Here is an 81,522-nt window from a genome sequence, read left to right on the forward strand (position 1 = left end):
TCTTCAGGTCCACCAGCCCCGCATAGCCGATATGGACGCCGGGTATGATCGCAACGCCCAGCATGGCGCCGAAAATCTGCGCCGTCTTGCGTCCCGCCGACCCGTAGGCGTCGTGGGTGAAGAAGAAGAGCGCATAGTCGGCGCCGGTCATCTGGGCGATACGCTGCGTGCCGGCACCCAGCGTCCAGTCGAACGTCTCGCGCTTGGTCGGCAGGCGCTGGCCCACGAACAATTTATGGATCTGGATCGACTGCGCGACCGCGCGGAACAAGGCCCGGTATTCGGCCAGATAGGCGCCATCATCGCCATCGGGATCGGCGGCAAAGACGATCTTCGCACCCGAAACCGTATCGTTGCGGCGCATGGCTTCCTCGATCAGGCTGCGCGCGCTGCCCGTCCAGTCGGCATTGGGTTCATCCACTCCGCCCGCCGTCAGCGTGCCGACCTGCACCTCCGGCCGGAAAACCACGATGGTCGGCTGATGATCGGTCGGGAAAGCAAAGTCCGGCCTGATCGCGGACCGTTCCTGCGCGCTGGCAGTGGCACACAGGCAGAACAACAGGACGGCCACAGCCGCCCGAATGGCACCCTTCATCCTTAAAACCCCCCAAGAGACTCAGGCGACACCCCCCGGCGTCGCCCGTTCTCAAGGGGTTATCTTACAGAATAAATGTCAGGCAAGCGCCTTCTTCACCAGTTCGTTGACGACCTGTGGGTTGGCCTTGCCCTGCATCGCCTTCATCGTCTGACCGACGAAGAAGCCGAACAAGGCTTCCTTGCCCGCCTTATACTGCTCGACCTTGTCGCCATTCTTGGCGAGCACATCGGCCACCGCTGCCTCGATCGCGCCGGTGTCGCTGGTCTGTTTCAGACCCTTTTCCTCGACGATCTTGCCAGGCTTGTCGCCCGTTTCCAACATGATCTCGAACACCTGCTTGGCGATCGTGCCGCTGATCGTGCCATCGGCAACCAGCGCCAGCAATTCGGCGCCTTCCTCTGGGCTTACCGGGCTATCTTCCAACGACTTGCCAATGCGGTTGAGCGCGCCATAGAGTTCCGACAGCAACCAGTTGGCCGATGCCTTGGCGACTTCGCCCTCGCTCTTCTTCTGGATGCGCGCGCCTTCGGCCAGCAGCGCCTCGAACCAGCGCGCCGTGTCGGCGTCGGCGGTCAGGGTCGCGGCGTTATAGGCGGACAGGCCCAGATCGCCTTCATAGCGCGCGCGCTTGGCGTCGGGCAGTTCGGGCAACGACTGGCGGCATGCCTCCAGGAAGGCATCGTCCAGCTCCAGCGGCAACAGGTCGGGATCGGGGAAGTAGCGATAGTCGTGCGCATCTTCCTTCGATCGCATCGACCGCGTCTCGTTGCGATCCGGATCGTAGAGGCGCGTTTCCTGCACGATCTTGCCGCCGGCTTCCAGCACATCGACCTGACGGTTCGCCTCATGCTCGACCACGGCCATCACGAAGCGAACCGAGTTGACGTTCTTCGTCTCGGTGCGGGTACCGAACTCTTCGCCCGGACGACGCACGGAGACGTTGACGTCGGCGCGCATCGAACCCTGGTCCATATTGCCGTCGCACGAGCCGACATAGCGCAGAATGGTCCGCAGCTTCGACAGATAAGCCCCTGCTTCGGCAGGAGAACGCATGTCCGGCTTCGACACGATTTCCATCAGCGCCACGCCCGACCGGTTGAGGTCGACATAGGAGCTGGTCGGATGCTGGTCGTGCATCAGCTTGCCGGCGTCCTGCTCGACATGGATGCGCTCGACGCCGATCCGCTTGGTGCTGGCTTCGGGGTTCTTCTCGTCCAGCACGATGTCGATCGCGCCTTCACCCACGATCGGGTGATAGAGCTGGCTGATCTGATAGCCCTGCGGCAGATCGGCATAGAAATAATTCTTGCGGTCGAAGCGCGACCATTTGTTGATCTGCGCGTCGATCGCCATACCGGTGCGCACCGCCTGGCGGATGCACTCCTGATTGGGCACGGGCAACATGCCGGGCATGGCCGCGTCGATCAGCGACACCTGCGTGTTTGGTTCCGCGCCGAACGCCGTCGCGGCGCCCGAAAACAGCTTCGCGTTCGACGTCACCTGCGCATGGACTTCCAGGCCGATCACGACCTCCCACTCGCCGGTTGCGCCCTGGATGCGATAGGTTGCGTCGGTCATGTTATCGCTCCAAATACCTCAATGTGTCCTCAATCTCAGCTCGCAAGAAAGCTTCGTCCGGGCCTGTGACGGCGAAGTGATTGAACATCCGCCTTATGTATTCTTTTCGCTCAGGAAACTTTCGCAACTCATAGATAATTGCGCCTGTTTCGAAGCCATATTTGTTGGGATCTCCAAGTCGCTCTGTCAAAGTACGAAATTTTTGAAATTGATCGTACTCCTGCTTGCGTCTCTCATTATTCACATGCTGTGCAGCGGACCATGCCAATACCGCAAACGGTATAACAAGACCGAGCCAGGCGATAACCTGATCCCATGTGTAATGCATCTTACCACCACTTGTCCGGCCGCGCCGTGAAGCCAGCCCGTTCTTCGATCGCGAGGCTCGCGTTCAGCACGGTCTGCTCATCCAGCGCCTTGCCGATGATCTGCAAGCCGATCGGAAGACCCGCCGAATCCAGCCCGCCCGGCACCGCCATCGCCGGCAGCCCCGCCAGCGAAGCCGGCACGGTGAAGACGTCGTTCAGATACATGGCCAGCGGATCGGCCTGCTTCTCACCCAGCGCGAACGACGCGCTCGGCGCGGTCGGCGTCAGCAGCAGGTCGCACTTCTCAAACGCCAGTTCGAAATCGCGCGCGATCAGAGCCCGAACCTTCTGCGCCTGCGTGTAATAGGCGTCATAGAAGCCCGCCGACAGCACATAGGTGCCGATCATGATGCGGCGCTTGACCTCCGGCCCGAAACCGGCGGCGCGGGTTGCGGCATACATGTCCTGCAAGCCCGCCCCATCGGGCAGGTCGCGCTGGCCATACCGCACGCCGTCATAGCGGGCGAGGTTCGACGAAGCCTCGGCAGGCGCAATGATATAATAGGTCGGCAGCGCGTACTTGGTATGCGGCAGCGACACGTCCACCACTTCGGCGCCCGCATCCTTCAGCCATTCGATGCCGCGATCCCACATGGCGGAGATTTCGGCGTTCAGGCCATCGGGGCGATATTCCTTGGGAATACCAACCTTCTTGCCTTTGAGATCGCTCGACAAATTGGCTTCCCACTGCGGCACCGACAGATCGAGGCTGGTCGAATCCTTGGGATCGAAGCCCGACATCACCTCCAGCAGGATCGCATTGTCGCGTACCGTCCGCGCCATCGGCCCGGCCTGGTCCAGCGACGAGGCGAAGGCCACGATCCCCCAGCGCGAGCAGCGGCCATAGGTCGGCTTGATGCCGCTGATGCCGGTGAAGGCAGCCGGCTGGCGGATCGAACCGCCGGTGTCGGTGCCGGTCGCCGCCGGGCAGAGCCGCGCGGAAATCGCCGACGAAGAACCGCCCGAGGAACCACCCGGCGCCAACGCGGCATTACCACCGTCATTGCGCCGCCAGGGCGAGATCACATTGCCATAATAGCTGGTCTCGTTCGAAGACCCCATGGCGAACTGGTCGAGATTCAGCTTGCCGAGCATCCCCGCACCGGCCGCCCACAGCTTGCCCGACACGGTCGATTCATAGGTCGGCACGAAGCCTTCCAGCATGTGGCTGGCGGCGGTCGTCTGCACGCCCTGCGTGCAGAAGAGATCCTTCATGCCGATCGGCACGCCGGCCAGCGCGCCCAGCGTTTCACCGGCGGCCTTGGCCTTGTCTGCCGCATCGGCCGCTTCCAGCGCCTTTTCCGGCGTTTCCACGATGAAGGCGTTCAGCGCCTTGGCAGCAGCGACGTTGGCGTTGAACGCGCTCGCCACTTCGCGCGCCGAAAAATCGCCCGCGCGGAAGCCGTCGCGGATTTCCGCAACGGTAAGATCAGTCAAAGCGCTTTTGTCTGTAGAATTTGGCATTATTCGATCACCTTGGGCACCGCGAAGAAGCCATGTTCGGCCTGCGGCGCATTGGCCAGCACCTTGTCACGCACATTGCCGTCGGAAACGACATCGTCGCGCAGGCGTTGATGGTTGGGGATGACGGCCGTCATCGGCTGCACGCCGGACACGTCCACCTCGCCCAGTTGCTCCACCCAGCCAAGGATGTTGTTGAGTTCGGGCACCATGGCTTCCGCTTCCGCATCCGTCACCGAAATGCGCGAAAGGCTGGCGATCTTTTTCACGGTCTGAAGGTCTATCGACATGGGCCAAGCCGCTAGCACCCGCACCTGCCCGCTTCAAGCAGGTTTAGAGTTGGCGAGGGAATGTGAACGGCCCGCTCCCCTGCCCGGCTACCCAACGACAGTGTAATATTGGTGGCCGGGTGGGGGAGCGGGCCGGTGCGGCATTCAAAATGCGCGCTGTCGCGTATTTTCAAACAGACTCTCCGCCCCTTGCGCCCATCCCATCCATGCGCCAGACAGACGGGACAATTTCGGAGAGTGTGGGTGGCGCGCAAATTTCTCTATGTCATCGCGACCTTGGTGGTGCTGGTGATCGCCGCGCTGCTGGTCTACCGGGTCTGGGGCATGCAGTTGATCCGGATGGTGATGGTGCCGCGCGAATCCTTCAGCCAGCTTCAGCCGCTCCCCGCCGACGCCTATGTCGACGCGACCATGTGGATCGCGCGTCCCGATATAGAGAAGGATAATCCGGCGCTCTGGACGCCCGCCGGCGTGACGACCCCAAAAACCGCGCCAAAGGCCGCCATCTTCTTCATCCACCCGACCAGCTACATCACCACCTTCGGCGACTCCCACTGGAACGCCCGGCTGGACGACAAGGATGCCGACGCCACCGCCCGCCGCTTCGTGATGAGCCAGGCCAGCGCCTTCAACGCCGCAGGGACCGTCTGGGCGCCGCGCTATCGCCAGGCCAATTACGGCGCCTTCCTGACCGACAAGCCCGCCGGCGACCAGGCGCTCGCCGCCGCCTATCACGACGTCGCGCAAGCGTTCGCCGCCTTCGTGAAGGCCAATCCCACCGGCCCGCTTATTCTGGCCGGCCACAGCCAGGGATCGCGCCACCTGCTGCAACTGCTGCGCGAACAGGTGGCGGGCAAGCCCGTCGCCGACCGCATCGCCGCTGTCTATGCCGTGGGCTGGCCAGTGTCGGTGGAGGCGGACCTCCCCGCGCTGGGTCTCCCCGCCTGCGCGCGGCAGGATCAGGCCCACTGTATCGTCAGCTGGCAAAGCTACGCCGAACCGGCCGATCCCTCCGCCGTGGTCGAAAGCTTCGAGCGCAAGACCGGCTATACCGGCAAACCCCGCAAGGGCACGCACATGCTCTGCACCAACCCGATCACCGGCGCCTTCAACGGCAAGGCGCCCGCCAGCGCCAATAAAGGCACGCTCGATGCGCGGGAGGAAGGCAAGCCGCCCAAGCTCGTCACCGGCGTCGTCCCCGCCCGCTGCGACACCAGCGGCGTATTGATGATCGGCGAGCCGGTCGACATGGGGCCATTCACACTCCCCGGCAACAATTACCATGTCTATGACTACAGCCTGTTCTGGGGCAATGTGCGCGAGGATGCGCAGAAAAGATTGGCGGCCTTCCTAAAGAAGTGACTCCGGCCTCAAGAAGTGACAGGGGCAACCCATGACACTGGTTACAATGGATCGCGTGGCCTTTCGCGAGGCGCTCCCGCAGGGCGGGCGACTGATCGGCATGGATGTCGGCACCAAGACGATCGGGCTTGCGCTCTGCGACGCCGCCTGGACGATCGCCAGCCCCGCCTACACCGTCACGCGGGGCAAATTTTCCAAGGACAAGATCGGCCTCGCCGCCTTCATCGAACAGCAGCAGGTGAAGGGCATCGTCATCGGCCTGCCGCTGAACCTGGACGGCACCAATTCGCCGCGCAGCCAGGCCAGCCGCGCCTTTGCCCATAATGTCTCGGACCTTGGCTGTCCGGTCCTGCTCTGGGACGAACGCTGGTCGACCCAGGCCGTGACCCGTACCCTGCTCGAAGCCGACGCCAGCCGCGCCCGCCGCGACGAACTGGTCGACAAGCTCGCCGCCAGCTACATATTGCAGGGCGCGATCGACGGGCTGGTGGCCGGACTGGAGTGATTATCTGACCATGCATCCCCGGAAACGTCTCTACGCCGTCGCGATCGCCGCCTGCGGACTTTTTCCCGTCTCGGCCCATGCCGGCTTCTACAGCGGCGACGAGTTGTACGCGGTCTGCACGGCCGAAAAGGGCGGCAAGGATTATTTCGAGAAGAGCTATGAATGCCTTGGCTATATCAGCGGCGCCGTCGATGCCTTCAACACGACGCGGGAGGTCAACAAGCTTAAAAGCTGTATCCCCGGCGATGTGACGATCAGCGAGCTTCGGTCCGTCACGGTCGATTATCTGGGCAAGAACCCGATCGACCGCCAGAAATCGGCCTCCTCGCAGGTCTTCGCCGCAACCCGCAAGGCCTGGCCCTGCCCCGCCGCCAAGAAGGTGATAAAAAAGAAGGTCGTGAAAAAGAAACCCTAGCGCGGTCGTCATGGTCCGGAACGACGGCCATCGGTCGATCATCCGCCCATGCTGTCCTACAGCGCCGGCGCCTGCTATATTTCGCTCGGCTCTTTCCATCGTCTGGCATCCCACTTTCCGATAGGATCGGGCTGGCGCAACAAAATGTCGAAATCTGCGGGAAATATGCGAAGTTAAGCGGCGCAAATCCTATTTTCGCGCCGACGCACCTTCACCCCTCGAAGGCCGCGATGATCGGGCAAGGCCCGTCTTCCGAGGCGTGGCATTGCCGGGCGAGGCGCTCCAGCGCACCCCTCGCCGCTTGTAGCTCGGCAATCTTCACGTCCAGCGCCGCGATCCGCTCCGCCGCCAGTTCGCGCGCCCGCGCCCTGTCCTGCCCGGCATCGAGGTGCAGCAGTTCGCCGATCTGCTCCAGGGTGAAGCCCGCTCCCTGCGCCGACCGGATGAAGGCCAGCCGCCGCGCATCCGCTGCGCCGTAGCGGCGAATGCCCTCTCCCCGCTCCGGCGTGGCGAGCAGGCCGCGCCGCTGATAGTAGCGCACCGTCTCCACCCCGACCCCGCCGGCTTTGGCCAGCGCGGAAATCGTCATGCTCATCCCTTGACTCCGGACCATGGTACGGACCCTATATGAGCTGCATCCAGAAGTGATTTCAAGTCGGACGGATCATCCGACGCCTGGGAAATCACGGAAAATGAACGACATTGCCAAGGATGCGACGATGACCAGCACCGCCCCGAAAAGCGCCAACCTCCACCGCATGGTGATGCCCGGCCACACCTGCCCCTATGGCGTAAAGGCGCGCTGGCTGCTCAAGCGCCACGGCTATCGGATCGAGGACCACTGGCTGACGACCCGCGCGGAAACCGATGCCTTCAAGGCGCAGCATGATGTGAAGACCACGCCGCAAATCTTCATCGACGGCCAGCGGATCGGCGGCCATGACGATCTGCGCCGCTATCTCGGCCTCAAGGTAAAGGATGCCAGGGCGACCAGCTATGTGCCGGTGCTGGCCGTATTTGCTGTTGCGGCGCTTCTGGCGCTGGCGGTCAACTGGCTGACCTTTCTGCCGCTCCTGTCCTTCATGACGCTGGAACGGTTCGTCGCGATCGCGATGATGCTGCTCGCGGTGCTGAAATTGCAGGATGTGGATCGGTTCGCGACCATGTTCCTCAACTATGACCTGCTCGCCCGCCGCCTGCCGCCCTACGGCCTAGCCTATCCCTTCCTCGAACTGGGCGCCGGCATGCTGATGCTGACGCGGGCGCTGGACTGGCTCTCCATCCCGGTCGCGCTCTTCATCGGCGGCATCGGAACCGTATCGGTGTTCAAGGCGGTCTATCTGGAAAAGCGCGAACTCAAATGCGCCTGCGTCGGCGGCAACAGCAATGTGCCCTTGGGCTTCGTCTCACTGACCGAGAATGTGATGATGGTGGCGATGGCCCTGTGGATGCTGGCAGGCATCCACTGAACCAAAAGCGCGGATGGTCGCGGGGGTCCGCTGACGCACGGGGGTATGAACTACTCCCCGTCCCGCCCATAAACGTCCGGCAGGAACTGCACGCCCTGTGCGGTCGGCACGGCGGTCAGGTAGGTGAGGTAGACCGGCACCGGCTGCGACAGAGGGACATGCTGTTCGGGCTTGTCCCCGTCCGCGCTGAGCGTCTTGCCGAAGAACCAGCGGCCAAGGCGCTGCGCATCTTCCAGCCGGACGCAGCCATTGCTAAAATGCCGGTCCTCCTTGGCGAACAGGTTCCGCTGCGGCGTGTCGTGCAGATAGATGCCAAGGTCATTGGGGAACATGAACTTGACCTTCCCCATCGCATTGTCGCTGCCCGGCAACTGGCGCACCCGCACCTCCTGCCGGCCGGCCGCCACCGCATCCCAGTCGATCGCGCTTTGCGCCAGCGGCGCGGGATTAGCGCTCCAGTCGGCCAGCGCTTCGTAGCGCATCGCCTTGAGCGACCCGCCGCCAAGGATCTTGGGCGCAACCTTGCGCTCGACCAGATCGGGCGGAATGTTCCAATAGGGATTGAGCGTCGCATAGCGGATCATGCCCGCCATCAGCGGCGTCTGCGTCTCCTTCGTGCCAGCAACGACCTTCATCGTGCCGTCGAGCGCACCTTTGCTATAGTACCAGAGCCGGGCCGAGGCAGCGTCCACCACCACATGGCGCGTCCAGGGGCCGGGAAGCAACCGCGCCCGTTCCAGATTGAGCGTCAGCAGCCGGGCATAGCGCTGTGGCCCCTCATTGAGGGCGGAGATGGTCATGGCGCCCGCGACACCATCGGGCTTCAGCCCATGGTCGGCCTGAAACGCCTTCACTTTCGCAACCAGCGCCTTGTCATAGGGTCCGCCGTCGATCAGTCCCAGCCTCTGGCGGAGCGCAGCAATTCCGGTACCCTTGCCGCCGGGACGCATCTTCACGCCTTCGGGCACGACGACGTCCGGTAGATCACCCCATTTTTGGAGGTAGCTGTCCCTGGCATTGCGCAACTTCGTGTAGAGCGGACTCATCCAGCCGGCGCTCTGGACATAGTCGGTCAGCGACGGTGCCAGCGCGGCGGCGCGCAAAATGTCCGATGGATCAGCGTCGCGCGGTTCGATTTCCTTGTCGAGATAGCGGATCTTCACGCCCCTCGTGGGCCGGCGCATGTCGGCGACAAGGCTGGCGAAGCTGCGCGACAGGGCAAGGTCGGCGCGCGCCAACGCCTTGGGCGTCGGAGCAGCATTCGTTTCCCCGATCAAGCGTCGAAGGTCATCCGGATCATAGTTGCGCGGCTTGAGCCCATCAGCCTCGCTCTTGTCGATGAGGGCGAGCAACGCATCGGCCTGCGGCCCGACCCGCCCCTTTTCCACCCAGAGCGGCCAATAGCCGCGAGGCGCGTAGAAATCCTTGTATTTCCCGCCCACCTGCGCACGGATTTCCGCGCCGATGCTCGACCTTTCGGCCTGTCCGGCATCAGGCTGCGCCAGCACCGTTTGCGGCAATGTTGCGGCGATCAGCAGGCTGGTGAATAGCGTGAGGGCGCGGCGGACGTGCCGCGCCCGAAAGAGGGGATGGATCAGCCGCGTTCTCCCCGGCGGGGCGGCAGCGGGGGCGGCGGCGGCGGACAGGGCGGCCCCTGGATCGCATGATAAATGCCGTCGGCGGTATAATAGCCGTCGATGATGCCATCGCCGTCGCGATCGGCCGCGACGGTGCCGGCCACAGCGCCTGGGCCGACGGGCGGCGCACTCGTCACCGGAGCCTCATTCTTCGAGCAGGCGCTCAAGGCCATCAGCCCGGCCGCAGCCAAAGCCACATATCTGAATTGCATATACTCTCCCTGGACGCAAAACGGCAGAACCGCCCGGCGCCGCCAGACCTCTCACCGCATCAAAGCGCGGCGGTAGGCCAACGTTTAACTTTGCGAAACGAATCCATTACTCGATCGAAATGACGGCCAATGGTGCATGAACAGCGCCCGACCGTTGTCAGTTCACCCAGTCGGCCGATGCGATCCCCTGCGCGTAAAGCAGCACCGACAGGTCCCCATGAACGATCTCGGCAGCGGCCGCCGCGCGGGTCTTGGGCTTGGCGTGATAGGCGACGCCCAGCCCTGCCCCCTCGATCATGGGGATGTCGTTGGCGCCGTCGCCGACCGCCAGCGTCAGCGCGCGGTCGATGCCGCCTGCAATCGCCGCTTCCAGTTCCGCCCGCTTGCGCGCGGCGTCGACGATCGGGGTGGTCACGGTGCCCAGCATTGTGCCGTCGGAGATTTCCAATACATTGGCGACATTCGCGTCGAAGCCAATTTCCTCCGCCACCGGCCCTGTGAAGCGGGTGAAGCCGCCCGATACCAGCAGCGTCGTAGCGCCGCGCGCCTTCATGGTGCGGACCAGCGCCTTCGCGCCACCCATGATGACCACGCGCTCTTCGCGGCACTGGTCGATGGCGCTGTCGGCCAGCCCCTTGAGCAGCGCAACGCGCTCATGCAGCGCGCCCGCGAAGTCGAGTTCGCCGCGCATCGCGCGTTCGGTGATCTCCGCGATCTGCGGCTTGATCCCGGCATAGTCGGCCAGTTCGTCAATGCACTCGACAGTGATCATGGTCGAATCCATGTCGGCGATCAGCAGCTTCTTTTCGCGCCCTTCGAGCGGCTGGACGATCACGTCCAGCTTGTCGCCCACATCGGTCAGCGCCGCGCGGGCGGCGACCGGGTCGACGTCAAAGAAGATATCGGCAGCCTTGTCCACGTCGAGCCAGGCGGCTTCGCCCGGCTGGCAGCCGGCGTTGCGGAGCCGTTCGACGGCGTCGTCAATATCCCCCTGCCCCATCGAGCCACTTGCCACTAAGGTCGCGACGAACATGAACACTCCTGAAACCGATCCGGGCGAATCCCGCCCCCGCGTCGCGCTTATTGCCGGGCCAACCGCCAGCGGCAAGAGCGCGCTCGCCATTGCGCTCGCCAAAGCAGCCGACGGCATCGTCATCAACGCCGACGCCAGCCAGGTCTACGCCGACCTTGCCATATTGTCGGCTCGCCCCTCCGCCGAGGAAATGGGCGACGTGCCCCATCGTCTGTTCGGCCATATCGACGGCGCGGAAGCCTGCACCGCGCCACGCTGGGCGGCCGAGGCCAAGGCGGAGATCGACGCTGCCCATAAAGCCGGCAAGCTGCCCGTGCTGGTCGGCGGAACCGGCCTCTATATCCGCACCCTGCTCGACGGGATCGCGCCGGTGCCGGAGATCGATCCCGCCATTCGCGCCTCAGTGCGCGCCATGCCGGTGGCTGACGCGCATGAAGCATTGGGCCGCGAAGACCCTGAAGCCGCCGCCCGGCTCGCCCCGGCCGACACGACCCGCGTGGCTCGCGCGCTGGAGGTAGTGCGCTCCACCGGCAAACCGTTGAAGCAGTGGCAGCAGCACAAGGCCGGCGGGATTGGCGACCGCATCGCCCTGTCGCCGATGATCCTGCTGCCGCCGCGCGACTGGCTGATCGACCGGTGCGACCGGCGTTTCGCGATGATGATGGAGGGCGGCGCGATCGAGGAGGTCGAGATGCTGCTGACCCGCGACCTCAACCCCGACCTGCCGGTTATGCGGGCGATCGGCGTGCCCGAGATCGCGGCCTTCATCAAAGGCGACAGCGATCTGGACAATGTCATCGCGAAAGGCAGCCTTGCCACCCGCCAATATGCCAAGCGCCAATATACCTGGTTCTCCAATCAACCGCCCGACAGCTGGCCGCGCGAACGGAGAGAGATTGATGACAAAATAGCCAGTGAATTAGCAACTAAATTACAACAATAGTGCTTGACCTGTCATTTTCTGTCCACTAGAGGCAGGCGCCTTGCCATCAAAGGCGCGGGGGCGCAAAGCACCCGACTTGCATCAACGGAGGAGTATCATCGTGGCCGAAAAGAGCGGCGCGGACATATTGGTCGAATGCCTGGTCGATCTGGGCGTCGAAGTCGTGTTCGGCTATCCGGGCGGCGCAGTGCTGCCTATCTATGACGCGCTCTACAATCATCCCACGATCAAGCATGTGCTAGTCCGTCATGAGCAGGGCGCGACCCACATGGCGGAGGGCTATGCCCGGTCCACCGGAAAGCCCGGCGTCGTGCTCGTCACGTCCGGCCCCGGCGCGACCAATGCCGTCACCGGCATTACCGACGCGCTGATGGATTCGATCCCGATGGTCGTCATCACCGGCCAGGTTCCCACGCAGCTGATCGGCACCGACGCCTTCCAGGAAGCGGACACGATCGGCATCACCCGCCACTGCACCAAGCATAATTATCTGGTGAAGACGCCGGGCAAGCTGGCCGAAGTCATTCATGAAGCGTTCCATATCGCCACCACCGGCCGCCCCGGCCCGGTCGTCATCGACATTCCCAAGAATGTCCAGATCGCGACGGCGCCCTATGCGAAGCCGGAACTGAAGGTCCATGCCAGCTATCATCCGCAGACCAAGGCGGATGCAGCAGGAATCGACGCGGCGGTCGAGATGCTGGCCGCAGCCGAGCGCCCGATCCTCTACACCGGCGGCGGCGTCATCAACAGCGGCCCGCAGGCGACCGCACTGCTGCGCGAACTGGCAGCACTGACCGGTGCGCCCGTCACATCCACGCTGATGGGCCTGGGCGCCTTCCCCGCCTCGTCCGACCAGTGGATGGGCATGCTGGGCATGCACGGCACCTATGAAGCCAACTGGGCGATGAACCAGGCGGACCTGATCCTGTGCGTCGGCGCCCGCTTCGACGACCGCGTTACCGGCCGGCTGGACGCCTTCGCGCCCAACAGCCGCAAGATCCACATCGATATCGATCGCAGCTCGATCAACAAGATCGTCGAAGTCGATGTCGCGGTGGTCGCCGACGTCGCCAGCGCGCTGGACGACATCATCTCGCTATGGAAACAGCGGGGCCACCAAAAGGCCGACCTGACCGAATGGTGGGCGCGGATCGCCGGCTGGCGCGCGCGCAAAAGCCTGGACTATGCCGAAAACGGTACGGAGATCATGCCGCAGCGCGCGATCGCCGATCTGTACAAGGCGTGCCAGGCGACCGGCAAGGATGTCATCATCACCACCGAAGTCGGCCAGCATCAGATGTGGGCGGCGCAGCATTTCGGGTTCGACGCGCCCAACAAGTGGCTGACCTCCGGGGGTCTGGGCACCATGGGCTATGGCTTCCCGGCGGCGATCGGCGCGCAGATGGGCAATCCCGGCAGCCTCGCCATCTGCATCGCCGGCGACGCATCGGTCCAGATGAACATTCAGGAACTGGGCACCGCGACCCAGTATCGTCTGCCGGTGAAGCTGTTCATCCTCAACAACGAATATATGGGCATGGTCCGCCAGTGGCAGGAACTGACCTATGAAAGCCGCTATTCCAACAGCTATTCGGACAGCCTTCCCGACTTCGTGAAGCTGGGCGAAGCCTATGGCTGGACCGGCATCCGTATCGAAGGGCCGCAGGAACTGGAGGCCGGCATCCGCCAGATGCTGGAAACGCCCGGTCCGGTGATCGTCGATTGCCGCGTAGCGAAGCTGTCCAACTGCTTCCCGATGATCCCGTCGGGCGCGGCCCATACCGAAATGCTGCTCGACCCCAGCCAGGTCGAAGGCGTCATGTCGGACGAGGCGAAGGCTCTGGTATGAGGGCGCTGATGTGACACAGCATCTCAAGCTCCGCATCCATGTCAACGAACCCTGGGATTTCGAACGGATTGCAGGGGTGGCGGAGCTGGGCGGTTGGACCATCGACCATGCCGACCCGGACAATGAAGAATGGGAAGTGCATCTGGACGAAGGGTTCGACTTTCACGAGCGGCATATCGGCACTTTGCTGGTCGGTCCGCGCTATGTGGGCGAGCATCTGTCACGGATGATGGATGCGGTGGCGGGCTTTCCGGTCCGCATTGCCTATCGGCAGGACGGCAACTGGCAGTTCGCCTTCGCCGCGATGATTTCGCAGCGCCACGATAAACCGGAAGATGACCGGGACGGGCGCGAAGACCAGGATAACGGGGCTATTTGATGCATATCCAGGAAGAGTTGAGCCAGCGGCACGTCCTGTCGCTGACCGTTTCCAACGAGGCCGGCATTTTGGCGCGCATCGCGGGCCTGTTCACCGCGCGCGGCTATAATATCGACAGCCTGACCGTGGCGGACATCACCGACGACCATGCGATCAGCCGCATCACCATCGTCACCGGCGGCCCGCCCAAGGTGATCGACCAGATCATCGCCCAGCTCGACCGGCTGGTGCCGGTGCACAAGGTGACGGACCTGACCGAAAACGGCCCCTTCGTCGAGCGCGAGCTGGCGCTGGTGAAGGTCGCGGGCACGGGCGAGGACCGGATCGAGGCGCTGCGCCTGGCCGACGTGTTCCGCGCCAAGGTGGTCGACACCACGATCGGGAGCTTCATCTTCGAGATCACCGGCACGACGGAGAAAATCGACAATTTCGTCGGCTTGATGCGCCAGATCGGCCTGGTCGAGGTCGGCCGCACCGGCGTCGTCGGCCTGATCCGCGGCAAGGAGCCGAACTGAGCATTTAACCCCTCTCCCGCCGGGAGAGGGAGGTCGAAAAGAGTCACTTGCCTCTTTTCGATACCGCAAAGCGGCGGGAGGGTGAGGGCAACAAGCCTCCCGCACAATTCTACCCCTCACCGCAAATCTAAGGCTCCGAAAGGCGCCAATCGGACTGAAAGAAGGAACGTCAAATGAAGGTGTATTACGACCGCGACGCGGACATCGGCCTGATCAAGGGCAAGAAGGTCGCCATTCTGGGCTATGGTTCGCAGGGCCACGCCCATGCGCAGAACCTGCGTGACTCGGGCGTCGCCGAAGTCGCGATCGCTCTCCGCGCCGGTTCGCCGAGCGCCAAGAAGGCCGAAGGCGCGGGCTTCAAGGTTCTGCCCAACGCCGAAGCCGCCGCATGGGCCGACGTGTTCATGATCCTGGCGCCCGACGAGCATCAGGCCGCCATCTACGCCGCCGACGTGCACGAAAATCTGCGCCCCGGCGCGGCGCTGGCCTTCGCCCACGGCCTCAACGTCCATTTCGGCCTGATCGAGCCGCGCAAGGATGTCGACGTCATCATGATCGCGCCCAAGGGCCCCGGCCACACCGTGCGCAGCGAATATCAGCGCGGCGGCGGCGTGCCCTGCCTGATCGCGATTCATCAGGATGCGACCGGCAACGCGCATGACATCGCTCTGTCTTACGCTTCGGGCGTCGGCGGCGGTCGTTCGGGCATCATCGAAACCAATTTCCGCGAGGAATGCGAAACCGACCTGTTCGGCGAGCAGGCGGTGCTGTGCGGCGGCGCCACCGCCCTGGTCCAGGCCGGTTTCGAAACCCTGGTCGAAGCCGGTTACGCGCCGGAAATGGCCTATTTCGAATGCCTCCACGAACTGAAGCTGATCGTCGATCTGATGTATGAGGGCGGCATCGCAAACATGCGCTATTCGATCTCGAACACCGCCGAATATGGCGACATCAAGACCGGCCCGCGTATCATCACCGAAGAAACGAAGAAGGAAATGAAGCGCGTCCTGGCCGACATCCAGTCGGGCCGCTTCGTGAAGGACTTCGTCCTCGACAATCGTGCCGGCCAGCCGGAACTGAAGGCGAGCCGCATCGCATCGCAGCGCCATCCGATCGAGGAAACCGGCGCCAAGCTGCGCGCGATGATGCCCTGGATCGGCGCCAACGCGCTGGTGGACAAGGAAAAGAACTGACGGCCACGTATCGGCCGTAACCCCGGCGCAGGCCGGGGTCCAGGGCGGCTGATGCTGAACGTTGAGCTAGGCCAGAACCGGAACGAACCGTTTCCGGTTACGGCTCTGGAACAATCGGGGGGCGCGGCATATTCTTGCCGCGCCCCTTGAGCGTTTTTCGGAGTCTTTTTTTCATGCGCAAATTCCTGATCCCCGCCGCCGCCCTGATCGCAATTGCCGGCGGCACCGTCGTCATCGCCCAGGGCACAGCGCCCGGCACCAAGGACGTCGCCAAGGTGACTGGCGGCACCTATCAGGTCGAACCGACCCACACCCAGATCGTCTTCGCCTACGACCATATGGGCTTCACCAACAATATGGGCGTCATCGCCATGCCGACCGGCACGCTGACGCTGGACAAGGCGAACCTGTCCGCGTCGAAGGTATCGATCGACGTGCCTGTCGCCAACCTGACCACCGGCATCCCCGCGCTCAACGAGCATCTTGCCAAGGCCGAATTCTTCGATGTAGCCAAATTCCCGAAGGCGACCTTCGTGTCAACCGGCGTAAAGCCCGACGGGGCGACTGGCGCAACCATCACCGGCAACCTGACCATCAAGGGCATCACCAAGCCGGTGACGCTGGACGCCGAATTCTATGGTGCGGGCGCCAATCCGATGAACAAGAAGGAAAATATCGGCTTCGTGGCGACCGGCACGATCAAGCGCAGCGATTTCGGCATGGGCATGGCCGTGCCGATCGTCGGCGATGCCATCGAACTGAAGATCATCGCCGCCTTCCAGAAATAAGCGGCGGCGCGACATTTTCCGATAAAATGCGGGGCCGGCTTGCATGCCGGCCCCGTTTTGCGTTAAAAGCCCCTCCATCATGCAGAGCCGCGCGCTTCTTACCCTGCTACGACTTACACGCCCTTAGGCGTGGCTTTTGTGCTGCCTTCCGGCTAAGGGCAGCGTCGATCCGCCTAAGGGCATTCATCACAGTCAAGTCGTACCTCGGGAGCGCCCCCTTCGGAATCACAGGCGTGTCCCGACCGTGAAGAAGTAGTTTGATCCCATGATGCTGACCGATCCCTCGCTGAAATATCGCCCCTTTCCTCAGGTGGACCTGCCCGACCGCCGATGGCCGTCGAACGTCATCACCAAGGCGCCGCGCTGGCTGTCGACCGACATGCGCGACGGCAACCAGTCGCTGATCGACCCGATGAACGCGGAAAAGAAGCGTCGCTTCTTCGACCTGCTGGTCAAGGTCGGCATCAAGGAAATCGAGGTCGGCTTCCCGGCAGCGGGTGCGACAGAGTTCGACTTCATTTCCGGGCTGGTGCGCGACGGCGCGATCCCCGACGATGTGATGCCGCAGGTGCTGACCCAGGCGCGCGAAGATCTGATCGGCACCACTTTCGAAAGCCTGCGCGGTGCGAAACAGGCGATCGTCCATGTCTACAACGCGATCTCGCCAGCCTGGCGGAACATCGTGTTCCAGATGGAACGGCCGCAAATCCGCGACATCGCGATCCACGCCGCCAAGCTGCTGCGTGACAATGCCGCCAGGCAGCCCGACACCGACTGGCATTTCGAATATAGCCCCGAAACCTTCTCGACCGCTGAGCTGGATTTCAGCCTGGAATGCTGCGAGGCGGTGATGGACATCCTGCAGCCGACGCCGGAACGGCCGCTGATCCTGAACCTGCCCGCCACCGTCGAGTGTGCGACGCCCAACATCTATGCCGACCAGATCGAATGGATCTGCCGCAACATTTCGCGCCGCGACAGCGTCGTGATCTCGCTGCACACCCATAACGACCGGGGCACCGGCGTGGCTGCGGCGGAACTGGGCATCATGGCCGGCGCCGACCGTGTCGAAGGCTGCCTGTTCGGCAATGGCGAGCGCACCGGCAATTGCGACCTGGTGACGGTGGCGCTGAACATGTACACGCAGGGCATCGACCCCGAACTGGACTTCAGCGACATCGACGAAGTCATCCAGACGGTCGAATATTGCAACCAGCTGCCGGTCCACCCGCGCCACCCCTATGCCGGCGAACTGGTGTTCACCGCCTTCTCCGGCAGCCATCAGGACGCGATCAAGAAGGGCTTTGCCGCGCAGGAAGCGCGCAACGACCTGATCTGGAACGTGCCCTATCTGCCGATCGATCCCAAGGATCTGGGCCGCGACTATGAAGCGGTGATCCGAGTCAATTCACAGTCGGGCAAGGGCGGCGTCGCCTGGGTGCTGCAACAGGACAAGGGCTTCAAGCTGCCCAAGAAGATGCAGGCGGACTTTTCGAAGGTGGTGCAGGCGCTGGCCGACCAGTCGAGCCGCGAACTCAACGCCGCCGATATCTCGGCTGCGTTCGAGAGCCATTATTGCCTGACGGGCGAGCAGGCCTACAGCCTGATCGACTATCATGAGGGCGGCGCGGCGGGCGATCGCATCTTCACCGGCAAGATCGCGCACAAGGGCGGCGAGCGTTCTATTTCCGGTCGCGGCAACGGGCTGATCTCGTCAGTGCTGGCCGCGCTGCGCGACGAACTGGGCGTGACACTGGAAGTCGCTGACTATAACGAACATGCGATCGGCGCAGGCACCGACGTGAACGCCGCCGCCTATGTCGAATGCCGCACGCCCGATGGCCGCACCGTCTTCGGCATCGGCACCGACAGCGACGTCGCGACCGCGTCGGTCAAGGCCGTGCTGTCGGCCGCGAACGGGATTGCGGTGCGGGGATAAAGGCAAACCGTTCGTCCTGAGTAGCCATTGAGCGAAGTCGAAATGGCGTATCGAAGGATGCTTCGATACGGGGCTTCGACAAGCTCAGCCCCTACTCAGCACGAACGGAAATTTTGGTTGCCTTACTTCGCCAAAGCCCGGACCACCCGGTCCCACTGCTCCAGCGACTCCCGGATGCCGGCCACCGGCACGCGCTCGTTCAGGCCATGAGCGAAGCCGTCCTCGGCCTTCATGAACAGGCTGGACACGCCATAGCTGGGCACGCCCAAAGCCCGGAAATAGAGGCTGTCGGTGGCTCCTGCCGACATGCCCGGCATCACCGTCACACCCGGCGCGCGCGCTGTCACGGCGTCGCGCACCGCTTTCATCACGTCGGCCCGCAGCGGTGAAGCGTCGCTGGCCAGCGGATCACCCAGCGTCTTCACCGTGACGCTCGGATCATCCACCACCTTCACCAGTTGCGCTTTCACCTTCGCGATCGTCACGCCGGGGAAAATGCGGCAATTAACGCTCACCTTTGCGCTTTGCGGCAGGGCGTTGAGCGCATGGCCCGCCTGCGCCATGGTCGCGACGCAGGTGGTGCGCACCTGGCCGATGAATTCCGGCCGGGTGGACAGAAGATCGGCCGATGCCTGGTCGCCCGTCTCGGCATAGCGACGCATCGCATCGCCAATCTCCCCGCCCATGCGGCCGGCGGACAGGGCGAGAGACGCTTTGGTCAGTTCGTTACGCATCGGCGGGAACTGATAGGCAGCGATCCGGTCAATCGCCTTCGCCATGCGATAAATGGGATTGCCCGGCGTCGGCGCGCTCGAATGGCCGCCGGCATCGGTAAAGGCGAACTCGAAATCGGCATAGCTCTTCTCGCCCGCCTGCAACTGGTAGAGAACGGGCTTGCCCTCATCATTCAGCAGCCCGCCGCCGCCATCGCCGTTCAGCAACAGCGCGATATCCCAATATTGCGCTGCGAGCGCCTTGGTCGTCACCATGTCGGTTTCCTCGTCGCCCGACAGCAGCAATATGGTGGTGCGACGCGGCTTCCAGCCTTCCTTCTTCAACTGGGCCATGGTCGCGACCATCATCGCGACGTCATATTTATTATCCTCCGACCCGCGCCCCAGAATATAGCCATTCTGCTCGACCGGCACGAAGGGATCGCGGGTCCAGTCGGCGCGGTCCGCGGCAACCACATCCATATGGCCGATCAGCGCCATGGGCTTGAGCTTCGGGTCGCTGCCCCTGATCGTCGCGGCGAAGGTCGCCGTCTCTCCCATCGGCGTGATGACGATATCCGCGTCGGCAAAGCCCGCCGCCTTCAGCACCGAGGCATAATAGGCCGCAAGCCTGGGCACCTGCCCTTCCCCCTGCACCGTTTTGAAGGCAACGGAGCGCATGAGAATATCCTTCGCAGCGTCGGCATCGGCCGCCGCCTGCGCGCCGTGCGGCGCAGTCAGCAGCGCCAGCCCGAGAAATGCGCGTCTCATCACCATATATTTGCACTCCCCGATATACTTGGCCGATGGATTGATGCGTCATATCTGGCATAGCGGATCGGCCCGGCCAATGCGTTTGACCGGTCATATGCGGAAAGAGGGCCACCTCATCCGCGTTGAATCCCTTGAAAGAATTGCTTGCGCGCAATCGGACATCACGCATCCGATATAGGCGGCCGGTCGCCCAGAGGAAAAACATATGGCCCTCAACTATCGCAGTTTCGGTTTTCAGGTTCTTGTCGGCATGGTGGCGGGCCTGCTGCTCGGCCTTGCCGCACGCCAGATCGGCGCCGGGCCGAATGGCGACCTCAACTGGCTGGCGACAACGCTGAAGACGGTCGGCTCCATCTTCGTGTCGCTGCTGAAGGCGATCGTGCCGCCGCTGGTCTTCGCCGCCATCGTCGCGTCGATCGCAAATCTGCGCGCGCTCGACAATGCGGCGCGGCTGGCGGGACAGACCCTGCTCTGGTTCGCCATCACCGCGCTGATTGCAGTGGCGATCGGCATCACTATCGGTGTTATCGTCCAGCCAGGTGTCGGCATCAGCAGCGCGGTGCTTGCCGCCAAGCAACCGGATTCGGTCGGCGGCTGGCTCGATTTCCTCAAGGGTCTGGTGCCGGGCAACAGCCTTGCGCTGTCGGGCAGCACCAAGATCACGGACGGGTCGGCCAGCACGACCCTGTCCTTCAACATCCTGCAATTGCTGGTCATCTCGATCGCGGTCGGGCTTGCGACGCTCAAGGTCGGCGACAAGGCGGAGCCCTTTCTCGCTTTCGTTCGCTCGCTGCTGGCCGTGGTGCGCGCGATCCTTGGCTGGGTCATCCGCCTGACGCCGATCGGATCGGCAGCCCTCATCGGCACCGCCATCGCCACCTATGGCTGGAGTGCGCTGGCGCAGCTTGGCACCTTTACCGCCGCCATCTATCTCGGCCTCGCACTGGTGTTGCTGGTCGTCTATCCGACGCTGCTGATCCTCAATGGCCTCAAGCCCGGCCCCTTCTTCGCCAAGGCCTGGCCAGCGATCCAGCTCGGCTTCGTGTCGCGCTCGTCGGTCGGCACCCTGCCCGTCACCGAAGCCGTGACCGAGCGGCTGGGCGTCGACAAAAGCTATGCCGCCTTCGCGATCCCGCTGGCGTCCACCACCAAGATGGACGGTTGCGCCTCCATCTATCCGGCGCTGGCCGCGATCTTCGTCGCGGGCTTCTACGGCATCCCGTTGCACTTCATCGACTATGTGCTGATCGTCTTCGTATCCGTGATCGGCTCGGCTGCCACGGCGGGCCTGACCGGCGCGATCGTGATGCTGACGCTGACGCTGTCGACGCTCGGCCTGCCGCTGGAGGGCGCGGGCCTGTTGCTGGCCATCGACCCGATCCTCGACATGGGTCGCACGGCGGTGAATGTCGCGGGGCAGGTGCTGGTCGGCACCATCGTCGCCAAGCGCGAGGGCATATTGGATGAGACCGCCTATTATGGCGCTGCGGACGCCCCGGTTCCGGCCATCGCCTGAACGACAAGGAGCCTGAACGAAAAAGGGGGCCGACTTGCGCGCCCCCTACTAGAGATTAGTGAAGAACTGAGCTTCAGTTCATCGCCAGGATCATGCTCCGCACCTGCGGATAGACCTGTTTTTCCCATTTGCTGCCGGAAAAGACGCCATAATGGCCAACGCCCGGCTGGAGATGGTGCCGCTTCAGATGCGGGCGCAGACCGGTGCAAAGTGCATGTGCGGCGGAGGTCTGACCCACGGCGCAGACATCGTCCCGCTCGCCCTCGACCGTCAGCAGCGCGGTCTTGTGAATAGCCCCCGGATTGACCTTGCGGCCCCGCACGGTGAGTTCACCCTTTGCCAGCAGCGCGCGCTGGAACACCATGTCGACGGTTTCGAGATAGAATTCCTTGGTCATGTCGAGGACCGCGAAATATTCCTCGTAGAAAGTCTTGATCTTGTCCGCCTCGACAGTCTTGCCGTCGGCAAGCAGTTGATACAGCTCACGATGCTGGGCGCCATGCCGGTCCATGTTCATCGACATAAAGGCGGAAAGCTGAAGGAAACCCGGATAGACTTCACGCCCGCGCCCCGCATAGCGGAAGGGCACGACGGAAATCAGATTATCTTCGAACCACTCGATCGGCTTTTCATTGGCGAGATCGTTGACCGCGGTCGGTGCGGCGTTGGGGTCGATCGGTCCCCCCATCAGGGTCATGGAACGCGGGGTCGCCTTGTCCTTGTCCTCCGACATCAGCGCGACGGCAGCCATGGCAGGCACGCAGGGCTGGCAGACCGATACCAGATGCGCGCCTTCGCCCAGTTCCTGGAGGAAGCGGATCAGATAATCGACATAATCGTCGAAGCCGAAGCGCCCGGCCTCCAGCGGCACGTCGCGCGCATTCTTCCAGTCGGTGATATAGACGTCATGGTCGCGCAGCAGCGTAACGACAGTGCTGCGCAACAGGGTCGAAAAATGGCCCGACATCGGCGCCACGACCAGCACGCGCGGCTGCTCTGCCTCTACATCGTCCTTCACGAAATGCAGCAGGTCGCCGAACGGCAGTTCGAGGGCGATCTCCTCCCGCACCGACACTTCCGCATTGCCGCTGGTGACGGTGCGGATGTCGTAGGCGGGGCGCTTGTGCGTCAGCTTCGCGCCCTGGAACACGTCCATCAGTGCGAACATGCGGCGCGGCATCGCCCAGTCCGCCATCGGTCCCATCCTGTCCCGCATGCCGAGCGCCCACTGCGCGCCCAGGCGCGCCGGTGCCAGCATGTCATTCCAGGCCTGATAGCCGCTGTAGAGCATCCGCATAATCGCAAACTTGCCTTATATTGAACCTGCAAACCGAATCGGTCTTTTGCTGAAACGCTATACAGGCTTTTTCTGTTGCACTGCATCATCATTAATGTGACTTTGGCCTAAAGCAGGAGGGTGCCATGGCCGTCGCGGAACTTACGCTTTCCAGTAAGAATTACTCCTCATGGTCCCTGCGCGGCTGGCTTTTGTGCCGCCTGGCCGGCTTGCAGGTCGTCGAGAAGATGATCGCGCTGGACGATCCGGAGAACCGGGCGGAACTGCTCCTGCTTTCGCCATCGGTGCTGGTGCCGCGGCTGACGCATGAGGGCGCGAGCGTGTGGGACACGCTGGCGATCGCTGAATATCTTCATGAGCTTTATCCGCAGGCGGGCATGTATCCGATCGACCGGATCAGCCGCGCCCATTGTCGGTCGGTATCGGGCGAAATCCATTCGGGCTTCACCAACTTGCGCTCGGCGCTGCCGATGAACCTCAAGGTCCGCCATGCCCGCTTCCCGATCTTTCCCGGCGCCCGGCCCGACATAGAGCGGGTGGAGACGATCTGGGAAGAATGCATGAACACATATCATGGCTCCTGGCTGTTCGGTGACAAGCCCACAATTGCCGACGCGATGTTCGCGCCGGTGGCACAGCGTTTCCTGACCTATGCCGTGCCCCTTTCCCGTAAGGCTGCCGCCTATTGCCAGACCATCAACAGTTGGCCGCTGATGCGCGAATGGATCGATGCGGCACGGGCCGAACCGGACGAATTGATCGAACTCGAAACCGAGTTCTAAGGGCACTTCCCCCGATTGGATCAGGGGGTTAAGGCACGGGCATGACAATCCGCACCCTTGCACTGGCCCTTGGCCTGACCGCCGCCCCTATTTTCTTCCCTCCGGCTGTTCACGCCCAGACCGTCGAGCCTGCCCGCCTCGAACAGTCGGTTCGCACGCTGGCGTCCGACCTGTTTCAAGGACGCGCGCCCGGCACGATCGGCGAAGAGCGTACGATCGGCTATCTCGTCGCCCGTTTCGAGCAGTTGGGGCTGGAGCCGGGCGGTCCAGATGGCCAGTGGGTGCAGACTGTTCCCCTGCTCCACACCCACCTTGGTCAGTCGGAGGGGCTGCAAGTCGCGCAAAATGGCGCCGCCACCCCCTGGACCTTCGGCAAGCAGGTCTATCTTTCCACGCTCCAGCCCAAGGACAGGGTCGCGGTCGCCAATGCGCCGATGGTCTTCGTCGGCTATGGCGTCTCCGCGCCCGAACGGGGCTGGGACGATTTCAAGGGTGTCGATCTGAAGGGCAAGATCGCCGTCTTCCTGATCAACGATCCCGATTTCGAAGCGGTAAAGGGCGAAGATCCCTTCGGCAAGTTCGGCGGCAAGACCATGACCTATTATGGCCGCTGGACCTACAAGTTCGAGGAAGCCGCGCGGCGCGGCGCGATCGGCGCGCTGATCGTGCATGATACGCCGGGTGCGGGCTATGGCTGGAACGTCGTCGTCAGCCCGAGCGGCGAAAATTACGACCTCGTCCGCCCCGCCGACAAGCTGACCAGCCTGCAGGTGCAGGGCTGGGTCGAGGGAGACGCCGCCAAGACGCTGTTCGCGGGCGCCGGTCAGGATCTGGCCGCGCTGCGCAAACAGGCCCGGTCGGCAAAGTTCAAGCCGGTGGAACTCAAGGGCGCGACCTTCTCCGCCGCCTTCCCCGTCACCCAGGAAGTGGTGCAAAGCGCCAACGTCATCGCCCGCATCCCCGGCGCCAAGCGCCCCGACGAAACGGTGATATATGGCGCGCATTGGGACGCCTATGGCAAGGGCGCGCCCGACGCGCAGGGCCGCATCTACCGTGCGGGCGCCAATGACGATGCGCTGGGCGTCGCCGGCCTGTTCGAGATCGCCCGCGCGTTCAAGGCCGCCCCCGCCCCAGACCGTTCCATCGTCTTTGCCGTGTGGACGGCCGAGGAGCGCGGGCTGCTCGGTTCCGAACATTATGCCCAGAACCCCGTCTATCCGATCGACAAGACGGTCGCGAACCTGACCATCGACGTGCTCCAGACCGCCGGCAAGGCGAAGGACGTGATCCTGATCGGCAAGGGCCAGAATGGCCTTGAGGACGATCTGGCCAAGTTCGCCGCGAAGCAGGGCCGCGTCATCACGCAGGAAAGCCTGCCCGAACGCGGCCTTTTCTACCGCGCCGACCATTTTTCCATGGCCAAGCGCGGCGTACCCGTGCTGCTGATGATGGGTCTGGCGGGCGCTTCCGACATGGTCGAGGGCGGCCGCGCTGCCGGTCAGGCGTGGATCGATGCCTATACCGGCAAATGCTATCATCAGGCCTGCGACGCGGTGGACGAGACGTGGAAGCTGGACGGCGCGGCCCAGGACGTGGACCTGATGCTCGACATCGGCCGCGACCTCGCCAACTCCACCCGCTGGCCCGAATGGAAGCCGGGATCGGAGTTCAAGGCCATCCGCGACAAGAGCGCGGCGGTGCGGAAGTAAACCCACCTCCGTTCGCTTCGAGCGTGTCGAGAAGCGTTTCTCGACGTCGCTCGAAACGAACGGATTGTTTAGCTAAGCCTGTAAAGCGCCGCGCCATGGGGCGGCAGCGTTACGGCAACCCCCTCCGCCTGCTGCCCGAGCGGTTTTCCTGCCCACAGGTCGCGCACCACGACCGGACCGTTCAGGCCGAGATCGCGCAGATTCACGCCAACCTCGCGCGCCTTGTCGCCGGTATTGAACAGGGCAAGATAGCGATCCTTGCCGCCTTCGGCGACCGCTGACCAGACGCGCATCCCGTCCTCGATGAAATGCGGGCAGTTGCCGCTGCTCGCCTGATTGACCGCCAGCACTTCGCGATTGGTGAGAAGCGCCAGCGTCGGCGCATCCAGATGGCGCAGGTCGCCGCCCATGATGAGCGGCGAGCGGGCGATGGCCCAGAGCGTCATCAGCGTCTTCTGTTCGTCCGGGGTAAAGCGCGTATCCCGCTCGCCCAGCGCCAGACGGCCGAGCGGCAGCATGTCCGCGTCGGGCCAGCTTCCCGGCCCGCGCCAGGGCGTCCAGTTTTCCAGCCGCGTGAACTGCGCCTCCAGCATCGCCCAGTCATCCCAGAAATCGTCCGAGATGCGCCACATCTGCGCATATTTGCGGACATGATCGCCGCGGATCACCGGCGTTTCGCCCGGCGAGAGGCTGAGGATGATCGGACGGCCGGTCGCCACGATGGCCTTGTGCGCGGCCTCGATCTCCGGCGCATGGGCGTCATAGGGGCGGCTCATATCGTCCATCTTGACGAAATCGACGCCCCAATCGGCATAAAGGCGGAAGATGCTGTCATAATAGGCCTGCGCGCCCGGCCGCGTCATGTCGACGCCATACATGTCCGGGTTCCACGAACAGATGCTCGCCTTGTCGGCGATGTCGGCGGCGCGATATTGCGTGCCCAGGATCGGCAGATTCTGTTCCACCGCCGCGCGCGGAATGCCGCGCATGACATGGATGCCGAACTTCATGCCCAGCGCATGGACTTCCTTCGCCAGCTGGGTGAAGCCCTTGCCCCCGGCGCTGGAGGGGAAGCGGTTGGGCGCGGGGATCATGCGGCCATGGGCGTCCATGGCGGGCCTGGGCCTGGCATTATAGGTGTAGCTCGACGCTTCCGGCTCATACCATTGGATGTCGACGGTGAAGATATCATAGCCGAAGGGCAGCAGCTTTTCCGCCATGATCGTCGCAGTTTCGCGCGCCTGCGCCTCCGTGATCGTCGTGGCGAAACTGTTCCAGCTGTTCCAGCCCATGGGCGGCCTTGGCGCGAGCATCTGTCCACCCTGCCCCACAGGCGCCGCACCCGCGCGCACTGCTCCCGCAGCCGCAAGCCCTGCCACACCGCCCGCGAGCATATCGCGGCGACTGGCCTTCCAAGTCATCCTCGTCATTTGTCGGAGTTAATAGGAAGGTTGTGACGAGATCAAGTCACAACGCAGGTCAGGCACGAATTCCCGCCAGCCATTCGCCAATCATCGCGCGTCCGGCCGCCACCGCGATCGGGCCATGCAGAGCATGATCTTCGCGCAGGGCTATGCCGCATTGCTGAGCCACGTCCAGATCGGCCCAGAAATGCGTCAGCCAATCCTCGAAACGCGGGTCTTCGCCCATTTCGGCATGGAATTGCAGCGCCAGCAGGTTGGGACCGCGCCGGAAGGCCTGATGCGCATATTTGTGCGTCGACGCCAGCAACTCGACAGTGTCGGGAAGGTCGAACGTGTCGCTATGCCAGTGGAGGATCGGCACGCCGTCAATATGGCGCAGGGGCGATGCGCCCCCCGCCCCGTTCACGCTGACCGGCGCGAAGCCCAGTTCCATATGACCACCGGGATAGACGCGCGCGCCCAGCGCCGCCGCGATCATCTGGCTGCCGAGGCACACGCCCAGCGTCGGCCGGTCGGCCGCCAGCCGCGCCGCCAGCTTTTCGATCTGCATGGGAATCCAGGGATGCAGGTCATGCTCGTAGACGCCCATCGGGCCGCCCATCATGATCAGCAGGTCGGGATCGCACAGATCCACGGTCGCGAAATCCGGGCTGGCTACGTCGATACGGTCGATATGATAGCCCGCCGCCTCGATCGGCTGGAGATACCCTGCCGCTCCTTCGCGCGGCACATGACGGACGATCAACGCTCTTTTCATTGCTGATTCGGACGCTAGACAATCGGGAACGCCACCGCCACCCCAGCCTTTCTTCGCGCGCAAAAATAAGCGCTATCACCCTTGGCCGGTGCACAAAGCCATGATTTAACCGGCGCATGACAGCTTTTCGCTTCGCGCTTTTCGCCGCAGGTCTGCTCACCGGCACCGCCCTTCCTGCCCAGCAACCTGCATCCGATCCAGTCGAGGCGGTGGACCCCTTCATCGGCACGTCGGGCGAAGGCCACACCTTTCCCGGCGCGGTCGCGCCTTTCGGCATGGTACAACTGTCGCCCGACACCCATGTCGGCCCCGCCCGCCAGACCTATAACTGGGCGGCCGGATACCGGCATGAGGACCAGAGCATCCTCGGCTTTTCCCACACCCATTTTTCCGGCGCGGGGCATAGCGACCTTGGCGATTTCCTGGTCGCGCCGGTCAGCGGCGACACGGTGGCGCTGGAGCCGGGCACGACCGAAAAGCCGGGCTACCGCTCACGCAAGGCGGACGAGATCGCGTCGGCTGGCTATTATGCCGTCACCCTGACCGATCCGGGCGTCCGCGCGGAAATGACGGCGGGCACGCGCGTCGGCGTCCACCGCTATACCTTCCCCGCCGGCAAGGCCGCGCATCTGGTGCTCGATCTGCGCAGCATCATCTATGATTATCCGGGCAAGATCCTCTGGTCCTCGGTGCGCATCCGCGCCGATGGCACGATCACGGGATCACGCGAAGTGCGCGGCTGGGCCACGCCGCGCCGCATCTTCTTCGCCATGCGCTTTTCTGCGCCGCTGACCGGACACCAGTTCGTCACCACCGAAAAGGACGTGCTCTACAAGGGGTTCAAGGGACCGGGTCGTGGACCGGAAACGCTGGATTCGCTGTCCGGCCGCGCGATCGTCGCGCAACTCGACTTCGGCGCGCTGACAAAGCCGCTGGAGGTGAAGGTCGCGCTGTCGGGCGTGGACGAGGATGGCGCCATCGCCAATCTCGCCAGCGAACCGGGCGATTTCGACGCGATCCGCGCAAAGACCCGCGCCGCCTGGAACGAGGCGCTGGGCGCGGTGAAGATCGATGCGCCCAGGGCGATGCGCACCAACGTCTATACTGCCCTCTATCACAGCCTGATGGCGCCAAGCGTGTGGAGCGATGCGGACGGGCGCTGGCGTGGGCCGGACGATCAGGTGCATGACGGTGCGGGCTTCACCATGCACTCCACCTTCTCGCTGTGGGACACGTTCCGCGCCGAGCATCCGCTGCTCACGCTGATCCAGCCCGAAGCGAAAAATGCCGATTTCGTGAACTCGCTGGTCGCGGGGCAAAAGACCAGCCCCTTCGGCATCCTGCCGGTCTGGCAGTTTGGCGGCAAGGAAACCTGGACGATGATCGGCTATCATGCCGTGCCGGTGATCGCCGACGCCTGCCTCAAGGGGATCAGGGGCATCGACTGCGCCGCCGCGCTGAAAGCCATGGTCGCGAGCGCCGATTATGCGCCTTATGGCGGCCTCGGCGACTATATGAAGCTGGGTTATGTCCCAATCGACCGGGAGCCTGAAGCGGCGTCCAAGACGGTCGAATATGCCTATGACGACTGGACCATCGCCCGCCTTGCCCGCCAGTTGGGCGACGCAGCGACGGCGCAGCGGTTCGAGAAGCGCGCCCGGAACTGGCGCAACAGCTTCGATTCGAAGACCGGCTTCCTGCGCGCGCGCAAGGCGGACGGGACTTTCCGCACGCCGTTCGATCCCACCGCGATCAACTATGGCAGCGATTATACGGAGGGCAATGCCTGGCAATATAGCTGGTTCATGCCGCACGATCAGGGTGGCCTGTTCCGCCTGCTTGGCGGAGATTCAAAGACCGTGGCGAAGCTCGACGCCATGTTCAATTATGACAACAGCAAGATCGACTACAGCCATGCCGAGGATATTGCAGGCCTGATCGGCCAATATATCCATGGCAACGAACCCAGCCATCATGTCGCCTATCTCTACAGCTATGCGGGCCAGCCCTGGCGCACGCAGGAACGACTGAAGCAGATCGTCGAGAGCCAGTATAAGCCTACGCCGGATGGGTTGGCGGGCAATGACGATCTGGGTCAGATGTCCGCCTGGCTGGTGTTTACGGCGCTCGGTTTTTACCCGGTAGCGCCGGGCAGCAATGAATATGTGATTGGGCGCCCCTTCGTCGACCGCGCGGAAATGACCCTGCCGGGCGGCCAGCGCTTCACCGTGGTGGCGGAAGGTTTGTCGGACGCGAACCGCTATGTCGGCAAGGTGATGCTGAACGGTAAGGCGCTGGATCGAGGGTATATCACCGACGCGGAAATCCGGGCGGGGGGCGATCTGCGCTTCACCATGCAGGCGACGCCGAACAAGACATGGGCAACCGGCGTGAAGGCGCGGCCCTATTCGATGACGGGCTATGGGCGCTGATGCAGAGGGAAAGACATTATCTCTTCGTCTGTAGCCAGAACCGGCTACGCAGCCCCACCGCCGAACAGATTTTCGCCGATCATCCCGGCGTCGAAACGCTGTCGGCGGGCACCAATCACGATGCGGAGACGCCGCTGGATGATGAAATGCTGCGCTGGGCCGATACCATCTTCGTGATGGAAAAGACGCATCGCAACAAGATACAGAGACGGTTCCGCTCCGCCTTGGACGGCACCCGGATCGTCTGCCTCGACATACCGGATGATTATGAGTTCATGGACGCGGACCTCGTCGCCCTGCTGCAAGCGAGAATGGCCCGCTTCCTGCCGCTATAGCAGAGCGAAGGCCCGCACCGGGAACGTCCCCATGCCTACCACTTTCGGCGGAACGGCGGTAAAGGCGAATCCCGAATCCGGCAGCGCGCCGAGATTGGTCATATGCTCGCAGATCAGCACGCCCGCACCCAGCAGTTCGCGGTGGACCGGGCGGCCGGTGCCGGGACGGGTATCGTCGATATTGTGGCTGTCGATGCCCACCAGCTTCGCGCCCCGCTCCACCAGCAGCCGCGCCGCTGCCTCGGTCAGGAAGGGATGCTCCTCGAAATAGGCGGGCGTGCGCCAATGCCGGTCCCAGCCGGTATGCACCAGAACGGCGCGCGCCGCGACGTCGATTCCTTCGAGATCGGCAGCATCGGTCGCAAGGCCCACGGATTCAAAGGGCCGTCGCACGACGATGGCGGGCAGGCTTGCCAGCCGGTCGAGGTCCAGCATCGACAGATCGTCGCCTTCCTCGAACCGGTGGAAAGGCGCATCCAGATAGGTGCCGGTGTTCGACACCATGTCGATCCGTCCCATCTGGAAGCTGCTGCCGTCGGCATAGTTGGCGCGCGACTGTTCGCGGGTCCAATAGTCGCAGATATGGGGGGCGGCGACGCCCTTATAGGTCTGCATGCCATGTTCGATCGCATGGCTGAGGTCGATGAAGCGAGTCATGAGGGGGATGTTCTCCGGCGCCCGATGCGCCATAAAGTGCTGAAGCCGACGATGCTCCAGATGACATTCAACACCATCGACGGAAAGGCGCCGTGCCACCAGGTGTTGAGGACGAACAGCGTCGCGCCAATGGCATTCAGCCATTGGAAGGTCGCCGATCCGCCGGACAGGCGCCCCGTCGAGACGCCGACATAGGCCGCCAGCACCAGCACAGCGCCGGCCCATCCGGCAATCTCCACCAACAGCACCATCGCTTTCTCCACAGAAAAGGGCTTCTCCCGATCGGGAGAAGCCCTTCTTCCCTACTTCAGCGCGTTAGCCGATCAAGCGGCCAGCTTGCGCAGGACGTATTGGAGGATGCCGCCGTTCAGGAAATAGTCCAGTTCGTTGACGGTATCGATGCGGCACAGCGCGGTGAAGGTGAAGGTCGAGCCGTCGGCGCGCTTCACGATCACGTCCACGTCCTGGCGGGGCTTGAGGTCAGCGACGCCCTGAATGGTGAAGGTTTCGTCGCCCTTCAGGCCCAGCGTATCGCGCGTATCGCCATCCTTGAACTGGAGCGGCAGCACGCCCATGCCGACCAGGTTCGAGCGGTGGATGCGCTCGAAGCTTTCGACGATGACCGAACGGACGCCAAGCAGGTTGGTGCCCTTCGCCGCCCAGTCGCGCGACGAGCCGGTGCCATATTCCTTGCCGCCGATGACGACCAGCGGCGTGCCGTCGGCCTTGTGCTTCATTGCCGCGTCGTAGATCGGCATGACTTCGCCCTCATAGCTGGTCATGCCGCCTTCGACGCCGTCCAGCATCAGGTTCTTGATGCGGATGTTGGCGAAGGTGCCGCGCATCATGACTTCATGATGGCCGCGGCGCGAACCGTAGCTGTTATAGTCGGCCTGGGCGACCTGATGCTCGCTCAGCCACTTGCCCGCGGGCGACGACGCCTTGATGGACCCCGCCGGCGAGATGTGGTCGGTGGTGATCGAATCGCCGAAGATGGCGAGCGGCCTGGCCTCGATAATGTCGGTGACGGGCGCCGGGGTCATGGTCAGCCCTTCGAAATAGGGCGGATTGGCGACATAGGTCGATCCGGCGCGCCAGGCGTAGGTGGCCGATCCGGTGACGTCGATCGCCTGCCAGTGGGCGTCGCCCTTGTAGACATTAGCGTAGCGCGCCTGGAACATCGGGCGGTCCACGGCCGCCGCGATTGTGGTGGCGACCTCGTCATTGGTGGGCCAGATGTCCTTGAGGTACACCAGTTCGCCGTTGGAAGCGGTGCCGATCGGGGTGGTGATGAAATCCTCGATTACCGTGCCCTTCAGGGCATAAGCCACGACCAGCGGCGGGCTGGCGAGGAAATTGGCGCGCACGTCGGGCGACACGCGGCCTTCGAAGTTGCGGTTGCCGGAGATGACGGCGGCGGCGACTAGGCCATTCTCGTTGATCGCCTTGCTGATCGGCTCGGCCAGCGGTCCCGAATTGCCGATGCAGGTGGTGCAGCCATAGCCCACGAGGTTGAAGCCAATGGCGTCGAGGTGCGACTGAAGACCGGCCTTTTCCAGATAGTCGGTGACGACCTGACTACCGGGGGCGAGCGACGTCTTGACCCAGGGCTTGGGCCGCAGGCCCAGCTCGTTCGCCTTCTTGGCGACGAGGCCGGCGGCGACCATTACGCTGGGGTTCGACGTGTTGGTGCAGCTGGTGATCGCGGCGATGGTGACGTCGCCGTCGCCAATGTCGAAATCCTTGCCCTCGACCGGAACGCGCTGCTGCGCCTTCTTGTAGGTATTCGCCATGTCGGCGTTAAACACGTCATCGACGTCCGGCAGCGCGACGCGGTCCTGCGGGCGCTTGGGTCCGGCAAGGCTGGCGACGACGGTGCCAAGGTCGAGTTCCAGCGTGTCGGTGAAGATCGGCTCGATCGTCGGGTCGATCCAGAAGCCCTGCTGCTTGGCATAGGCTTCGACCAGCGCGATATTCTCATCCGTGCGGCCGGTCAGGCGCATATAGTCGAGCGTCTTGTCGTCGATGCCGAAGAAGCCGCAGGTCGCGCCATATTCGGGCGCCATGTTCGCCAGCGTCGCACGATCGGCGAGCGACAGGGTGGCAAGGCCGGGGCCGAAATATTCGACGAAGCGGCCCACCACGCCCCGCGCGCGCAGCATCTGGGTGCAGGTGAGGACGAGATCGGTGGCGGTGACGCCTTCCTTGAGGTTGCCGGTGAACTTGAAGCCGACGACTTCGGGGATGAGCATGGAAACGGGCTGGCCCAGCATCGCCGCCTCAGCTTCGATACCGCCCACGCCCCAGCCGAGCACGCCCAGGCCGTTGATCATGGTGGTGTGGCTGTCGGTGCCGACGCAGGTGTCGGGATAGGCGATGGTGGTGCCGTCAGGCGCTTCACTCGACCAGACCGCCTGCGCGATATTTTCGAGGTTCACCTGATGGCAGATGCCGGTGCCCGGCGGCACGGCGTAGAAGTTGGCGAGCGACTTGCTACCCCACTTCAGGAAGTCGTAGCGCTCCATATTGCGCTGATATTCGATTTCCACATTCTGTTCGAACGCCTTGGGCGTGCCGAATTCATCGACCATGACCGAGTGGTCGATGACGAGGTGGACGGGCACCTGCGGATTGATCTTGGCAGCATCGGCGCCCAGCGCGTTCATCGCGTCGCGCATGGCGGCAAGGTCGACGACGCAGGGCACACCGGTGAAGTCCTGCAACAGCACGCGGGCGGGACGATACTGGATTTCCCGCTCCGCCTTGCCACGGTCATTCTGCCAGTCGACGATCGCCTGAATGTCGTCGGTGGTGACGGTGACGCCATCCTCGAAGCGCAGCAGATTCTCCAGCAGCACCTTCATCGAGAAAGGCAGGCGCGAAACGTCTCCAAGCTTCGCTGCGGCCTTTTCCAACGAATAATAGGCGATGTCCCTGCCGCCGACATTGAGCGTGTCGCGCGTGCCGAGGGTGTCCTGTCCGATGGCGGTCATAAGTCGTGCGTCTCCTCGCATGGCCTCGGCCAGAGGATGGCGCGTTTCCACCAGAGGCCCACCGAACGGCGATAGGACACCGGACGGCAAGGTGGCAGGGATGCGCCCCAACCAGTGGTCGAAGCAGGTATGTCCCGATGCTGCAGCGCCATATCATCTGCGGTGTTCAAGTCAAATGGCGGCACAGCCTACACCCCCTATTTAGGGATCCGTTCCGCCCCTTTAAACGTTGAATGGACAGAAAAGGGGACACGCCAATGGACGCATGTTTTTCGCCTGTTGAAACCGCGATAGTTGCTATCAATCCGCAATATTATCAGGGGCAGAAAATGCCTTGCCCCGACTGCGGCGGCAACCAGTGGATCGTGGGTCGGGTGGTAGCGGAATGCGCCCGGTGCGAAACGCCCCTGCCTCTTGCTGCATCGCAGCATCGCGGGTGGGCCGACGGCCTTTTCTGACGCCGTTCAAATCCGATAATCCTGTGCGTTTCCGGTCGCCTTGCCATCGGCGGGTGGATCAGCAACGACATGAACGACAATGCCGCCGTTGCGCTCTTCTACGGCGAAGAGCGCAACGGCGGCATGTTTTACGAAGAGACTAGCGCCCTATCGATCAGTGCGCGGCCGGCGGCGCGAACTTGGTCAGGTCGATGCCCACGACGGCGCTCTTATACTCGTCCATGTTCGGCGTGCGGCCGAGGATGGTCGACAGCACCACGAGCGGGGTCGAAGCGAGGAGCGATTCACCCTTTTTGTTCGCCGTGTCTTCCACGACGCGGCCCTGGAACAGGCGGGTAGAGGTGGCGAGGACGGTGTCGCCCTTGGCGGCCTTTTCCTGATTGCCCATGCACAGGTTGCAGCCGGGACGCTCTAGATACAGCATATTCTCATATTCGGTGCGCGCAGCAGTCTTGGGCGCCACGTCATCGAACTCGAAACCGGCATATTTCTTGAGCACGTCCCAGTCGCCTTCGGCCTTCAGCTCGTCGACGATGTTGTAGGTCGGCGGAGCGACGACCAGCGGTGCCTTGAACTCGACCTTGCCTTCGGTGGCCTCGATGTTCTTCAGCATCTGCGCCAGGATCTTCATGTCGCCCTTGTGCACCATGCACGAGCCGATGAAGCCCAGGTCAACCTTCTTCGCGCCACCATAATAGGACACTGGGCGGATCGTGTCGTGGGTATAGCGCTTGGACACGTCCGCATTGTTAACGTCCGGATCGGCGATCATCGGCTCGTCAATCAGGTCGAGGTCGACGACGACTTCGGCGAAATATTTAGCATTATCGTCTGGCTTCAGGGCAGGTTTTTCGCCCGACTGGATTTCCGCGATGCGCTTGTCGGCCAGGGCGATCAGGCCACGCAGCGTGCCGGCGGCATTTTCCATGCCCTTGTCGATCATGATCTGGATGCGCGACTTGGCGATTTCGAGCGACTCGATCAGGGTTGCGTCTTCGGAAATGCAGATCGACGCCTTGGCCTTCATTTCGGCCGTCCAGTCGGTGAAGGTGAAGGCCTGGTCAGCCAGCAGCGTACCGATATGGACTTCGATGATGCGGCCCTGGAAGACGTTCTCGCCGGCGAACTGGGCCAGCATCTGCGCCTGGGTCGCGTGCACCACGTCGCGGAAGTCCATATAGGGCTGCATCTTGCCCTTGAACGTGACCTTGACCGACTGCGGGATCGGCATGGTCGCCTCACCAGTGGCAAGAGCGAGAGCAACCGTGCCCGAGTCCGCGCCGAAGGCCACGCCTTTCGACATGCGTGTGTGGCTGTCGCCGCCGATGATGATCGCCCAATCGTCCACGGTGATGTCGTTCAGCACCTTGTGGATGACGTCCGTCATCGCATGATAGACGCCCTTCGGGTCGCGGGCGGTGATCAGGCCGAAATTATTCATGAAGGACATGAGCTTCGGAATGTTCGCCTGCGCTTTCTTGTCCCAGACCGATGCGGTGTGGCAGCCCGACTGATAGGCACCATCGACGATCGGCGAGATGACGGTAGCCGCCATCGCTTCCAGTTCCTGCGCGGTCATGAGGCCCGTGGTGTCCTGCGAACCGACGATGTTCACGGTGACGCGCACGTCCGAACCGGCATGCAGCACCTTGCCCGGCGTCACGCCAACGGCGTTGCGGTTGAAGATCTTCTCGACCGCGGTCAGGCCTTGGCCTTCGACCGCGATTTCCTTGTTGGCGGCGAACACGGGAGTTGCCTCGACGCCGAGCGTTTCCGCGGCGAAGGTCTGGAGCTTCTTGCCGAAGACGATGGCGTAGCTGCTGCCCGCCTTCATGAATTCCATCTTCTGCGGCGTGAAGGCCGAAGCGACGTCGACCAGTTCATTGCCGGCTTCGTCGGTCAGCTTCCGGTTCTTGACGTCGATCTTCAGGACGGTGCCGGTTTCGACCGAAAACTTCTCTTCAAGGACGGGGTTGCCGTCATTGTTGAGGATGACCTTGCCTTCGGCGTCGGTCTTCTTAACCCAGTTCTTCAGGTTGAGGCCGATGCCGCCCGTCACGTCGACGGTGGTCGCAAAGATCGGCGAGATGCCGTTGGTGCCCGCGACGACCGGCGCATAGTTGACGAAGGGAACATAGGGGCTCTGCTGCTTGCCGGCCCACAGCGCCACATTGTTGACGCCCGACATGCGCGAGGATCCGACGCCCATCGTGCCCTTTTCGGCGATCAGCATGACGCGCTTGCCGGGGTGCTGCGCCTTGAGCGCGACGATCTGCTGCTGCGCTTCGGGGGTGATCATGCACTGGCCGTGCAGTTCGCGGTCCGAACGCGAGTGCGCCTGGTTGCCGGGCGACAGAAGGTCAGTCGAGATATCGCCTTCGCCGGCGATGAAGGTCACGACCTCGATCTCGTCCTCGACCTCGGGGAGCTTGGTGAAGAATTCGGCCTTGGCGTAGCTTTCCAGCACATCCTTGGCGACCGCATTGCCCGCCTTGAAGGCGTCGCGCAGGCGGAACATGTCGGCATCGTAGAGGAAGACCTGAGTCTTGAGGACTTCGCCCGCCTGGACGGCCAGCGCGGTGTCATCGCCCAGCGTGATATCGAGCAGCACTGCGATCGAGGGGCCGCCCTTCATGTGGCTGAGCAGTTCGAGCGCGAAGGTCGGGGTGATTTCTGCGACGGTCACTTCGCCCAGGACGATCTTCTTGAGGAAGTCCGCCTTGACGCCCGCAGCGCTCGTGGTGCCGGGCAGCGTGTTGTAGATGAAGAAATTCAGGGCGTCAGCGCGATACTCGCTGCCGGCATCCTCGATCAGGGAAATGATTTCGCTGACGAGCGCACCGTCGTCGATCGGCTTGGGAGCGAGCCCCTGAGTCTTGCGGCTGTCGATTTCGGCCAGATAATCCAGGTAAATGCTCATCTCGTTCCCAACGTCATAAAAGTGCACGGAGTCGACGCGCAGCGCCACATGCCGACTTTTATGCCCGGTCCGGGAGCTGACGCGGCCCCGGTACGTCAAGAGTCGCGAATTGGCAAGCCGCCGCAGCGCAGCAAAATATTGCTGCCAGCCACGTCAATCCGCCCGAAATCGTGGCTTTTCGCATTACTCTGTGTAAAGACTGACTCGAGTAGGCGGTTTATCCCTTGGCCTTTTCCGCCGCAATCCAGCCATCGATCTGGCTTTCCAGCACGGTCAGCGGCACCGCCCCCTGCGAGAGTATCGCGTCATGGAAACGGCGCAGGTCGAACTTCGGCCCCAGCGCTTCCTCCGCCTTCGCGCGCAGCGCACGAATCCTGATCTCGCCGAGCTTGTAGCCGAGCGCCTGCCCCGGCCAGCTGATATAGCGATTGACCTCCGCATCGATATTGGCGTCGGTCAGCGCGCTGTTGGCCTTCATGAAGGCGACGGCCCTGGCCTTGTCCCAGCCCTTGGCATGGATGCCGGTATCAACCACCAGCCGGCAGGCGCGCCACATCTCGTAGGACAGGCGGCCCATCATCTTTTCGGGCGTATCGTAAAGGCCCATCTCTTCGCCCAGATATTCGGTGTAGAGCGCCCAGCCTTCCACATAGGCGGTGAAGCCGGCTAGATATTTGCGGAAGGGCGGCAGCGGCAATTCCTGCTGGAGCGCGATCTGGTTGTGATGGCCTGGCACCGCTTCATGCGCGGTCAGCGCCGGCAATTCCCAAAAGGGCCGCTGGTCGAGCTTCGACGTGTTGACCCAATAGGTGCCGGAAATGCCGGCCTCCGGGGCGCCAGGGCCGTAATAGGCCGTCGTCGTTCCTTCCGCTTCAGCCGCCGGGATCGGCTTCAACCCATAGGGCAGGCGCGGCAAGGTCGCGAAATAGCGCGGCAACAGCCCGTCGATCGTCTTCGCCTGCCGCGCGGCGACGCGCAGCAATTCCTCGGGCGTCTTCGCATAATAGGTCGGGTCGGTGCGCAGATGCTGGATATAGGCGGCGCGGCTGGGATAGCCGGCCTTCGCCGCAATCTCGTCCATTCGCTTGCCGATGCGCGCAATCTCGTCCAGGCCGATCTGGTGAATCTGGTCGGGCGTCAGGTCGGTAGTAGTGTGCGCCCTGACCCGGCTGGCATACCAGGCCGCGCCGCCCGGCAACGCGGCGGCGCTGTCATTCTTGCGGCAATGGGGCAGATAGTCCTGCACGAACAGGTCGTGCCATTTGCGATATTCAGGCGTCAGCACGTCGCGGATGATCGCGACCGCCTGTCCCTGCATGGCGCTCCAGTCGGCGTCGCTGATGTCGCGCGGCTTGGGACGCTTGAACGGTTCGTAAAAGCGCGTGTCCTCCGGCTTCCCGTCAACGATGCCACTGATCGTCTCGGCATAATTTTGCAGCACCGAACAGGGCTGAACATAGCCGCCCTTGATCGCCTGCCGCGTGATGGCGAGCGCGTCGCCATTTTGCTTCGGATAGAGCGCCAGCCGCTTCAGATAGCTGTCATAATCGGAGCGATTGTAGAAAGGCAGACCGTCGGCCATGCCGGAAAAGCCCTGATGCCAGCCATAATAGGTGGTGAAGAGCATCAGCCGTTCGGCGGGATGCTGGTCGCTGTCGATATCGTCGCGCAGCATCCAGAGCAGAACATCGCGATTGACGCGGTCGGGCGCCTCCAGTCCTTGTGCGGGCACCGCCTCCAGCCGGGCGACGAAGCCCCGCTCCGCCTCGATCTGCGCGTCACGTGCGGCAAGCGAAATATCGTAGATCTGGTTGTCATAGTCGCGCACGCCGCGTGCGGTCGCCTCGACCGGGTGGGTGGATAGATACCAGCTCCAGTGATCGGCGATCACCTCGTTCAGTAGGTCACGGGGCGTCTGGGCCTGCGCCAAAGCGGGCGCGGCGACAGCGAGCATCAGGGACAGAATCTTGCGCATGGACGCAATGGTTCGCGCGTCTCACCGATTTTGGCAAGGGGATCAGGCGGCCGCCACCCCTTCCGCCTCGACAATATCGTTGCCGGCATAGAAACCGCGCACCCGGACGCGCTTTTCGACATGATCGACCGGCACGCGAAGCAGGACGAGCCGGTAACTGCCGCCCAGATCGCGCTGGAGCAGAAAGCCGCCTTCATCGCGCAGCAATCTGCCGGTTTCGTCCACTCCAGCGCCAATCTCTGTCATAGGGTCAGTCTATCGCGTCCTTGATGCCCTTGCCAGCCAGGATTCCCAGCACAAGGAAAATGACGAACAGGGCGATCGCGACGAAGAAGAGGATTTTGGCGATGCCGACAAAAGCGCCGGCCGCGCTGCCAAAGCCGAGCAGCGCCAGCACCGCCGCAATGACGAGCGAGATGATCGCAAGCTTGATCATGGAAATGGTCCTTCCGTTGGGCAATGGGGAATGGACATGACAACCGACGACGGGGTCGCCTTGTTCCACCTGCGTAGCGGTTATGGCTAACCAGACATTAAGGTCGATTCTCATCGACTTGATTGAACTATCGGCGAAGATGGGCGCTTGTTGCTGGATCGAAAGGAGACGCCGATGTCGAACAACCATGCCATCAGCAAACTGGATGACCTGATCACGACGTTGATCGACAGTGTGAAGGGCTATGAACATAGCGCCCACAAGGCGAAGTCGCCAGAGTTCCAGACATTGTTCCGCGACCTGGCGACCGAGCGCAACAAGGCGGTCGAACTATTACAGGACCACAGCCGCGCGCTGGGCGGCAAACCGAACGGCTTCGGATCGGCGGCCGGTACGGCACATCGCCGGCTGGAGGATATTCTCGTCGCGCTGGGCGGTGGCGACAAGGCCGTGATTCAGGCGGTCGATCGCGGCGAGGATTATCTGCGCGAAGAGTTTGAGCGGGTGCTCAAGGACAGCAGCATCGGCGAGGAAACGCAGGCCGTGGTGCGCCGCGCCCATGAGTCCGTGCTGCATGGCAAGGGCGTGATCGAGAGCCTCAAGGGCCAGCTCGCCGCAGCCTGACGAAGCGTCAGACCCAGCCTTCCAGCACCTGGTTGGGTGGACGATGTCCATCGACCCAGGTGCGGATGTTGGCGATCACCCGCGCCCCAGTTGCATCCCGCCCTTCGAACGTTGCCGAGCCCATGTGCGGCAACAGCGCGACATTGGCGAGCGACAGCAGGCGCGCATCGACTGCGGGTTCATGGGTATAGACGTCAAAGCCTGCGCCTGCGATCCGCCCTTCCTCCAGCGCCGTGATAAGTGCCTCCTCATCGGTCACTTCGGCGCGCGACGTGTTGATGATATAGGCGTCCGGGCGCATCAGCGCGATGCGACGCGCGTCGATCATCCCCCGGCTGTCGGCGTTGAGCGGGCAATGGATCGACAATATGTCGCTGCCGGCCAGCAGCGAATCCAGTTCGCCATGCCATTCCGCCTCCAGTTCCTGCTCCACCTCGAACGGCAGGCGGTGGCGGTTATGATAGGCGATCGACAGGCCGAACGCGCTGGCGCGGCGAGCGACGGCGCGACCGATACGGCCCATGCCGATAATGCCCAGCTTCTTGCCGCCGATGCGATGACCGAGCATGCCCGACGGACTCCAGCCGCGCCATTGCCCGGTACGGACCAGCTTTTCCCCTTCGGCCAGGCGCCGTGGCACCGACAGGATCAGCGCCATGGTCATGTCGGCGGTATCCTCGGTCAGGACGCCGGGCGTGTTGGTGACGATGACCCCCTTCTTCCGCGCGGCGGCCAGGTCGATATGATCGACCCCGCTGCCGAAGCTGGCGATCAGTTGCAACCGGTCGGCCGCGCCCTCGATCAGGGCGGCGTCGATCTGGTCGTTGATCGTGGGCACCAGCACATCGCACTGCGCCATCGCGCGGGCGAGTTCGGTACGGCTCATCGCCACGTCGCCGACATTGAAGCTGGCATCGAACAGTTCGGCCATGCGCGCCTCCACATTGGGCGGCAGGCGGCGCGTAACGATGACGCGCGGCTTGGCGGGGCGCGGTTTCTTGGCCATGGATAAGGCCGCTATTCCCCGGCGCGACATCGGTCAAGCGGATATGCGGGCCGGACATGCAGGAGTCCCCATCGAAGGACTGTCGCATAGCTGCGCAAATGGCTATGGGAGGATCATGCGTGACATGGGTGATGGGTCTGGGATGAAGCGTTTCTGGTTGGGTGCGGGCGTGGCTGTGGTGCTGGGCGCGGCGGGCGCAGCGCTGGCGGCCCCGGCCAAGCCCGTGCCCTATTGGGCGTCGCTCGCGCAGGACGAAGCGCGGATGCGGGTCGGGCCGAGCCTCGATTATCCCTCCAACTGGGTCTATCGCCGCCGCGACCTGCCGGTGAAGGTGGTGCAGGTGCTGGGCCTGTGGCGCAAGGTGGAGGATCCCGACGGCGCACAGGGATGGATGCACGTCCGCCTGCTGAGCGACACCGCGACCGCGATCGTGAAGGCGGAGGTAGCGCCGCTGCATCAATCCGCCAGCGAAAGCGCGCGCACCCTTTTCCGGGCGGAACGCGGCGTGGTCGGGCGGCTGGGCGACTGTTCGGGCGGCTGGTGCACCTTCGACGTCAAGGGACAGCGCGGCTATGTGAAGGCCGGCGATGTCTGGGGGGCGACCGGAAAATAGGATTTAGGGAATAGGATTAACTGGGTTTAACCTCACACATTTCCCGTAGATTTTGATATTTTCGTACCGGAATGGGAAATTTCGTTACGAAGCTGGCATTGAGCCGACGATGCGCAAGAGCTGCTTTTTCGATCTCCTTGTAGCAGTCAGATGGCATGTAGGACAGCGTTGGGTGGATGGCGGGAAAGTCTGTTTTATACTGTCATCTCCGCGGAGGCGGGGATCCATCTCCCAGCCTAGTGCTGGACGCAAGGTCAGGAGATGGGTTCCCGCCTTCGCGGGAATGACGAAAACGGGTGGGGAGCGGACTGACAGGTTTCGAGCAGTGTGCGATAGTTTGCGGACATGATTGCTCAGGGAAAGCGTGAGCCAAGTCAGTATCGTTTGAGTGATCCGAGCGCAGGCAGTACTATCCAAAGTCCAATAAATAACAAAGCAATGTATATCTGTTTGTCATATCCGCCAAATACGCCCCAACCGAGTAAGTAGTTTGCTCCAATTGTCAGGAACACTGCAAGCCATAACCCGGCCTTAATCCTCTGACGCGATGACGGTGGATTTGGATGCCAGTCAATATCTCGCAAGGTCGATAAATGGCTCCGCATCCATTCGCGCTTGAATGCAGCATATTTGCTATCGTTATCGCGGATGTCTTCGTCATCGGCCCAATGACTGAGTTCCTGCCATGCAGCTTTCTCCCGCTCATCGAGAGCTAGCGGGTCGGGTATCGCGATATCGAGTTCATGTGCAGTAACGTCGCCGCCATCAGCAACCCGCTCAAGCATCGCTATCAGATTTGGTCGCGCCGACGTCATGTTCGTATTATGCACCTGACAGAGGTGTCTGCAATCGGGGAAGCTGCAAATCTCCTTTTATGTCCGCCTCTGGTCGGCTTTAACCGTCATGCCAGCGAAAGCTGGCATCTCAGGCGGCGGCGCGAAACGGTCGAGCGTGGCGCTCGTCCAAGCCTGTCTCGCCAACGCCTGAGACCCCAGCCTTCGCTGGGGTGACGGAAACAAGGATGGCCGCTTTCGAGCGATATCGCAACGCGTCTAACGGTCCATTTCTGGTCGCCAGCGGACCCGCCCCGGGAAAAGGGGGCCCAGCCCCCTTCCTTCACCATTCGTAGGCCTTGGGCATCGCGCCTTCGGTTGGCGTGGCGTAGCGGTCGCGCAATTTTGTCTGGCGGTTTTCGATCGGTTGCTGGACGCCGTCGATCCACACCGCGACCGGGGCGGAGGTCATTTCCAGCGGGTCGCCGTCCCAGATGACCACGTCGCCCGCCTTGCCGGCCTTGAGCGACCCGATACGGTCGCCCAGCCCCATCGCCTCGGCTGGGGCGGAGGTAATGGTGCGGAGCGCCTGACCCCAGCTGAGGCCGGTCGCGCCCGGCACTTTATTCAGCGCAACCATATTGCCCGCCTGCTGAGTCGCGAGGCGCAGTTGCAGCCCCTCGTCACGGTCCATCAGGCCCATGGAAACAGCGACGCCCGCCTTCACCATGCGGCCGACATTGCTCTGGGTCGCGGCCAGCTTCTCGAAGCTGGAGGGCAGGTCGTCGAGACCACCGGCGATCACCGGCACCTTGGCGGCGGCGATCTGGGTCGCGACCATCCAGCCTTCGGCCGCGCCGGCGAGGATCAGCTTGAGCGCTGGAAAATCCTGCCGCAAGGCGAGCACGGACAATATGTCGCGGGCGCTTTCGGCGTGGATCATCAGCGGCATGACGCCGGTGACGACCGGAACCAGCGCTTCGGCATCGACGCGGTTGAGCAGCGCATCCTTCGACCGGCCATCATAGCTGGCGGGCGCCTTCGCGAATTCCTGTGCTTCGCGCAGCATCATCTTGAAGGTCAGGATCGCGGCGGCGCGGCTGCCGCCTGCATCCTCAGCGCCGGATTCGCCCATTTCGACATATTGGAAGGCCCGCGCCTTGGTGATCGGGTTCAGGTCAGCGCCCAGGTCGACCACTGCGCCCTGCCCGGCGAAGATGCCGACGCCGGTTGCAGGCACCACAACCGCGCGGGTGATACCGGCGGTGCGGCTGACCGCGATCGGGTTGGCCAGCGGATTGATCGCGGGCGCGACGTCGATCGCCGCCGAGAAGGGCGAGCGGGCGCTTGTGTCGTTGGTCTGCCTGACCCCCGGCACCTCGACCAGGCCGACGCGCGAATAGCCCGAGACGAGACCGGGCGTCACCCATTTGCCGCTGGCGTCGATGGTCTTCGCCCCGGCGGGAACGGCAACGCCCGCGCCGGCCGCAACGATCTTACCACCCGTGATGACGACGGTGCCGTTCCGGATCGGCTCGGAGCCATCACCGATGGCCAAGGTCGCGCCGGTGATGGCGATGGATTGGGCGAAGGCGGGAGCGGCGGCCGTCAACGACAAGGCTGCCATCACTATCGCCGTCCGGTTCGAGCAGCTTCGAGCGAAGCCGATAACCGCGTGTCGAGAACTCGATCCAGCACCGGTTCTCGGCAAGCTCGAACCGAACGGAGTTATTTTGGCCAAACGGCTCATTTCACGTCTCCCGCGCCGATCTGGCCCAGTTCGAAATCGGTCACAGGCCGCAGCTTCGGATTGGCGCTGTCATACATCAGCGCCCCGTCGATCCAGACCTTTTCCGGCCTTGTATAGGTGCTGAAGGGGTTGCCGTTCCATAGCACGACGTCGGCCATCTTGCCGACCTTGAGGCTGCCGGTCTGCTCCGCGATGCCCATGGCGCGCGCGGGATTGATGGCGAGCCAGGTCCAGGCGACCTCGTCGGGAATGTCGATCCCCATGCGGCGGCCCGCGCCCAATGCCTTGGCCGCTTCCTGATTCAGGCGTTGGATGCCATTTTCATCGTCCGAGTGGACGATGGCGCAGGCGCCCGCCCGATGCACCAGCGGCACATTTTCCTTGATGCCGTCATAGGCTTCCATCTTGAAGCCGTACCAGTCGCCCCACATGGCCGAACAAATGTTGTTCTCGCGCAGCAGGTCGGCGATCTTGTAGCTTTCGACGGCATGGTGGAAGGCGGTGATCCTGTAGCCGAACTCCTTCGACATATCGATCACATTGGCCATCTCGTCCGCGCGATAGCAGTGATTATGGACGAGAATCTTGCCCTCCAGCACATCCGCCAGCGTTTCCATGCCCAGGTCGCGGGTCTGGTCCTTACCGGCGGCGCGCTTCTTCTGATATTCGCGCGCCTTGATCCAGGTCTGGCGGTCGACCGCCATATTGCCCATCCGGGTCGACGGCTCACGCCCCTTGGCGCCATAGACGCGCTTGGGGTTTTCGCCACACGCCATTTTCAGGCCATAGGGCGCGCCGGGGAATTTCATCCCCTGCTGGGTGCGGGCAGGGACGTTCTTGACCGTCACGCTGCGCCCGCCGAAGAGGTTGCCCGAGCCGGGCAGGATCTGGAGCGTGGTGACGCCGCCATTGGCCAGCGCGCGGCCGAAGCCGGGATCCTGCGGCCAGATGCTATGTTCGGCCCAGACATGGGGCGTCACCGGCGAGGTCATCTCATTGCCGTCGGACAGCGCATCGACGCCGGGCGAGGCATAGACGCCCAGATGACTGTGAATGTCGATGACGCCCGGCGTCAGATATTTGCCGGTGCCGTCGAACAGCGCGACATCGGCCGGGATCGGCGTATCGGGGCCACCGATCGCGACCACCTTGCCTTCCGACAGGAAGACGACGCCATTGTCGATGCGGCCGCCTTCGCCGTCGAAGATGGTCGCGCCGCGGATCACGGTCGGGCGGCCGGGATAGGCTTTGTAGGTGGACGGATAGGGATTTTCAGGCTCAGTCGAAGACCCCTGCGACGCAGGCGTTTCCTTGTCCTTCTTCGCCGCCTGCGCGCCGGCGGTTCCCGCCAGCAACGCCGCGATCAGCAGCCATTTGCCGCTTTTGGTCATCAATGTTCATCCCTGTTCGAGGATATGGTGTCGAGATGCATCATGCGTTTCACATAAGGCGAGACGAGCAGCACCAGACCGCCCACCACGATCGAGAACCAGCCGATTTGCGTATAGACGTCAAGTACTTGGGTGACATTGCCCGCTTCACCGCTGCCGGTGGTCCTGGCGATTAGGCCGGCGATGAAATTGCCCGCCGCCATGGCGAGGAACCAGGTGCCCATGACGAGCCCGACCATCGACGATACCGACAGCCGCGTCATGGCCGACAGGCCCACCGGCGAGAAGCAGAGTTCCGCCATGGTGTGGAACAGGTAGATGAGGAAGACGAAGAGGATGGGCGTCAGATTCTCGCCCGCCATCGCCGCGCCAGCGACCAGCACGAGAAAGCCTGCACCGCAAAGGATCAGGCCGATGCCGAACTTGGCCGGCGAGGACGGCTCCAGCCGGCGCTTGTCGAGGAAGGTCCAGAGCACAGCGAACAGCGGCGCGAACAGGATGATGAAGACCGAATTGACCGACTGGAATAGCGAGGCGGGGACGTCCCAGCCGAGGATGTTGCGGTCGACATTGCGGTCGGTGAAGATGTTGAGCGACGATCCTGTCTGTTCGAACAGCCCCCAGAAGAGCGGGTTCAGCGCGATCAGGAAGAGCGCGGCGAACATGCGGTCGCGGTCGACCTTGCCCAGCGTGCCGAGCGTGCGCCAGAGGATGTAGATGACCGTCAGGGCCGAGAAGCCGAGCAGCGCATAGCCCAGCAGTTCGGCATAGCGGATCACCAGCCAGATGGCGACGACGCCCAGCGCCGCGCCGAGATAGATGGTCCATTCCTGGGTCAGACCGGCGGCAGTAGTCTGGCGCAGTTGCTGCGGCGCGGGCGGTTCGCCCTTGCCGAGCAGCCATGGCTTCAGCCACACGAACATGACAAGGCCGAGCAGCATGCCCACGCCCGCCGCGCCGAAGCCCCAGCTCCAGCCCCACAATTCGCCTAGCAGGCCGCAGACGATCGGGCCGAGCATCCCGCCCATGTTGATGCCCATGTAGAAGATGGAGAAGGCCGGATCGCGGCGATGGTCGTCGCGGTCGTAGAGTTCGCCCACCAGCACGGAGATATTGGCCTTGAGGAAGCCGGTGCCGACGATGATCGAGGCGAGCGCCAGATAGAAGCCGTTGAGAAAGACGGGATCCTGCCCCCCCGGCCCTTCGGTCACGGCGATCAGGAAATGGCCGATGGCGATGAACACGCCGCCGACCAGCACCGCCTTGCGCGGTCCCAGGAATCGGTCGGACAGATAGCCGCCGATGACCGGCGTGATGTAGACCAGCGAGGTATAGGCGCCGTAGAGAAGATAGGCCTTGTCCTCGCCGAAGAGGAAATGCTTGGTGAGATAGAAGATCAGGATGGCGCGCATCCCGTAATAGGAAAAACGCTCCCACATTTCCGCGAAGAAGAGCAGATAAAGCCCACGCGGATGGCCAAGCCAGGTCTTGCCTGACTCGGCAGTCGTCATGTCCGAAGTCGCCATTCGGGACCCTTTGCATATTCTTGTGTCCGGCCCGCCATGGCGGCGGCCGCTTATGGCGTCAGCCTAGAGCCTATGGGTTCATCCTGTCAAAAGGGCGCTCCGCCCTTGCGTTAGAGCGAAGCGCGCGCCATCTGTCTGCGCGATGTTCAACGACCTCTCCTCTCCGCTCGCCCTGCTTCAGACCCGCCGTTCCGGCAAGCCCCGCGATCTGGTTGCGCCCGGCCCCGACGGTGCGCAACTGCGGCAGATATTGGAGGTGGCGCTGCGCACTCCCGACCATGGCAAGCTGGCGCCGTGGCGGTTCGTGATCGTGCCGCTGGAAAAGCGCGCCGCGCTGGCGGAGCTGCTGGAAACGGCCTATCGCACCGAAAAGCCCGACGCCGGACGGCTGGAGATCGAGGCGATGCACCAGTTCGCGCATCAGGCGCCGACCTTGGTGGTGGCGCTGTCCGCCCCGGTCGCGGGCAGCAAGATCCCGGCCTGGGAACAAGAGCTTTCGGCGGGCGCAGCGATCATGAACCTGCTGCACGCCACCCATGCACTGGGCTTTGCCGGCGGCTGGCTGACGGGATGGCCGACCTATAATGAGGATGTGCGCGGCGCCTTCGGGCGCGAAGGGGAAGCGATCGCCGGCTTCGTCTTCATCGGGACTCCGGGCAAGCCGCAGGAAGAGCGGCCGCGGCCAGATTATGACACCATTGTCTCCACATGGGACAGATAATTACACAAATATAACAAAAGCTGTAATGTCGTAGCTTGCCCCCGTCGCTGTATTATGGCACTGATGCACCATGGCCGACGAATCCAAGCCCGTCTATCTCCGCCTGCGCGAGATCATTGCCGCCTCCATTCTGGATGGGGAATATCGTGATGGCGACGTGTTGCCATCTGTGCGCGCCTTCGCTGCCGCGCAAGGCGCCAATCCGCTGACGGTGGCCAAGGCCTATCAGAGTTTTCAGGATGACGGGCTGGTCGTGGTGAAGCGCGGCGTCGGCATGTTCGTCGCCGACGGCGCGACCCGCCGCCTGCGCAGCGCCGAACGTGAGCGCTTTATGGAAACGGTGTGGCCACCGGTCGCGGCCCAGATCAGGCGCCTGGGACTGCGGATCGATGAACTGGATCTGGCGAAGGTCTGAGGTCAATCCACCAAATACAAGGACCCGTTCGCTTCGAGCGTGTCGAGAAGCGGTAAGGATGCGCTATCCGTTTCTCGACTTCGCTCGAAACGAACGGATGTTTTACAATGCGGCCAATGCCTCAAGCGCTTCCTGACGTCCGGTAAATCCGGGCACTGCCGCCGCGCGGTTCAGCGCCAGTTTCGCCTCCCCTTTCCGTCCTGCCGCCGCGTAAGCCTGCCCCAGATGCATCTGGAGCGCGGGCGCGCCGGGGGCCAGCGCGACGGCCTTTTCCAGCAGGTCGATGGCGGCCGGTCCTTTCTCGCCGGTGCGCAGCAAGACCCAGCCGAGCATGTCGGCGGTCATAGGATTGCCCGGCATCAGCCGATAGCCATGGGTGGCGTAGGCGCGTGCGGCAGCGCCGTCACCGCTTTCCAGCGCCGCGCGGGCGAGGTCGGCCATCAGCACGGCGTCATTGCCGCCAATCCGCACGCGGACCGCGCCCAGCATCCGCAGCGCGCCGCGCCAGTCCTGCGCCTGCATGGCGATGCCCGCGGCAAGGCGCTGCGCCTCCACATCATTGGGGTTCTGCGTCAGGAACAGCCGGACGACCTGCGCGGCGCGGGCGGGATTGCCGGCTCGGCCCCATGCGGCGGCCAGACGCAGCGCGGCGTCGCGATCGAAGCGGATATTCGCGGCGGCTTCATAGGCGCGCGCGGCCTCCTGCGACTGACCGGCCGCCCCAAATGTGTCGCCGAGGATCAGCCAGGCGGCGGGCGCGCCGGGATTGGCGCGGCTGAGCAGGCGCGCGCGGGCGAGCGCGTCCACAGTGCGACCGGTGCTGAGCAGGGCGCGGATATAGGGAATATTGTCATTCGCTGTGGCGGGATTGGCGGGCGGTGGGCCGCTGGCCAGCGCGGCGTCGCGCGGGCTGGCGAAGGGATCGGCGGCAGCGCGCACCGGCCAGTCGGCTCTGGCCAGCATGTCGCCAGCCATGGCGCGATTGCCCCTCGCCTCCTGCGCGCGGGCGGCGAGCGTCAGCACATAAGGATCGGCGTCGCGCTGGGCGACCATGGGGGCAAGCGTGGACGCGGCGGAGGCAAAGTCGCCGTTCAGATAATAGGCCCGGCCAAGCAGGGTGCGGGCAGTCCGGTTGTCAGGCTGGGCGGCGACCAGCGGGCCGAGCGCCTCGGTCGCCAGAACGGCATTTCCATCCTCCAGATGCAGCACGCCGCGCAGCAGCCGCGTCGCCGGTTCATGATCCAGCCGGCCATGGGTACGGTCCAGCAGGGCGCGGGCCAGATCGGCCCTACCCTCCCGCGCCGCCATCACCGCCTGCATCATCCATGCGCGCGGGTTGGACGGGTCGAGCGCGAGGATACGGCGCGAGAGGCTGAGCGCCTTGCTCGCCTGCCCCGCATCGGCGAGGGTCGCAGCATATTGCTCCAGCGCGGGCACGGAATCCGGGTTGGCCTCAAGCGCGCGATCGAACCAGGGCAAGGCGGCGGTCAGGCCATATTGGGCGCGGGTCAGTTCGCCGCGCAGGGCCAGCGCCTTCGCATTGGCGGGCGCGAGCGCCATGGCCCGGTCGGCTGCCTGGATCGCGCCGCCCTGATCGCCCGTCGCAAGGCGGAAACGGCCAAGGTCGATCCAATTTTCGGCGTCATCGGGCGCAAGCGTCAGGGCGCGCTCCAGCGCAAGACGCGCGCGGCCTGTATCGCCATGCGCCAGTGAAGCGCGCGCAACCACGCGGGCCGCCGCGACGATCGACGCCTGCGGGATGTCCGGCGCCTGCGCTTCCCGCAACGCGCCGTCAAGGTCGCCCTGCAACAGCAGCGCCTGCGCCATCACGGCACGGCCTTGCGCGGCGGACCAGCCTAGCGAACGGGCGCGCTCCACCGCAGCCTGCGCACCGGCGCCATCACCCAGTTCAGCAAGCGCGCGGGCCTGCGCGGCATGGGCCTGCACCGATCGGCCATTGCCCAGAATCGCGTTCATCAGTTCGACCCGCGCACTGCGGGCGTCACCCGCGTCCAGCGCCGCAAGGCCACGGGCAAGCGCGGCACTGCCGTCGCGCTCATGCGCGCGCCATTGCCACAGGCCAGCACCGCCCAGCATCAGGGCGGCCGCCCCGGCAAGCAGGAAGAGACGGGACCGGCGCATCGATCAGTTCTGGATCTGATATTGTTTGAGCAGATCGTATAGCGTCGGCCGGCTGATCCCCAATATCTTGGCCGCGCCGGAGATATTGCCGTCGGTGCGGGCGATAGCGCGGCGGATGGCGCGGCGGTCTGCCATTTCGCGCGCCGCCTTCAGGTTTACGACATCGGCCCCTTCCAACCGGTCATCGTCCAGATCAAGGTCGGCGGCGGTGATGAGCTTGCCGTCGGCCATGATGATGGCCCGCTTCATGCGATTTTCCAGTTCGCGGACATTGCCGGGCCAGGGCCAGGCATCGAGCGCGGCGAGCGCATCGGGGGCCAGCCCCTTGACCTGCGGGTTCATGTCGCGGGCGAAGCGGGTGAGGAAATGGCGCGCCAGCAGCGCCGGGTCGCCGGATCGGTCCTTGAGCGCCGGAATGCGCACGACGATTTCGGCGAGGCGGTAATAGAGATCCTCACGGAAGGTACCCGCCGCGATCATCTCCTCCAGATTCTGGTGGGTGGCGCAGACGATGCGGGTGTCGACGGCGATCGGCTGACGCCCGCCGATCCGCTCGATCACCCGTTCCTGCAGGAAGCGGAGCAGCTTCACCTGAAGTGGCAGCGGAATATCGCCGACTTCGTCCAGGAAGAGCGTGCCGCCCTGCGCCTGTTCGATCTTGCCGGGCGTGGTCTTGATCGCGCCGGTGAAGGCACCCTTTTCATGCCCGAACAGTTCTGATTCCAGCAAGGTTTCGGGAATGGCGGCGCAGTTGATCGCGACGAAAGCCTGTGTGCGGCGGGGGCTGGCATCGTGCAGCCCCTGCGCCAGCAATTCCTTGCCGGTGCCGCTCGCGCCCAGCAGCAGGACCGAGACATCGGCGTTGGCGACCCGCTCGATCGTGCGGGCGACCTTCATCATTTCCGGCGCGCCGGTGATGAGGCGGCCCAGTACCCGGCCATCCTCCGGCGCGACTTCGGCGAGACGGGCATTTTCCCGCTCCAGCGCATGGACGTGGAAGGCACGGCGAACGATGAGACCGAGTTCGTCGATATCGACCGGCTTCTGGTAAAAGTCGTAAGCGCCGCCCGCGATCGCATCCAGCGCGCTTTCGCGCGCGCCATGGCCGGACGCGACGATCACCTTGGTATCTGGCTTGATCTTGAGCATGTCGGCCAGCGTGGCGAAACCCTCGCTGGTGCCATCGGGATCGGGCGGCAGGCCGAGGTCCAGTGTCACCACGTCGGGGGTTTCCGACCGCAGCATCTCGATCGCTTCCTGCCGGTCGCCGGCGATGAAGAGCTGATAATCCTCATAGGCCCAGCGCAATTGCCGCTGAAGACCCGGATCATCCTCCACGATCAGCAATTTGGGGCGGGTGTCGCTCATCAGGCGGCCTTCTCTGTATCTATACGGGGCGCCAGCGGCAGGCGCAGGGTGAAACGACTGCCAAGCCCAGGCTGGCTTTCGACCTCGATCCGTCCGCCCATCGCTTCAGCCAGGCTGCGCGCCTCGAACGCGCCGAGACCGAAGCCCCCCGCCTTGCTGGAGGAGAAAGGCTTGAACAGGTCGCGGCGGACATATTCGGCGCTCATGCCGGTGCCCTTGTCGATGATCTCGACAATGGCGGCGCGGTCGTCGGTGGACAGGCGCAGTTCGACCGGGCTGTCGGGGGGGCTGGCGTCGATGGCATTCTGCATCAGGTGAGTCACGATCTGCTCGACGCGCGCCGGATCGGCAACCGCCATCGGCGCTGCGCCGGTGACATGGACGGGATGCTGGCGCACGCGGGTCCGGGCAACCTGATCGAGCAGGTCGCGCAGCACCATCGGGCGCGGCTCTTCCCGCCGGCCCTTGTTATGCTGGGACAGGCGGGCGAGCATGTCGTTCATCTTGCCGACCGATTCCCGGAGCGTCAGCACCATGTCGGCGCGAAATTCGGGATTGTCTGCATGACGCTCTGCATTGCGCGACAAGAGAGAGAGCTGGCTCACCAAATTCTTGATGTCGTGGGCAATGAAGGCGAAGCGGCGATTGAACTCGTCGAAGCGCTGCGCATCGTCCAGCGCCTGCTGGCCCTGCGCCTCGCTGATATAGGTCGCGGCCTGCCGCCCCGCGGCGCGCAGCATGTCGAAATCCTCCCAGTCGAGCCGCCGGTCGATCGGCGGGCGGGCGAGCAGGATCGCGCCGATCAGGCGGCGATAATGGATCAGCGGGGCGAGCGCCCAGGCCCGGCCGTCCTGCGTCACCCAATCGGGCAAGGCGGGGGCATGGTTGGCGAGGTCGAGCACCCAGCCGCTCTCCTCCAGCCGGGCGACCAGATCGGGCGAGAGCGTCGCCGCCTCGGGCAAATCGCCGGTCCAGTTCCAGTGCGTCTCGAACGCCAGACCGCCCTGTTCGTTGCGCAGCAGCAGCATGGCGGCGGGAGAATCGGTGATGTCGGCCACCGCCTTCGCGACGCGCTGGCTGAGCGGCGCGGGGTCCTCGCCAGGACGCGCGATGGTTTCGCCAAAGCGCATCCATTCGGTGCGATAATCATAGCGATGCTGGAAGAAATGCTTGGCGACCTGCACTTTCCAGAGCGCGCGCATCTGCGGCGAAGGCAGCAGGACAAGCGCGGTGACGGCAGTAAAGAAGACCGCGCCGATCTCCACCAGCCGGGCATAGGGGCCGGCGATCAACTCGATCAGCACCGCCGCCGCCGTGATGACGACGACATAGAGCGCGACGGCGAAGATGGAGAGCGACTGGACGGTCAGCGTGCGCGACAGCTGCAACCGCCCGGCCATGTCCTTGCGCATGCCGACGGCGATGACCGGCGCCAGCAGGGCCATGAGCAGACCCCGCAGCGCATAAAGCTCGCTCACCTGGTCAGGCGCGAAATAGCGGATGGCATAGAGGTTGAGATCATAGGTCCACATCGCCGCCAGTGCGCCGAACAGCAGGGCCACCCTGCCCCGCTCGCGCGAGGGCCAGGCGGTGTAAAGCTGGTGAACCAGCAGCAGGCTGCCGATCGCGGTCATCATCCGCAGGATCAGCGAGCCGGTGACAAGCGCATGATGGAGATCGCTGTCGACCGGCAATTGCCGCCAGGTCAGGTCGGTGAAGGTCTGGAGCAGAAGAAGTCCCGCCACCGCAGCATAGACCGCCGCGACCGCGCCGATCGGTCCGGTGCGGCCGACCGGGCCGCGCCGCAGCATGACGAACATGGCAAGTAGCCAGGCGGCGTTGCGGATGCTCTCGCCCACGCCCGACAGCGGCTTCGACACACCGCCGAAGGAGACATAGAGCGCCCAGCAGGAGGTGAGCAGCAGCGCGCCGGCCAGCATGCGCAGTTCGATCGCCTCTTCGCGCCGGCGCAACAGGAAGATGCCGAGCGCCGCGAACAACACGGCCGCGAGCGCATGGCCCCAATCGCCTATGAATTGCAGGAGGACACCCACGCCCCGCTCCTCAGCGCGCGCCGTCGGGCCAGAGGATGACCCGCACGGTCTGGAGGAGGATCAGCAGATCGAGGAAAGGCGTATAGTTCTTCGCGTAATAGAGATCATATTCCAGCTTGTGCCGGGCATCCTCGATCGACGCGCCATAGGGATAGTTGATCTGCGCCCAGCCGGTGATGCCGGGCTTCACCATATGGCGTTCGGCATAATAACGCAGATGCTGCTCCAGATCCTCGACGAACTGGCGGCGTTCGGGGCGCGGTCCGACGAAGCTCATCTCGCCCTTCAGCACCGTCCAAGTCTGCGGCAGTTCATCAATGCGCAGCTTGCGCAGCCAATAGCCCAGACGCGTGATGCGCGGATCGTCCTTTTCCGCCCAGACCGCTTGCCCGGCGACTTCGGCATCCTGCCGCATGGTCCGCAACTTCACGATCCAGAATTCCTGGCCGTAGAGGCCGACGCGTTGCTGGCGGTAGAAGGCGCCACCTTTGCTGTCGAGCTTCACCAGGATGGCGGCGAGCAGGATGATCGGCCCCGTCAGGGCGAGCAGGATCAGGCTGGCGATGATGTCGAACAGCCGCTTGGCGATGCTGGACAGGCGCCGACCGGCGGAAAATCCGTCGGAGAAGATCAGCCAGCTGGGATTGACGCTGGCGAGGTCGACGCGGCCCGTCTCCCGCTCCAGGAAACTGGACAGATCGTTTACATGGACGCCGGTCGTCTTGATGCGCAGCAGGTCGGACATGGGGATGGCGTTGCGCCGCTCCTCCAGGGCGAGCACCACTTCGCTGGCGTTCAGACGGACGACGAAGTCCGAAAGATTGTAGACGGCGTTGCGGTTGATCGCTTCCTCGACCACCTGCGCACCATCGTTCATCGCGATATAGCCGACAACGAGGAAGCCCGAACCGCGCTTGCGTTCAAGCTCACGGATACGGTCGGCGCGGCTGCCTGCGCCCAGCACCACCAGGCGGCGCTTGAAGGCCTCGCCGCCCAGCATGGAGCCGAGCAGCAGACGAATGAGCAGCAACAGCGAAACCGACAAGCCCATGGCGTAAAGCGAGTTGGACCGCCAAAGCGTCATGCCGGGCAGCAGAAAATAAAGGACCGACAGGAAGATCACGCCCAGCGACACGGCGACCAGCAGCCGCGCGACGGCGAAACGGATCGACTGGAGGGATTCGGGGCCATAGACGCCCACGGCGATCATCGCGGTCTGAATCGCGATGGCGAAGCTGAACAGCGGCCCGGTACGGGTGACGACATGTTCGACCGCCATGCCGATCTGGTGTGCGCGCAGGATCCAGCCCGCTTCCGCCGCAGCAATCAGCAGCATGAAATCGAGCAGCCCCAGCAGCAACACCGCGTGCGGCACATAATGTTTGAACAGCCTGATCATTCGTCGCGCTTTTTTCCCGCTGCCGTCCGACCGCAAATTTACGGTAGTGCCGGACAGCGCCTTACAAGGGACTGTAAGGAAATCCGACGCGAGGCATCCTGTCGGAAAATGACGAAGAAATTCTGAATCGCACATCAAGCCCATTGAAAAGGGCGCGATTCACCGATCAGTCATGATTGCGCAATGCGTCCGCCGCGTTCTTCGCTGCGTCCCCCACGACGGCCGCCGCGTCATCGACGGCCCCGGCCGCCTCGGTCAGCTTGTCCGCCCGCCGGTCTTCCCGGCGCTCATTGGTCAGATAGAAGAAGGCGATCGCAAGGATCAGCGCCAGCGCGACTAGCGCGAACACCACGCTGCTGCCACGAGAGCGCATCGGCTGGTCGTCGCCTTCCGGCGGCTCATGCGGGGCAAGGGGATCTTCGTTCATGTCGCTTCTCTCCTCCCTGGGACTGCGAAGCGCGATGCCGAAGCGTTCCGGTATCAGTCCTCGTCGTCCGAACGGCTTTCGACACCGCGACTCAGGCGATCGACATCCTCCATGATCTCGTCCAGCACGGCCGTATCGGTCGTCACCTGGCTGCGGCGCGAGGGGAGATCGCCATTCTCCAATATCTGTTCCAGCGCAGCACGGCCACGCGCGACGCGGCTCTTGATCGTACCGACGGCCACGCCACAAATCTCCGCCGCTTCTTCATAGGCGAAACCGCCCGCGCCGACCAGAATCAATGCTTCGCGCTGCGGCTGAGGCAATTGCAGCAGGGCGCGCTGCATGTCGCTGAGTTCGACATGCTTGTCTTGGCCGGCCGGCGCCGCGAGGATGCGATCGGCGGTCAGATCGTCCCAGTCGCCGCGAAAGCGCGAGCGCCGCATCTGCGAGAGATAATGGTTGCGAAGGATGATGAAGGTCCAGGCCCGCATATTGGTGCCCGCCTGGAAACGCGCTCGCGCCGCCCACGCCTTCAGCAGGGTTTCTTGCACCAGGTCGTCCGCGACATCGCGGTTCCCGGACAGTGAACGACCAAATGCGCGCAGATGAGGGATGACAGCCGCCAGTTCGCGCTTGAAATCCGTATCCGACAGCGCGGCTCGTTCTTCCGCTCCGCCAACGTCTTCATTCATGGGAACAACCCCCGTGCTGGCTGTCGCCCTCGTCGCATGAACCGACGTCGTCAAAGCCATAAGTGCGCCTGTATCCTAAACCGTTTATCGTCAAAACCTAGTGCCCTGTTTCTGCCCTGTCATTTCCAGAGCAGGAACAGCATCGCGATGACCGCCAAAGCGAGCGAAATGCCAAGGACATATCGCACGACATGTTCCGTAGAGCCTGCCCGCGCCTTGTCGGTGGCGATGTGCTGTTCATGGTCAACCATGGCACGTCTCCCGATCGTTACGGTTCATTAACGCCACCGCCGACCGGGAGTTCCGTCCCTTTCGCAAAAGGTCGATCAGGCAGGCGCCGTCGCCTCATCGAAGAAGAGCGCCTGAGAAATCGCCGCCTTCACAGTCGAGCGCTGGAACGGTTTGGTGATGAGGAAGGTCGGCTCCGGCCGTTCGCCGGTCAGCAGGCGTTCCGGGAAGGCGGTGATGAAGATCACCGGTACCGAAATCTCGGCCAGAATGTCCTTCACCGCGTCGATCCCGCTCGAATCATCGGCAAGCTGGATGTCGGCGAGAACCAGCCCCGGTCGTTCCGCCATGGCTTCGCGCACCGCATCCTCGCGCGTGACGGCGATGGCGGTGACTTCATGGCCGAGGTCGCGGACGATGGTTTCGATGTCCATCGCGATGATCGGTTCATCCTCGATGATCAGAACCTTGGCACGGGTCTGCGCCTCGATCTCGGTCAGGGCTTCCTCGACCAGCCCTTCGACGTCGGCGCTGTCCAGGCTGATGAGATAGGCGACGTCGTCGATGGTGAAGCCTTCCAGCGCGGTCAGCAGCAGCGCCTGACGCGGCAACGGGGTCAGGCGGCCAAGCCGTGCCTGGGCAATCGCCTCCCGCCCGTCGCCGGCAGTCAGCGGCACATCGTCGAGATGCGAGGATGACCAGATGGCATGGAATGTCTTGTACAGGCCAAGGCGCGGATCGACTTCGGACGGAAATTCCTCCGGCGCCGCGACGATCGCCTCCAACGTCGCGCGGACATAGGCGTCGCCATGCGCCTGGCTACCCGTCAGCGCGCGCGCATAGCGCCGCAGAAACGGAAGATGGGGGTGGAGTTTCTGTCCAAGCGACATCGTCAAATCTTCTCCCTGCCCGATACCAGGCCAACAACCTCCGGCCCACGGACGGAGGAAAGGAAAGGATGGAATGTCCATGCCACGATGGCAACCCCCGCCCCCTACTTCCCGCCCCAAGGCCGGCGGCGTCAAAAAAACGCCTCGCACATCGGAACCATCGAAGCGCAAAATTGTTTCGCAGCCATATGGTTTTTTCGACGATATCGTGAATTTCGTGGCCATTGTGCGGGACGATGAATTGACGTTCCGCTCGATTCCCGCGAATACGGGCAGGCCGGCGTGATTAAGATTGCTTCAAAGGGGCAGATTTTGGTTTCTTCAACAACGGAACGACGGTCAGCGGGAGGTAGCGGGAAAGGCGCGAAATCGTCTTCGCGCAAGGGCCGCAACGCCAGCGCCAAGGAAGAAGGCCATGTGTCCCAGGTATTGCGCACCGTCTACCAGCGCGCGGTGGACGAGGATATTCCCGCCGAAATGCTGGACCTTCTGAGCAAGCTGGATTGACGTCATCATGACCGGGGGCAGCCTTCCTCCGGCGGCCCGGTCGCTGACGGAACCGCTTTCCCACTTCTTCCGCTCCACCGGCGTCAAGATGTTCCTCATCCTGACGCTCGCGCTCCTGCCGCTTGGCCTGATCGCCTTGATCGCATCACTGCAAGCGATCCGCACGGCCGATCTGGAAAAGGAAGCGCTGCTGCGCGTGGCCGTCACGCAAAGCGCGCGCAAGCTGACCGCCGACCTGCAATCCGATCGCACGGCGATCCAGCTTACCATCAACAGCCTGAACACGGCCGACACTCATATCTGCGATCGGCTGGACCTGTTCCTGTCGTCCAACGACGCCGAAGGCGGGCTTTACTATATCTATGACCGGGCGGGACGCCGGGTCTGCGGATCGCGCCGGACCGAACCGGAAGGGCTGGACCCGCGCGAGCGCTTTACCGGGCCGCCGGCCCAGATATTGACGGACATCCCCTATCTGCTGACCCGGATCAAGAGCCGCGACGACCGGTTGGTAGGCCTAGTCTATTATTCGCGGCTGCATCTGGAAAGCGTCGCCGATCCTGCGACAGCCCTGCAAAACCGACAGTTGAGCCTGCGACAGGGCGACAGCAAGCTGGTTATTAGCCGCCCCGGCACGGCGCTGGGTGACGGTCATAGCAGCAGCCTGTCCGCGCGGATCGACCCGCCCGACGTCGTGCTGACGATGACCGTGCGCGATCCGCCCGCGACGCTGGCGCGCACTCTCTCCCTCTTCCTGCCGCTGGTGATGTGGTTCGCTGCGGCCGCAATCGGCTGGTTCGTGGTCAACCGCCTGCTGATCCGGCCATTGGTGCTGCTGCGGCGCGCCGTCGCCAACTATCATCCGGGGGAAGTGCTGGAACCGATGCGCCGCGTGCGCACGCCCGCACAGGAGATCGTAGCATTGGGCGAGACGTTTCGGGAGATCAGCGAGGATGTCGCCACCCATGAGGCGGAAATGGCCGAGGGTCTGGACACCCAGCGCAAGCTGACCCGCGAGGTGCATCACCGGGTCAAGAACAATCTCCAGATCATCGCCAGCCTGATCAACCTCCACGCCCGTTCCGCCCATGATCCCGAAGCGGTCGAAGCCTATGCCTCGATCCAGCGGCGCGTCGACGCCCTTTCCGTGGTCCACCGCAATCATTTCGCCGAACTGGAGGAAAATCGCGGCGTCGGCGTGCGTCCGCTGGTCAGCGAACTGTCCGCCAGCCTGCGCGGCACGGCGCCCGCAGAGGCACGCCGCTTCGGCATCCAGATCGACAGCGACGACCTGCATATCAGCCAGGATGTGGCGGTACCCGTCGCCTTCCTGGTCACGGAACTGGTGGAACTGGCGATGCGGCTCGCTCCGCAGGGGAGGATGCAGATTTCGGTGCAGTTGCAACCCGATGCACCGGATCGCGCACTGCTGGATATCCGCTCGGCCGGGTTACGCGAATCCGAAGCGATGACCGACCTGCTGGACGATCGTTATCGTCGCGTTCTGACCGGCCTGTCGCGGCAGATGCGCGCGCCGCTCGACCATGATGGCGAGGCGGGATCGTTCGCCATCGCCATCGCCATCATCCCCGAAGATCACACCCGGCGATAGTCCCGGCGGAAATCGGCGGCGAAGCTGGCCAGCTTGCCGGCCGCGATGCTGTCGCGCAGGCCCTGCATCAGTTCCTGGTAGAAATGGATGTTGTGCTGGGTCATCAGCATCGCCCCCAGCATTTCGCCCGCTTTCACCAGATGATGAAGATAGGCGCGGCTCCAGGTGGCGCAGACCGGGCAACCGCAACGCGGATCGAGCGGCCCCTGATCCTCGTTGAACTTGGCATTGCGGATGTTGAGCGGGCCGGCCCAGGTGAAGGCCTGTCCATTGCGGCCCGAACGGGTCGGCAGCACGCAATCGAACATGTCGATGCCGCGCTCGACCGCACCGACGATATCGTCAGGCTTGCCGACGCCCATCAGATAGCGCGGCCTGTCCTGCGGCAGCATGTCGGGCGCGAAGTCGAGAGTGGCGAACATCGCCTCCTGCCCCTCGCCCACCGCCAGCCCGCCCACGGCATAGCCGTCGAAGCCGATCTCGATCAGCTTTTCCGCCGAGATCCGGCGCAGCCCTTCGTTTAGCGAACCCTGCTGGATGCCGAACAGGGCAGCGCGTTCCGCATGTTCGCCGCCGGCATCGAATCCGTCGCGCGAGCGCCTGGCCCAGCGCATGGAACGCTCCATCGATTTGGCCGCCTCGTCATGGGTGCAGCCATTCTTGGTGCATTCGTCGAAGGCCATCACGATGTCGCTGTCGAGCAGGCGCTGGATTTCCATCGAGCGCTCCGGGGTCAGCATATGCTTCGACCCATCGATATGGCTGGAGAAGGCGACCCCCTCTTCGCTCATCTTCGTGAGGGCGGACAGGCTCATCACCTGATAGCCGCCGCTGTCGGTCAGGATCGGGCGGTCCCACCCCATGAAACCATGCAGCCCGCCCAGCCGCGCCATGCGCTCGGCGCCGGGTCGCAGCATGAGATGATAGGTATTGCCCAGGATGATGTCGGCGCCGGTCGCGCGCACTTCGGCCGGGCGCATCGCCTTGACGGTGGCGGCGGTGCCCACGGGCATGAAGGCGGGCGTGCGTATTTCGCCACGGCGCATCTGGATCGCGCCGGTGCGCGCCTTGCCGTCGGTGGCACTGATCGAGAAGGAAAAACGAGGCTTGGTCATGTCGGCGCTCTAAGGGCGAACAGCCCCGCGCACAAGGATGGCCAGGCGGACGGAAGGATCAGCCCGCCCGTCGCACGCCTTCGAACAGGGCCATCGCGTCGATGTTGAAGCCTTCCACGCGGCGATAGGGGCCGATGAACCGCAGGCAGTCGGCAGATAGCCGGAGCGGCCAGGGTTCCCCCTGCTCGTCATGCAGGGCGAGGGTGACGCGGGGTGATTCAGGGCGCGGCTCGATCATGCAGTCCAGCATAAATAATGAAGGTTAACAAAGCCCTGAGCCGGGTCGTTGGCGGATGGCTGGAAAATTTATGTGGCATTCACGTCACATTCTCTCCGTTTTGGGCCGGTTTGGGGCGACCTCCTTGCAACAGTTTCCAATAAAAATGGTTAACGCCCTGTCAATAAATAGCCGGTTGATTGCATCATATTGGTGAGCCTGATCTGTTCATTCGGGATAGAAAATTGGGGGCGCAGATGATTGATTCAGGACGGTTTAATCCGACGAGAGACGATGCAGAGGCCGTCTCCGCAGAACATTTTGGCGACAGCGACGACTATCGGTCGCCTGCCGCTACGGAAACGCCGCTCGCCGCCGCGATGCGCCAGTCGACCCTGTTCGACCTGGGGCAGATCGACGTGCGCTGGGACGAGGAACTGGCGACGCTCTGGGCGTTCATGACACCGCTGGAACGGCCCAACTCCAATATGGGGCTGATTCGCGACACGATGGCGTGGCAGCGCGAAAGTCGTGACGTGTTCGGCGACAAGGGCGGCATGCTGAAGTTCATGGTGCTGGGGTCGCGCTTTCCCGGCGTTTTCAACCTGGGCGGCGATCTGGAGATGTTCGCCGAATGCATCCAGCGCCGTGATCGCGAGACATTGTTGAAATATGGCGTCGCCTGCTGCGAGATCGTCGAGCGCATCTGGCACTGCAACGACATGAACATCATCAATATCGGGCTGGCGCAGGGCGACGCGCTGGGAGGCGGACTGGAAGCGCTGATGTGCTTCGACGTCATCATCGCCGAACGGCAGGCGCGCTTCGGCCTGCCCGAGGTGCTATTCGGCCTTTTCCCCGGCATGGGCGCCTATTCGATCCTGCAACGGCGGGTCGGGCCGGTGCTGGCGCGACAGATGATCGCGGACGGACGCATCTACACCGCCGACGAGATGTTCGACATGGGGATCGTCACCCAGGTGGTCGACACCGGCGATGGCGAGGCGGCGACCGCGCGTTGGATCAAGGATCATATGGCGCATCATGCCGGCTATGTCGGCATCAGCCGCGCCGGACGGCGGGTCAATCCGATGACGCTGACCGAACTGACCGATATCGTCGAAATGTGGACCGAGACCGCGCTGTCCCTGTCGGACCGCGATTTGCGGATGATGCGGAGGCTCGCCGCGGCGCAGACCCGGCTGCGCTAACCTTCATGCACGGCGGCGGCGCGTCTGGACGATCGGGTCCGGACGCTCCGTGCCTTCGAGCGGGCCGGCGGCGATCATCTCGGCAATGCGTTCGCTCGTGACGGGGCGGCTGAAGAGATAGCCCTGCACGTTGGTGAAGCCTGCATCGCGCGCATGGCGAAGCTGGTCCTGCGTTTCGATCCCTTCGGCCACGGTGTCCATCGACAGATCGCGCGCCAGATTGCCGATGGCATGGACGATCGCGCGATCCTCGGCATTGGCGCTGACGCCGGCCATGAAGCTCTGATCGACCTTGAGCGTGTCGAACTTGTAGGAGCGCAGATATGAGAGCGAGGAATAACCGGTGCCGAAATCGTCGAGCGCCAGGCGCAGCCCGATACGTTGCAATTCCCGTAATATGGCGTTGGTCTGGCCGCTGTCGTCAAGGAAGATCGACTCGGTCACTTCCAGTTCCAGCCGGCGGGCGGCAATGCCGGTTTCCAGCAATGCGGCGATGACATAGCCGGGCAGGTCCGCCGACTTGAGCGAGGCGGGCGAAATATTGATCGCGATGCGCACTTCGCCGGGCCAGGAGGCCGCAGCGATGCAGGCCTGACGCAGCACCCAGCCGGTCATCACCTCGATCATGCCGATATTTTCGGCGATCGGGATGAACTCCGACGGCGGGATCGCACCCAGCACGGGATGGTCCCAGCGCAGCAGCGCTTCGCAGGCGTCGATCTCTCCCGTGGCAAGATCGACGATCGGCTGGAACAGCAGCTTGAGTTCGCCGGCATCGAGCGCGCGCCGCAAGCCCGTCTCGATCTCATGCACGCGGTTGAACCGCTCCTTGAGCGACCAGTTGAAGCTGGCGGAGCGGTTGCGCCCCTCCCCCTTGGCTTCGTAGAGCGCCAGGTCGGCATGCTGCATCAGTTCATCCATGTCGCGCCCGTCCTGCGGCGCGACGGCGTAACCGATGGAGGCCGTCACCTGGAGGTGATTTTCGCCCAGGTCGAAACCATGAGCGAAATAGGCGATCAGTTCCTGGGCAATGCCCGCGGCCGTCACCCTGTCCGTGTCCGGGCAAATGATGACAAATTCATCGCCGCCGAAGCGCGCGATCTTGCCCCGTTCCTGAACGACCTCGTTCAGCCGGTAGGCAACCGCCCGCAGCAGCTGGTCGCCGACCATATGCCCCAGCGAATCGTTGATCTCCTTGAACCGGTCGAGATCCATCCAGAGGATCGCCACGGCATCGTTGCGCTTGTCGCTGGCCTGGAAAATGTCGCGCAGCCGCATCTGCATCGCCATGCGGTTTTCAAGGCCCGTGAGGCTGTCGAAGCGGGCGAGCTTCTCGAACTTCTCGGCCAGCAGCGACTTGTCGCGCTTGCCGAGCAGCGCCTGTACGACGATGCGATGCGTGGTCGAACTGATTTCGGCGAGGCCCAGCACCATCATCACCATCGCCACCGACAGGACGCGATAGCCGGTAGAACCTTCGAGCCAGAGCCCGGTCGCCGTCGGCAGCAAGGTTAGGCAGACCTGCCCGATGGCAATCTGCACCCGCCCTGCGTTGCGGCCTGAAATGCCCCCCGCATAGCCGGTCGCCATCGATACGGTCAGCATATGGATGACGCTGTTGTCCGAGCCGACAAGCGATACGAAAGCCATCAGCCCGAGCAGCCCGGCATAGACCCAGGCTCCCAGTTCATAGGCTAGTTCCCACCCGCGCGAGGCGACGGCCGTGCCGCGCACCAACTGGCGATGGAAGAAGACGGCGGAAACGACGCGCATCGTCGCAACGATGCAGAGCAGCGTCACCACGCCGCGTATCGCCCCGCCATCCGACAGGCTGGCGACGACCAGCCCCACGGCGACGCCCGTCACCGCGCCAATGGTCAGCGATGCGGGCGAGGCATAGAGGGATTCGATCAGGCTGCGCCGCACATCCGCATCCTGGGCCGGCTGCTGTGCCCGCTTTTCCAGCAATGTTTTCAGGGCGCGTAAAATGGGCAGGTCTCCGGTTCCCGCCCCGTCTTCGCATTTTCCCTTTATTTTTTCGTTAACCGCAACGGGGGCGAAAAAATGCTTCCGGCAGCATGGGCATCACCGCAATTTGGAAGTGACGCCCCATCAACCAATCATCATGAGGCTGGCATTGCCGCCCGCCGCCGTCGTGTTCACCGAAGTGGACTGTTCCTCCAGCAACCAGTCGAGGCAGTAGCCATGACCATGATCGTCGGCATGAACCGACACGATCGGGCCGGGCAGGTCGGCGACGCACTGGGCGGTCGCGGCGATCTTGGCGGCGTCGCCTTCGACCAGCGCGGCGGCATAATGGCCGGTCGCGTCGGTGCTGAAACAGGCGGCGACGTCAGCGGGAAGGCCGGGCGGGATGGTCATCCCCTGCACCACGCCATGATTGCCGGTGGCGAGGACCGCCGCCATCTGGCGGAACAGGCCCTGGCGGGTTGCCGGGCGCAGCAGGATGCGGCCACGCGGATGCAGGGCGTAGAGGTTGCGCTCCCCCACCGGGCCGGGCAGCGCCAGTTCGACACCAAGCGCCGACGCATCGCCGGTGCGACGGGCCTGTAAGGCTGCCTCCCCTTCCCCCTGCTGGTCAAGCCAGTCTGCGAAGGCATGGAGCGGCGAGCGCAGATGGCTGACGCGCGCGGCGAAGACCGGCGGCGTCGCGACCAGACGACCGAGATAGAGCGGCCCGCCTGCCTTGGGACCGGTGCCCGACAGGCCACAGCCGCCAAAGGGCTGCACACCCACGATCGCGCCGATGACGTTGCGGTTCACATAGATATTGCCGACCTTCACCCGGCTGGTGACGCGGGCTACGGTTTCGTCCAGCCGCGTGTGCAGGCCGAAGGTCAGGCCATAGCCGGTGGCGTTGATCTGGTCGACCAGCGCGTCCAGCCGGTCGCGCCGGAAGCGCAAGACGTGAAGCACCGGCCCGAAGACTTCGCGATCGAGGTCAGCGATCGACTCGATTTCGATGATCGTCGGCGGCACGAAGGTGCCATGCGCGGCGTCAGTCGGCAGCACGCTCTGTTCCACCTTTCGGCCCAGCGCCGCCATGGCGTCGATATGCTTGTTGATGCCGTCGCGCGCTTCGGCGGTGATGACCGGGCCGATATCGACCTTCAGCGCGTCGGTGCGGCCGATCCGCAGTTCGGCGAGCGCGCCCTTGAGCATCGTCAGCGTCCGGTCGGCGACATCCTCCTGAAGGCAGAGGATGCGCAGCGCCGAGCAGCGCTGGCCAGCACTGTCGAAGGCGGAGGCGATGACGTCGGCCACCACCTGCTCGGCGAGCGCGCTGCTGTCCACGATCATGGCATTCTGACCGCCGGTTTCGGCGATCAGGGGAATGGGCCGGCCGGTCGGAGAAAGGCGCGTCGCCAACTGGCGCTGGATCAGGCGGGCGACTTCGGTCGATCCGGTGAACATGACGGCGGCGGTTTCGGGCGCGGCGACCAGCGCCGCACCGATCCGGCCGTCGCCAGGCAGAAGTTGCAGCGCATCGGCGGGAACGCCCGCTTCATGGAGCAGGCGAACCGCTTCGGCGGCGATCAACGGGGTTTCCTCGGCGGGCTTGGCGAGTACCGGATTGCCCGCGACCAGCGCCGCAGCGACCTGCCCGGTAAAAATGGCGAGCGGGAAGTTCCAGGGGCTGATGCAGGTGACGGGGCCAAGCGCCTGTTGCGCCGGGCCGAAGGTCGTGCGCGCCTGCGCAGCATAATAGCGCAGGAAATCGATCGCCTCACGCACTTCGGCGATAGCGTTGGGCAGCGACTTGCCGGCTTCGCGGACGATCAGGCCCAGCAGGGTCGGCATGCGTGCCTGCATGGCATCGGCGGCGCGATCCAGCGCAGCGGCGCGATCGGCGACAAGGCTGTTCGGCCAGAGCGACGCGGCGGCGCGGATGGCGGCGGCGCGGGCCTCCTCCAGCGATGCCTCGGTCACGCGGCCCACCACATCGCGGTGATCGGCGGGATTGAAGACGGTACGAGATGGACCGGTTCCGTTTTCGGGTGCAGCCGTCCACTTGATCGTCGCGCTATGGCGCAGCGCCTCGCCCAGCACGGCAAGCGTGGTTTCGCTGCTGAGGTCGAGGCCGTCCGAATTGCGGCGTTCAGGATACAGACCGGCGGGGAGCGCAATCTGGTCATGGCGGTGGCCGGGATGGGCCATGGCGCGCACGACCTCGACCGGATCGGCGATCATCTCCTCAATGGAGACCTCAGGGTCGGCGATGCGGTTGACGAAGCTGCTATTGGCGCCATTTTCCAGCAGGCGACGAACTAGATAGGCGAGCAAAGTCTCATGCGTCCCGACCGGCGCATAGATACGGCAGGGACGGTTCAGCTTCGCCGCGCCGACGACCTGCTCATAAAGCGGCTCGCCCATGCCGTGGAGGCACTGAAACTCATATTTGCCGATCTGGAAGTCCGGGCCGGCCAGTTGGTAGATAGTCGCCAGCGTCTGGGCATTATGCGTCGCGAACTGCGGGAAGACGGCGTCAGGCGCGGCCAGCAGCTTTTGCGCGCAGGCGACATAGGCGACGTCGGTATGCACCTTGCGCGTATAGACCGGGAAGTCGGCGAGGCCATCGACCTGCGCCCGCTTGATCTCCGCATCCCAATAGGCGCCCTTGACCAGCCGCACCATGATGCGGCGGTCGGCGCGGCGGGCCAGATCGATGATCCAGTCGATGACGAAGGGGCAACGCTTGCCATAGCCCTGCACCACGAAGCCGAGGCCATCCCAACCGGCAAGGTCGGGGTCGGTCGCCAGGCTTTCGAGCAGGTCGAGCGAGAGTTCGAGCCGGTCGGCTTCCTCCGCGTCGATGTTGAGGCCGATGTCGTAGCTTTTGGACAGTAGCGCCAGTTGCTTCACGGCGGGCAGCAATTCGCCCATGACGCGGTCGGCCTGCGCCCGGACATAGCGCGGATGGAGCGCCGACAGCTTGATGGAGATGCCCGGCCCCGCATAGATGCCGCGTCCCGCCGACGCCTTTCCGATGGCATGGATCGCCTGCTCATAGTCGGCATAATAGCGCTTCGCATCGGCGGCGGTTGTCGCCGCCTCGCCCAGCATGTCGTAGCTGTAGGCGAAGCCTTTGGCCTCCAGCTCCCTGGCGCGCTTCAGCGCTTCCCTGATGGTTTCGCCGGTGACGAACTGTTCGCCCATCATCCGCATGGCGAGGTCGACGCCCCGGCGGATGACCGGTTCGCCCGCCCGCGCGACCAGCCGGGCAAGCGCCGCGCCGAGGCCACGATCATCGACGCTGCCAACCAGCTTGCCGGTGACGACAAGGCCCCAGGTGGCGGCGTTGACGAACAGCGATTTGTCGCCGCCCAGATGCGAACCCCAGTCGCCGTCGGCGATCTTGTCGCGGATCAATGCGTCGCGGGTTGCCGTGTCCGGGATGCGCAGCAGCGCCTCGGCGAGGCACATCAGCGCCACGCCCTCCTGACTGGAGAGCGCATATTCCTGCACCAGTCCTTCGACGCCGGTGCCCTTGTGATTGGCGCGCAGCGCGGTGACGAGGGTGCGGGCGGTCCCCGCTATCGCGGCCTTCATATCGTCCGGCAGGGTCGCAGAGGCGATCAGCGGAGCGAGCGCTTCGGCTTCGTCACGGCGATAGGCGGCGGTGATCGCTTCGCGCAGCGGAGTGGGCTGGCGGATGGCGGGGGCGAAATTGGCGAAGGGCTGGTCGGTCATGCCGCCAGAATAATCCAGATCGACATTTCGTTCCGCCTTATGAATCACCCTGAACTAGCCATAATGACTTATTAAATGGCGCCTGCTAGGCATATTGAATGGATAACAAGGTTAACATGGTCGAAATGGACGAGTTCGACCGTCGGATCATAGCCGCATTGGTCGAAGATGGGCGCATGACCGTCACCGATCTGGCTGCTTTTGTGGGCCTTTCCAAGACGCCCTGCCAGGTGCGGCTGAAGCGGTTGCAGGAGGCGGGCGTCATTCGCGGCTTCCGGGCGATCGTCGATCCGGCCAAGCTGGGGATGGACCATATCGCCTTTACCGAGGTGAAACTGTCCGACACGCGGGAGGCGGCGCTGAACGAGTTCAACGCGGCGGTGCGGCGCATCCCGGAAGTCGAGGAATGCCATATGCTGGCGAGCAATTTCGACTATCTGCTGAAGGTGCGGACGGCGGACATACGGCGGTACCGGGCTGTGCTGGGCGAGAAGATCAGCGCCCTGCCCCATGTCGCCAGCACATCGACCTTCGTGGCGATGGAGACGGTGCTGGAGGCCGGGCACAGGCGCATCAGTCGAAAAGGCTGAGCGGGATCGCTTCCCCCATCGCCTTGTACCCCTTGGGCGAGGGATGGAGCGCGTCTCCGTCATCATAGGCGGGGAGCAGCCGGTCGGGATGCGCGGGATCGCGGGTGACGCGGTCGAAGTCGATCACAGCATCGAAATTGCCGGGTTTCCTGATCCAGGCATTCACGGCCTGCCGGTCCGCCTCATTCTGCGCATCGGCATGATAGTATCCGTTGCCGACGAAGGGCATGACGGTCGCGCCGATCACCTTGATTCCCTTTGCATGGGCGCGGGCGATGATCTGGCGATAGGCGCCGATGATGCGGGCGACATGGGCCTGATGCTCGGCCACGCGCACCGGCGCGTCGCGGGTCAGGGTGCCGAGGTCGTTGATCCCTTCGAGCAGGATCAGATGGGTGACGCCCGGTTGGGCCAGCACGTCGCGGTCCAGTCGCGCCAGCGCATTGGGGCCAAGGCCATCGTTCAACAGGCGGTTGCCACCAATGCCCTGATTGACGATGGCGACATGGCGGCGCTTCGGATCGGCCTGGAGCCGCTCGGCAAGGCGATCGGTCCAGCGATCATTGCCGTTGGTGGTCGAGCCTTTGCCGTCGGTGATGGAATCGCCCAGCGCGACGATCAGCTTTGACGGGGCGCACCGTTCGACCTCCAACGCGGCCAAGTTGAACCAGTGATCGAAGCTGGCGGCCGCCGCCATCGCCGCATCGGTCAGGTGATTGCCAGGCAGATGCCAGGAGGTGGCGCGCGATCCGGGGTGGGAGGTCTGTTCCGGCTCGCCATCATAGCGGATAGAGACAGCGATCGTGTCCAGCGCCTTGGCGGGCAGCGATACCGGGTCGGAGAGATAATCGGCCCCGGCGGGGATGACGACTTCAGGTGCGCCGTCGAAGCGGAGCGAGACAAGCGTGCCGGGATCGACGGTGGGTGCGGCGCTGCCGAGCGCGCGGGCGATGCTGGCCCCCGCGATGCGAAGCGGCTGCGTGCCGGCGAGATTGGAGAAGCGGACGCGGAGCCGGTCGCCCGACACGGAGGGACGGACGATCTGGCGCAGCGTCCGGTCCTTTAGCGTTCCGGCAGGCAATTCGGCGTCGCCGGTGGGGCGGAATTGCGAGGAGGCCCAACCCGCAACCCAGGTCGGGGTGCAGGTCCTGGCCTCAATCGGCGTCGCGATTAGGGCAAGCGGAAGGCAGAGGAGAAGAGAGAGACGCATCGTCGCCTTCCTTTTCAAGGTCATCATCGGGTCATAGCCAAGAAGTTCACACCGTCACTGGTTTCGCATTTCCGCGCTTTTCGCGTGGGATGCAGCGCCACCGCGGCTGCGACGCGGCACGAAGGTCACGCCGACGCGCCCATGACGCGCCGTCCGGGTCATGGCGACGCGACGGTGACGCATCTGTCAGGTCACGCCGACGCGCCTCTTGTATCACGGGATCGTCACCCCTGCGGACAGCGGGTAGCGGGCAGATGGAATGGCCGGGCATGATCGGGCGATGCGGTGTCATGGGGCAGGACAGATCAGATAAAATCCAACATTGGAAGCTTCTGAAAGAAAAAGGGCCGGCGTTGCGGCCGGCCCTGTCAGTGGTCCCTGGGGGAGGATCAGAAGTTGGCCCGGATGCCGGCCAGTACCGACGTACCCGGATAATAGACCGAATAGGCGGCATTATCATATTCGAAGGTGGTGCGGATCGGCTCGTTTGTGATGTTCAGCACGTCGAGCGTCAGGCGCATCGCCTTGTTGAAGAAGGGCAGTTCATAGCCGGCCGACAGGTCGAGCTGACCACGGGCGTCCGCCTTCAGGTCCGCACCGGTGATGCCGTTCTGCGGTCCGTTAAGCGCGATCGACTTGCCGTTCCAGACATAGTTCAGGCTGATCGACAGGCCGTGATTTTCGTAGAAGCCCTGAAGGTTGTACGAATATTTCGACACGCCTTCGGCTACCAGACCCGACGAGGAGGACTGCTTGAGGTAGGTGCCGTTGGCCGAGAAGCCCAGACCCTTCACGAAGAAGTCGAGCGGCTGGACCCAGGTCGCTTCCAGACCCTTGATCTTCAGGTCGCTGAGGTTGACCGGACGATTGACCGTGATGGGCAGGTCGTTGATCGCCACGCCGGTTGCCGCCGAACGATCGGTCAGCGCATTCTGCTGCGTCGAAAGCAGGCTGGCGTAAGGGATGTTCAGCGAACCGAAGGTTGCCTGCGTCGGCACCGTAGTGGTGAAGCCCTGAACATTCTTCATGAACGCCGACAGGCCTATATAGCCGATGCCGCCGGTGTAGAATTCGCCACCCAGGTCGTAATTGTCCGAGGTGTAGGGCTTCAGGTCCGGATTACCCGCAGTTGCGATCAGCGCCGACGGATCGGAGAAGGTGACGCCGGGCAGGATCTGACCCGCATCCGGACGCGTCATGGTACGCGAGGCCGACGCGCGCAGCTTCACATTGTCGGCCACGTCATAGGTCAGGTTGATCGACGGCAGGAAATTCTCGTACTTAGAGCGCGAGGTAATGTCGACGATCGTGGTGCCGACCTGGCTGGGGCCGGTCACTACCTGATTGGTATGGGCATAACGCATACCCGCATTGATGTGCAGGTCGCGGCCGGCGATTTCGGTGACGCCGTTCAGTTCGAAATAGGCGCCCAGCACCTTTTCATCCATGTCGCCCGTCGCACCGCCAGTGACCGCACCCCGCGTTTCGGGCGCGCTGTCCCGATAGCTGGCATAGTTGGTAGCCTGCTTGATGGCATTGAAGTCCGGCACGACGAAGCCCGCCACCGAAGAACTCTTCAGATATTGGGCGATCTGGCCGGTCGTGATCGAACCGGTGGCACCGGTGCATCCCGTGCCGCAGACCGACAACTGATAGGCGGTGCTGTTGTCATAGGCACGGATCGAACGGGTCGCCTGATCATAGGCGGCACCGACCTTCACGTTGAACATCTCGTCGCCATAAGTGACGTCGAAATGCGCGCCCTTGGTTTCGGTATGACGGCGCACCAGCTGGATATTCTGGCGATACCATTGCCAGCTGCCATTGTTCGGATCGTTGAGGTCCAGATTGCTGGTGATTGACGGATAGTCGCCGCCCGTATTGTCATAATAGGTGTCGACGCCGGAATTCGGCGTGGTCTGGAACGCCCAGGTGGGCTGTTCGCGGAAGAAGCGGCTCTTCGACCAGTTGGCGCTGAGGTTGACCTTAAGATTGTCGGCCGGCTCCCAGCTGACGCTGGGGTTGATGTTCCAGAATTTCGTCGTCTGCTTGAACAGGCTGGCTTCGAGGAAATAGGAGGAGTTGGCGAAGGTGCCGCTGGTCACGACATTATTGTCGTCCACGGTCAGGTCGATCGGAATCATGCCGCCGGTCGACTGCGCGCTGGTGCCGGGACCGGAGTTGCGGACCTGCCAGTTCATATTGACCTTGGTATAGTCGCGGGTCGACTTGGCCCAGATGCCGTCGATCGCGAAATGCAGTTCGTCGCTGGGACGCCATTCAAGCGCTGCCAGCGCCGAAATACGCGAACGCGTGCCTTCGGTCAGGCTTTCGCGACCGAGGCGCGGCAGCAGGGCGGTGCTGAGCTGCGATCGCGTCAGACCCGAGGTCGCGACGACATCGACCGGCTGGCCGGCGACCAGACCATGGCCGGCATTGGCGGGAACGACCGACGCCCAGGAGAAATTGTTGCCGCCAGCGTCGGGCACACCGTTGACGCTGCCGAGATTGCCATCGGTCCAGCCAACGGTCTCGAAGCCCTTGATCCGGGTCTTGGTCTTCACCCCGGCCACGCCGACCAGAATGCCGAACGTGTCGGTAGTGTGGCTGGCGACGATCGCGCCGCGCGGGCTGATCTTGTCATTGGGGCTGGTATATTGCCCCTGCGCGACGACGGTGACGTGCGTACCTTCCTTGTCGAAGGGGCGCGCGTTGCGCAGGTTGACGGTGCCGGCGATGCCGCCTTCCAGCGTCGAGGGCGACGGCGACTTGGCGAGGTCGAGGCGGGTGAAAAGTTCCGACGGGAAAAAGTCGAGATCGACTTCGCGGTTGGCGCTGCCGCCGTTGGTGCCGCCGTCAGACGCTACCTGAATCTGCGAGCCGTTCAGCAGCACGCGGGTGAAGCTGGGGCCGAGGCCGCGGATCGCGACCTGCGTGCCTTCGCCGTTATTGTCGCGGCGCAGGCGCACGCCCGGCATGCGGTTCAGCGTTTCGGCGAGGTTGGTGGCGGGCAGCTTGCCAATATCTTCGGCGAAGATCGAGTCGCCGAAGGCCACTGCGTCCTTCTTGGCGTTGGTCGCGCTCTGGAGCGAGCCGCGGATGCCAGTGACGACGATGTCGGCGACTTCGCCGTCCTGCGCGAGGGCCGCCTGCGACAGCGTCAGCGAGCCGAGCGCGGACGCCGCGAACAGCGCGGTGCGAAAATGGCGATTGCGTGAAGACATGATCAATCCCTCTCCCTGAGCGCTGCCCCCGACTGTCCGGTGGGCTTCAACTGGTAGCGCTATCAATATCGCTTCAATAAACGCCGTGTCCTTTTTGTCAAGACACGGCGTTTTGCGTTAGTGGTAACGGTATAATATGCTCAATTCACCCGCTTTGACGTGGTGATTTCCGCTGTCGCATCGGCGAGGCCAGCGGCGCGGGCGCGCACTACGATCCGGCCGACTCGGGCAGGATCACCCTTCACAATCACCAGTGCGAGGCCGTTGAAGGCATCCCGCTGATGCGAGGGGAACGCCGTCAGGTCGGTCGGATCGCCATTATCGGTGGCGACGATCTCGCCCGGTCCCTCGATCGAGAAATCGATCTTCTGTTTTGCGGCGGGGACGACATTGCCGTCCTTGTCCAATATCTTGAGCGTCACGAAGCTGAGATCGCGGCCGTCGCTGGCGATGGCGGAGCGGTCGGCGGTCAGCGACAGCTTCGCCGCCTCGCCCACGGTGCGGATCGTCTCGGTCGCCCAGGGCTGACCCTTCTTCCAGGTGACGACCTTCACCTCGCCCGGTTCGTAGACGACATAGTCCCAGCGGAAGCGATATTCATAGTCGCGCTTCTTGATCTTGCCCTGCGACTTGCCGTTGACGAACAGTTCGCCCTCGTCCGCCGAGGAGAAGACGTGGACGGGGGTGATCTGCCCTACCCTGTCCGGCCAGGTCCAGTGCGGCAGGATATGGGCGAATTTCAGGTCCGGCCGCCAGCGCGCCTGATAGAGCCAGAAGCGATCCTTGGGGAAACCGGCGAGATCGACGATGCCCGAATAGCTGCTGCGCGATGTGTAATAGGGCGTGGGTTCGCCCAGATAGTCGAAGCCGGTCCAGACGAATTCGCCCGCAACATAGGGATTCTGGTCGTCGGCTGCCCAGACCCGATCGGGCGAGGAGCCGAAGTCGGAGGCGTGGAGTTCATAGGCCGACACCTGATGCGTGTCGGGATTGCCGCCGGACCAGGGACGCACCGGACCGCTGATCGCGCCCGCGACCGGGAACATATATTCGCCGCGGCTGGAGAGCGCGGAGGCGCTTTCGGTGGACAGGATGACCTTGTCCGGGAATTTCGCGCGGAAAGCGGGATATTGGCCGACAATGCCGCGAATGCCCGCGCCCTGATAGTTGAGGCTGATAACGTCGACCGTGGTCGGCAGCAGCATGTCCGCCTTGGCATAGTTCATCGCGCTGGTGGCGGGGCGGGTCGGATCTTCCTCATGCGCGATCGCGACCAGTTCGCGGCCGATCTTCGCGCCCGCCTCGCCATCATATTGCTCGCCGACCTCGTTACCGATGCTCCACAGGATGATGGAGGGGTGGTTGCGGTCGCGGCGCAGCATGGCGCGGGCGTCGGCCTCATGCCAGTCGGGGAAGATCAGGTGGAAGTCGTGCGGCGTCTTCTTCTTTTCCCAGCTGTCGAACACTTCGTCCATCACCAGGAAGCCCATGCGGTCGGTGAGTTCGAGCAGTTCGGGCGCGGGCGGGTTATGGCTCATGCGCACGGCGTTGGTGCCCATGTCGCGCAGGATTTCGAGCTGACGCTCGGCCGCGCGGGCGTTAAAGGCGGCGCCGAGCGCGCCGAGGTCATGATGGTTGTTGATGCCGCGCAGGGGGATATGTTCGCCATTGACGATGACGCCCTTGTCGGGATCGAATTGGATATCGCGCACGCCGAAGCGGGTTTCGTAGCTGTCGATCTGCTTGCCGCCCTGTGTCACGGTGGAGACGGCGACATAGCGGTTGGGCGCTTGCGTCGGCGGCGGCCCCCAGAGGCGCGGATTGGCGAGGATGGTGGAGCCGTTCAGGACAGCCTTCGCATGCGGCGCGATGCTGGCGGACTGGCGGGCGATGCTGGCGACGGGACGGCCGGTGCGCTTGCCCTTCGCGTCGAGCGCATAGAGGGCGGTCGCGACCTCGACCTGCGCAGGGCTGTCGCTATCATTGTCGAGGGTCAGGCTCAGGTCGACGGTCGCTTGGTCCTTGCTGACCTTTGGCGTGCGGACGGTACCGCCCCACTGGCCAACATGGATCTTGTTCGCGGTGGTGAGATAGATGTCGCGATAGAGGCCGCCGCCCGGATACCAGCGCGCCGAGGCAGCGGGGTTGTCAAGGCGGATCGCGAGCTGGTTCTTGCCGCCCGGCACCGCATAGGGGGTGAGGTCGAGGCGGAAGCTGTTATAGCCATAGGGCCAGCCGCCGACGAGCTTGCCGTTCAGCCAGACGGTGGCGTAGGACATGGCCCCTTCGACATCGAGGAAGATCGACTGCCCTTTGGCGCTGGCGGGAATGTCGAGCGTCTTGCGATACCAGCCGATGCCCCAGCTGGGCAGGCGACCCATGCCGCCATAGGGGCCATCCTTGATGAAGGGACCGGCGATCGCCCAGTCATGCGGCAGGTCTACGTGCGTCCATGCGCTGTCGTCGAAACCGGCCTGCACATAGGGCACGTCGCCGCCGGGATTGCCCGCCGGGCGGGTGTGATGCTTGGCCGGATCCTTGATGAAGGGATTGGCGCTGGGGAGAATCCAGGGTTTCAGAACCTTCGCGCCGCTGTCGTCCACCTTCACTGCAGCGTCGGGGCGCGCGTCGGCCAGCTTGCCGTCGCCCGTATCCTCGATGGGCGGGCGGACGTCATAACGCAGGTCGGTGGTGAGGCCGGCAGGATCGCCCTTCGTGAAGCGCCAGTCCTTGCTGATCGAGACGCTGTCGCGCGCCTGCACGACGACGCCCTGCGCGAGCAGGCAGCCGGCGAGCGCGATCGCCCATGCAGAGGGTCCACCAAGCCTACGGACGCGCGAAGTCGTGATGATCGTCATGGGAACCTTCTGCATGGGAGTTTCGAATCAGGCCGTGAAATGGCCGAGCGCCGCGCGGGCGCCGTCCGCCTCAAGGATGGCGAGCCAGCGGGTCAGCGCCGTGCGGAACGGTTCGCTGGTGGCCAGTTCGGGCGGCACGACCGCGTCGAAGGCGAGGAGGGCGGCGACGCGTTCCTCGGTCGAGGTCGCACCGGCGAGCGCGGCGGCGATGGCGTCGGCCAGCGGATCGTCCACCTTGTGGCTCGCGCCGCTATCGTCAACGCCCGCCTGCCAGCGGACCCAGGCGGCCACCGCCAGCGACAGGGCGTCGATCCCCTGCCCTGCATCCAGCCGCGCCGCGATGGTGTGGAGCAGGCGCTGGGGCAGCTTCTGCGAACCGTCCATCGCGATCTGGCGCGTGCGATGGCGCAGCGTCGGGTTGTCGAAACGGGCCATCAGTTCGCGACGATAGGCAGCGACATCCAGCTCCGGCGGGGGCGAGAGGGTGGTTTCCGCCTCGTCCCACAGCGTTTCGACGAAGACGCGCGCTTCGGGCAGGGCCAGCACTTCATGGACATGGTCGATGCAGGCGAGACCGCCCAGATAGGCGATGCCGCTGTGCGATCCGTTGAGGAGGCGCAGCTTGGCCTCCTCCCACGGGGCGACCGCCTGCGTCACCTGAACCCCCGCGCCAAATTCGGGGCGCGGGCCGCAGAACTTGTCCTCGATCACCCATTGCAGGAAGGGTTCGGTCTTCACCATGGCCTGATCCTCGACGCCGAGCCGTTCGCCAAGCGCCGCAATGTCTTCGGCCGTGGTGGCGGGGACGATGCGGTCGACCATGGTCTGGGGGAAAGCCCCCTCCCCTGCGATCCAGTCCGCCAGCCCCGCGTCATGGCGGCGGGCGAGCGCGATCACCGCGTCGCGCAGCCGCGTGCCGTTATGCGGCAGATTGTCGCAGCTGATCGCGGTGAAGGGCGGCAGGCCCGCCGCCCGACGCTTCGCCAGCGCCGCGACCAGATAGCCGGGCGCGGTCTGCGGGCTTTCCAGCGAGGCGATGTCTGCGGCAAGTTGCGGGTCGCTTTCGATCAGCGCGCCGGTCGTGGGGTCGAGCTTGTAGCCCTTCTCCGTGATGGTGAGCGTCACGATATGGGTGTCGGGCGAGGCGAGCGCGGCGATCAACGCCTGCGGCTCTTCCGGCGCGACGATCACCTGCTGCACCACGCCCAGAATGCGCGCCTGCTCGGCAGAGCCGTCGCGCACCAGCATGGTGTAGAGGCCGTCCTGCGGCGCCATCTGGTCGCGCACGGCGGACGAGCGCAGCGAGGCGGCGGTAATGCCCCAGCGCAGATCGCCCGCGGTCAGGGCGTCGTCGAACACGACCGCCTGATGCGCGCGGTGGAAGGCGCCGATACCCAGATGCACGACGCCGCTGGTGACGGCGGCGCGATCATAGGCCGAGCGGACGACATCGGCCGGAAGCGTGGCCAGCGTTTCGTTGGAAAGACGGCTCACAGATTATAGGCCTTCTTCACGAGGTCGTAGGCCAGCGCACGGGCGACGTCGAAGGCTTCATCCTCCTCCAGACGATGTTCGGCGACCAACTGGGCAAGCCAGGCGCAGTCCATGCGGCGGGCGACGTCATGACGCGCCGGGATCGACAGAAAAGCGCGGGTGTCGTCGTTGAAGCCGACCGTGTTGAAGAAACCGGCCGTTTCGGTCGCGCGCTCGCGGAAGCGGCGCATGCCTTCGGGGCTGTCGTTGAACCACCAGGGCGGGCCGAGCTTGAGCGCGGGATAATGGCCCGCCAGCGGGGCGAGTTCGCGCGAATAGACATCCTCATCCAGAGTGAAGAGGATCAGCGTCAGGCGCGGATCATTGCCATAGAGGTCGAGCAGGGGTTTCAGCGCGGAGACGAACTCGCCTGCGGTCGGGATGTCGGCGCCCTTGTCCTTGCCGAAGCGCGCGCGCACGCCGTCATTATGGTTGCGGTGGACGCCGGGATGCAGCTGCATCACCATGCCGTCTTCAGTCGACATGCGCGCCATTTCGACAAGCATGTGACCGCGGAACAGTTCTGCCTCTTCGCGGGTCGCCGGGCCGGTCGTGACCTTGGCATAGAGCGCCTCGATCTCTTCGCGCGGCAGGTTCGCGGTAAAGGCCGACGGATGGCCGTGGTCGGTCGAGGTCGCGCCCGCTTCGCGGAAGTCGGCGCGGCGCTTTTCATGGGCGCGCAAATAGCCGGCATAGCTGCCCGCATCCTCGCCCGTCATGGCGCAGAAGCGCTGCACATTGTCGATGAACTTCGGGTCGTCCGGGTCCAGCACCGGGTCGGGGCGATAGGCGGTGACGACCTTGCCGCTCCAGCCGGATTCGCGGATCGCGCGATGATGGTCGAGCGGATCGAGCGGCCCTTCGGTCGTGGCGATCACCTCGATATTATAGCGTTCGAACAGCGCGCGCGGGCGGAAAGCGTCGGTCTTCAGCGCGGCGTCGATAATGTCATAATAATGGTCGGCGGTCTCCGGCTCCAGCCGCACGTCGATACCGAATGCTTCGGCGAACACCCAGTCCAGCCACATGCGCGAGGGCGTGCCGTGAAACAGGTGATAATTGGCCGCGAAGCGATGCCAGATGGTGCGCGGATCGCTTTCGGTCGCGCTGCCGTCGATGGTGGGGACGCCCAGTTCCTCCAGCTTCACGCCCTGGCTGTAGAGCATGCGGAACACATAATGGTCCGGCACGATCAGCAGGTCGGCAGGGTTGGCGAACGGCTCGTCATAGGCGAACCAGCGCGGGTCAGTGTGACCGTGCGGGCTGACGATCGGCAGATCCTTGACCGTGGCGTAGAGCCTCCGCGCAATGTCGCGCGTGGTCGGGTCCGAGGGGAACAGGCGATCGGGGTGAAGACGAAGGGACTTGGTCAAGATCATGCTCCTTGGCCGGTTGTGCCACCGGTGGCAACGACCTGATAGCGCGGAATTATGAGATGAATAGTGCAAAGTGCGACTAGATAGGCGCAGGACGCGACGATGAAGATCGGACCATAGCTTCCGATAGTCTCCAAAATGACGCCCGCGAACTTCGCCATCATCATGCCGCCGATCGCACCGGCAAGGCCGCCCAGCCCCACGACCGACCCCGCCATCCAGCGCGGGAAGACGTCTCCCGGCAGCGCATAGAGGTTGGCGGAGAAGCCCTGATGCCCGGCGCAGGCGAGGCCGATCAGGCCGACCGCGACCCACATGTTGGGCGCGTGGGTGGCAAAAGCGATCGGCACGGCGCACAGGGCGGCGAGAAACATCGCGGTCTTGCGCGCGCGGTTGACGCTCCAGCCCCGGCCCATGAAGCGCGAGGAGGCCCAGCCGCCCGCGATCGAACCGACATCGGCCAGCAGATAGACGGCGATCAGCGGTGGACCGAAGTCCAGCATCTTCACGCCATATTGTTTGTTGAAGAAATCGGGCAGCCAGAAGAGGAAGGTCCACCAGACCGGATCGATCAGGAAGCGCCCCGCCATATAGGCCCAGGTCTGGCGATGCCGGAACAGGGTCGCCCATTTGACCGGGCGCTGCTCATCGACCGGGTCGGTTTCGATCCAGGCAAGTTCCTCCGGCGTCAGGCTCTTCTTGTCGCGCGGGCGGCGGTAGAAGCTCAGCCAGGCCGCGAGCCAGACCACGGTCAGCAGGCCGGTCAGGATGAAGGCCCAGCGCCAGCCCATGGTGACGGCGATGATTGGCACGACCAGCGGCGTCAGGATCGCGCCGACATTGGACCCGGCATTGAAGATGCCGATGGCGAGCGCGCGTTCCTTCTTGGGGAACCATTCATTGGTCGCGGCGATGGCGGCGGGGAACGTCCCTGCTTCCCCGATGGCGAGCGGGATGCGGGCGAGCAGCATCCCCGCTGTCGAGGTGAAGAAGATATGGGCGATGTGACCCACGGTCCACAGCGTGACCGCCAGCGCATAGCCAGCCCGCGCGCCGATCCTGTCGATCAGGCGGCCGAAGACGACATAGGCGATGCCGTAGCCCGCCTGGAACCAGATGGCGAGACTGGCATAGCCGCTCTCGCTCCAGCCATAGCGGGCCTGAAGGTCGGGCTTGAGCGTCGGCAGGACGAGGCGGTCGATATAGCTGAGGACGACGGCGGCGAAGAGCAGGCCGCAGACGATCCAGCGGATTTTGCCGGAGGGTTTGGGGATGGTGGTCGCGATCATGCTTCTCGCTCCAAAAACCTCGTCATCCCCGCGAAAGCGGGGACCCATCTTCCAACGTCGCGATGGAGGACAGTGCGGGAGATGGGTTCCCGCTTTCGCGGGAATGACGAATTTTGGGTCATCACCAGTTATACATGGTGCCGTCTTCGAGCCGGTTCACCGGCAGGAAGGCGCGCTTATATTCATATTTGGCGGCCAGTTCTTCGTCGATTTCGACGCCCAGACCCGGCTTGTCGCCCGGATGCATCATGCCGTCTTCGAACGTGTAGGCATGGGGGAAGACCGCGTCGGTTTCGGGCATGTGGCGCATATATTCCTGGATGCCGAAATTCGGCACGCTGAGGTCGAAATGCAGCGCGGCGGCCATGCAGACCGGCGACAGGTCGGTCGCGCCATGGCAGCCGGTGCGGACCTGATAGAGGTCGGCGAGATTGGCGATCTTGCGCAGGTGACTGATGCCGCCGGCATGGACCACGGTGGCGCGGATATAGTCGATCAGCTGGTTCTGGATCAGTTCGCGGCAATCATGGATCGAGTTGAAAATCTCGCCCACAGCCAGCGGCGAGGTGGTGTGCTGGCGGATCAGCTTGAAGGCTTCCTGATTTTCCGCCGGGGTCGCATCCTCCAGCCAGAAGGGACGATAAGGCTCCAGATCCTTGCCGAGGCGACCGGCCTCGATCGGGGTCAGGCGGTGGTGGATGTCGTGCAGCAGGTGGACGTCCCAGCCCAGAGCCTCACGCGCGGCCTTGAACAGTTCGGGAACGACGCGCAGATATTTGCTGGTGTTCCAGACATTTTCGGTCGGCAGGTCGGCGTCGGCCGGTTCGTAGAAGTATTTGTCCTTGCTGACGCCATAGGTCGACGCCATGCCGGGCACGCCGCACTGGAGGCGGATCGCCTTGTAGCCCTGGCGCTGATAGTCGAGCGCGACGTTGATCGTGTCTTCGATGCTGGTGCCGTTGGCGTGGCCATAGACCATCACGCCTTCGCGGCTGGCGCCACCCAGAAGCTGATAGACCGGCAGGCCCGCGACCTTGCCCTTGATGTCCCAGAGCGCGGTGTCGACGGCGGCGATGGCCGACATGGTGACGGGGCCGCGACGCCAATAGGCGCCCTTGTAGAGATATTGCCAGATATCCTCGATCCGGTGCGCATCGCGGCCGATCAGGCAGGGAATGACATGGTCGGTCAGATAGCTGGCGACCGACAGTTCACGGCCGTTGAGCGTGGCGTCGCCCAGGCCGTAGACGCCTTCGTCCGTCTCGATTTTCAGCGTCACGAAATTGCGGCCGGGCGACGTCACGATCACCTTGGCTCCGGTAATGATGGGCATG

67 protein-coding genes (1 of these 67 running past the window's edge) are annotated in these 81,522 nt (G+C 63.9%); 24 read left to right on the plus strand and 43 right to left on the minus strand.

The window, feature by feature from the left end; genetic code table 11:
- From DM806_RS24825 to gatC, 4 genes are all read right to left on the minus strand, one after another.
- Window positions 1–595: the 5' portion of a hypothetical protein gene (locus DM806_RS24825; protein WP_179045821.1), read on the minus strand. 149 nt of this gene lie to the left of the window's left edge; only the first 595 of its 744 coding nucleotides appear in the window; the start codon lies at window positions 593–595; the stop codon falls past the left edge of the window.
- Window positions 596–673: 78 nt separating this feature from the next.
- Window positions 674–2,176, minus strand: a complete 1,503-nt coding sequence (gatB, locus tag DM806_RS24830; RefSeq protein ID WP_179045822.1) for an Asp-tRNA(Asn)/Glu-tRNA(Gln) amidotransferase subunit GatB — start codon at window positions 2,174–2,176, stop codon at window positions 674–676.
- Window positions 2,177–2,505: 329 nt separating this feature from the next.
- On the minus strand, window positions 2,506–4,008 hold the full coding sequence (gatA, locus tag DM806_RS24835) for an Asp-tRNA(Asn)/Glu-tRNA(Gln) amidotransferase subunit GatA (protein WP_179045823.1): 1,503 nt from the start codon (window positions 4,006–4,008) through the stop codon (window positions 2,506–2,508).
- Entirely contained in the window at window positions 4,008–4,295 is a 288-nt protein-coding gene (gene gatC, locus DM806_RS24840; RefSeq protein WP_179045824.1) for an Asp-tRNA(Asn)/Glu-tRNA(Gln) amidotransferase subunit GatC, read from the minus strand. Before gatC ends, gatA begins: the two co-directional genes overlap by 1 nt.
- Window positions 4,296–4,538: 243 nt before the next feature.
- Here gatC and DM806_RS24845 point away from each other — a divergent pair, with 243 nt between their 5' ends.
- Genes DM806_RS24845 through DM806_RS24855 form a run of 3 tightly spaced genes read left to right on the plus strand, consistent with a single transcriptional unit; the run spans window position 4,539 to window position 6,577 of the window.
- Entirely contained in the window at window positions 4,539–5,657 is a 1,119-nt protein-coding gene (locus DM806_RS24845) for a DUF3089 domain-containing protein (protein ID WP_179045825.1), read from the plus strand.
- A 31-nt stretch (window positions 5,658–5,688) separates the two neighbouring features.
- Window positions 5,689–6,162, plus strand: coding sequence for a Holliday junction resolvase RuvX (ruvX, locus tag DM806_RS24850; protein WP_372859760.1), 474 nt, complete (start codon window positions 5,689–5,691; stop codon window positions 6,160–6,162).
- Between the two features lie 10 nt (window positions 6,163–6,172).
- Window positions 6,173–6,577 (plus strand): Rap1a/Tai family immunity protein, encoded by a 405-nt coding sequence (locus tag DM806_RS24855; RefSeq protein ID WP_179045826.1) that lies wholly within the window; start codon window positions 6,173–6,175, stop codon window positions 6,575–6,577.
- A 211-nt stretch (window positions 6,578–6,788) separates the two neighbouring features.
- Here the strand turns inward: DM806_RS24855 and DM806_RS24860 are convergent, their stop codons facing one another.
- Window positions 6,789–7,172, minus strand: a complete 384-nt coding sequence (locus DM806_RS24860; RefSeq protein WP_179045827.1) for a MerR family transcriptional regulator — start codon at window positions 7,170–7,172, stop codon at window positions 6,789–6,791.
- Window positions 7,173–7,269: 97 nt separating this feature from the next.
- Here DM806_RS24860 and DM806_RS24865 point away from each other — a divergent pair, with 97 nt between their 5' ends.
- On the plus strand, window positions 7,270–8,046 hold the full coding sequence (locus DM806_RS24865; protein ID WP_256869484.1) for a glutaredoxin: 777 nt from the start codon (window positions 7,270–7,272) through the stop codon (window positions 8,044–8,046).
- Between the two features lie 50 nt (window positions 8,047–8,096).
- Here DM806_RS24865 and DM806_RS24870 read toward each other — a convergent pair whose 3' ends face one another.
- From DM806_RS24870 to serB, 3 genes are all read right to left on the minus strand, one after another.
- Window positions 8,097–9,584: a L,D-transpeptidase family protein gene (locus DM806_RS24870; RefSeq protein ID WP_179045890.1), complete on the minus strand. Its 1,488-nt coding sequence runs from the start codon at window positions 9,582–9,584 to the stop codon at window positions 8,097–8,099.
- 56 nt (window positions 9,585–9,640) lie between these two features.
- Window positions 9,641–9,895, minus strand: coding sequence for a hypothetical protein (locus DM806_RS24875; RefSeq protein WP_179045828.1), 255 nt, complete (start codon window positions 9,893–9,895; stop codon window positions 9,641–9,643).
- 157 nt (window positions 9,896–10,052) lie between these two features.
- The gene (gene serB / locus DM806_RS24880; RefSeq protein WP_179045829.1) at window positions 10,053–10,928 is read right to left on the minus strand and encodes a phosphoserine phosphatase SerB; all 876 of its coding nucleotides are present in this window, start codon (window positions 10,926–10,928) and stop codon (window positions 10,053–10,055) included.
- Between serB and miaA the strand changes: the two genes are divergently transcribed.
- From miaA to leuA, 7 genes are all read left to right on the plus strand, one after another.
- On the plus strand, window positions 10,927–11,871 hold the full coding sequence (gene miaA, locus DM806_RS24885) for a tRNA (adenosine(37)-N6)-dimethylallyltransferase MiaA (protein ID WP_179045830.1): 945 nt from the start codon (window positions 10,927–10,929) through the stop codon (window positions 11,869–11,871). The genes serB and miaA overlap by 2 nt on opposite strands.
- Window positions 11,872–11,971: 100 nt before the next feature.
- A complete protein-coding gene (locus DM806_RS24890) occupies window positions 11,972–13,723 on the plus strand; it encodes an acetolactate synthase 3 large subunit (RefSeq protein ID WP_179045831.1) in 1,752 nt (583 codons plus the stop codon).
- A gap of 10 nt (window positions 13,724–13,733) precedes the next feature.
- Complete coding sequence (locus DM806_RS24895) at window positions 13,734–14,102, plus strand: hypothetical protein (RefSeq protein ID WP_179045832.1); 369 nt, start codon at window positions 13,734–13,736, stop codon at window positions 14,100–14,102.
- Entirely contained in the window at window positions 14,102–14,617 is a 516-nt protein-coding gene (ilvN, locus tag DM806_RS24900; protein ID WP_179045833.1) for an acetolactate synthase small subunit, read from the plus strand. Before DM806_RS24895 ends, ilvN begins: the two co-directional genes overlap by 1 nt.
- A gap of 173 nt (window positions 14,618–14,790) precedes the next feature.
- The gene (ilvC, locus tag DM806_RS24905; RefSeq protein WP_179045834.1) at window positions 14,791–15,810 is read left to right on the plus strand and encodes a ketol-acid reductoisomerase; all 1,020 of its coding nucleotides are present in this window, start codon (window positions 14,791–14,793) and stop codon (window positions 15,808–15,810) included.
- 173 nt (window positions 15,811–15,983) lie between these two features.
- Window positions 15,984–16,598, plus strand: coding sequence for a YceI family protein (locus DM806_RS24910; RefSeq protein ID WP_179045835.1), 615 nt, complete (start codon window positions 15,984–15,986; stop codon window positions 16,596–16,598).
- A gap of 265 nt (window positions 16,599–16,863) precedes the next feature.
- The gene (gene leuA, locus DM806_RS24915; protein WP_179045836.1) at window positions 16,864–18,537 is read left to right on the plus strand and encodes a 2-isopropylmalate synthase; all 1,674 of its coding nucleotides are present in this window, start codon (window positions 16,864–16,866) and stop codon (window positions 18,535–18,537) included.
- A 122-nt stretch (window positions 18,538–18,659) separates the two neighbouring features.
- On the opposite strand, the gene DM806_RS24920 is transcribed toward leuA, so the two are convergent.
- Window positions 18,660–20,021 (minus strand): M20/M25/M40 family metallo-hydrolase, encoded by a 1,362-nt coding sequence (locus DM806_RS24920; RefSeq protein WP_372859765.1) that lies wholly within the window; start codon window positions 20,019–20,021, stop codon window positions 18,660–18,662.
- Between the two features lie 208 nt (window positions 20,022–20,229).
- Here DM806_RS24920 and DM806_RS24925 point away from each other — a divergent pair, with 208 nt between their 5' ends.
- Window positions 20,230–21,540: a dicarboxylate/amino acid:cation symporter gene (locus DM806_RS24925; RefSeq protein WP_179045838.1), complete on the plus strand. Its 1,311-nt coding sequence runs from the start codon at window positions 20,230–20,232 to the stop codon at window positions 21,538–21,540.
- A gap of 73 nt (window positions 21,541–21,613) precedes the next feature.
- On the opposite strand, the gene DM806_RS24930 is transcribed toward DM806_RS24925, so the two are convergent.
- The gene (locus tag DM806_RS24930; protein WP_179045839.1) at window positions 21,614–22,837 is read right to left on the minus strand and encodes a polyhydroxyalkanoate depolymerase; all 1,224 of its coding nucleotides are present in this window, start codon (window positions 22,835–22,837) and stop codon (window positions 21,614–21,616) included.
- Between the two features lie 125 nt (window positions 22,838–22,962).
- On the opposite strand from DM806_RS24930, the gene DM806_RS24935 reads away from it, so the two are divergent.
- Both DM806_RS24935 and DM806_RS24940 read left to right on the plus strand, forming a co-directional pair.
- The gene (locus DM806_RS24935; RefSeq protein WP_179045840.1) at window positions 22,963–23,619 is read left to right on the plus strand and encodes a glutathione S-transferase; all 657 of its coding nucleotides are present in this window, start codon (window positions 22,963–22,965) and stop codon (window positions 23,617–23,619) included.
- A 41-nt stretch (window positions 23,620–23,660) separates the two neighbouring features.
- Window positions 23,661–25,328, plus strand: coding sequence for a M28 family metallopeptidase (locus tag DM806_RS24940; RefSeq protein ID WP_179045841.1), 1,668 nt, complete (start codon window positions 23,661–23,663; stop codon window positions 25,326–25,328).
- 68 nt (window positions 25,329–25,396) lie between these two features.
- Here DM806_RS24940 and DM806_RS24945 read toward each other — a convergent pair whose 3' ends face one another.
- Both DM806_RS24945 and DM806_RS24950 read right to left on the minus strand, forming a co-directional pair.
- Window positions 25,397–26,749: a glycoside hydrolase family 27 protein gene (locus DM806_RS24945; RefSeq protein ID WP_179045891.1), complete on the minus strand. Its 1,353-nt coding sequence runs from the start codon at window positions 26,747–26,749 to the stop codon at window positions 25,397–25,399.
- Window positions 26,750–26,807: 58 nt separating this feature from the next.
- On the minus strand, window positions 26,808–27,509 hold the full coding sequence (locus DM806_RS24950) for a glutamine amidotransferase (RefSeq protein WP_179045842.1): 702 nt from the start codon (window positions 27,507–27,509) through the stop codon (window positions 26,808–26,810).
- Window positions 27,510–27,625: 116 nt separating this feature from the next.
- Between DM806_RS24950 and DM806_RS24955 the strand changes: the two genes are divergently transcribed.
- Together DM806_RS24955 and DM806_RS24960 are read left to right on the plus strand one after the other, a co-directional pair.
- The gene (locus DM806_RS24955; protein WP_179045843.1) at window positions 27,626–29,941 is read left to right on the plus strand and encodes a GH92 family glycosyl hydrolase; all 2,316 of its coding nucleotides are present in this window, start codon (window positions 27,626–27,628) and stop codon (window positions 29,939–29,941) included.
- Window positions 29,941–30,276: a low molecular weight protein tyrosine phosphatase family protein gene (locus DM806_RS24960; RefSeq protein WP_179045844.1), complete on the plus strand. Its 336-nt coding sequence runs from the start codon at window positions 29,941–29,943 to the stop codon at window positions 30,274–30,276. Before DM806_RS24955 ends, DM806_RS24960 begins: the two co-directional genes overlap by 1 nt.
- Here the strand turns inward: DM806_RS24960 and DM806_RS24965 are convergent.
- The 7 genes from DM806_RS24965 to DM806_RS24995 form a co-directional block, all read right to left on the minus strand.
- Window positions 30,271–30,933, minus strand: coding sequence for a cyclase family protein (locus DM806_RS24965; RefSeq protein ID WP_179045845.1), 663 nt, complete (start codon window positions 30,931–30,933; stop codon window positions 30,271–30,273). The genes DM806_RS24960 and DM806_RS24965 overlap by 6 nt on opposite strands.
- A complete protein-coding gene (locus DM806_RS24970; RefSeq protein WP_179045846.1) occupies window positions 30,930–31,184 on the minus strand; it encodes a CBU_0592 family membrane protein in 255 nt (84 codons plus the stop codon). The genes DM806_RS24965 and DM806_RS24970 overlap by 4 nt, the downstream gene beginning before the upstream one ends.
- Before the next feature lie 72 nt (window positions 31,185–31,256).
- Complete coding sequence (acnA, locus tag DM806_RS24975; RefSeq protein ID WP_179045847.1) at window positions 31,257–33,926, minus strand: aconitate hydratase AcnA; 2,670 nt, start codon at window positions 33,924–33,926, stop codon at window positions 31,257–31,259.
- Between the two features lie 612 nt (window positions 33,927–34,538).
- Window positions 34,539–37,304, minus strand: coding sequence for a bifunctional aconitate hydratase 2/2-methylisocitrate dehydratase (locus DM806_RS24980; protein WP_179045848.1), 2,766 nt, complete (start codon window positions 37,302–37,304; stop codon window positions 34,539–34,541).
- Window positions 37,305–37,521: 217 nt separating this feature from the next.
- Window positions 37,522–39,279, minus strand: a complete 1,758-nt coding sequence (locus DM806_RS24985) for a DUF885 domain-containing protein (protein WP_179045849.1) — start codon at window positions 39,277–39,279, stop codon at window positions 37,522–37,524.
- A gap of 42 nt (window positions 39,280–39,321) precedes the next feature.
- Entirely contained in the window at window positions 39,322–39,525 is a 204-nt protein-coding gene (locus DM806_RS24990) for a DUF5818 domain-containing protein (RefSeq protein WP_179045850.1), read from the minus strand.
- A 4-nt stretch (window positions 39,526–39,529) separates the two neighbouring features.
- Entirely contained in the window at window positions 39,530–39,715 is a 186-nt protein-coding gene (locus DM806_RS24995) for a DUF1328 domain-containing protein (RefSeq protein WP_179045851.1), read from the minus strand.
- Window positions 39,716–39,889: 174 nt separating this feature from the next.
- Here DM806_RS24995 and DM806_RS25000 point away from each other — a divergent pair, with 174 nt between their 5' ends.
- A complete protein-coding gene (locus DM806_RS25000) occupies window positions 39,890–40,339 on the plus strand; it encodes a PA2169 family four-helix-bundle protein (RefSeq protein WP_179045852.1) in 450 nt (149 codons plus the stop codon).
- Between the two features lie 7 nt (window positions 40,340–40,346).
- Here DM806_RS25000 and DM806_RS25005 read toward each other — a convergent pair whose 3' ends face one another.
- Window positions 40,347–41,345, minus strand: a complete 999-nt coding sequence (locus DM806_RS25005; RefSeq protein WP_179045853.1) for a 2-hydroxyacid dehydrogenase — start codon at window positions 41,343–41,345, stop codon at window positions 40,347–40,349.
- A 115-nt stretch (window positions 41,346–41,460) separates the two neighbouring features.
- Between DM806_RS25005 and DM806_RS25010 the strand changes: the two genes are divergently transcribed.
- A complete protein-coding gene (locus tag DM806_RS25010) occupies window positions 41,461–41,958 on the plus strand; it encodes an SH3 domain-containing protein (protein ID WP_179045854.1) in 498 nt (165 codons plus the stop codon).
- Window positions 41,959–42,332: 374 nt separating this feature from the next.
- Here DM806_RS25010 and DM806_RS25015 read toward each other — a convergent pair whose 3' ends face one another.
- The 4 genes from DM806_RS25015 to DM806_RS25030 all read right to left on the minus strand — a co-directional run bounded on the left by DM806_RS25015 (window position 42,333) and on the right by DM806_RS25030 (window position 47,398).
- Window positions 42,333–42,773: a hypothetical protein gene (locus DM806_RS25015; RefSeq protein ID WP_179045855.1), complete on the minus strand. Its 441-nt coding sequence runs from the start codon at window positions 42,771–42,773 to the stop codon at window positions 42,333–42,335.
- 301 nt (window positions 42,774–43,074) lie between these two features.
- Window positions 43,075–44,358, minus strand: a complete 1,284-nt coding sequence (locus tag DM806_RS25020) for an amidohydrolase family protein (protein ID WP_179045856.1) — start codon at window positions 44,356–44,358, stop codon at window positions 43,075–43,077.
- 119 nt (window positions 44,359–44,477) lie between these two features.
- Entirely contained in the window at window positions 44,478–45,872 is a 1,395-nt protein-coding gene (locus DM806_RS25025; RefSeq protein ID WP_179045857.1) for an amidohydrolase, read from the minus strand.
- Entirely contained in the window at window positions 45,872–47,398 is a 1,527-nt protein-coding gene (locus DM806_RS25030) for a peptide MFS transporter (protein WP_179045858.1), read from the minus strand. The genes DM806_RS25025 and DM806_RS25030 overlap by 1 nt, the downstream gene beginning before the upstream one ends.
- Window positions 47,399–47,540: 142 nt before the next feature.
- Here DM806_RS25030 and DM806_RS25035 point away from each other — a divergent pair, with 142 nt between their 5' ends.
- Window positions 47,541–48,119 carry a nitroreductase family protein gene (locus DM806_RS25035; protein WP_179045859.1) on the plus strand — a complete coding sequence of 193 codons (579 nt, stop codon included), beginning with the start codon at window positions 47,541–47,543 and terminating at the stop codon, window positions 48,117–48,119.
- Window positions 48,120–48,189: 70 nt separating this feature from the next.
- Window positions 48,190–48,534: a GntR family transcriptional regulator gene (locus tag DM806_RS25040; protein ID WP_179045860.1), complete on the plus strand. Its 345-nt coding sequence runs from the start codon at window positions 48,190–48,192 to the stop codon at window positions 48,532–48,534.
- Window positions 48,535–48,636: 102 nt separating this feature from the next.
- Here the strand turns inward: DM806_RS25040 and DM806_RS25045 are convergent, their stop codons facing one another.
- The 8 genes from DM806_RS25045 to DM806_RS25075 all read right to left on the minus strand — a co-directional run bounded on the left by DM806_RS25045 (window position 48,637) and on the right by DM806_RS25075 (window position 57,734).
- Window positions 48,637–50,676, minus strand: a complete 2,040-nt coding sequence (locus DM806_RS25045) for a tetratricopeptide repeat protein (protein WP_179045861.1) — start codon at window positions 50,674–50,676, stop codon at window positions 48,637–48,639.
- Window positions 50,677–50,679: 3 nt separating this feature from the next.
- Window positions 50,680–52,044: a PEP-CTERM-box response regulator transcription factor gene (gene prsR / locus DM806_RS25050; protein WP_179045862.1), complete on the minus strand. Its 1,365-nt coding sequence runs from the start codon at window positions 52,042–52,044 to the stop codon at window positions 50,680–50,682.
- Window positions 52,044–54,098: an XrtA/PEP-CTERM system histidine kinase PrsK gene (gene prsK / locus DM806_RS25055; protein WP_179045863.1), complete on the minus strand. Its 2,055-nt coding sequence runs from the start codon at window positions 54,096–54,098 to the stop codon at window positions 52,044–52,046. Before prsK ends, prsR begins: the two co-directional genes overlap by 1 nt.
- Before the next feature lie 10 nt (window positions 54,099–54,108).
- Window positions 54,109–55,497: a TIGR03013 family XrtA/PEP-CTERM system glycosyltransferase gene (locus tag DM806_RS25060; protein WP_179045864.1), complete on the minus strand. Its 1,389-nt coding sequence runs from the start codon at window positions 55,495–55,497 to the stop codon at window positions 54,109–54,111.
- Between the two features lie 166 nt (window positions 55,498–55,663).
- Complete coding sequence (locus tag DM806_RS25065) at window positions 55,664–55,924, minus strand: hypothetical protein (protein ID WP_179045865.1); 261 nt, start codon at window positions 55,922–55,924, stop codon at window positions 55,664–55,666.
- A gap of 53 nt (window positions 55,925–55,977) precedes the next feature.
- A complete protein-coding gene (locus DM806_RS25070) occupies window positions 55,978–56,616 on the minus strand; it encodes a sigma-70 family RNA polymerase sigma factor (RefSeq protein WP_179045866.1) in 639 nt (212 codons plus the stop codon).
- 119 nt (window positions 56,617–56,735) lie between these two features.
- A complete protein-coding gene (locus DM806_RS27480; protein WP_256869485.1) occupies window positions 56,736–56,867 on the minus strand; it encodes a hypothetical protein in 132 nt (43 codons plus the stop codon).
- A gap of 75 nt (window positions 56,868–56,942) precedes the next feature.
- A complete protein-coding gene (locus tag DM806_RS25075) occupies window positions 56,943–57,734 on the minus strand; it encodes a response regulator (RefSeq protein ID WP_179045892.1) in 792 nt (263 codons plus the stop codon).
- Between the two features lie 417 nt (window positions 57,735–58,151).
- Here DM806_RS25075 and DM806_RS27485 point away from each other — a divergent pair, with 417 nt between their 5' ends.
- Complete coding sequence (locus tag DM806_RS27485) at window positions 58,152–58,241, plus strand: NepR family anti-sigma factor (protein ID WP_372859762.1); 90 nt, start codon at window positions 58,152–58,154, stop codon at window positions 58,239–58,241.
- A gap of 88 nt (window positions 58,242–58,329) precedes the next feature.
- A complete protein-coding gene (locus DM806_RS25085) occupies window positions 58,330–59,853 on the plus strand; it encodes a sensor histidine kinase (RefSeq protein WP_179045893.1) in 1,524 nt (507 codons plus the stop codon).
- Here the strand turns inward: DM806_RS25085 and tgt are convergent.
- Both tgt and DM806_RS25095 read right to left on the minus strand, forming a co-directional pair.
- The gene (gene tgt, locus DM806_RS25090) at window positions 59,838–60,968 is read right to left on the minus strand and encodes a tRNA guanosine(34) transglycosylase Tgt (RefSeq protein WP_179045868.1); all 1,131 of its coding nucleotides are present in this window, start codon (window positions 60,966–60,968) and stop codon (window positions 59,838–59,840) included. The two genes, DM806_RS25085 and tgt, sit on opposite strands and share 16 nt — an antisense overlap.
- Before the next feature lie 58 nt (window positions 60,969–61,026).
- A complete protein-coding gene (locus DM806_RS25095) occupies window positions 61,027–61,206 on the minus strand; it encodes a hypothetical protein (RefSeq protein ID WP_179045869.1) in 180 nt (59 codons plus the stop codon).
- Between the two features lie 236 nt (window positions 61,207–61,442).
- On the opposite strand from DM806_RS25095, the gene DM806_RS25100 reads away from it, so the two are divergent.
- The gene (locus DM806_RS25100) at window positions 61,443–62,396 is read left to right on the plus strand and encodes a crotonase/enoyl-CoA hydratase family protein (protein ID WP_179045870.1); all 954 of its coding nucleotides are present in this window, start codon (window positions 61,443–61,445) and stop codon (window positions 62,394–62,396) included.
- A gap of 3 nt (window positions 62,397–62,399) precedes the next feature.
- On the opposite strand, the gene DM806_RS25105 is transcribed toward DM806_RS25100, so the two are convergent.
- Together DM806_RS25105 and putA are read right to left on the minus strand one after the other, a co-directional pair.
- On the minus strand, window positions 62,400–64,322 hold the full coding sequence (locus DM806_RS25105) for a putative bifunctional diguanylate cyclase/phosphodiesterase (RefSeq protein ID WP_372859764.1): 1,923 nt from the start codon (window positions 64,320–64,322) through the stop codon (window positions 62,400–62,402).
- A gap of 186 nt (window positions 64,323–64,508) precedes the next feature.
- Window positions 64,509–68,108 (minus strand): trifunctional transcriptional regulator/proline dehydrogenase/L-glutamate gamma-semialdehyde dehydrogenase, encoded by a 3,600-nt coding sequence (gene putA / locus DM806_RS25110; protein WP_179045894.1) that lies wholly within the window; start codon window positions 68,106–68,108, stop codon window positions 64,509–64,511.
- 98 nt (window positions 68,109–68,206) lie between these two features.
- Between putA and DM806_RS25115 the strand changes: the two genes are divergently transcribed.
- A complete protein-coding gene (locus tag DM806_RS25115; protein ID WP_256869486.1) occupies window positions 68,207–68,698 on the plus strand; it encodes an Lrp/AsnC family transcriptional regulator in 492 nt (163 codons plus the stop codon).
- Here the strand turns inward: DM806_RS25115 and DM806_RS25120 are convergent.
- The 7 genes from DM806_RS25120 to manD all read right to left on the minus strand — a co-directional run bounded on the left by DM806_RS25120 (window position 68,682) and on the right by manD (window position 81,521).
- Window positions 68,682–69,908: an SGNH/GDSL hydrolase family protein gene (locus DM806_RS25120; protein ID WP_179045872.1), complete on the minus strand. Its 1,227-nt coding sequence runs from the start codon at window positions 69,906–69,908 to the stop codon at window positions 68,682–68,684. The genes DM806_RS25115 and DM806_RS25120 overlap by 17 nt on opposite strands.
- A 389-nt stretch (window positions 69,909–70,297) precedes the next feature.
- Window positions 70,298–73,132, minus strand: coding sequence for a TonB-dependent receptor (locus tag DM806_RS25125; protein ID WP_179045873.1), 2,835 nt, complete (start codon window positions 73,130–73,132; stop codon window positions 70,298–70,300).
- A 140-nt stretch (window positions 73,133–73,272) separates the two neighbouring features.
- Window positions 73,273–75,990: a beta-galactosidase GalB gene (gene galB / locus DM806_RS25130; RefSeq protein ID WP_179045874.1), complete on the minus strand. Its 2,718-nt coding sequence runs from the start codon at window positions 75,988–75,990 to the stop codon at window positions 73,273–73,275.
- A 27-nt stretch (window positions 75,991–76,017) separates the two neighbouring features.
- Window positions 76,018–77,484: a mannitol dehydrogenase family protein gene (locus DM806_RS25135; RefSeq protein ID WP_179045875.1), complete on the minus strand. Its 1,467-nt coding sequence runs from the start codon at window positions 77,482–77,484 to the stop codon at window positions 76,018–76,020.
- The gene (uxaC, locus tag DM806_RS25140) at window positions 77,481–78,902 is read right to left on the minus strand and encodes a glucuronate isomerase (RefSeq protein ID WP_179045876.1); all 1,422 of its coding nucleotides are present in this window, start codon (window positions 78,900–78,902) and stop codon (window positions 77,481–77,483) included. The genes DM806_RS25135 and uxaC overlap by 4 nt, the downstream gene beginning before the upstream one ends.
- Entirely contained in the window at window positions 78,899–80,188 is a 1,290-nt protein-coding gene (locus tag DM806_RS25145; protein WP_179045877.1) for an MFS transporter, read from the minus strand. The genes uxaC and DM806_RS25145 overlap by 4 nt, the downstream gene beginning before the upstream one ends.
- A gap of 121 nt (window positions 80,189–80,309) precedes the next feature.
- The gene (gene manD / locus DM806_RS25150; protein ID WP_179045878.1) at window positions 80,310–81,521 is read right to left on the minus strand and encodes a D-mannonate dehydratase ManD; all 1,212 of its coding nucleotides are present in this window, start codon (window positions 81,519–81,521) and stop codon (window positions 80,310–80,312) included.
- Between the last annotated feature and the right edge of the window lies 1 nt (window position 81,522).

The organism is Sphingobium lactosutens (assembly GCF_013393185.1).
GTDB lineage: Bacteria > Pseudomonadota > Alphaproteobacteria > Sphingomonadales > Sphingomonadaceae > Sphingobium > Sphingobium lactosutens_A.

Excerpts from the sequence above, each read along its gene's own strand:
- DM806_RS25100 (WP_179045870.1), top strand. The coding sequence starts at position 61,443 with ATGATTGATTCAGGACGGTTTAATCCGACGAGAGACGATGCAGAGGCC.
- manD (WP_179045878.1), bottom strand. The coding sequence starts at position 81,521 with ATGCCCATCATTACCGGAGCCAAGGTGATCGTGACGTCGCCCGGCCGC.
- galB (WP_179045874.1), bottom strand. The coding sequence starts at position 75,990 with ATGACGATCATCACGACTTCGCGCGTCCGTAGGCTTGGTGGACCCTCT.
- DM806_RS24925 (WP_179045838.1), top strand. The coding sequence starts at position 20,230 with ATGGCCCTCAACTATCGCAGTTTCGGTTTTCAGGTTCTTGTCGGCATG.
- tgt (WP_179045868.1), bottom strand. The coding sequence starts at position 60,968 with ATGACCAAGCCTCGTTTTTCCTTCTCGATCAGTGCCACCGACGGCAAG.
- DM806_RS25125 (WP_179045873.1), bottom strand. The coding sequence starts at position 73,132 with ATGTCTTCACGCAATCGCCATTTTCGCACCGCGCTGTTCGCGGCGTCC.
- DM806_RS25115 (WP_256869486.1), top strand. The coding sequence starts at position 68,207 with ATGGATAACAAGGTTAACATGGTCGAAATGGACGAGTTCGACCGTCGG.
- DM806_RS24950 (WP_179045842.1), bottom strand. The coding sequence starts at position 27,509 with ATGAAAAGAGCGTTGATCGTCCGTCATGTGCCGCGCGAAGGAGCGGCA.
- gatC (WP_179045824.1), bottom strand. The coding sequence starts at position 4,295 with ATGTCGATAGACCTTCAGACCGTGAAAAAGATCGCCAGCCTTTCGCGC.
- DM806_RS25020 (WP_179045856.1), bottom strand. The coding sequence starts at position 44,358 with ATGGCAGCCTTGTCGTTGACGGCCGCCGCTCCCGCCTTCGCCCAATCC.
- DM806_RS24855 (WP_179045826.1), top strand. The coding sequence starts at position 6,173 with ATGCATCCCCGGAAACGTCTCTACGCCGTCGCGATCGCCGCCTGCGGA.
- DM806_RS24875 (WP_179045828.1), bottom strand. The coding sequence starts at position 9,895 with ATGCAATTCAGATATGTGGCTTTGGCTGCGGCCGGGCTGATGGCCTTG.
- DM806_RS24930 (WP_179045839.1), bottom strand. The coding sequence starts at position 22,837 with ATGCGGATGCTCTACAGCGGCTATCAGGCCTGGAATGACATGCTGGCA.
- ilvN (WP_179045833.1), top strand. The coding sequence starts at position 14,102 with ATGCATATCCAGGAAGAGTTGAGCCAGCGGCACGTCCTGTCGCTGACC.
- miaA (WP_179045830.1), top strand. The coding sequence starts at position 10,927 with ATGAACACTCCTGAAACCGATCCGGGCGAATCCCGCCCCCGCGTCGCG.
- DM806_RS25120 (WP_179045872.1), bottom strand. The coding sequence starts at position 69,908 with ATGCGTCTCTCTCTTCTCCTCTGCCTTCCGCTTGCCCTAATCGCGACG.
- gatB (WP_179045822.1), bottom strand. The coding sequence starts at position 2,176 with ATGACCGACGCAACCTATCGCATCCAGGGCGCAACCGGCGAGTGGGAG.
- DM806_RS24990 (WP_179045850.1), bottom strand. The coding sequence starts at position 39,525 with ATGACAGAGATTGGCGCTGGAGTGGACGAAACCGGCAGATTGCTGCGC.
- DM806_RS25065 (WP_179045865.1), bottom strand. The coding sequence starts at position 55,924 with ATGAACGAAGATCCCCTTGCCCCGCATGAGCCGCCGGAAGGCGACGAC.
- DM806_RS25015 (WP_179045855.1), bottom strand. The coding sequence starts at position 42,773 with ATGACGTCGGCGCGACCAAATCTGATAGCGATGCTTGAGCGGGTTGCT.
- DM806_RS24940 (WP_179045841.1), top strand. The coding sequence starts at position 23,661 with ATGACAATCCGCACCCTTGCACTGGCCCTTGGCCTGACCGCCGCCCCT.
- DM806_RS24980 (WP_179045848.1), bottom strand. The coding sequence starts at position 37,304 with ATGAGCATTTACCTGGATTATCTGGCCGAAATCGACAGCCGCAAGACT.
- DM806_RS24920 (WP_372859765.1), bottom strand. The coding sequence starts at position 20,021 with ATGAGACGCGCATTTCTCGGGCTGGCGCTGCTGACTGCGCCGCACGGC.
- DM806_RS24970 (WP_179045846.1), bottom strand. The coding sequence starts at position 31,184 with ATGGTGCTGTTGGTGGAGATTGCCGGATGGGCCGGCGCTGTGCTGGTG.
- DM806_RS25045 (WP_179045861.1), bottom strand. The coding sequence starts at position 50,676 with ATGCGCCGGTCCCGTCTCTTCCTGCTTGCCGGGGCGGCCGCCCTGATG.
- DM806_RS25145 (WP_179045877.1), bottom strand. The coding sequence starts at position 80,188 with ATGATCGCGACCACCATCCCCAAACCCTCCGGCAAAATCCGCTGGATC.
- DM806_RS25035 (WP_179045859.1), top strand. The coding sequence starts at position 47,541 with ATGTTCAACGACCTCTCCTCTCCGCTCGCCCTGCTTCAGACCCGCCGT.
- gatA (WP_179045823.1), bottom strand. The coding sequence starts at position 4,008 with ATGCCAAATTCTACAGACAAAAGCGCTTTGACTGATCTTACCGTTGCG.
- DM806_RS25025 (WP_179045857.1), bottom strand. The coding sequence starts at position 45,872 with ATGACCAAAAGCGGCAAATGGCTGCTGATCGCGGCGTTGCTGGCGGGA.
- DM806_RS27480 (WP_256869485.1), bottom strand. The coding sequence starts at position 56,867 with ATGGTTGACCATGAACAGCACATCGCCACCGACAAGGCGCGGGCAGGC.
- DM806_RS24960 (WP_179045844.1), top strand. The coding sequence starts at position 29,941 with ATGCAGAGGGAAAGACATTATCTCTTCGTCTGTAGCCAGAACCGGCTA.
- DM806_RS24935 (WP_179045840.1), top strand. The coding sequence starts at position 22,963 with ATGGCCGTCGCGGAACTTACGCTTTCCAGTAAGAATTACTCCTCATGG.
- DM806_RS25010 (WP_179045854.1), top strand. The coding sequence starts at position 41,461 with ATGCGTGACATGGGTGATGGGTCTGGGATGAAGCGTTTCTGGTTGGGT.
- DM806_RS24995 (WP_179045851.1), bottom strand. The coding sequence starts at position 39,715 with ATGATCAAGCTTGCGATCATCTCGCTCGTCATTGCGGCGGTGCTGGCG.
- serB (WP_179045829.1), bottom strand. The coding sequence starts at position 10,928 with ATGTTCGTCGCGACCTTAGTGGCAAGTGGCTCGATGGGGCAGGGGGAT.
- DM806_RS24910 (WP_179045835.1), top strand. The coding sequence starts at position 15,984 with ATGCGCAAATTCCTGATCCCCGCCGCCGCCCTGATCGCAATTGCCGGC.
- DM806_RS25060 (WP_179045864.1), bottom strand. The coding sequence starts at position 55,497 with ATGATCAGGCTGTTCAAACATTATGTGCCGCACGCGGTGTTGCTGCTG.
- DM806_RS24985 (WP_179045849.1), bottom strand. The coding sequence starts at position 39,279 with ATGCGCAAGATTCTGTCCCTGATGCTCGCTGTCGCCGCGCCCGCTTTG.
- DM806_RS24955 (WP_179045843.1), top strand. The coding sequence starts at position 27,626 with ATGACAGCTTTTCGCTTCGCGCTTTTCGCCGCAGGTCTGCTCACCGGC.
- DM806_RS24865 (WP_256869484.1), top strand. The coding sequence starts at position 7,270 with ATGAACGACATTGCCAAGGATGCGACGATGACCAGCACCGCCCCGAAA.
- DM806_RS24965 (WP_179045845.1), bottom strand. The coding sequence starts at position 30,933 with ATGACTCGCTTCATCGACCTCAGCCATGCGATCGAACATGGCATGCAG.
- leuA (WP_179045836.1), top strand. The coding sequence starts at position 16,864 with ATGATGCTGACCGATCCCTCGCTGAAATATCGCCCCTTTCCTCAGGTG.
- DM806_RS25070 (WP_179045866.1), bottom strand. The coding sequence starts at position 56,616 with ATGAATGAAGACGTTGGCGGAGCGGAAGAACGAGCCGCGCTGTCGGAT.
- DM806_RS25000 (WP_179045852.1), top strand. The coding sequence starts at position 39,890 with ATGTCGAACAACCATGCCATCAGCAAACTGGATGACCTGATCACGACG.
- DM806_RS25005 (WP_179045853.1), bottom strand. The coding sequence starts at position 41,345 with ATGGCCAAGAAACCGCGCCCCGCCAAGCCGCGCGTCATCGTTACGCGC.
- DM806_RS25075 (WP_179045892.1), bottom strand. The coding sequence starts at position 57,734 with ATGTCGCTTGGACAGAAACTCCACCCCCATCTTCCGTTTCTGCGGCGC.
- ruvX (WP_372859760.1), top strand. The coding sequence starts at position 5,689 with ATGACACTGGTTACAATGGATCGCGTGGCCTTTCGCGAGGCGCTCCCG.
- DM806_RS25040 (WP_179045860.1), top strand. The coding sequence starts at position 48,190 with ATGGCCGACGAATCCAAGCCCGTCTATCTCCGCCTGCGCGAGATCATT.
- uxaC (WP_179045876.1), bottom strand. The coding sequence starts at position 78,902 with ATGATCTTGACCAAGTCCCTTCGTCTTCACCCCGATCGCCTGTTCCCC.
- DM806_RS25095 (WP_179045869.1), bottom strand. The coding sequence starts at position 61,206 with ATGATCGAGCCGCGCCCTGAATCACCCCGCGTCACCCTCGCCCTGCAT.
- acnA (WP_179045847.1), bottom strand. The coding sequence starts at position 33,926 with ATGACCGCCATCGGACAGGACACCCTCGGCACGCGCGACACGCTCAAT.
- prsR (WP_179045862.1), bottom strand. The coding sequence starts at position 52,044 with ATGAGCGACACCCGCCCCAAATTGCTGATCGTGGAGGATGATCCGGGT.
- DM806_RS24945 (WP_179045891.1), bottom strand. The coding sequence starts at position 26,749 with ATGACTTGGAAGGCCAGTCGCCGCGATATGCTCGCGGGCGGTGTGGCA.
- ilvC (WP_179045834.1), top strand. The coding sequence starts at position 14,791 with ATGAAGGTGTATTACGACCGCGACGCGGACATCGGCCTGATCAAGGGC.
- putA (WP_179045894.1), bottom strand. The coding sequence starts at position 68,108 with ATGACCGACCAGCCCTTCGCCAATTTCGCCCCCGCCATCCGCCAGCCC.
- DM806_RS25085 (WP_179045893.1), top strand. The coding sequence starts at position 58,330 with ATGTTCCTCATCCTGACGCTCGCGCTCCTGCCGCTTGGCCTGATCGCC.
- DM806_RS24860 (WP_179045827.1), bottom strand. The coding sequence starts at position 7,172 with ATGAGCATGACGATTTCCGCGCTGGCCAAAGCCGGCGGGGTCGGGGTG.
- DM806_RS25030 (WP_179045858.1), bottom strand. The coding sequence starts at position 47,398 with ATGGCGACTTCGGACATGACGACTGCCGAGTCAGGCAAGACCTGGCTT.